Source organism: Nostoc sp. LPT, from assembly GCF_017115165.1.
Lineage (GTDB): Bacteria > Cyanobacteriota > Cyanobacteriia > Cyanobacteriales > Nostocaceae > Nostoc.
Genome location: NZ_JABXKF010000048.1, coordinates 1 through 115,343 on the forward strand (window position 1 = coordinate 1; position 115,343 = coordinate 115,343).

A 115,343-nucleotide genomic window follows, 5' to 3' on the forward strand; every position below is an offset into this window, starting at 1 on the left:
ATAATTATCTGTCTCGCCCATCTCTGCTTCCTAAATATTAGACCTGAATCCTTACGTTGTGATTAAAAGTTTTATCGGCAGATCGGATGTTGATGATTTAGAAAAAGTGTTGGATCAGTATATTTTATATCAGGATATCTTGATTGAATTAGAGCCGGAACGAGTACTATATCTTGCAGTACCTAATAGTATTTTTGATGATTTATTTGAAGAACCTATCGGCAAACTGTTACTAAGAAATCATCGTTTAAAGCTGATTACATTTGATCCAAAACAGGAGGTTATTAAACAATGGATTACACCAAGTTAGACGACTATCGCCACGTGATTGAAACTATCCTCAGTGAATATGCTTCACTACCCTATTCTTATGCCAATATTCAATCGAAAGTAGTGTTTGATCGAACCCGCGTTGGCGCAGCCTTTCTGAAAGAGACTCGCTATTTGTGGATGGATATTGGTTGGGATGGCGAATGCCTACGGCACGCTACGCGAACGCCGCATTCACGGCTGTCTGGTTCATATTGACTTAATTGATGGCAAAATCTGGATTCAACAAGATGGCACTGAAGAAGGCATTGCCGCCGATTTAGAAGGGGCTGGAATTCCTAAAGAACATATCGTCCTTGGCTTTCGTCCACCGGAGTTAAGACCCTACACTGGCTATGCAGTTGCTTAAGGTGCGATCGCTCTTTAAAAGTTAACACGGAACATTCTGTTTATTCTTCATTGGTAAATACAACACCTTCATACAACAATTCAATTGGACATTCAAACTCAATGCTGGATAGAGTGACGATATCTCCAGCCGTATAGGGATAGTAAAGCCACATCCTACCCTCACCCCGACAGTAACGTTCGACGGAGATTTTTTCCGACTCAATCAAGATATACTCTTGCAAACTGGGGATTGTCAGATAATAAGTGAATTTTTCATCCCGATCTTTAGCGCTTGTACCTGGAGAAAGAACTTCGACAATCAGCTTGGGATGTTGAATAAATTTGCGGGCATTAAGGTCTTCAGGGTCGCAACTGACAATAACATCAGGATAATAGTAGCGGCTCTGGGGAGTGAGTTGCATTTTCACGTCTAATACATTCACTCGACAACCCCTGGAACGCAAATGAGGGTACAAAGGTCTGTAGAGATTTAGTGCAATGTCGTTATGGGGAATTGTACCGCCTGTCATGGCAAATACTTCGCCATTGGCATATTCGTAGCGAAGGTCTTGCTGAGGTTCCCATTCGAGATATTCCTCAACGGTCATTTTTGGCGGCTGTTGGGGGATGGCAATCATAACTAAGATTTCTTCACGCTTGGTTTGATTGTAGCTAAATAGGGGTTGCTGAAAAAGTCATAAAAAAGCAGGAGTTTTCCTCAAATGGAAGCAAGAAGCTTGACACTGGAGTTGGAGTTGATTCTTTTTTTGTACATAGTTACTAATGATACGGCAAGCAACTGCTGTCCACGGTGCTGCAAGGATTTTGGGCTATTTTACCCTCAAGTCTTGCACCTGAATATACTTCTCTGATCTGAGAATCTACAGACTGTCACCTTTTCTTTCTTTTTCAGCAAACCCTAACATAGTATCAGCAACAAAGAGCAGTATCTGGAAAACCTCTCTCCTAAAACAAGTAAGACTTTAAACTTTCTTCTTTCTGACGTGGGAAGGGGGTGAGATTTTTTGCTAAGGTTTGTAGTGAGCAATTCAGAAAATTCATTGCGATCGCTCAATCATGTTAGATTATAGTTTGTTGCTTCTCTCAAACACAAAATCTCAGAGTTTCTTACCCATCTCCTCATTGTGGGAATGGGAAAAAAGGAGTTCAAAGTTAAGTTTTTTGAAAAATATGTGCAGCAACACACCTATTTGCAACAGCTTAAATAGCTTACCAGACAAGACTTAGAACCACAATTGAATATCATTGTAAAAGCAAAAATTAAAAAAATATGAATTGCATTTTTACCCTCAAAAAAATGATATGTTAGATACAGAATTGAATTTCGCACGTTTCTGGAGTAGAACGATGTAAACTACTCCAGTTTTTCACCCTCAAACCCTTGGCATTTATTGCTTTTGACGGAAATTGAGGGCAATCTGAGTACACATTTAAATAACCCAAACCTGGTTTCAATTTAGTTAAAGTTATTGCTGGGATTGGGTTTTAGCTGAGTACAAAGAAATCCTGAACCCCCATCTATAAACACTAGAACCCTAACCAAAAAATACTAGAACCCCTACCTGAAAAAAACTTTTTTAATTCTTGTAATGCTTGAAGAATTAGGGTTTTTCTTCTTTGAGTACAAAAGTAATAAATCCAATAAATTCTATCCTAGACAGACGCAACATCTGGCTGGGAGATGGCTGCTATAAATCTTATATCGCCAATCACCTAACGCTCTGAAACAAAACAAAGCGAAGAGTGAGTGGAGGGATGACATAGCACCATGCCTGAAGTGAATAGAAGTCGCGGCTGTAAGCACAAATTCTACCCAAGAACCGAACGTTGACACACACCAGCCGAACATCTAAAGATTCATCGCCTGCCTTACTTGAAAACAAGTCGCCCGAACCCAAGGGTTTGCAGGCAGTGTGGAAGACGCGACTTCAATTTCTAGGCATAGGAACAGCAACAACATCTCCCACAGTGGCAGCCAAGTCCACCGACCTTTTGCGAAACTCAATGACATCACCGTCTACACGACTCCTCAACTCCAACGCTACGGAATCGCCAACCCAAGCAAAATCAGGTGGTTGCGGCTGCGACAGCAACACCAGCGCCACCGTGGAAAGGGACGAAAAGCTCCAAGAACGCATTGCTAAACATCCCTGCTACAGTGAAGACGCCCATCACCACTACGCCCGGATGCACGTTGCAGTTGCTCCTGCTTGCAACATTCAATGCAACTATTGCAACCGTAAATATGATTGTGCTAACGAAAGCCGTCCTGGAGTAGTTAGCGAATTGCTAACACCAGAACAAGCAGCACACAAAGCTTTGGTCATTGGCGGCAAGATTCCCCAAATGACAGTTGTGGGAATTGCTGGCCCTGGCGACCCATTGGCGAACGCAGATAAGACTTTCCGCACATTTGAGTTGATTGCAGAGCAAGCACCAGATATCAAGCTGTGCTTATCAACCAATGGTTTAATGCTGCCTGACTACGTTGATCGCATTAAACAATTAAATATAGATCACGTTACGATCACCATTAACATGGTAGATCCAGAGATTGGTGCTAAGATTTATCCTTGGGTTCACTACAACCGCAAGCGTTATAAAGGCATTGAAGGCGCAAGAATTCTCCACGAAAGACAGATGGAAGGATTGCAAGCCCTAAAAGATGCTGACATCTTGTGCAAAGTCAACTCTGTAATGATTCCCGGAATTAATGACCAGCACTTAGTTGAAGTGAATCGAGTCATTCGTGAGAAAGGTGCATTCTTGCACAACATCATGCCATTGATTTCTGCACCAGAACATGGCACACACTTCGGTTTAACCGGTCAACGCGGCCCCACACCCAAAGAACTCAAAGAAGTTCAAGACAACTGCTCTGGTAACATGAAAATGATGCGTCACTGTCGCCAGTGCCGTGCCGATGCAGTCGGATTATTGGGAGAAGATCGCAGCCAGGAATTTTCCAAAGAGAAATTCTTGGAAATGACTCCAGAATACGACATGGACAAACGCCAAGAAGTTCACGACGGTATTGAGAAGTTTAAAGAAGAACTGAAAGTAGCCAAAGACAAGGCGCTAGTCGGCAAGAAATTTGCCAACAATCCCAAAGTCCTTGTTGCAGTAGCAACCAAAGGCGGCGGATTGGTTAATCAGCACTTCGGTCATGCGAAAGAATTCCAAATTTACGAAGTAGATGGAAACGAAGTTCGCTTTGTCGGTCATCGCAAAATTGACCAATACTGCCAAGGTGGATACGGCGAGGAAGCTTCTTTTGAGCATATTATGAAAGCGATCGCAGATTGCAAAGCAGTTTTAGCCTCCAAGATTGGTAACAGTCCTCAAGAAAAATTGCAAAAAGCTGGAATACAGACTGTTGAAGCTTACGACGTGATTGAAAAGGTTGCTTTGGAATTTTACGAGCAATACGTTAAGGAATTAGGGAATTAGGGAATAGGGCATGGGGCATGGGTAATAGAAGAAGAATTATCCCCAATGCCGCCAGTCGTCTCCTACGGTACTGTCTCCCCGATGCCCAATGCCCAATGCCCAATGCCCCTTGCCCAAAAAAGGAGAATAAATCATGGCTTACAAAATTTTTACTAGCCAGTGTATTTCCTGCAATCTCTGTCTAACGGTATGTCCCACAAATGCAATTAAAGTGGTTGACGGACAGCACTGGATTGACCCTGAACTTTGTACAAACTGCGTTGGTAGCATTCATACCGTGCCTCAGTGTAAAGCTGGTTGTCCCACTTGCGACGGTTGCGTTAAGCAGCCTAGCGATTACTGGGAAAGCTGGTTTACCAATTACAACCACGTAGTTGCTAAATTAACAAATAAACAAGATTACTGGGAACGTTGGTTTAACACCTATTCTCAGAAATACTCCGAACAGTTACAAAAGCGCCAACCCCAAACAATGGCACCGCAGAAGCTTAAATAATTCGTAATTCTTAATTGAAGACAACAATGCAAAATAACTGCATCTATCTCGATAATAATGCCACCACTAAGGTAGACTCAGAAGTTATAGAGGTAATGCTACCTTACCTGACAGATTATTACGGCAATCCCTCCAGTATGCATACCTTTGGTGGGCAAGTCGGTAAAGCAGTCAGAACAGCAAGAGAACAACTTGCAGCCATCCTGGGAGCCGATGAGTCAGAAATTGTCTACACAAGTTGTGGAACTGAGGGAGATAACGCGGCGATTCGAGCCGCACTGTTGGCGCAACCAGAAAAGCGACACATCATCACCACCCAAGTTGAACATCCAGCAGTACTCAATGTCTGCAAACAATTAGAAACCCAAGATTATAGTGTTACCTATCTATCAGTAAATCATCAAGGACAGCTGGATCTAGATGAACTAGAAGCTTCCTTGACGGGTAACACCGCCCTGGTGACAATTATGTATGCTAATAACGAAACCGGCACGATTTTCCCGATTGAGCAAATTGGGTTGCGCGTAAAAGAATATGGAGCTATCTTCCATGTAGATGCGGTGCAAGCAGTGGGAAAAATCCCCTTGAATATGAAGACTAGTACCGTAGATATGTTAACCCTGTCTGGTCACAAGTTGCACGGTCCTAAAGGAATTGGTGCTTTATATATCCGGCGCGGAGTTCGGTTCCGTCCCTTCATTCTTGGGGGACACCAAGAACGCGGACGTAGAGCGGGAACAGAGAATGTTCCAGCAATTATCGCCTTAGGCAAAGCTGCCCAACTAGAACTGTTACACTTAGAAGAAGCGGCCACAAGAGAAAGAAGGCTGCGCGATCGCCTCGAACAAACTTTACTTGCGACAATTCCCGATTGTGTAGTCAATGGTGACGTTACGCAGAGATTGCCAAACACCACAAATATCGGCTTCAAGTACATCGAAGGTGAAGCAATTCTACTGTTATTGAACAAATACGGTATCTGTGCATCATCCGGTTCTGCTTGCACCTCCGGTTCTCTGGAACCCTCCCACGTCCTGCGGGCAATGGGCTTACCCTACACAACTTTGCACGGTTCTATCCGCTTCAGTCTTTGTCGCTACACCACAGAAGCCGAAATCGATCGAGTGATAGAGGTAATGCCCACTATTGTAGAACGTTTACGCGCCCTCTCACCCTTCAAAAATGATAATGCAGGTTGGCTGCAAGGACAAGAACAAGCACTGGCGCATCGCTAGGGGCTAGGGACTAGGGACTGGGGACTGGGGATTAGGGAAGAATTTTCCCAATACCCAGTACCCAATCCCCAGTACCCAATCCCCCAATCTAAAATCCAAAATCTAAAATCTAAAATTCGTTATGTGGGACTACACCGATAAAGTATTAGAACTGTTTTACGATCCCAAAAATCAGGGAGAAATTGAAGAAACGAGCGAAGCTGGAGTTAAGGTTGCAACAGGAGAAATCGGTAGCATTGCTTGCGGCGATGCTCTGAGATTGCACCTGAAAGTAGAAGTAGAATCTGATAAGATTCTAGATGCTCGCTTTCAAACCTTTGGCTGTACTAGTGCGATCGCATCTTCTAGTGCATTAACCGAAATGGTCAAAGGTTTAACCTTAGATGAAGCCCTGAAAGTGTCCAACAGAGACATTGCAGATTACCTGGGTGGTTTACCAGAAGCAAAGATGCATTGCTCTGTCATGGGACAAGAAGCGCTAGAAGCCGCTATCTATAATTATCGTGGCATTCCTCTAGCTACCCACGATGATGATGATGAAGGCGCGTTAGTTTGCAGTTGCTTTGGGATCAGCGAGTCCAAAATTCGCCGTGTCGTTCTAGAAAATAATCTCACTGGTGCCGAAGAGGTAACAAATTATGTAAAAGCTGGTGGTGGATGCGGTTCCTGTTTGGCGAACATTGATGATATAATTAAATCAGTTCAACAGGAATACGCCTCACCTGCTATCAACAATTACGGCGTAAAAGTTGCCACAGAAATTGTTACGTCTAAAGAGCGATCGCTAACAAACGTGCAAAAGATTGCTCTAATTCAAAAGGTTCTTGATGAAGAAGTCAGACCCGTACTCATCGCTGACGGGGGAGATGTAGAACTCTATGATGTAGAAGGCGATCGCGTTAAAGTTGTACTGCAAGGTGCTTGCGGTTCCTGTTCTAGTAGTACAGCAACTCTGAAAATTGCGATCGAAGCCAGATTACAAGATCGTGTCAGCAAGAGCCTTGTAGTCGAAGCAGTTTAGGAGATTGCTGTAGGACTTAACGTACTCTACAAATACGCCCTAATATGCATTCAGCCAGAAACAGAAAGTAGGATTTGAACCGAATCATTGTCTCCACTCAATGCTTCATACCAATTCGCCAAAAGAAAGCCACAGATTCAAATCTAACTTTCTTAATTACGAATTACGTAGACACCCGAAGGATTGCTTCCCCCAGGGTATTACGAATTACGAATTGGTATCAGTCCTACCACTATGACGGCTAACAGCATATAGGCTTCATAGATTAAGCGCCTACTTGCTTTCTTTCATCATCTAACTCGCTTCAAAGGAACAGGATATGAGTACATTGTACGACAAACTTGGCGGACAACCAGCTATTGAACAAATAGTAGATGAACTCCACAAACGCATTGCGACAGACAGCATCCTCAATCACTTTTTTGCTGGTACAGATATGGCCAAGCAGCGTAATCATCTAGTTACTTTCTTATCTCAAATTTTTGAGGGGTCAAAGCAATACGGCGGTCGTCCAATGGACAAAACCCACGCGGGAATGAATTTACAGCAACAACACTTCGACGCGATCGCCAAGCTTTTGAGTGAATCGATGGCTGTACGTGGAGAGTCGCCAGAAGACACCAACGCTGCACTAGAGCGCGTCTCAAATTTCAAGGGCGCTATTTTGAACAAGTAATAGGACTTATGCATTGATTGTTGACAAATAGCAACATCAAGTCCTATTTAATCTTTCCATCTGAAACACATTATGACGTATTTGTAAATTGCGTAATTTTCTTTGTTCTTTGTCAAAACAAATGACAAAGGACAAAAAACAAAAAACAAAAAGAAAAAAAATTTAACTAGGAAATATATGTACTTGCTTTCAATAATTTTAGCTGTGGAGCGATCGCCCCCAGCAGGCACTTATGCCAATGCTACCAACGATGCTCTACACGTGCTCACTACTGTCGCTCAACAGGTGTGAACGCAACAGACAAAGGCAAAGACCCACCAACCAACCAATTGCAGGAAAATACGAACCATGACTGAAGAAAACATTAGACAGATAGCTTTCTATGGTAAGGGCGGTATCGGTAAATCTACCACCTCCCAAAACACCTTAGCAGCTATGGCTGAAATGGGTCAACGCATCCTCATCGTCGGTTGCGACCCCAAAGCTGACTCCACTCGTTTGATGCTGCACAGCAAGGCTCAAACAACCGTTCTTCACCTCGCCGCAGAACGTGGTGCAGTAGAAGATATCGAACTTGAAGAAGTAATGCTGAATGGTTACCGTAACGTTCGTTGCGTAGAATCTGGTGGTCCAGAACCCGGTGTCGGTTGTGCTGGTCGTGGTATTATCACCGCCATCAACTTCTTAGAAGAAAATGGTGCTTACCAAGACCTAGACTTCGTATCTTACGACGTATTAGGTGACGTTGTGTGCGGTGGTTTCGCTATGCCTATCCGTGAAGGTAAAGCACAAGAAATCTACATCGTGACATCGGGTGAAATGATGGCGATGTATGCTGCTAACAACATTGCTCGTGGTGTTCTTAAGTATGCTCACACAGGTGGCGTGCGTTTGGGTGGTCTGATTTGTAATAGCCGTAAAACTGACCGGGAACACGAATTGATCGAAACCTTGGCAAAACGGTTGAACACCCAAATGATTCACTTCGTACCCCGTGACAACATTGTTCAACACGCAGAATTACGCCGCATGACTGTTAACGAGTACGCACCTGACAGCAACCAAGCTAACGAATACCGGACATTGGCTACCAAGATCATCAACAACACAAATCTGGCTATTCCTACGCCTATCGAAATGGAAGAACTAGAAGACTTGTTGATTGAATTCGGTATTCTCGAAAGCGAGGAAAATGCTGCAATGTTGGTTGGCAAGACTGCTGCTGAAGCTCCTGTAGTATAAGTCGCTGCTAAGAAATAATGCTTTAGTACAAGGAAAAAGGAAGAGTTTCATATCTTTCCTTTTACCTTTTACTCTCTCCCTTACATCCCCCCTAACCTTAGAGGGGACTCCTAGTCCCCCTATACCCCCCATCCTTACGACTTACAGAGACTAAGTATGACTCCTCCAGAAAATCAAAACATCATCCAAGAAAGAAAAGAGCTAATTAAAGAAGTTCTCAGCGCTTACCCAGAAAAAGCTGCGAAAAAGCGGGAAAAGCATTTAAACGTATACGAAGAAGGTAAGTCCGATTGCGGCGTTAAGTCTAACATCAAATCCCTGCCTGGGGTAATGACCGCTCGTGGTTGTGCTTACGCTGGTTCTAAAGGTGTGGTCTGGGGTCCTATTAAGGACATGATCCACATCAGCCACGGGCCTGTAGGTTGCGGTTACTGGTCTTGGTCTGGTCGTCGTAACTACTACATCGGCACCACAGGTATTGATACCTTTGGTACCATGCACTTCACCTCCGACTTCCAAGAACGAGATATCGTGTTCGGCGGTGACAAGAAACTTACCAAGCTGATCGAAGAACTTGATGTACTTTTCCCCCTCAACCGTGGTGTTTCCATTCAATCTGAATGTCCCATTGGTCTAATTGGGGATGACATCGAAGCTGTTGCTCGGAAAACATCGAAAACAATTGGTAAGCCAGTTGTACCTGTGCGTTGCGAAGGCTTCCGGGGTGTTTCCCAATCTTTGGGACACCACATTGCTAACGATATGGTTCGTGACTGGGTGTTCACCAGATCAGACCAAGCTAAGAAAGACGGTACACTCCAGTTTGAAGGTACTCCTTATGATGTAGCCATCATTGGTGACTACAACATCGGTGGTGATGCTTGGGCTAGCCGCATCCTGTTAGAAGAACTCGGCTTGCGCGTAGTCGCTCAGTGGTCAGGTGATGGCACCATCAACGAAATGTTGATGACCCCCAATGTGAAGATGAACCTCATCCACTGTTATCGGTCGATGAACTACATCAGCCGTCACATGGAAGAAGCTTATGGAATACCCTGTACGAAGTATGATTTAATATCTTGTGATACCAGGATTTAGTCCACGTCTAACTTTGCTCAATTTAAACATTGTTCTAAATGGACTAAATTTTAAGACACATTTAAGACACAATGAAAAGCAAGGCACAGGACGTTTTTGAGGATTTCACTCCGCCAGCATCTACCGATGGCAGCTATTTAGGAACGCAGAAACACATGAAGGCTACTCGGCAGCATCTGGAACGCAAGTTTGATAAAGGTTTGACAGACACTAGGGCCCGTCTAAAAGCCGCTAAGGTCAAAGTGGGTTTGGTCGTGGCACGGGACACTATTCAATTGCAAGCATCCCTACCAATCAAGCCGGGCGATCGCGACACGAAAGGAACTGGTTTTAAGCAGTACAAGATTTCGCTAAACATCCCTGCAAGCTTGGACGGGCTGAGAACAGCAGAGGAAGAGGCAAACGAGCTAGGCAAGCTCCTCGCCCGTAAACAGTTTGAATGGACTGACAAATATCTGGGTAAAATCGCTAAGGTCGCCAACAGATCCCAAACCCTTGGTGATGTTTTAGAAGAGTTTGAAACTGAGTATTTCAAAACGCGCAAGTTAACAGAAAAAAGTAAACACACCTTTTTCTATTACAAAGAGTATTTACGGCGATTGATTGGGCTAGATACTTTATTGACTCAACCGGAGATTGATAAAAAGCTTACAGAATTGACGGGTGATTCCGCTAAATACAGTGCTGTTAAATCGTTGAAAGTTTTAAAAGCAACTCTTAATTTAACTAGTTTAACTCTCGAACATTTTAAAGCTACACAACCCAAAAGTCAGGCTAGGGACATTCCCAGTGATGAGGATATCATCAAATATTATGAATCTTTTCATCAGTACTCTTTGACTAGAAGCCTAACAATTAAAAAGAATTGTTTAGACAGTTGGAAGATGTGGGAATGGGTATATGGAATGCTTGCTACTTATGGACTACGCCCAAGAGAACTGTTTGTAAATCCCGAAATTGATTGGTGGTTGAGTCCTGAAAATAAAGATAATACATGGAAGGTTCACCCAGATACTAAGACTGGTTACAGGGAAACTTTACCACTACATCCTGAATGGGTTTACTTGTTTGATTTGAAAAAATTAGAGCCTTTGGAATTGTTAAAAGCTCAAACTGATGACAGAACTAGCTTTACGGATATCAACAATATTCGGGTTAACTGTTCATCATGGTTTAGGCGCGTAAATATTCCGTTTACGCCCTATGACTTACGCCACGCTTGGGCAATTCGAGCGCACATGATGGGCATTCCAATTAAAGCTGCTGCTGATAACTTGGGGCATTCTGTAGAAATTCATACTGAGATTTATCAGAAGTGGTTCAGCTTGGAGAACCGGAAGAAAGTAATTAAACAGGCCGTGGATAAAAAAGATGACATGGATACGTTAATACAGGAGAATGCACGGCTAAGGGCTGAGGTGGAATATCTCAGGCAAGCTTTAGCACGGCATCAAATCAGTGAGGTGCTGTCTACTTAACTCACAACCAAATACGGTTTATTAACAGAGATACATCTCTGTATTTTTAGTTTTGAAACTGTTAAACTAGCGCTGCTACATTTTTTGGCAATTTATTAGATAAAAATCCTATTTTTTGGAAATTTATGTTAAAAAATAGCCAGTCAAAAAATTGTCTACAGTTGCTAAAAATGGTATCCAGAGCGGGTTTTAACCGCCTACAGTTTTGTCTACACCTGTAGACAGTGTAGGTCATCTATTGTTCCACTGTAGCAGGACTTATGAGCGCCAATAGTCGCACACAAGAGTGACTTAAGTAGCACTACAACAGGACTTATGAGCGCCAATAGTCAGACTGTAGACAGAGTATAGTCGCACTGTAGTCGGACTATAAGGGGACGATCATGGCAGTATAGTGGCACTATTCTAGTTGTTTACTCGTGCATGATCTCCTTAATAAAAGCGTCGATTGCCTTGCCTGCCGTTGATTGCTTACCAACTTTCAGCTTGTTGAGCGTGCGATCGCGGATTGCTTCATAGTCTGGTTGTACAGATGCACCTGCTGTCTGTAGCTGTTGCCTGAGTTGCTGGTTTTCATTCTCCAGTTCCGTAATAAGTTCTAATCTCCTTTTGAGAACTGTTCCATCCTTCAAGATATCGTTCTCCTGCTCAACGTCAGCCAATTCCTCCGCTAGGTCGTCAAATCGTTCCTCTAGTTGCTCTTTGGCTTCGTGGCAGGCTTTGAGACGAGTTTCTAGGCTCATAATTTCCCACTGCAACAGGTCGATAGTTTCGCTGTTCGCTACAGTTGACTCAATATTGCTTGGCTGCCCGGTAGTGCTATTCTCCTCTACTACCGGGCTTTCGATTTTCCCCGCAGTTCCTCCAGTTGCGATCGCACTTCTGTTAGACTCGCTGCCACCTCTTGCTTCACTAGTTCTTGAATGTTTACAGATGTATACGATACTGTAGACTGCTCTATAATCCCTGCCAAGATTCCCCTCAACAGTCTTGCAGCTGTCTGATTTGGGGATTTATCTTCTGAAGTCTGGAAAGCTTGCAGTGCTTCTAACTCAGCATCGTCGAAGCGAAATGAAATTATATTACCACGCATTTGTAGACTGCCTGTAAACACCTATGTTGACATATTAGGTCAACCATAGTGATTTGTCCACAGTTTTGTACACAATGTCGTTGACAATCTTCAGTAATTAGCTTAAACTAGTCGTAGACAAAAAAGTAAACAGTAGTAAACTTTGGTTGCAGCGAGTAAATCGTAGTGTCGTATCGCCCCCCTAGTTCTCCTACCCACAGCAGATGGATAAATGAAGTCAGCGCTTGAAACGCGCCCCGGCAAGAGAGTCTGTTACCTCTCCCCCACCGGCACGACTTCCCCCTTACCAGTTGTTCACGCCTATAAGGAGGCAATAAGAATGATAGCGTCAGACGCGCCCACTTTGGGCATTTTTCGTCAAGCGTCAAAGTTTTGGCGTTTGCGAGTGAGTAAAGAATTCGACAAGCCCGAATATTACATTGGTCAAACCGTGCTGCACAAGATAAAGGTGCGGCAGGGTCAAATTTTGCATCCGGTCACAGTCATCGGTGTGAGATGGGACGGGTTTGGCTGGACGTATGCCGTCGAGTTGCCAGAAGACCATCCGCAGTTTCATCCTGAGAATCATGGCTGGGATGAACTGGAGGGCTATTTGCTAGAGCCGATGTAATTAAAATGCCTTGGCAGGGGCGATCGTCATTGAGGCGATCGCCTTCAGCTTGGATCACCTTGGTGGATCACCTTCGTTCAATGTCTACACCTGTATACGGCTAAAACCCCCTCTAGGTAACGTTTTTGGCAATTGTAACGACTTTCGTTCAATTGTAACGAAGGTAATCAGGGGTCTCACCCCTGATCACCTATGGATCACCTTGGCGGATCACCTTCTTAACAAGTTGAAAGCCTTACAGAACAAGGACTTTAGCTCAATTGTAAAGAAGGTGATCAGGTGATCATCGTTTTTTCACGTTTTTTTTTCTGATTCCAATTCTTTTTTTTTGCAGTTTCAGACATACTTAGATGATCACCTTGCTTTACATTCTCTAAAGAATCTTACTGTATAAGGTTTTCAGATTGTAAAGAAGGTGATCATGAGGTGATCATAAGGTGATCCATAGTTTTGATACACACCTTCTGCTTTAGCGCTTTATGGCTTCTGACAAGCATTTGAGTTGCTTTACAAAGGTGATCCACGTAGTGTGTGATAATTACACACTACGTGTCTAAAGTATTATTTTGCACGTCATATTAGGATACTTAGAGACTAATTATTAGTCACTACGTATCTAAAGCATTAATTTACACTAGCGACCCCTGTCTGAGCCGGAGTTATTTAACATTTTCAGAGCAACGAGGAATTTATATGTCACAAAGAGAGCAGTTTGACAAATTAATGCAAGACGCACGGCGAGACGACGGCTATATCAACGCTACCGAATGGTGCAAGCGTTTTGGGTATGACTTGAGAAACTGGAAGCGATCGCGAGAGACAAAAGCTAGACTAGAGTCCTTGAAAACTACAGAGTCAAATGCTGAACCCTGGATTCTTGAGCGTGTAGGTAAAACTTGGGTGACATGGGTTCACCCAATCATGGCAGTTCACCTAATCAGCTACTTTGATCCAGCCTTTAACGACTATATAGCCGAGATTTTTGTCAGGTATGCCGCAGACGACCCAACTCTCGCCGCTGATATTACCTCAAGGCAGGAAACGATCGAGGGGCTAAACATCATTAACAAGGTAGTCTATGAGCGCTACGAAGAATAAAAAGCAATCCATGCTTGAGCGGAAATTGCTTAACCTTTTAAAAACAAGGAGAATTATATGTCAAAAATAGAGCAATTTGACAAATGGGTGCAAAACGCACGGCGAGATGACGACTACATCAATGCTACCAAGTGGTGTAAGCATTTTGAGTATGACTTGAGAAACTGGAAGCGATTGCCAGAAACAAAGGCTAGACTAACGGCACTTTCTGAAGAACTAGAAATTAGTCACTCGCTATCTAAAGAATTAATTTACACTAGTGGCAGAGGGAACAAGGCTGTTACCTGGATTCACCCCGTCATGGCAGTTCACCTAGCCAGCTACCTCGATCCAGACTTCGCCAACTATGTAGCCCAGGTTTTTATCAGGTATGCCAAGGCTGACCCAACTCTTGCTGCTGATATTGCCTCACGCCAAAACACAGTAGAAGGGCTGGACATCATCAACGAGGCAGTTCAGAAGCGATACAGCATCATTGCTGGGCGCGATTGGTTCTTTGAAACAGATAAAATTAAGTTCTTAGATGAAAAGACTGGGGAAAGAGACAGATATTCAGAGTCCAGATTAATGTCTTATTTAAACAATAAGCTTGGATTGCCTTACAAAAGGTTTATCGTGGCTTTTCCGTGGAGTGTAAACGGCTTCGGGTTAGTCGAAGACTTTTTGAAAGAGAAATACCCCAACATTTATCAGAGTGCGTTTACGTTTTTTGAGCTACCTTCAGGACTGCACTCAAATATCTCAGTAGAAGATGAAACTGCTTTATTTAGCTATTTCCTCCGAGAAATTAATGATTGGGTAAAAGAGAAAGGTGGCAGTGATTGTAGCTTTTTGAGGTAGTGCCTGTGGACTACAAAAACGGCCCCTGGTCAACGACCGGGGGTCGTTTTTGTACGCGATCGCTCACCGCTCGTTGCAACGCTTCCCAACTTCCGACTTCTGACTTCCAACTTCCACCAACTAGCTAATGAAGTTGTAAGTTGAAGCCGGAAGTTACCGCAACGTGCAGCGGCAAGACCAGCCGTTGCCGATTGCGTACAAAAACGTCGGGCGATCGCTGCTGCCGTAAATTGTCCGCAACGCGATCGCGCTGTTCTCTTGAGGTTATCTCTTACGGAGCATTCAAGATGAAATCATTTGTAATAAATGCAACATATACTTTGTCGGGTGTTGCACCTACAGACTGAATAAGACTGTAGACGTCGTTTGCAATCTCTTTACTAGTAACCGAGGCATTGCTGACATTCAGGTAGAGTGTAGTGTTAGGCAAATGCAAATTAACCCGATCAGGAAATAATGAGTTGACATTTAACGCTTGAAAGGTTGTAGCAGTGTCTTCCAATTCAAGTCTTTCCTTTACGCGAGCATTGTCGCCTGACTTGACGTTTTTTAAATCGTAACAAACGATAGCTGTTCTCATAATTTCCCCTATTTAAATGTGAGTAAATAGTTAAATGCCTAATGCTCAACGGTCTTGCTGCCTAACCGGGTAGTCTAAGACCGCGCCAATTCTGTCCAAGGCAGCGCTAGTAGTGCGTTGGTACTCCTCTAACTTGGCATCGGTTTGCAATTGCTCGACGGGTTGATAACTTTAACACTCATGCGACTTCTGCCTGTTTTTTAGCATCTCGTTCTCTAGCGGTTATTGCTTCTTCAATCAGAAGTGCCGCCATCTGGCTTTTTGTACGTTTCTCTTGTTCAGAAAAACGTAAAAGCTTCTCAAAAACGTCATCTGGGAGAATTGCATTAAGCCTTTGACTCATGAACATATCTCATAATCTATCATCCCATGATAAGCCCTATCCGGCATCTGAGGATATAACAAGAGTTGTCATGAGTTATTAAGTCGTGAGAAAGACGGCACTGATTGCAGCTTTTTGAGGTAGTGCGCGTGGACTGCAAAAGCGGCCCCTGGTCAGCGACTGGGGGTCGTTTTTTGTGCGCGATCGCTCACCGCTCGTTGCAACTCTTGCCGATGCAATTTTCAGCGCAGTGACAGTGTGCGATCACTAACTCTCCCGGTCGAGCCTAACCTTTGAATGAGCTTCACTCAACGACAACGCAATGGCTTACACGCCCGCTCGATTGCGATCGCAATTGAATAGATGTAACTTCCGGTTTTGACTTCCGACTTCCACAACTAGCTAATGAAGTTGTAAGTTGAAGCCGGAAGTTACCGCAACGTGCAGCGGCAAGACCAGCCGTTGCCGATCGCGTACAAAATTGATGTCAAATTAATTCCTCTATTTTCAGGTTCCATTTTGCAAAACCAGAAATAAAATCTATTTTTCCCACCCAGCGAGAAGCTAGTCTGCAACTGATTGAACGGAGTAAATAGCCTTCTGCTCTAAAACCTTGCGGCACAGGTAGTTCATATACTGTTGCATCTTCCAAGACTGGGATATAAGTTTTCTGTGACTTGGTAGAGTCAGGATAAATAAATTGAATGTAAGCACCACTGCGTATCCTTAGAGATTCCCAGCCGGCTACATCCGTTACTGTTGTTGTGATGCGGAAAGTATCTGAAGCAACTTCTACTGGAAATATTTGCCAAACATCAGTTACTTCGATCTCTCCAATTGATGACCATGAAATAGACATAGCGCACTAAAACTTACGCTGAAACTCTTGCTAGGGTCGTATATTGATTGCCATATCCAATTACCAGTTCTGCACGCCCTCTTGTGCCGATGATGCGATCTGTTTCAGCAGCAGTATTTAATTTGGCGTAGAAAGCTGTAATTGTACCTGCCAGATTAGGTGTAGCACCCTCTTGAACGAATGGAACTTGGTGATGAGATTGTCCATTTTTCACATCATAGAATTTTACCCATCGTCCGTGCATCTCATTGGCAGGAACTACAACGGCTGTATCGTCTCCATAATACCAGCGAACTTTTACGATCGGAATTTTACTGCCTCTTGTAATTTCTACAATTGTCGAATTAGCTGGAGGTACTGTTACCAATCCAGCAGCAGCAGCCCCACCCCATAAAGTTAAAGTGCCGTTAGCAACTTTCAATTTTAAAAAGCGAGTAGGTTCTAAAGGATCACGATAATAGACTTGTGTGTAATCTACATCAAGTTTAGGAGTGTAAGCTTTGGGGTTAGCTGCACGATGTGCCATTCTTGCCGCCGCTTGAGAGCGTTTAATCTTTGCTAATTCTTCTAGTTCAACGGCACTTTTCCGGCGAGACATAGTTTTTAACCCTGGTTTTTACTTTTCAACCATAGCCTCGGTTTTGGGCTTTCTTTTTTCGCGGAAACCTTATAGGTTTCCTACAGTTTTTTAATTTGTTTAAATTACTAGGCAGTAGTTAAAATTTTAAGCAACTGTGGGTAGTCGAGAATGCAGCAACTCATTACTGCGTTGCATCTTGATGCAGACTGTACAGCAATTCTCGCCAGCATCAAATTTTTGCAACGGTAGAGCGTGAGTAGCGCGAATCTTCCGACCGCACAAAGTAAACCAAGTTTGCGATCGCGGATTTTCACTATCCATTAGGTGCAGCACTCCGTTTTCGCTTATCTGCCTTCCCAGTACTTCCATGCCAAATACACTCACGTTTCACACAAGTGTATAAACTTTGACAGATGTACTGCAAGTTTTGACAAAAATTTACCGGACAACATATGTTATCCGGCTGCAAATTTTGACGAATTACGCACCACAGTTACATCTCCTATCGACGGTTAAGGCTCGATTACTAATTCTGCTGGGCATACTCCAGTAAGCCACAAGTTGCAAATCAAATTACCATTTCACTGGGGTTTTGCATGTTTAAATCACAAGTTTTAAGACAAAAACAAGCCACAGAAAACGCAGACTTGCAAAACCATTGTGGTATAGGGCTTTTAGGCTTCAGCCTAGCGTATACCCTGGCTTGAGTATAATTTCTTTGGCCCCACCAAGATTGCTGAATCTTTACGGGAAATCGCTTCTAAGTTTGACGAGACAATCCAAGCAAACGCTGAGAAGATTATCGCCAAGTATCAGCCCACAATGGATGTGATTCTTGGCAAGTATCGCCCCCGCTTAGAAGGTAAGACCGTTGCCATCATGGTTGGTGGTCTACGTCCTCGCCACGTTGTCCCAGCTTTCCAAGACTTGGGCATGAAGATGATTGGTACAGGTTATGAGTTCGCTCATAACGATGACTACAAACGTACTACTACGATGATCGAAAACGGCACCATCGTTTATGACGACGTTACCGCTTACGAATTCGAGGAATTTATCAAAGCGCTCAAGCCCGACCTTGTAGCCTCTGGTGTGAAAGAGAAGTACGTCTTCCAAAAGATGGGTCTTCCTTTCCGTCAAATGCACTCTTGGGATTACTCCGAACCTAGCGATCGCTCTTACAATTGATATAATGCAAGGTTTTTTAGCAGCGGTAGAAAAAAGAGCCTATTTCTAGCCTAAATGCAAGTTGCAGGGTTATTTAGGAACAATCTTTTTTGATGCTTTAGACAGTATAACTCTTATGGGCGTTGCTGAATTCTGGGATGATTTCGACCTATTTTGAACGAGTTATTAATAGTTTCAGCCGCTAATTCATCCCGCATTTATGCAACGCCCTCTTATGGAGTATGATTTTTAGATTTTGCTTGCATTTTGCTCAAAGAAAAACTGTAAAATGAAAGACTATTTTAAATGATGATTTTTTAGATTAAAAATAGCCCTACAATTTATCATGCATAGAACTTTTCCTTGTACACCTTTGGTAAAGGCAAGCAGCAGAAATGAACCAAAGCCACCAGAATCTTAGCAGGAAAAGATCATAAGTTAATCTTGGTGTTCTTAAATCAGCAAAAGTTTGCTTAAAGCTGCTAACAAACAAAATATAGATTGCAAAAATCGCAACAATTGGCAAAGTCGACAACACAAGTATTCCAAAATCTCGAATAACTAAGGATCTAAATTTTGGCAGAATAAGCCATTGTGGTGGATTTGACCACAGAAACTTGACCAAAAGCGCATATACTCTTGTCAAAATCAAAAACCAGATGAGAGCTAACAGCAATGCAATAGCAGCAACGGCAAAGAAAAAAATTAGACCATTGTTACTTGCGTTACCTGTGACGGCTATAAGACCGCCTACAAGTGAATAGCGCCAGAATTCAAATGCCAAAACTACGGTTGCACCGAAGTAGGCTGGTATTGCTAACCTAATAGCCATCATCCACGACTTTGAATAAGGTAGCCAAGCAGGAAACCAACTTTTATTGCTCATAAACTAAATGTCAGTTTCAAGTCGCGGGTAGAATATCTGCCGAATAAAAGTCATTACAATGGCTGCTCGTGCTTAATTAATTCACTTTTGATAATAACTAAACTACAGCAGAACTCATAATAGTATAAATACAGAGTAAATATTTAAGTTGTAGTCGGACAGCTTTAAAGCCTCACATGAACTACAGTAATTTTATGAAATCTACAAGAAGTTGCCCGTTGTAGCGATCGCCTTCACTTAACAATATTAAGATTGAAGAATGGGGGTGTAATTAGCAAAAGCGAGAATAATTCATCTAGGGTATGTCAAATCTAAATTTGCTTTAACGGCTAGCGTTATCGGCTGCAATAGGACTCCGATTTGATTTTTGAAAAATACTGAGACTGAAAAGCCTGTTTTATCAAGGTTTCATCTGAAATCTTGTTCAGAAATCAGATAGGATTCCTAAAGAATCTAGAACGAAGCAGAAAGATCATCGGTCAGTCCAATCCACGCGGTTGTTTAATTGCTGACTGGTTACTATCCAAGGCATTAATCTCGGTACGCAACTGAATGTACTCGCGCCCTCTCTGGGTAATCTCAAAAAAGGCGCAAACATTTCGCTCTTTACCATCATCCTGCAATAGACTTCGGACACCCCCTTCACCTATCTGCTTGATAAAGCCAAGTGCTCTCAACTTCCGCAACTCAGTAGCAAAGAAGGATGAGGTTTTGTTAGCTTTCACCAAAAAAGGTGTTTTCTTGGCAATCTTTTCTAGATGATCTTGTTCAGGAGCAGTTAGAAAGTTTCCTATCAAGAATTTTATTGCGTCAAGTTCTCTAGCTTGCCTAGCTTGTTCGGCCTTAATCTCCTGAAATTCAAATTTCAAGCCACCTGGCAACTCGGCACGACGTAAAACTGATGCTAACCAAGGTAACAGGGCTATACCCAAGAGAACTAATGCAACGTTATCTAGCTTAAAAGGTGTAGCAATATGGAGTAAGGCAGTTCCTAAAGCTACTGTCGATACCAATATTTTGGCAAAAGCATCTTTCTGGTTGAGGTGACAAGAATATCCTCACTTCATAGAAATAGAAAACTGAAACTAACAATTCAACTAAACCTTACGCTGAAACCTACTACTATGTCCATGATTGTGTGTGAAATGCACGAGAAGTAGACCGTTGTTGCGATCACCTTTAAAGATTATCTGTGAGATGGACAAGAAGTAGACTGTTGTGGCGATCGCCCTCATTCGACAATAAACTAGGCAATCGCATTAAACTAATTTACGAGATAGTGCGATCGCAGTAAAAGAAGTAGGCTGTTGTTGCGATGTCTGCGACGGGCTACGCCTACGCTTTGTTGCACCGCGATGTGAAGCTGTTTTAGACTTAAAAAGATGCTATGCAGTTTATAATCACATGAGCTATCACGATATTATTACAATTAAGCCGGACAAGCGAGGTGGTAAACCTTGCATTCGACGGATGCGAATCACCGTGTACGATGTTCTAGGCTGGTTGGCAGCTAGTATGTCTCATGGGGAGATATTAGACGACTTCCCTGAATTAACAGAAGAAGACATTAGGGCAAGTCTAGAGTTTGCTGCTGACCGTGAACATCGTTTAGTTGCTTCTCTACCAGACGCTACGCGGACGGCAGGTGGTGGTTGAAGCTGCTTTTTGATCAAAATTTGAGTCGCAAGCTAGTAACTCAATTAGCAGATGTTTTCCCTGATTCCAGTCATGTTCAGTTTCATGGACTGGAAGTGAAGACTGATACTGCAATATGAGAATTTGCTAAAACCAATGACTTTTGCATCGTAACTCAAGATGTAGACTTTGCCGAAAGAAGCCATTTGTACGGTTCTCCACCTAAAGTTGTATAGCTACGCTGCAAAAATGCACCAACAAAACAAGTTGAATCTCTACTTCGTTCTGAGGTGGAGGTAATTCAGGAGCTACTCAATAATCCAATTCTGCATTGCCTAGAATTGTACTAAAGGGCGTTGCATAAATGCGGGATGAATTAGCGGCTGAAACTATTAATAACTCGTTCAAAATAGGTCGAAATCATCCCAGAATTCAGCAACGCCTACTAAAGCTTTGCTTTTAGGAGATTGTCTGTGAAATGCATAAGAAGTAACCCGTCATACGAAAAAGTAGATTCATCCACTTGCAAGAACAAAGTGTTACACAAATTCACTACTGAATTTCTGAACTATTGTCTGTACAATTGCCAAAATAGCTTCTACGTTATCCAAGTAATATCTTTGCTTATCAAGCAAAGCCACTTTTTGCGAAAGTTGAAGAAACTGCCATACTTCTCCTGTTGTCACGCATCCATACACAGGTATTTCTGTTTGTCCAGATGAACGATTGAATAAATCCGCCGCTACCATTTGCGCGATGCACTGTCCTAATCCAGCTTCAACATCATTTTTCTTCGCTTCCACAACAGTGAGAATTGGCGATCGCAATGGTGGTAAAGGTGGAGCTATTGCTAAAATAAAATCACATTCCCCAATCAAGCCCTGTGCAGGATCAACGTCAAGTCTTTGTCCAGAGAAAATAGCCAAGCTATTTTGGCTGAGATCACGACAGGCTAGTAAAATCGGTACAATAATAAATTCGCTCCGAGCTTTTTCACTAATCAGAGCTAATTGGGTTCGCTTTCCTAAAGTTTCATTTAACCAAGAAGGAATAGAAAGAGGTACAAGCCTGGGAAATAAATCTGCTTCTTGGGTGGTGATTCCCAAAACAGCCGCAGCTTTTTCTAGAGTAAAATCGCTATACGCCATAGTTTTGAACTGCTTTGAGTATATGACGTTTTTAATAAAAGGGAATTACTTCTATTTTACCCCTGTTGTAGAGATGTCTAAGGATTCTGTGTGAAATGCTCCCGAAGTAGTCCGTCGTATGGATGTCTACAACGAGCTATGACGCTCCTGCGTCGCTAACGCTACGCTATCGGTGTCTCCCCAACTTGACAACATACCACTGCCTATTTAGAGATGATGTGTGCGATGCATCCCAGGTAATGTAATTGACTAATTTTTGACAGCACTACCCAGAATCCAAAATAGCTTAGAGAGGAGCTATAGGCGATCGCAACACCTATAGATAACGTTTGCACAAACCTTTCGGCTTCTTGCCATATTCAAGCATTAGCCAGAAGTTGCAGATCAATACACTTGAGGGACAAAGAACTGCTCATTGCGGGGGGCGCGAACATAATTCTCAGCCACAGGTCTAGACGGAAGCTCTAAGGGAGGAGGTGTCATATCTTCGTAAGGAACTTTGCTCAACAAATGATGAATGCAGTTAAGCCGCGCACGTTTTTTATTATCCGCTTCAATCGTAAACCAGGGGGCTTCTGGAATATTCGTGTACGCAAACATGGTATCTTTTGCTTTGGAGAATTCTACCCAGCGATTACGTGATTCCAAATCCATTGGGCTGAGTTTCCAACGCCTTGCTGGATCGTGACTGCGAGAGAGAAAGCGTTCCTCTTGCTCTTCATCGCTGACGGAGAACCAGTACTTGATTAAAACAATGCCTGAACGTACTAGCATTCGCTCAAATTCAGGGCAAGATTGCATGAATTCTTGATATTCTGCTTCAGTACAAAAACCCATCACCCGTTCAACTCCGGCTCGGTTGTACCAACTGCGATCAAAGAGGACAATTTCGCCTGCTGTAGGAAGATGTTGCACATATCGTTGAAAATACCACTGAGTTTTCTCACGATCAGAGGGGGTTCCCAGGGCAACTACACGACAGCCACGAGGATTGAGTGGCTCGGCAATGCGTTTAATTACTCCTCCTTTGCCGGCAGCATCGCGCCCTTCAAATATTACAACAACCCGATAGCCAACGTGCTTAATCCAGTATTGCATTTTGACTAACTCAATCTGGAGTTGCTCTAGTTCAGTTTCAAAAGTATTTTTAGGAATTTTCTTGACAAAAGCTTCAGTACTAACTTCAAAAATCTGTTGGGATTTTTTAGATTTTTTCTTATCTTTTGCTTTTACTTGGCTTTCTATTAAGCCTGTAGCAGGTTGAGCTAGATCATTATTTTGCTGGTTTTTAACTTCATCAATTGACATCGCAGTGACTCCATGCCATTGAATCGGCATAATTAAAGTTTATCTATCAAGTATATATTTTAATGCGGACTGAGTTTCATTAGGGGTGTAAGGGTGTAAGGGTGTAAGGTGTTGTCCGGGATTGAAACCCCGGACAACACGGTTGCCTCAAGGGGCAGGGCTTTTGACGATGCGGGTGGTTGGGGCTAGTTCTTCCCCCCCCTACCACCATGCAACCCCCACACCCGCCCCAACGGGGCTTGGTAAAGATACACCTTTGCAAGTATTACTACACCAAAAAATGAAAATATATTTGAGCGAGTTCAGCCATTAATGTATTGCCAGACTATTTATTACCGATGTTGGTTAATGGGCTTTGCCTGACTTGTTAACCAATAACCCGCTAAAGCGATCGCACTTAATTATTTCAGCTAACGGCAGACAAGCAACTTTTACACGTTGGGTTAGGCGCGATCGCAAACATTTGCTTACAATTCAATTTACCAATGCACAACCTAACCCAACACTCAAGCTTTAATAACCAAATCACTACGGATTCATCCGAATCAAGTCTGTTAAAATACTATCCAAACTGCCGTTAACTTGAATCCGATCAATCTTCTCTGCAATCCTCTCTAATACTTCCAGTTCTTTTAGACGCAATGCAACGGGGTTATCCTCCATCACTTTGGCAGTGTTTAGCATACTGCAGGTAGCAGCCGTTTCTTCTCTACGCCTGACTACGTTTGCTTGAGCGGCTTTTTCTGCCTCGACTACCTTGCTCAAGATAGTCTTAATTTCACCAGGTAAAATAATATCTTTCACACCTACAGAATCTACTTCAATTCCATAGTCTGCGGCTTTCTGGCGAATGTATTCAGATATACTTCTATCAATTGCACCTTTATCTTCTAATAAACCATCTAAATTCCGTTCGCCGACTGCACCACGCAAAGCAAACTGTAATTCTTTGTATAAGAACCCAGAAATATCTGACAGCCCGTTTTTTGCCCTCAATGGATCTTGAATGCGGAAGCCAGCAGTCAAGTTCAACCGCAGAGGTACTTTATCTTTAGAGAGGATGTCTTGACCGGATACTTCCATATTTTGTAGTCGCAGGTCGATGGTTTCGGTTTGAAAAGAGCGGCCAAATAACCACCAAGCGTGTACCCCTGGCGATCGCTGTCCTTGAAACTCTTGATTAATGTATACTAGTCCAACGTGTTGTGCAGGAACTTGGCAAATATGCAAACAGTTGCGACTGAGCAATTTCACTAGCGTTTCATTGATTTGGAATCGTGAGGCAGTCGCTCAGAGGGGGTTCCCACGCCACTTGCTCCACTTGGGGAGACCCCATCGCCCTTGGCGTCTCCCCTTGGGAGAAGACCGCAGTGGCTCCCCATGAGGAACTGCCGTTAGCGCAGCGTTAGCGAACCTGCGTACTCTGTAAGAGTTGCAAGCTACGCGCAGCGTCTCGTAGAGAGCGTCACCCGTTAGCGCAGCGTTAGCAACGCAGGAGCGTCAGGGGTGGTTTATTTACGCCGTGCTGTACTAGTAAAACCCTCTCCTGCCCCAAGTGACTCTATCATTACCCGATCATTGCTTTCAAATACTCGATCAATTTCTTCCTCAACAATATCCCATCCATCTCGATCCTTGGCGCCATTCTTCAAATAATCAATCCATATTGGCTCTACAGGAAGAAATTTGATTGCCATTTGAGCATTAACCAAGGTTCCAATATGAGTTTTACCTGCTCCTTTTGGGCCAATTAAGATAAATAGTGTTTTCATTGATATTTGCCAAGAAGTTTGAGCAATTATTCTTGGGCTTCAGTCTGGAAAAGCTAAACCAGTCATGGGGTCACGAATATACAATCCTAATGTAAGACTACGCATCGCTTCATCCCAAACGGGTATTAATTGTTCTGCTTGATCTGCCCAATAATCGAATGTAATTAAGCATTGAACATTCGACCCTAAACCAATGCAAGTTCGCGAAAAAGCTTCCCGTGGTTCTTCTTGAGTGTCAATGAACTTCATCTCTGTCCAGACAATTCTGGCGGTTTGACGCTTGACGGTAACAATTTCTCCCCTCTCAATGATGTTGCGGCTGTCGTCTTCCAGGACTTTCTTCAAGGTAGATTTTAGCGGAAACTGGCTCCAGTCGTTGGGTGGCAGGCGATTAAAAGATACTTCCAGACAGCAATCATCGTTGGGCGGTTTTTTATCCATGAACTTGAAGGATTTCTCTTGTGGCTCAAAAACCCAATTTTGGGGAACATTGAAACGAACAGCGCCTCGATCTGCGACAAAAATTTTGTAACCTGATGGAGATTCCCAACGATGATCGGGTTTTAGTTCAAGTGTTTCTTTAATCCACTGAAGATTGCTTTTTTTACGCTTTGCCATAGTGTTTCTGCATTTTCTGCTGAAGAGGGTGTTACCGATAGCGTAGCGTAAAGCCTTTGGCATAGCTTCTCTATGAGACGCGACGCGTAGCTTGCTTCTCCGTAGGAGTATGCTTAGAGCGACGCAGGAGGGTAACAGCCCATCGTAAACATTGCCCTTTTTGTTAATGTTATCAAATTGCTAGTATTTTGAATAACTCTTATATTAAATAAATAAAATTTTCGGGATTCTATATCAAGGAATCCAAGGTAACTGTAACGTTGTGATTAAAGTTTCAGCTTTTAGCATTAAAATTTTAGCAGCAGTATTTATGGTTATGGATCATGTGTGCTATTTGCTAATGCCAGAGTTGGTAATCTTGCACTTCTTGGGGCGATTGAGCTTTCCCCTCTTTGCATGGCTTCTGGCTGAAGGCGAAAAACATACCCATAATGTACACCGCTATGGGAGGAGACTATTAATTACAGCAATTATATCTCAACCAATCTATAGTATTGTTTTCCAGAGCTTATCACTTAATATTCTGTTCACGCTTCTTCTTGGACTTGTGATGTTGCGCTTAGTAAAGCGTTACCCACAATTATGGCAGCAATTAATAATTATCGGCTTGTGTGCAGTAGTTGCCGAGGGCTTGGGTGTTGAATATGGAACTTATGGGATTGGAGTAATTTTCTTGATGTCCCTAATAGACAAGCTCAAACCCCAAGTATGGTTGCTCTACTGGTGCATTTTTCACTTTTTTATTTTAGTAATCCTATCCATGCTTAATATATTTCAAGGTTGGGCAATTCTTGCAGGATTGATTGTTTTTCAATTTAATGGTAAACAAGGTTCACGAGCTAAATGGTTCTATGTATTTTACCCGGCTCATTTAATAATTTTAGGTATAATCAATTATTTAATCCAGTCCAGGTAGGATTTCTATATCTATCTAATCCACGTGCGGTTACAAGATAAACTACAAACGTTCCCAACCAATGACTACTAGAATAATGGTCACTTGCAACATCTACCAACCCGCACTGGCGATGTAAAACAGTAACAGAACGCAGGGTATCGAGTCGAGAATCGTTATCGGGTAATCGAGAGATTATTCCCTCAAGCATCCAAGCTCGACTGAGATTTAGACCCCGAAAATGAGATTGTAAATAGTCGTTGGGTTTAGTTATTTGTAGGGGTTGCAACCAGTTTACTGCATCTTTTGTGAGTAAATGTGGAAGAAAATCGGTAAGCCAATTTGCAAAATCTGTTGGTGAAAAAATGCGTCGCATTAAATCCGCTTCCCCAAGACAGGGAGAGACAAAATCATAACCTAATGGTTCAAAATGTAATGGATAGTTACGATCGCTCCGATAAAATTTTTGGGCTTTGTCTTCGATCAGATCGGCAAAGTCTTTATTCTTCCTACTTTGTGCCCAATCGAGTGCTAAACCAAGTGGAAACGCGGTTTGAAAGTGTGCTCCAGTGCGATCGGGAAGTTCGAGTTTTTCAAGCCAGCGATAAAAGTTGTTGGCAACTAAGGTTTCTAACGGTTCTAACGCAGCTAGCCATTCTTTAGCTTGAGAATCATTCCATTCACGCAATTCTGTCGCAAGTTGCAACAGCCATGAAAATCCATAAGGACACTCAAAGAAGGGACATCGATTAAAATGGTTAATTTCTCCTTGAATTTTCTCTGGAGTCAGGGTTTGGGTTAGTGCTTGTCTTGCTGTCGGCTGAAATTCAGCATCAGGAAAATAACGAGCTAGCCTTGCAAGTAACCAATGCCCATGTACGGCAGAATGCCAATCCAAACAACCATAAAATGCTGGCATTAATTCGCGTGGCGGCTTAATGTCCTCATCGCTTTCAAACCAAAAAATATTGTTGTGCGGATACTCTTGGTTGATGCAGCTCAGCACTAATTGAACAAACTTGGCTGCGATCGCTACGTCAATCTTTATTGCTTCGAGTTGCATGGTTTCTCAGCGTAGTCTTGCAATTACCTTTTTAGCATTATAGAGAAAATATCCTAAAGCACAACTGGGGTCGGGTACATTGAGATGATTATGGGGCTACCGTCGTGATGCAGCTTGCTTAATCATAAATAGCATTATGGAATCCATTAGTCCATCATTGGCAAATTTACGAAATGTCACCAAAAATCTTGCCCCGCTTCTGCGTAAGCAGTATTACCTGATGTCTGCAATAATTTTTCAAATGCGATCGCTCAAGCAATAGCCTCCGGTGGAATAGAAATCTGCCAGAAATCCTGCATCCCTCGACGTGCCTCACTATCCGAAATACTATCGGCCAGTTTTAAACAAAGTTGAGCAATTAACCAATTGTATTTTTATTGCTAAAAAAGTCTAAAATGCAGATATATCTATATAGATAGATACTATATAGCTACATATCTTTCTTCAGGAAGATATGTTTTTCAAAAAACACTTTTATTAAACTATAAACTTGAAAAACAAATAGTGGATATACATTTCATTCAATGATATTCATCAGATAAATATTATAAATCTTAGTCTTTTGTTAACCTTTACCAGTTATGATGCCAGAGTAGTGAATGATAATAATTCGGATTTAGATATCTAGGGATAATTGTGTCATCCAGAAAAATGCCCTAGATTTATCCCCTAAGCTGCAAAATTGTAGCCAAAACCAACTACTGAATAGCTAAATCTTTAAGGTAATAAGCATGAGTTATACTATCGATTCCGCACGCAATATTTTCTCTAGCACTCAAGTGGCAGATGCTGTTCCAGCTACTACAGCAATGTTTGCTGAACTGAACATTGAGGATCAACTGGCATTTCTTTGGTATGCCTACGCTGAAATAGGTCGTACAATTACTCCAGCTGCTCCCGGAAAAGCAAATCTCCAATTAATGGAAGGTATATTCAACCAAATTAAGCAAATGTCTCATGAAGAACAAACGCAATTAATGGGAGATTTAGCGAGTAATGCTGATACTCCTATTAGCCGTTCCTATGCATACTTTGGTGTCAACGCCAAGCTGGGATTCTGGTGGCAGTTAGGAGAGTGGATGAAAGAGGGTATTGTCGCTCCTATGCCAGTTGGCTATGAAATGTCAACTCAAGTTAAAGCAGTGCTACAAGCTGTTCAGAGAATCGATCAGAGTCAGCAAATTACTGTACTACGCAATACTGTAGTAAATATGGGGTTTGATCCGTCTCTGGCTAATAACAAACAGGCAGAAGTCATAAACTTTAAGTTCCCACGTACATCCCTAACTCCCCAATTTACTATTGAAGGAGTTACAGAACCGACAGTGGTGAAATACATTGAAGCCATGAATGCAGATAACTTTGAAGCTGCTGTTGCTTTATTTGCTAATAATGGTGCGCTGCAACCACCCTTCCAAAAACCAATTGTTGGTCGAGAAGCTATCACTTCCTACCTACGAGATGAGGGACAAGGGTTAGTAATGAAGCCAACCAAAGGCGTTTCGGAAACTATAGAAGATGGTTATACACAGCATAAAATTACTGGTACGGTCGAAACTCCTTGGTTTGGAGGTAATGTTGGGATGAACATTGCTTGGCGATTTTTACTCGATCCTCAAGGTCAAATTTACTTTGTAGGTATTGACTTACTTGCTTCTCCCAAAGAACTGCTTAATTTAACTCGCAAGTAAAATTCCTTTGTCTTAATACAAAAGCAATTGCGCTTGTTTAAGATGATGTTTTAAAAGATTTTTTGCTCTCATAGTTAGCAAATCATTGCATATTAGTACATAGCTAAAACCTTAATTTGGCGTTGTACTTAACCCAGTGCATAACTGCAAAATTATCACTTTAGGGACTTTTAAAACATCGTCTAAGCGCCATGATGATCGTTAAATCAAATCTCAATCAATGCTCGGTTCACCTAGAACCGAGCTTCAGTCAAATGTAGGTAAGCTAGTGTAAATTTGCTGTTTACTCAAATCAATGTTAATCACCTTCCCCAATTCAAAGGCTGGAGTAGAAACAGTGAAATTTTCTAGTACATTTGTTGTCTGAAATTTTCCCGAAGCCAAGTAGAGTATTTTCGGTAGGTACCTACTGGAACTACCAAATCTAATACTCGTTCTGGCTCAGTTGCTTTCAGCACTAAGCGATAACTGAACAATTGACTTCAAACCGCGTATAAATCTGAAATTGCAGAAGGATTCAGAAAGGGGAGCATCTCAATTTTAATTCAAAGCTTTACTTAAAATGCGATGTAAATGCGTTCTAAGTTCAGCTTCAACTCCTGGATAAGCTGGCAAAGCCTCAATTTGTCCATCTTGGTAAGATATATAAGAACCAGGGTAAAGAATCGCAGCATAATTTACTACTTGCTGACCTTCATTGTCTCGGATTGCGTTGCAATAAGTGTGCATTTTGTCGATATCCTGTTTTTTGGGCTTGCTTTCTCTGCCTATATTTTCTGCCTCATCACTTTCAAATTTGTATTTGGGGTCAAATATATAGACTAAATGTGAACCATCTGGAAGCTGTACTTCTAAAGCTATATCAGGACGCTGTATAAAGCTAGAACTATAGAGTTTGCCACTTGTACTATATGTTCGCTCAGGAATTAGTTTAATTATAGTTTTATGCTGTGGATGAGTTAACATAATGACTGGTTTTCCATTGGGAAAAACTCTAACGAAAATTCCAGTTTTATCTTTACCAACCAAACATTGTTCTTCTAGGTTGTATCCTGTTTGTTCGGCGACTTCCAACAAGATTACAATTACCCTCTCACCTTCTAATTGAGCCGCGACATACTTATAAATTTTCTGAAGAGGCTGTTCGAGATACTCTTTAAATTCCTTTTCATGTGTTAGATAAAAATCTTTACTTGAATTATTTTTAAATTTTTCAAGAAGCTCAAATGTTTTTGGTGTAAAGGGGCACTCTGGATGTGGCGTAACTTCTGTCATCTTTCTGGAGACTGTTAACTGAAATAATCATTGTAACAAATTAGACATAAAATTACCACTACTTAAAAATGTTAGAGAAGTCTACAATACATCTGCAATTTGTTAAAGTCAGTGTTTTTGGTGTCGCGATCGCACTTATACGAGCAATTGGGTTAATGCGATCGCAGTTCTTATTCCCTTTTTATTTGTCTTTTACGTCAACTTCATCACTTGTCAGCGAAGCTTGCAATCTGTGACGCATATAACCGTACAGACAAAACATCTTCCCAAATCGCCCACTACCATCACAACGATCAAAACTAGTCATTGCAGCACAAAAATATGGATAAAGTCAAATTTAGTAAGCAAAATGGCATTTGACTTACTCAAAAGCAGCTTTTACTCACTCATTTTGGTGTTTTCCGCAAGTAAAATAAGCTTTTACTTACTCAAAAGCAGCTTTTGCTTTCTCATTTTGGTGTTTTCCGCAAGCAAAAGCAGCTTTTACTTACTCATTTTGGTGTTTTCCGCAAGCAAAAGCAGCTTTTACTTTCTCAAACCCCAGTTTGCTTTCTCATTTCAGTATTTCGCGCATTCATGACAAATATTGCCCTTGTAGCAAAAATCATTGCAGATTTGCCAGAATTCTCTCAGGCTGATCTATACGTAAGCCTTTTAAGGTAAAGAATATTAACCGTACTCTATTAGAAGGTGTAGATCGTGGCTCGGAGAAAAAGAACTTCTTTAGTGCTAGAAAAAGCAGTGCGTCGTGCAGCTAGCATCAACTCAATCGATCCAAGTTTAGATTTAGGTAATGGACTTACTTTACCTGCCTTTTCTACCCTAATCGAAACGATGCGAACTAGAGAAAATGCATATAACAGTGCCCTTTCCAGCTTGGATAAATTATATCGTGAAATGCTGGAAACAGAAGGCGAGTTGGGAGATATGACAGAACACATGCTAATGGCAGTGGGAACTCGATATGGCAAAAGCAGTGTCGAGTACGGTATGGCGGGAGGAGTTCCTAAAAATCAGCGTCGTAAGGGACTGCGAGGGGAATCGCCAATCAATGATGAGCAACCGTCATTCGTTGCCAGTGTGGAGAGCAAGAATGGAAAGAAACCAGCAGCGACAACTTAATATGTGCTATTCTACGCAAAATTTTTTCAAGCAAAAATGATTGCATAGACGCATTCGCAAAGTGTATCGTAGACATCGCTCTCCGAAAAAGAGACGTAGCACTGCTACGTCTCTACTGCAACTAAATTTGCATCAGGTACACTTTTATAGAGACTTTATCCGTTCTACGCCACCCCATATTTCAAAGAACCGTTTAGTTTCAACTTCTATCTCTGAAATTGTTCTTGGCTGTCCATTTCCAGAACCTGGAAAAACAATATAAACGATATCCTTGGGAATTCCTCGCCTGACTCTTGATTGTACTAATGGATCGTTTCCAACAGCCTGAGACAAAGCTATTGAACCCTCTCCAATCTGGTTTTTAGGCCCAACATCAGCATAAATTGCAAAAGCGAGTTTTTCATTATTAGTGTTGTAAACAACTGCAAAATCTCCTAATTTAACACCTGTAGCCTTTCTAAAATCACCATTTCCTGGAAGAACAATATACGGAATATTTGTTGAATCAACATAGCGACGTGGATCTTGTTTAACAAATCCAGAGTCAAATAATGCAGTCGTAGAAATATAGTATCCAGGATATGGATCGGTACTGCCTTGAATAAATGGATTGCCGTTTTTATCTACAACGAGTGCCCACCAGTTATCTGAATACCCAGCATTTGCCAAAAAATCAATCCCTTTATCTGCGGGGTGATAAGCATTAGGCGCACCATCAGCATTAATGCTCATACCTGCTTCATAGAAAAATGCAGATTCTCCATTTCCCTGGAGAATAGGAATTTCACCAATTTTAAGAACAGTCTTGATAGAAAATTTTGTGACTGGACTCAGGAATTTTTGAGCGACAAAACCTTCTAAAGTTTTTCCTTCAAGAATGGTTGCAACCTTCCACCACTTGTCATTATCTGAGTTTTTAATTTTAGATACAATATATCCTTTGGGAAGAGCTGCTATTTGATTAGCTTCGTCAACGATCGGTGCTGAACGCATATTCAAACTATCTGAGATTACTTGAAATTGCTGCATAAATTACTCCGAATTTAAAAGTTGAACTCATGAAAATACATTAAAAAAACCAAATTTTGTGCTGATGCTATTGCTAATATCTAGAACATCTCAAACTCTGATTTTTTTGTGTCGCGCCAGCTGCTACAACGGAGAGTCAGTGAGTTGGGCGGGCAATACCTGATTTCCCTGGAAGGAAGCAAGACGAATACAGGAGAAGGAACCCCCGCAACGCACCCTAAATCTAAATGTCATTTACTAAATATGCTGGATTTACATCCCCGACTTCTGGCAGACACCCGGAGGGTAGAAGTTGGGGATCTGGGCAGCAATTTTTGCTTAAGAAAGTACCATTCCACCCTCAAGCCGCTTTTGACTTGACAAAAAAATTTAAACAAAGGTGAGTATGCGAACATCTTGGGAACTATAAAGCAAATCAAATCAGCACAACTTTCAGTTTCCAGCAATGAAGACTCCCTATCTCAGCAAAGCTAAGGCGTTCCCATTACAGATTGTTCTTATTGTTCCCTTCGTGATTCAAATTTTTGCAGCAGTCAGCTTAGTGGGTTATTTGTCCTTTAAAAATGGACAAAGAGCAGTTAATCACCTGGCAGGACAGTTGATAGATCGCAGCAGCGATGTCGTGGATGAACACCTGAAGTCTTATCTTTCCATTCCGCAAACGCTTAATCAGATTAACGCAGATGCCATCCGCAGGGGAATATTAGATGTACGCGTAGATGCAGCCCGCCTTAGGCATCGCAAAACTCTTGGCAAGTATTTCTGGGATCAGATGCAGGCCTATGACTTGACTTATATTGGTATCGGATTAACGACGGGTGAAGGAATTGGAGCCGCTAATTATGATGGCAAAACGATCACCATTGATGATTGGACTGCCAAGCCTCCAAACAATGTCTACACCTACGGTACTGATGAGCAAGGCAATCGAACTCAGGTTAATGCTCGGTGGAATTGGGACAATTTGAGTGAATCTTGGTACACCCAACCCATCGCTGCTGGTAAACCCATTTGGGCAAAGATTGTGACTGGAAATTATTATCCCACTGGCCCCTACATCGCTGCCTCTGCTAGCCGTCCGATCTATGATTCGCAAAATCGTTTGTTAGGAATGATTGCTACAGACATTCACCTGTTGAAACTGAGCAATTTTTTACGCAGTTTAGATATCAGTCAGTCTGGGCGGGTGTTTCTTCTGGAGCGGGATGGCACATTAATCGCCAGTTCTGGTACAGAGAAGCCCTTTACCCTGATTAATCAAAAAGTTAAGAGATTGCGGGCGATCGACAGTTCTGACCCAATAATACAGAACATTGCCAGACACCTCCAAATCTCCGGGTTTGGCTCTATCACCCAAGATACAGATTTTCAACTTGAGGTGGAAGGAAAACGGAATTTTGTCAATGTTCTACCTTGGCGTGACAAATATGGTTTGGATTGGCTGATGGTGGTGAGTGTGCCAGAGAACACATTCATGACCCAAATTAACGCTAACACGCACACCACGATCGCCCTTTGTTTGGGCGCATTAGTTGTGGCCTCAGCGATGGGCGTGTTTACCTCTCATTGGATTGTACGCCCAATTCTGCGCTTGAATTGGGCAAGTGAGGCAATGGCATCTGGCAATCTAAATCAGACAGTAGAAACTAGCGGTATTCGAGAACTTAATACTCTGTCTAACTCTTTCAACCACATGGCAGGACAACTGCATGAATCGTTTACGGCTTTAGAGAAAAGCAAGGAAGAACTAGAAGACCGGGTAGAAGAACGTACCACTGAACTTAAAAATACATTAGAGGAATTGCGGCGCAGTCAATCTCAAGTTATTCAAAGTGAAAAAATGTCTAGTTTGGGACAACTAGTTGCTGGAGTTGCACACGAAATTAATAATCCAGTCAACTTTATTCATGGCAACCTCACTCATGTGCAGGAATATACGCAGGATTTATTAGCACTTATGCAGTTATATCAGCAATATCATCCCTACCCTGTTGCTGAAATTCAAACTGTTGCTGAAGACATCGATCTGGAGTTTTTGCAGTCAGACTTACCAAAATTATTGTCTTCTATGAAAGTAGGCACCGATCGCATCCGCCAAATTGTACTGTCGTTGCGGAATTTCTCTCGCATTGATGAAGCAGAATTTAAGCGCGTCGATATTCATGAAGGCATCGACAGTACTTTGATGATTTTGCAGCACCGCCTCAAAGGTAAACCAGAACAAGCTGAAATTGAGGTGATTAAAGACTACGACAATGTACCCCCAGTAGAATGCTATGCCGGACAACTTAATCAGGTGTTTATGAATATTTTAGTAAATGCGATTGATGCTTTAGAAGAAAATAATATTAAGCGTACCTATCAGGAGATTGAGAACAATCCCAGTCAAATTAAGATTCGCACATCCGTAGTTAATTCAACCTGGCTGGAAGTGGCGATCGCTGATAACGGAGTTGGTATATCTAAAGAATTTCAACAACGAATATTCGATCCCTTTTTCACCACTAAACCCATTGGCAAAGGAACAGGAATGGGTATGTCTATCAGCTACCAAATCGTCACAGAAAAACATAACGGTAAACTGGAGTGCTTTTCAAATCCTGGAAAAGGAACTGAGTTTATCATTCAGATTCCTCTGCAGCTAAGGAATGGTTGAACTATGAATTATAGCTGAGGCTTGGGGAACAGGAAGATATAAGTAGGCGGGTGTAAATATTTGTCGTTGGGATAAGGCAGGAGGCAGGAGGAAAGAGGGTTTTAACCTCGTTCCTTTTTGTTAACATAGTTTGGTTTTATGCTGCCGACCTACTTAGATTTTGGATTATACAGCAGATTTCAAGTTGAGGAGGGGTGTACTTGATTAACTTGTAAAATACTGTAAATAACAATACCTTTGCTAATTTCCGAAGCTTGAACAATGATTTGCTGTTTAGGGCGATCGCTCATCAGGACAAGTGGTTAAGGGTGTAATCAGAATCTCGTCTATTGTGAAGTTATTTTGCTGGTAATATAATATACGAATTTTGAGCGCTATAGATTATACAGTTGAACAGAAATTTAAAATCAGTAGTCCTGTTTGTTAAAAAATCTATGCAGATACATCAGGTGATTGAAACCTACGATCAGGGATCTGTGGATTATGACGCAATTCTAAAGCGTTACTGGCACATTGATCGCGAACCCCTAATTGCTTCCTTGCAGCTAAAGCCAGGACAAACTGCCCTAGATGCTGCAGTAGGAACAGGTCTTAATCTTCCAGCCTATCCTGAAGGTGTACGTGTCGTCGGTGTCGATCTTTCTCATAAGATGATGGATGAAGCACGTAAAAAGCGCGTATCCGCAGACATTACCTTTAAGGTATCGGATCTTTGCAATCTTGATTTTCCTGATAATACCTTTGATGCAGCAGCATCGGGATATACACTCTGTGTCGTTAACGATCCAGTCGGTGCACTTGCAGAGATTCTGCGAGTTACCAAACCTGGTGCCTTGATTGCCATTCTCGATTACTGCAAATCGCAAGATCCAGAGATTCAGAAATGGCAAGAGTTGATATCTGATGCAGCTTCACAGCTAGGCTTCCCGACTGGCAAGATCAAGTGGGATGCATTGATGGATTATGACGAATTGATTTATAACAGCAAGCTGACCATTGAAGTGCTTGCAGACGATCGCACAGACAGTCCAAATCCGTTTTTATGTGGTTGTCAATTACTACTTAAAAATTCAAAAGCTTAAAGGCGACAGTATCGCACTCTTGTCCGATGAGTGCGATATTTACGACAACCCGGATCACAAGTGATTTTGAAACAGTTCTAAAACATGTTGCCAAGCATCAGGAGCGGCTTCTGGGTTATAACTTGGGTGCTGGGCTAAAAATGGGTATTGGTCTTTGAAAAATCCAGCGAAGAATCCGTGTCCGGCATCGTATCGAAATACACGATGATTTATTTGATGTTTTTGGAGTTCTGCTTCAATTTGCTCGTTTTCTTCCTGGGAAACTAATGCATCTCTTGTACCAAAAAATGCATAAATAGTACCTTTAATTTCTGAGGTACGATTAATGGTTGGAGTGTCTTCACCATAACTAGCAGTAGTAATCCCACCACCATAAAACGAAGCTGTGGCTTTGATATCGGGTAAAGTTGCACCTATATAAGCAACATGACCGCCAAAACAGAAACCAATGACACCGAGCGCATCATCTTTGACATTGGGTAAAGTTTTGAGGTAAGTAATGGTAGCTTGAATATCGCTGAATATTTCTTGATATTTTACTTGTTGATAATATTCCAAGCCCAGCCGATAGGCTTCTGGACTATAGCCAATATCTTCAGAGCTAAAGTCAGCCTCGAAACCAGGAGCAATACGTTGATACATCGCCGGAGCGATCGCTACGTATCCTTGTTTGGCGATTAGTTTGGTGATATCTCGAATATTACTATTGATTCCAAAAATTTCTGGAAAAACTATAACCGCGCCAAAGGTTCCGTGCTGTGCTGGTTGAGCTAAATAAGCATCGATTTCTAAGTCGTAGTTAGGTACTTTGACATAGCTAGTGTTAATCTCGATGTTTGTTGTTTCTAGCATCTTTGTTTCGGCTAATTTTATACCAACTTATCTATTTTGACTGTTTTTCGACACAGATGGGCAATGTCTACTATGGGCACAAACACCAGCGATCGCAATCGCTACACAACAAACTTGCGCGTGTTAATGCCAAATATCTCAGTTAATCAGCTAAATTTCTAACTTTTGAATAGGTGGTATTTCAAACTTCTGGATGATGCTAAGGGTTTTTGATTTGTGCGACCTTACATAAGGTAAGCATAAAGACTCAATATTAAAAAGCACAAGAAAAAACAATGCCTGATGAATCATTTAGAACAAATGTTCCAGAAATTGACCCAACGGAGATTGAAGATTCTCGAACTGTAATCCCCGACGAACATCGCTCGTTCCTAGAAAAAGTCCAGGTGAAAGCCGGATTTGCAGATCCCTATGATGCAAGAGACTTTACCGAAGTTGTATTTCGCGTGATGCGCGACGTAATGACCACAGAAGCCAGCGATCGCGTTGAGGCAGAACTGCATACAGAGGCTATACCTACGGATGAAAAAGCACTCCAGTTTGAAGTGTCCGATCTCTGGAAAGACACCAATCCAATTGTGGGATTTTTAAGCCGGGTTCGTCCACCCTTCAAAGGCCCAGGTATCTTTAATATAGATTCCGATCGCTTCCTGTTCCGAGTTGCTAATGAAAGTGGAATGCCGCGATCAGTCGATCGAGAGCAAGCGGTTAAAGCAGTATTTTCTGCCACCAAAGACGAGCTTTCCGAAGAGCGGATTCAGGAAATTGCTAGCTGGCTACCTGACTATGTACGTCAGCTTTGGGAACAGGCTTAATTAGAAAGCTAAAAGAAGTCAAGCCTGTTTGTAAGTAACGCTCGCAAACAGGTTTTCTATATAATACGTTTACTGATTCACAGCCAATCACTCCACAAGCTTCACTGTTTGGTTCACCACTGGGCGTGGTTTGCGGCGATAATCTGACTTGCGTGTTCTACCAGCCATCCCGTACTGATCACTTATGCCTTATAGTCAGTTTACAACTATCAGTAAAGTTAAAGACGCTTTTGGGTTAAAAACACAGGAGGGTGGGCGATTCATTCCTGCCACCGAACCCATTGAAGCATCTGCTACACTGACGGCATATCTTGAAGAAAGTCTACCACTAGCTTCTTCGTCAAGTGAAAAAGCTCGTTCCGAAGGAATAATTTACCCTGTATTATTAGAAGTTAGACGGATATTAAATCGCCAAATTAGCTTATTTTCTGGAGAAGATTTTACAGTCGATGAGTCAATTGGACTGAATGGAATATGTGATTTCCTTTTAAGTCGTTCGCCGGAAGTGCTAGAAATTGAAGCGCCTGCAATTGTCATTGTGGAAGCAAAAAAAGCAGATTTAAGAACTGGGTTTGGACAATGTATTGCAGAAATGGTTGCAGCACAGAAATTCAACGCTGCAAAAAATCGTCCAGTTGTCGTAATCTATGGTTCTATTAGCAGTGGTACGCAATGGCGATTCCTGAAGTTGGAGGATAATCTTGTCACTATCGATTTGATGGATTATCCTCTCCCACCAGTGGAACAAATTCTCGGATTTTTTGTTTGGATGGTTAAAAACAGTTGATAGATGCGTTGCCGTTGGCGTAGCTCGCTGGAGGCATCGCATTGCAGTATGATATTACCTCACAAGCAAATCTGTGACAAAATAATATTGTTGTCTTATAGCCAATGCGATCGCCTAAGACCTATGATTTCTACCATCTCGCGCCGCTACAGCTTGGATGAATATCGTGCAATCGAAGAAAAAGCCGAAGGGCGCAGCGAATATCGAGATGGAGAAATTGTACCCATGCCTGGAGGAACGCTCAAACACAGCCGCATCAGTAGCAAAATTAATTCACAAAAACAAGATAATTGAGGATACTAGAACTGGGTTAGCCCCTCATTAGGTTACATTGTGTGCTGAAGATACATGCCAAAAATCTAAGACTCATTAGATCGCCCATAATTATATATCAATTGAAGCAGTTAAAATTACCTCTGATCAGTTAGATCAAATACTTCTATCTGAAGAAAGCCATTTTCTCGACCTGAAGGGGATCGATGTACAACCAGGGAAATTATGTAAATTTATTTCTGGATTTGCTAATGCTGATGGTGGAGAACTTTTTATTGGCATTGATGAGGATACTCTAGAAGGCAAAAAAACAAGATATTGGCGAGGTTTTGCTGATCAGGAATCTGCAAATGGGCATTTACAAATTTTTGAACAACTTTTTCCTCTTGGAGATGGTTTTTCATATACATTTCTTATTTCCCAAGATTCTCCTGGTTTAGTTCTGCAAGTGGCAATCCTTAAATCACGAGGAGTAATGGAGGCTTCAGATGGTGTTCCATATTTAAGACGTGGAGCACAAACTCTGCCTATTAAAACTCAACAAGCTCTAGAAAGATTAAGGCTCGACAAGGGTATTGAGTCATTTGAGAGAAGAACTATTGACGTGGAACTTGAGGTAATTACAACCTCACAGGTAATATTCCAATTTATTAACTTTGTAATTCCAACTACTGAAGCTGAATTGTGGCTCAGAAAACAGCAATTAATTCAAAGAAATAAGCCGATAATTGCAGGTATTTTACTCTTTACTGATGAGCCGCAAGCCATTTTTCCAAAGCATTGTGGTGTTAAAATCTATCGATATAAAACAAAAGACTTAGAAGGAACAAGAGACACTCTTGCCTTCAATGCAATAACTATTGAAGGTTGTTTATATGACCAAATTATGCAATCAGTAGCAAGAACAAAAGAAATTGTTGAAGGAATTCCAAAAGTAGGAGATAAAGGATTAGAATCAATCACCTATCCAGAAGAAGCTATTCATGAAATTGTAACCAATGCTTTGCTACATAGAGACTACAGTATAGCCTCTGATACTCATATTCGCATTTTTGACAACAGAATCGAAATTGAAAATCCAGGAAAATTGCCTGGTCACATTACAGTAAAAAATATTCTTAAAGAGCAGTATGCACGTAACGGAGCTATTGTTCGTATAATCAACAAATTTCCCAACCCACCTAATAAAGATGTTGGAGAGGGTCTGAATACTGCTTTCCAGGCAATGGCTCGGTTAAGACTACAACCCCCCGATATATATGAAACTGAAACTTCTGTAGTTGTACACATTAAACACGAACCTCTAGCTTCAATAGAAGCAACAATAATGGCATATTTAGACGATCACAAAGAGATTACTAACAAAATTGCTCGACAGGAAACTGGAATTGGTTCAGAAGCAACTATTAAGGAGGCATTTTGTAGACTAAGAGATAGAGGACTTATTGAGGCTGTTTTGGGAAGAGCAAAAAGAAATGCAGCATGGTGCAAAATTGGAACTATTGACTATAGTCAAGAAAATGTAATTTCAGTATATGAGAGGTATCCAGAGTATGAGCAACTAGTCATGAACTATCTTACAGATCATGAAGAAATAAGTAATCGTATTGCTCGAGAAGTGATTGGAGTAGAATCACGTGCAGCAATTAATAATATTTTTGATAGGCTTCGGCGTAAAGGACTTATAGAAATCGTACCAGGTAAATCGAGGATTAATGCCGCATGGCGCAAAGTTTAAGCCAGTACAGATGATAGGGTGCGTTATCACGCAGTGCAACGCGTAACATTAATTGTCTTAGCAAATCTAACTACGCTTATAAACAAACTCCATTTTCAAGTTTTCAATCTCGAATCTCAACTTATCATTTTCTATCCTCAACTTAGTATTCTCCTCCCTAATCAAGTCAACTTCATTCCTCTTACTCAACGCCTGATTAATCGCCAACTTCCGCATATCAAGCGAGAACCAACGCTGATAAGTTTGGGTATGCACTTGCACACTATGCCCCAAATTATCCGCCGCCGCTTTAATTGGTATCCCCAAAATATGCGCTCGAATTGCCCAAGCGTGACGTAAATCATAAGGTTTAAAATCCAATCCTATTTTGCGAAACCACCAACTAACTCGCTGTGTTAACGCCGTTATATCCGCATGATTAGTGTTGTCTTTTTTAGCGATCGCACTCCTTAACATCTCCAAATATTTAGAATTTCTCAAATCAAACTCATCAATCCATTGCCTATATAATGGCAATGCTTCTCTCTCCCCAGTCTTACAATCTTTATCGACTTTCCATGTCAAATCTGTATTTTCTGCACTCAACCACCAATCAATATCGGGATTAATAAAAAGTTCTCGTGGACGTAAACCAAAAACTGCTAACATTCCATACGTCCAGCGCCAAAGTTGCCAACTATCTTGAACATTTTGATTAACTTGATTACCTCTATTATGTTGGTAATCTTCAAACTTGATAATTCCCTCAGATATTTCTACATCGGTCGGTATATTTCGGGAATTATTCTCAGGCATTTTAGAATATTTAGATAAATCGATGTCGATGTTAAATGTCACACAAAATGCAGCGATCGCTCTAGCTGCATTATACTTAGCCCATTCCTTATCGATTTTTTCAATTGAATTTATCAGATTTTCAGACGTTGCCAAATATTTAGGATTTGTAAATCTCTTGGTGCGGGAAAAGTAATAAAAAAAAGTATGTTCGCTTTTAGTTGTGCGTTTGTGAGTTTTAAAATACTCCTCTTCAAATTTTTCAAGCAATTCCCCTATAGATTGAAAATCTTTTCTAATTGCCTCATTTCCTAAATATTTATCATTCCATTCAAACGTTTTACGAGCAATTAACTTACCTAATTCATAGGCTTCTTCCTCAGCCGTCTTGAGTCCATCCAAGTTAGAGGGAATATTCAAACTGAGATTATATTGTTTTCTCCCAGTACCATTGCTATCTTTATCTCCCGGCTTAACTGGTAACGTCGCCCGTAATTGCAGACTTCCATTCGATTCTCTAATTGTCACCTTTGCCTTTGCAGACTTCAAACGCAGATTAACTTTCTCTAATTCTAGTAGTACTTTAGTTCTCATGTGTTCTTTTTGCTGCTGTGCTTGCAGAGATGAGCAAAAAAACGGGCGATTTTTTAATCGCCTTGCCTCAGGACAACATTTAGATAATGCCTGAGTCCTGAACCTAATTATGCATCGCTGTGTTTTTAGCCTATATTTAGCCTAAAAATAAATGTGTTATCGGCGAACAATGTTTATCACTGACACTGTTTACTGCAAACATTAGGCTACCGAAAAGAATTAAACCATAAAAAGGATTACTCCGGCCCTTATCACGGTTATGACGGCTTCGCCATCTTCGCACGTGACATGGACTTGGCACTCAACAGCCCAACCTGGGGATTAATTGGCGCTCCTTGGAATGAAAAAGCTAACGCTAAGAAGGCTGTAGCTAAAGCTGAAGCTGAAGCTAAAGTTGAAGCTAAAGCTGCTGTCTAGGGAAATGGGAGCTAGATAAGTAAGGATAACCTGGGGCTAAAACCCTAGGGGGAAGTTGGGAATCCAAAATTCAAAACTGAAAAATTAAAATTTCTTTTGATTTTTGCATTTTGAATTTTGAATCATATTCCCATCTCCTAGTAGAGACGCGATTAATCGCTTCTCTACCGCCTCAAATCCTTATTCCTCAATCAGTAAAAGAATTCAGTAAGCTTGGAGATCCAAAAATGCCTCAGAATCCCGAAAAAATTCAAGACCACGTAGAGTTATTCCACCAACCGGAGTACAAACAACTTTTTGAAAACAAAAAGCAGTTTGAAAATGCTCACGAAACCGAAGAAGTACAACGGGTTGCAGAGTGGACGAAGGGTTGGGATTATCGTGAAAAGAACTTCGCTCGTGAAGCTTTAACCGTCAACCCTGCTAAAGGCTGTCAACCATTGGGAGCAATCTTTGCTGCTGTTGGTTTTGAAGGTACTCTACCTTTTGTTCAAGGTTCTCAAGGTTGCGTTGCTTACTTCCGCACCCACTTAACCCGTCACTACAAAGAGCCATTCTCTGGTGTATCTTCTTCAATGACTGAAGATGCAGCCGTATTTGGTGGTCTGCAAAACATGATTGACGGGTTGGCGAACTCTTACCAACTCTACAAGCCCAAGATGATCGCTGTCTGCACCACTTGTATGGCAGAAGTAATTGGTGATGACTTACAGTCTTTCATCAACAACGCCAAGGAAGCTGGTTCAGTTCCTCAAGATTTCCCAGTACCCTACGCTCACACCCCTAGCTTTGTTGGCTCCCACATCACTGGTTACGACAACATGATGAAGGGAATTCTTTCTAACCTGACCGCAGGTCAGAAGAAAGAAACCAGCAATGGTAAGATCAACTTCATCCCAGGTTTTGACACCTACGTAGGCAACAACCGCGAAATCAAGCGGATTGCTTCTTTGTTCGGCTTTGACTACACCATTTTAGCCGACAATAGCGACTACCTGGATTCACCAAACACAGGTGAGTTCAATATGTATCCAGGTGGTACAAAGCTAGAAGATGCAGTAGATTCAATTAATGCGAAAGCTACAATTGCTCTGCAAGCACACTCTACCCTCAAAACCCGCGAGTACATTGAAAAAGAGTGGAAGCAACCAACCGCAGTTTCCCGTCCTTGGGGTATTAAGGGTACTGATGAGTTCTTGATGAAACTCAGCGAACTGAGTGGTATCCCCATTCCCGAACAATTGGAAATTGAACGTGGTCAGGCAGTTGATGCCATGACTGACTCTCACTCATGGATTCACGGCAAGCGCTTCGCTATTTACGGCGAACCAGATTTAGTATACTGCGTAGTTGGCTTTATGCTGGAAATGGGTGCTGAACCAGTACATATCTTGGTTCACAACAGCAACGAAGTATTTGAAGCAGAAATGAAAGAACTGCTTGCTTCTAGCCCCTTCGGTAGGAATGCAACTGTTTGGCCTGGTAAAGACCTGTGGCACATGCGTTCTCTAATGTTCACCGAACCAGTAGACTTCCTGGTTGGTAACACCTATGGTAAGTACCTGTGGCGCGATACCAAGACTCCCCTCGTGAGAATCGGCTACCCCATCATGGATCGCCACCACCTACACCGCTACGCCACCATTGGTTATCAAGGTGTAATCAACTTGCTTAACTGGGTTGTAAATACTCTGTTTGAAGAAATCGATCGCAACACCAACATTCCTTCTAAGACAGATATTTCCTACGACTTGATTCGTTAGAAATTGCGTAGAAACACAACGTGTTAATTAAGGGTAAAGAAGGGGAGTAGGGAATAGGGAATAGGCTTGCCGTGAGCGTAGCCGAACGGGAATAGGGAAATATTAAATCCCAATTCCCAATCCCCAATTCCCAATCCCCAACTCCCCTTTTTCTTGATAGCATTTACCCAAGGAATTTATAAATGGAAACCATCAATCACACTCACGAACACACTCACACTCATCCTCATCCTAATTACCATCCACCTAACCAGAAAAAACCAGGGTGGTTCCACAATCTTCTTAATCCGTTGCGCCGTGTAGTGGATGGAATTCAGGTTAAAAATAATCGCATCGCTCATCTAATTTGCCAAACAATTCCTTGTTGTTGTCCCTTTGAGCGACAAATTAAATTATTTGGGAAGTCTATTGATATCCCACCACTATGTAAACTCAATCCTTTATATGACGAATTTGTAGGATTGCGTTTTCGCGCTCTATCTTACCTCACTGATGTATGTGGAGAGGATGTCACAAAATACATTTGTTAGTCATTAGTCATTGGTCATTGGTCATTAGTCATTAGTTGTTAGTTATTCAAAGGACAAATGACAAATGACAAAGGACAATTAACAATTAAGTACGAGAAGAGAGATGAAAGTCACCCAAAGCAAAATCAACGAACTGCTGACTGAGACAGGATGCGAACATAATCAGCACAAACAAACAGAAAAGAAAAATAAGTCTTGCGCTCAACAGGCACAACCTGGCGCGGCTCAAGGGGGCTGCGCTTTTGATGGTGCAATGATTTCCCTAGTGCCGATCGCAGATGCTGCTCATTTAGTCCACGGTCCTATAGCCTGTGCTGGTAATTCCTGGGGCAGTCGTGGTAGTCTTTCCTCTGGCCCTCAACTCTACAAAATGGGTTTTACCACTGACTTGGGTGAAAATGATGTCATCTTCGGTGGCGAAAAGAAACTCTACAAAGCGATTCTGGAACTTCACGAGCGTTACCAACCAGCAGCAGTATTCGTCTACGCCACATGTGTTACAGCCTTAATTGGTGATGATATCGATGCTGTCTGCAAAGCTGCGGCTGAAAAAATTGGTACTCCTGTTATTCCCGTCATTGCCCCAGGATTCATTGGCAGTAAAAATCTCGGCAACCGTTTTGGCGGTGAATCTTTATTAGAATATGTTGTCGGCACAGCAGAACCGGAACATACAACACCTTATGATATTAACTTAATCGGTGAATACAATATCGCCGGGGAAATGTGGGGAGTAACACCACTGCTAGAGAAATTAGGCATCCGTATTTTGTCTAAAATTACGGGCGATGCTCGCTACGATGAAATTCGCTACGCCCACCGCGCCAAGCTCAACGTCATGATCTGCTCGCGGGCGCTGCTCAATATGGCGAGAAAGATGGAGGAGCGTTACAACATTCCCTACATTGAAGAGTCTTTCTACGGCATCGATGATATGAATCGCTGTCTGCGAAACATCGCTGCTAAATTAGGCGACGCTGATTTACAGGAGCGGACAGAAAAGCTAATTGCAGAAGAAACGGCTGCTCTTGATTTGGCACTGGCTCCTTATCGCGCTCGACTCAAAGGTAAGCGGGTTGTGTTGTATACAGGTGGTGTCAAGAGTTGGTCGATTATTTCGGCGGCTAGGGACTTGGGCATTGAAGTTGTTGCTACCAGTACTAGAAAAAGTACTGAAGAAGATAAAGCCAAAATCAAGAAGTTGCTCGGCAACGATGGCATCATGTTGGAGAAGGGCAACGCTAAGGAATTGCTACAAGTGGTTAAAGACACCAAAGCAGATATGCTGATTGCTGGCGGTCGTAACCAATACACCGCTCTGAAAGCTCGAATTCCTTTCCTTGATATCAACCAAGAACGCCACCATCCTTATGCAGGTTATGTGGGAATGATTGAAATGGCGCGGGAACTGTACGAAGCTCTGTATAGCCCGATTTGGGAACAAATACGCAAACCCGCTCCTTGGGAAGAGGCTGAATTGCATTCAGATATAGTAACTGAGGGATGAGGGGGATGAGGAAGAATAATAATTAGTTTGCTTGTTTCCTTCCTTTATTCGCTCATCTCCCCCTGCTCCCTCATCTCTTCTAGTAGATGCTATTTCTGAAAGCAAAAAGGAGGTAGTTTAATGGCGATTGTTACTGTTTCTAACAAAGCACTGACAGTTAATCCCCTCAAGCAAAGTCAAGCTTTGGGTGCAACCTTAGCCTTTTTGGGATTGAAAGGGACGATGCCCTTATTCCACGGTGCTCAAGGTTGTACTGCTTTCGCTAAAGTTGTCCTAGTGCGGCATTTCCGGGAAGCGATTCCTTTAGCTACGACAGCGATGACGGAAGTCACTACCATTTTGGGTGGTGAAGAGAATGTGGAGGAAGCAATTCTGACTCTAGTGGAAAAAGCTAACCCAGAAATTATTGGTTTATGTAGTACTGGGTTAACGGAAACTAGAGGCGATGACATCGAGGGCTTTCTTAAGGAAATCCGCGATCGCCATCCCGAATTGAATGATTTGGCGATCGTTTTTGCACCTACCCCAGATTTTAAAGGGGCGTTGCAAGATGGCTTTACTGCTGCTGTCGAAAGCATCGTTCAGGAAATTCCTCGCGCAGGTGAAATCAGAACTGAACAAGTCACGATTTTGGCGGGTTCTGCCTTCACACCTGGGGATGTACAGGAAATCAAAGAGATAATTACATCCTTTGGATTAGTGCCGATCTTTGTACCTGACCTTGGCGCTTCCCTAGATGGTCATTTAGAGGATGGTTATAGTGCGGTTACAGTCAGTGGCACTACCTTAAAACAGCTACGAGAAGTAGGTAGCTCTGCTTTCACCCTGGCATTGGGTGAAAGTATGCGGGGGGCTGCCAAGATTCTCGAAGAACGCTTTGACACGCCTTATGAGGTGTTTAGCGAACTGACAGGATTAGAACCAGTAGATGAATTTATCCAAGCATTGGCGATTCTGAGCGGTAATAGCGTACCCGAAAAATACCGCCGCCAACGTCGTCAGTTGCAAGATGCGATGCTGGACACCCACTTTTACTTTGGTGCAAAACGAGTTTCCCTGGCGCTGGAACCAGATTTGCTGTGGTCAACAGTGCATTTCCTGCAATCGATGGGAGCGCAAATTCATGCGGCGGTGACAACCACGCGATCGCCACTACTAGAAAAACTCCCGGTTAAAAGCGTCACCATCGGTGATTTGGAAGACTTTGAGAGTTTAGCAGATGGCTCTGATTTGCTAATTGGTAACTCGAATGTCAGTGCGATCGCTAAACGGCTCTCGATTCCTCTTTATCGTCTAGGATTGCCCATTTATGACCGCTTAGGTAATGGTCAATTTACCAAAGTTGGCTATCGAGGCACAATGGAACTTGTGTTTGGCATCGGCAACCTGTTTTTAGAGCAAGAAGAGTCATTAGTCATTAGTCATTCGTCATTAGTAAGTAACAAATGACAAAGGACAAATGACAAAGGACAAAGGACAAAGGACAAAGGACAAATTACGATGAAGATTGCCTTTACGACGAGTGACGGAGTTCATATTAATACTCACTTTGGAGGCTCAGAACAAATTGATGTTTATGAAATTTCAGATGAAGGATATCAATTTGTAGAAAGTCTCAAATTTAATTATGAAATCCAAGAAGAGAATAATGAGGGTAAACTCGCACCAAAAATTGAAGCATTAACTGACTGCACAATTATTTATGTTTTCGCAATTGGCGGGAGCGCAGCTGCTCGGTTAATCAAGAAAGGTGTCACCCCAGTGAAGGCGCGATCGGAAGAGGACGAAATTAGCAAAGTACTAAACAAGCTAGTAAAAACCCTCAAAGGTAATCCTCCACCTTGGTTGCGTAAGGCTTTACAGCAAAAACCCACAAACTTTGCCGATGAAGTTGAAAATGAAGCGACAGTATGACCACAAATAATAGTGTTAACGGAACTGCTACAACTGAAGTCTTGAACTCACCTTTCCTTAAGGTATTAATTAAACAAATCCGTGGTCAAGACAGTTATGGAGTTTATCGTAGTTGGTCGGATGAATTGATTCTTAAACCCTTTCTTGTCACCAAACAAAAAAAACGGGAAATTTCCCTTGAGGGCGAAGTCGATCCGATAACTCAAGCACGGATTATGGCATTTTTTCGAGCTGTAGCTGCTGGGATTGAACAAGAAACAGGTTTGATATCCCAGGTTGTAGTTGATTTGAGCCATGAAGGATTTGGCTGGGCGCTAGTTTTTTCTGGTCGTCTTTTGCTAGCTGTGAAAACCTTGCGAGATGCTCATCGCTTTGGCTTTGACTCACTGGATAAATTAGCCGAAGAGGGAGAAAACTACGTCAAAAAAGGGCTTGATTTGGCGAAGCGCTTTCCTGAAGTTGGCAAACTTTAAGAGTACTGAGTGCTGTTAGCGGAAGCGGGGCGTTTAGCCCGTGCTGAGTGCTGAGTAAATAGTGAAGAGTTAGAAATTAAAAATTATATAACTAATAACTTCTAACTCATAACTCATAACTTCTAACTCAGAATTAATAACTCGCAACTCAGCACTCAGCACTGAAAAAGGAGTGGTTGATTGTGCAAGCAGAAGAAATAAGTATTGAGGAACTACAAGGACAAATCAGACGGCTTAACAGCAAAGCAGGTCAAATGAAAATGGATCTGCATGATTTAGCTGAAGGTCTGCCAACAGATTACAAACAACTTATGGATGTTGCAGCTGCAACTTATGAAATCTATCGCCAGTTAGATGAATTAAAGCAGCATCTTAAACAATTGGAGAATGCTAAATGACCTAAGAGAAAAAGGATACAAACCCATAAATTGATGGGGATTGTTAATTTTGAATTTTGAATTTTGAATTTTGAATTCGGAGCGAAGCGACGTGACTGGAACTATTGATGAATTCAAGAAGCTCGTAGATGCAGAAGAATTTTTTCAATTCTTTAATATGTCCTACGATTTAGAAGTTGTGAATGTAAATCGTCTACATATTCTGAAAAAATTTTCTCAATACATCCAGGAAATTGATAATAATTCTCCTGACTTGAGTCAAGAAGAGAAATTAAATCAATATTCTTTGGCTTTGCAAAAAGCTTATCAGGTATTTATCGAATCAACACCCCACGAACAAAAGCTGTTCAAAGTGTTTAACGACAAGCCGAAAAATGTAGTCACACTGACAGAAATCACTTCTGATTAGGAGGTATAAATTGGTTAACCTGACGCCTACCGAATTAGAACGCTATCGTCGCCAAATGATGCTTCCAAATTTTGGCGAAACAGCACAGAAGCGCCTGAAGTCAGCGACAGTTCTGGTTACGGGTGTGGGGGGATTAGGTGGTACGGCGGCGCTTTACCTAGCAGTAGCAGGCGTTGGGCGGCTAATCTTAGTCCGGGGTGGTGACTTGCGACAAGATGATATGAATCGTCAGGTTCTCATGACTGATGATTGGGTAGGTAAGCCAAGGGTATTCAAAGCTAAAGAAACTCTGGATGCGATTAATCCTGATGTCCAAGTGGAAGCTGTTCATGATTACATCACCCCGGAAAATGTAGATTCGTTAGTGCAATCTGCTGATATGGCTCTTGATTGCGCCCACAATTTTACAGAGCGGAATTTGTTAAATGAAGCCTGTGTGCGATCGCGTAAGCCAATGGTAGAAGCCGCAATGAATGGGATGGAGGCTTACTTGACAACGATTATTCCTGGTGTGACTCCTTGCTTGTCTTGTCTGTTTCCAGAAAAGCCTGATTGGGATCAGCGCGGCTTTTCAGTTTTAGGCGCTGTTTCTGGGACACTAGCTTGTCTAACAGCTTTGGAAGCTATCAAGCTGATCACCGGGTTTAGTCAGCCTCTATTGTCGCAATTGCTGACAATCGACTTAAATCGGATGGAATTTGCTAAACGCCGTTCTTACCGCGATCGCTCTTGTCCAGTATGCGGTAATAGTGCGCCTTGGAGACACGCTCAATCCAATTCAATAGAAGCCACAGGGATTGCACAAAATAGTCATTAGTCATTGGTCATTAGCAAAAGACAAAGGACAAAGGACAAATGACAATCCACATCTGAAATCAGAACAACTAATCGCTACAAATCAGGAGACCTGATGACCGTTACTTTATCAGAAAAAGCAGAATTTCATCTGCAGGCATTGCTTGGAGGTTCCGCACCCAACGCTAATGGCGCAACTAAAGGTGTTCGCATCTCAGTAAAAGATGGTGGTTGCAGTGGCCATGAATATGCAATGGATATCACCAGCAAGCCCCAACCAGATGATTTAGTAAGCCAGCAAGGCAAAGTGCTGGTTTACGTTGATGCCAAAAGTGCGTCGTTATTAGAAGGAATTGTGGTTGACTTCGTTGAGGGAGTGATGGAAAGCGGTTTTAAGTTCACCAACCCCAATGCAACTGATAAATGCGGTGGTTGTGGAAAGTCCCTCAAAGCAGGCGACGGTAAGCCTACTGGTGTACCTTGCAGCTAACATCATTCCGTTAGCACCAAGTCAATTGTAGAGGCTTCCTATAGACGCACTCCGCGCAGTTTTTCATAGATGCTTGAGGTGGCTTCTAGTTCGCGTTGCATCCCTTACTCCTATAGAGAAGCCGACTAAGCGTAGCATCTCCGTAAGTAGAAGGGAAGCAAAAAGTAGGATAGGTTGCTCAAAAACTTCAGAAATTACACCAACTGTATAACGTTTGAGGAGAATCAGAAAATGGCTTCCTACCAAGTTAGATTAATCAACAAAAAAGAAGACATCGACACCACAATTGAAATTGACGAAGAGACCACCATCTTAGAAGCAGCAGAAGAAAATGGTATTGAGTTGCCTTTTTCATGTCATGCAGGCTCTTGCTCTAGCTGTGTTGGTAAAGTTGTTGAAGGTGAAGTTAATCAAGACGATCAAAACTTTTTAGATGACGATCAAGTTTCTAAAGGATACGCTCTACTTTGTGTAACTTATCCTCGTTCTAATTGCACAATTAAAACACATCAAGAAGCATATCTAGTCTAATTTATTGCTTTGGTTGTTGCCTTTAGCAACCAAATAAAAGATGAAGGATGAAGGATGAAAATATACTTCCTTCTTCCTTTCACAATTCCTAATTTATAATTCAAATGTTTACCCGCTTTAGTGTTACTGGCTGTTCATTATAATTATTGGTAACGGCAGAGTGAGGAATCGGAACTTCCTGTAAAACTCAGGATAAAACAATGGATACGAGCGATCGCTCTTTTATAATTGATACTATAGCCAGTCCCCAAGAATCAGCCAAAGCAATTATTTGTCAATTATGCAAATATGGTGATATTAAAACTAACAAGTAAGCATAATTGGTAACAATTAGCACAAGAAGAACGGTCAATGTCGCTATCTAAATTTGCAATTGTAGAAAGCACTCTCCGTGAAGGTGAACAATTTGTCAAAGCCAATTTTTCTTCAGATGATAAAGTCGAAATTGCTGAAGCTCTTGCTGCATTTGGAGTGGAATATATAGAGTTAACATCACCAATTGCTTCACCTCAATCTAGACAAGACTGCGAACGATTGGCTCGCTTAGGCTTGCCATCCAAAATATTAACTCACATTCGCTGTCACTTAGAAGATGCTAAAGTTGCCTTAGCGACAGGCGTAGCTGGGATTAATTTAACTATCGGTAGTTCTTCTTTAATGCGTCAGTTCAGTCATGGTAAAAATATTAATCAAATTATTGATTTAGCATCTGAAGTTTTAACTTTTATTCATCAGCAAGCTCCTGATATTGAGTTACGGTTTTCGGCTGAGGATTCGTCACGCACTTCCACAGAAGATTTAATTACAATTTACTCGGAGATTGAAAAGTTAGGAGTTGTCAAACGCATTGGAATTGCTGATACAGTAGGGATTATTACGCCGATGCAAGTATTTGAATTAGTGAAGACTTTGCGCCAGTTCACCAATTTAGATATTGAGTTTCACGGTCATAATGATACAGAATGTGCAAATGCTAACAGTTATACAGCACTGGAAGCGGGAGCAACTCATATTGACACTTGTGTTCTGGGAATTGGTGAACGTAATGGCATTACCTCACTAGCTAGGTTCATCGCTAGGTTATATGCTACAAATCCAGAGCAGATTAAGTCTAAATATCGCTTAGATCGACTTGGTTACTTACATGAATTAGTTGCAAGAAAATTAGGGATTTCTATTCCTTTTAATCACTGTGTTTTTGGGGAAAGTGCTTTTAATCATAAAGCTGGCATTCATACTAAAGCTATGCTCAATAATTCGGAGACTTATGAAGCTATTAATCCCCGGAGTTTTGGTGTAACGCGCTCAATTTTAATCAATCATAAATTGGCTGGAAAACAGGCAGTTAATCACCGAGCTAATGAATTAGGACTTTCATTTAATTTATCCCAGCTTAAAGATATTACCCATATATTGAAAACTTTAGCTGATAAACAAAGTCTTACTATCGAAGATGTAGACAATATTTTATATTCTTATCATTGCCAGTAAATTTAAAAATCTACACACTTACTGCTTAAATTTCCGACTTTTTGAAGAAATCAGGGATTTAAATTCACGTTTATGACACATCTGCCATTAATCTATTTTATCAAACAAAACTGTAAAAATGACTGCTTTTCTATTCTTTTTCAAGCTTTTTTAAGAAAAATATCAGGCGATATTTATAAATGATTAATAATTTAAACTTATAAAGCTGATAGCATATATGTAAGTTTAAATAATTTAGATAATATTTTTTAACTAATGGTGGGTATTGCTCACCATTCTGTTTGCCAAGCAAATTTATATTAGTAAATTGGCATAAATAAAGTTAATTAAGGAATACTGATGAATCGAACCAATAGTCAAAATTTGAGTGAAGCAACAACCCAATGGCTAATAGCAAAAAGCTATAATCCTGGTGATTTAAATCAGTCAGGTGAAAATGGCGATACAGCTTTGATGAAAGCGACAAGAGAGGGAGTTTATACAGTCGTAAAAGAACTAATTGATACTGGTGCGGATATCAATGCTCGAAATAGCGATCACAACAATGCTTTGTGGTTTGCTTGTTTTGGTAATCACTACGATTTAATTAATTTACTGTTGGCTCACAATATTAACATTGACAACCAAAACGATAATGGTGCAACTGTTTTAATGTATGCAGCATCAGCTGGAAAGACAGAAGTCGTAAAGTTACTTTTACAATATCATCCTAATTTATATTTAAAAAACTTAGACGATTATAAAGTGATAGATTTTGCTAGCAACGTAGAAGTCTTAAGGATAATTAAAAATGCCATCAAGTCAGATATCGGGGAAAGCCTATCATGACGCTACCAAGCATTCTTACTTATCGGTACAACTTGACCCAAATTATGTAGATGCTTCAACACAGCCATCTTCATTTAAAGTTTATCCCAAGTTTTATCGGAGAGTGAAATTAAATCTCAATAATCCTGTTCATGCTTTTATCTCATTAACTAGTGCGATAACGCTAGAAAAAGTATATAAAGATGACCCTTATAAACTGCGAGTAAATCCATCAGCAGGCGCTCTGTATCCTACGGAAGTTTACGTACAGGTTCGCGGTATTGAGGGAATAATCGATGGTATATACCATCTAGAAGTTGAGAATAATTGTCTAACTCTCATTTATGAATTAATTGATGATGGGTTAGAGAGTTATATTATACCGGGTAAAAGTATCAACGGATTCATCTTTTTAATTAGTTGTGTTTATTATAGGTCTAGCTGGAAATATCAAAACAGAAGCATAAGATATTGCTTCTTAGATAGCGGACACCATTTAGGTGCGATCGCAGCTTCAGCTTATCTCCATAAAAAAGATATACAACTAGTTTTTGACTTTGATAAACTTGCGCTCAATTCTGATTTGGGTTTTGAGAATAAGGAGTTTATTACTGGTTGTGCGGTGTCAGGAGAAGTACAAGACAAAAAAATCAGACGCTTAAGACTGAAAGTTCCTTTTGTCTGTGGTACTGATTATTTTGAATCCAATCAATTTATTGAAGATGCTTATCAGGCAACTACTCTACAAAAGAGTCGCCAGCAGAAGTTAGAGTATCCTCAATTTGATTTTGACCAGGATAAATTTTACCAAACTGTTTGGGATAGACGTTCTATTAGACGTTTCCGGAAAGAGGCTATTTCTCAAGAAGATTATTTATATGTAGTGCAACAACTTCAACAGTCAATACCGACAGAAAATTATGAGGAAATAGAATTTTACTCAGTGGTACATCGAGTAGAAGGAATGACACCTGGGTTATATAGAGGTACACATCTGGTTAAAACGGGTAATTTTAGTGAAAAGACAGGTTACTTATGTATTAATCAGGCTATTGCTAGAGATGGTGCTGTAACTTTATTTTTTGTGTCAGATTATTTAAATTATCAAACTGCTATGCAAATAGCTGGTTTTATTGGACAGAGACTTTATTTAACTAGTAATTATTTGGGAATCCATTGTAGTGGAATTGGTGCGTATTATGATGACGAAACCCAAGAATTATTAGAAACAAATAAAGATGTACTTTATGGAATGGTGATTGGAATATAAGCAGGAAACTAAAGAGAGATGGCTAGAAAGATGTATTACTTTAATGGTGATGATTCACATCCGATACAACCGACATCTGCGGATATTATACTGCGGCAACAACTAGAGGATTCTATTAGCAAATACTTTTATGATGCGTGCGATCGCACAATTCAAAATCTGCTATCTAATTGTCGGTGGTATGTCACAACCCATGCCAATGCTCTCACATTGGTAATTGAATGTCCCGATACAGTTACTAATTGGCGTGTTTTACAACAAATTGTGCCAATGGGGACATTGCTATATGGAATTGTTAACAGTGCTAAAATCCGTGTTTGTCCGCCAGAAAGTCAAGGCATACCTTTTGAAATGAGGGTAGATGAACTTTCTGTTTATCGAGATTGGGCGTAATTCGATTTTAGATTTTGGATTGTTAATTAAAAGTTGATATTCTGGCTGATAAGGGCAGCTACCTCTTCAAAAACCAAATCAGCAGAATGTTTGACAACAGGACTTAACTCTAGTCCCAAACCAAGATTTGCCGCCTCAATTAAATAAACTGTCACATCTTCGGGAAAGTCATTTTGAAAGATTTTCCGTCCAGCGGCTAAAGCATTATCCCAACGAAAATCGTGCAAGTTATAACTAGGTTCCGGCAAAGCTTCCAGTTCTTTTCCTGGAACTTTAAACACAGCACCCGGTTCAGAACCTGTTGAACTTGCATCAATAATTACTAATTCTTTACTACCTCTAGCTTGAAACATTACTTCCATCCCTGCGGTGCCACAGTCATAAATTTGTACATGAGGATGAGGGTTTTCAGCTAGATATTTTTGTAAGCGTTGGGCAATGATTACACCTACTGCGTCATCACTGCGATTGAGATTGCCGCAACCGATAATAGTGAGCATGGAATAAGATTTAATTGTTTAAGCAGTTGCAAATTCAGTTAAAGCGCGATCGCTTGGAGGATGGAAAGCTAACACAATATCACTTTGGGGAACCCCTACGTTTAATAATTCGGTGGCAATACCTTCTTCAGTCCAGTCTTCTTCGATCCAAATTTTGTTATTTTTAATCCGAATATGTACAGTAATACCTTTAATTCGGCGATTTTTTTGCCAGCCAATCTGAAACCATAGATATTGGTATACACATCTTGATCCAGTAAGAATCTCATGCTCAAATAGATACTAGGCGAATGTCTTCAGCTGCCACTAGAGCGATCGCGTATCCTAAACAGGCACGAATATCTTCAATTTGTAGGTCTGGATAGTAGTCTCGGATAATTTCTTCAAATGAAAGTCCGTCATTGAGCAGTTCAAGAATGCTTTGTACAGTGATGCGTGTTCCTGCGATGCAAGGTTTACCGAAATGAATCTGAGAGTTAACTACGATTCTGTCCATATAACTATAAACCAATAATATGTTTCCTAAATTATAAAATAATAAGTTGCACTGTATCTATAAATGCAGTGAAGCATACTTTAAGTCTGAAGGTGATAGTAAAGGTATAAGATTAAGAACAACTCATCATCAAGCTTCTAGTGATTGTGATTATTTGGAGTTATTGCCATAATCTGCAAAATAGGAGGCTCTGACTTATGAGAAAGACAAAGCCTCTGAAAATAATTTATCAGCAGGAAACTAGAACTCTACACCATGTTTCTTGGCAACTTCAGTCAGTTTCTCATACTGATGTTGTGATGCTTGAGTTAATATCTCTTCAGCCTGTTCTTTAGTACTTCCTTCTTTAGGAATTAAATACTTGACATAAAGAGATACAAAATCAGCCGCGATCGCTAAACCAGATAAAGCGTGTTTGTCAGCTTCCTTGCCAGCGATCGCTGCTACCAAACCGGCTTTAATTGGGTCTGGTTTAACTTTCATGAACTGATCAACAAGTTTTGGAACATAGTCTGCTGGTGGCAAATTATCTAACTTACTTCTATCGGGAGTAAAGTTACATTCTGCGGCTTTTGCCTGCTCTAAAACACACCATTCTATGTATTCTTGCAATGCTGCATCGGGAACGCGAGGCAGATAATTATGTAGCGCTAAATCAGACACAAGCTTACCTTGTAAATTTCTGTTTTGTTGAAGTGATTAAGGCAAGCCTAACGCACTGTTTCTATAAGTTTTAGTGTTTTACGCTACGAGTTTTGAATATAAGGCATTGGGAATATAGTATTGGGCATAGGTTATTTCTCCCTTATTTCACCCACTCTCCACTCCCCGGTTAAAATAGTTGGTGGCGCGATGTCTCCGACGGGCTACGCCTACGCATTTTTGGTGTTGTCTATTTGTGTAGACAAAGGCACACTAGAAGACAGGTATAAATATATAAGTTGTTTATGAAACCTGCTTTACACAAAGGGCAACTAATCAAATGGAAGGACGATCGCGGGTTTGGTTTCATACAACCCGATGATGGTAGTCAAGAAGTATTTTTACACATTACAGCATTTAAAGACGTTAACCGTCGTCCCCAAGTTGGTGATTTCATTTGTTATCAATTAACAGCTAGTAAAGATGGCAAAGTGCGGGCTTGTAATGCTTCTATCGAAGAAGTTAAATCAAAATCCTTATCTTCTGCCGCACCAAAGAAGTCTATATCCAGAACTGTAGACAAATCTTTATCATTAGCATTAAATACATTACTTCTATCTTTACTACCTGGGTTAGGTTCAATCCATCTTCTACTAACAACTGGCAACCCAATTCCGCTAATTCTTTATCCTGTCATGAGTTTCATTACCTTTAGGCTATATGCCGATGATAAGTCTCGCGCACAACAAGGACAATGGAGAAGGCAAGAAAATACTTTGCATCTGTGCGAATTTATGGGTGGTTGGTTAGGTGCATTTGTTGCTCAACAGAGGCTACGTCACAAAAGCAGCAAAGTTTCTTATCAAGTTGTATTTTGGGTAATAGCAATTATTCACATTGTATTTTGGTTAGATTGGTTATTTTTTGGTAAGGCCTTGATAAATCTATTTTTTGCTATTGCTTTTAGGGGATAAGTAAGTTTACTTTGATTGTCATAGTGGTACAAAGGCGATGTCTACGACGAGCTACGCCTACGCTCAAGTAAATGACTAATCCAGTAAGCTGTAAGTAAGCGTTGTCGATGATTGTGATATGAAAACTTTTACTGCGATCGTTGAAAGAGATACTGATACTAATTTCTATGTCGGCTATGTTCCTGGCTTTCCTGGAGCGCATTCTCAAGGCGAAACCCTAGATGAGTTGCAGGAAAATTTACGTGAAGTAATTGAGATGCTTCTAGAGGATGAGAATTTGGTGTTTGAGACGGAGTTTGTGGGTACACAATAGATTGTGGTTCAGTAGAACATGAGTAATGTTCCTGTTTTGAAACCCCAAGAAGTTGTAAGAATATTGGAGAGCCTTGGATTTGTGGAGATACGTCAGAAAGGCTCACACAAACAGTTTCGACACGAAGATGGACGAGGAACAACAGTCCCATTCCACAAAGGACGTGACATCTCACCAAGGTTGACGGCAAATTGCGAGTGATATTGGTTTGACCATTGAAGAAATGCTGGAGTGGCGATGAGGTTTAACAACCGTGTTGTACTGGACGGACTGAGAAGCCCTTTCGCTACCACTAAACACGACCTTTATTCCGTAAATCGTCAGTTAAAATGCCTATTGTGAATTAGTCTTTTGGGCGATCGCTTCTTTGGTGGTATAGACAGTAACTATCATTCTAGAGTAGAGCGATCGCAAGGTTGGTATGCTTACTTAGATCAAGTAAACGTGCTTTTTGTGGTTCGTTCATCGTCAATCGGCAAAACTAAGTATTTACACTTGATTAATTTCAAACACATAATTTTTAGTTCTAACAACAGGCAAACAACACCGTGGAGTGGATAACCCGGCAACCTTTCTGTTCGTTTATTTTACAGATATCTGCCATTGGTAAGCTGTGCCATTATACTGTAATGTAGACATTTAAAAATTATAAAGGTTATAATTTAGACTCTTTATACTGATAAATTACTGTCATGAATGGCTCTCAAAGCTCTGAGAATTCAAGTATTGTTCCACAACAGACTGGAGCAAATATATCCCTTGATGATTTCAAGTCTCTCTTTTATCAACTTAATGCAAAGCCTGATACAGAGATCCGTTTACTTCCAGGTAAAAAGACTTTGGAACTAGCGGATCTCATAAATATCAATGAACAAATACAAGCCAAACTCAGGAATCATGATGTAACCGCAAGTATTGGATCAATTAATTTCATTCTCTCAAATAAGAAAATTAAGGACTACTCTACTTGGGCTGAATTTGAAAGAGAGAATTGGAACACTATTAATGAAAGAATTCAAACGGTTACGATACACTGGGATATTGTAATTAAATTACCGCACTATAATCTTCCTCAAAGACATTCGATAAAGTTAAGGATTGGTACTGATATTCCACCTAAAGATATATTTCAGCTAATTCTTACAAGTGATAACATTCAGGAGTTAATAGAGGCACGGTCTTCCAGTGTCTGTAAAGTTGATTTTATCAATAATATTATTGCAATTGAATTATTGAATGTCGTGAGTAATTGGTATGAGGGTTTGAGAGATTCTCCTGAATCTAGCTTTGTTCATGGTTTTCTCAAAAAGCAAGGGAACTTCTTGAGCGAGATTATTCGTTACGCATCGCCTATCGTGCTTTTAATGATTGTATGCCAATACTCAAATTACTTGTTTCCTATTTTAAGAATTTCAGATAAAATCTCAGTTGAAACACTACAAAAACTTTTCATATTTCTGACAGCAATTTTTATAATTGGGTTATTTTCTGGATTTAAAATTGAAAAGTTTATAGACAAGAAAATAGATCAATTCGAGGAATATCCAAGATTTTCTATTACACGAGGAGATGAAAAATCTATAGAGGAGTTTGAAAATAATAATAAAAAATTGACTAGACAAATTATTGGCAGAATTACTTGGATAATATTTAGTATATTAGTTTCTTCATCTTTGAAATTCATAATACGTTACATGGTCTCTTGAGACAATAGTCTTTGAAATTGTGCAATATACTGCTGTATACCGTTAGACAGCTGCACTATGGGGAGGATAAAGAATAGTGTCATGATCTCGACCAGAAAATTTATCATTGCTTACTTCTAAGGGCATGGCTGCAATTTGTGCCAAAATCTCTCTAGGAGTTTTGTTTTGAGGTTTAGCCTCAGTTGAAATCACAGTAACTTCAACACGAGTTCCTTCGGCTAATGGAATCGGCTGTGATAACCTGAGTACCCCTTGTTCATAAACAGCTTCTATAGTTATAGTCATAAACTTTTTCCTCATGCCATAGCTATTTCTAATCATGGCATAATATCTAACATACTAAAAAACACAGCTAATGACTAACTGAAAAAGAATTAGCCATTAGCTATTAGAAATTAGCATATTTTAAGCGGTACGAAAACGCGCCAACTCTTCACCTGTTTTAGCATCATGGGCATGGACTGTACACACCAAACATGAATCAAACGATCGCGCCACATGACCAACTTCCACAGGATCGCTAGAATCGTAAATGGGTGTGCCAATTAAAGCTTCTTCAATGGGGCCGCGAATGCCTTCACCGTCACGAGGGCCAATATTCCATGTACCTGGGGCAATCACTTGGTAATTCTTAATCTTACCGCCCTCCACTTCTACCCAGTGAGACAGGGAACCCCGCGCTGCTTCTGTTGCACCCCAACCCTTGCCATCTTTTTCTGTAGGTTTAATATACCAAGGGTCGTTTAACTTGAATTCGCGTAAGCAGTGTTCGGCTTGGCGATATAACTTGACAAGTTCGTGAACTCGTGCTAATTGACGCACATGAATGTTAGCACCACGCATCTCTTTGAATACATCTAGGATAAATCCATCGTAGTGTTGCCAAGGTTCGCCATGTTTACCACCTGCTACTAACTGTCTTGCTAAGGGGCCAGCTTCCAAACGTCCGAAGTCTTTGTGCAGGACTGCACTCGCCCAAGAGTAGGCGTTATCGAAGTCTTTGGTATTATTTGCTGTAGGTTTAGTGGTGCGATCGCTAGGGTGAAGGTCTGCTGTGCCTTCATCATACCAGGAGTGGGTTGTATTCTCGCGGGTAAATGACTGATCCATTAAGGTGTGAGTGTCTGCGAAGCTGTCATACACTCCACTTTTCATGATCATCGCCGCATTTCGTCCTTCGATAGTCGGCTTTTGGTATTTATCCTCATGGGCTAAATATCCCCAAGTGACATATTTACCAACACCAGCGCCATATCTATCTAAACCGATATCTAAACCCATGCGCCAATAGAAACCTAAGTCGGAATCTCGATGATTTCGGTCTTCATCCAACCAGTCCCTGAAGTCGTCATAAGTTTGGATTTGTTCGTAACGTTCTAAAGAACAACCTAACCATACTGGTTCTAACCAATTGGTGCGGAAATATTCCAGAATCGCCCAAGCACGGGTGATGTCTGTTAAAGTAGGGGCGCACATCACACCACCAGGAACCATGTAGCTGGAATGGGGCCATTGTCCGCCCAATAGTGCATAAATTTCTACAGGTTTAGCAGAAATTGTTATGCCTAGTTCATAAGATTTGCCTGTGAAAGCAGCAAAGCGTCTAACAGCTTCCTCATAATAGCGACTATTGCGGTATTTTTTATTGGTTAAATCAATGGCAAACAGTCCATAAAAATAGCGGGGGATGCTTTGAATTGTCTCGACAATTTGTCCGAGATTTCTGGCTAAAATTGCATTGCGGGGAACTTCTGTTTCCCAAGCTGTATCTAATGCCCAAGATGCACAGGTTAAGTGAGAACCGCCGCAAATGCCGCAAATGCGAGGTGTGACAATTAATCCAGCTTGGGGATCTTTACCGCGTAAGATAACTTCAAATCCGCGAAATAGTTCGGCGTGTGTCCAAGCGTTGACTACACGTCCATGTTCAATATCGACTCGGACATCTAAATCGCCTTCAACTCTACCGACGGGCGAAATGTCTAATGATTGAATTCCCATTTGTTATTTGTCCTTTGTCATTGGTCATTGGTCATTTGTCATTTGTCATTTGTCATTGGTAATTATTCACTCGCCTCCCTGTAAAAGGGTCGAAACCCTTGATTTATCGTTGAGAGGTAGAGAGGAGTGTGAAAGGTTATAGTCATTGGTCAAATCACAAATGACTAATGACTAAACTGTAAAAAAGTCTTCTTCTGCCCAAGGTGGTGCTGCATCTTTGGCGACCATTGTGAGTAAAGCGTATTCTTTTTTGTTCACTCCTGGCGGTAATTCTTTGGGAACTCCCATCACTGTTTGGGTTTTGAATACGGTTCCTGGTTTCAGGTCAAAGAAGGGAAATTCTGGTTCTGTGCAACCTAAACAAGGCATTCCGGCGCGGGTTTTGGAAGAGACGCGGTTCCATAAGATGCGGTTGCAGGAGGAATGAGTCATGGGGCCGCGACAACCCAAGTCATAGAATAGGCAGCCTTTACGCTGACCAAATTCAGCAGTTGAGGCTTTGTAGGCAAAGTGGACGTTGCGGGTACAACCTGTTTGGGTATAAGTGTTGAAGAAGGTTTGGGGACGATTTAGTTCATCAAAAGCAATGTCTGCTATGCGTCCAGTAGCGATCGCAACTAATATCTGCGTAATCCAGTCGGGATGGGCGGGACATCCAGGTATATTAATTACAGGTAATCCGGCTTGTGATAGAAAGTCTTTACCTAAAAAGCCGCCTTCTTGACGCTTGAGAAATTGCAAACCTTCCGACTCGCTGGGGTTGGGTGACATGGCAGGAATTCCTCCCCATGTAGCACAGTCTCCCACGGCAACGATAAATTGAGCAACTTTGGCGAGGTCTGCTAACCAGTCTTTCATGGCGCGATCGGCAAACCGATTCCATTCGCCAGTGCCATTGGGGGCGTTAACAACACTGCCTTCAAATACCAAGATATCTAGGGGAATTGCGCCAGAAATGCAATCTTGCAGCAGTGTTTTCAAGTTCTCGCCTAGTTCCATTCCCAAAGATGGATGCCAAAGTACCTTGATGCCAAAGTCGGCAATTAAATCGCAGACTGTCGGTTCTTCAGCGTTGAGAAATGACATGGTGTTGCCCGAACAAGCACCACCTTGTAGCCATAGTACGTTAGTCATCGGCTATGCATTTTTCTATTGTTTGCCATGCATGATGTAGGTGATAATGCTTGTAAAGTCTCACCTGTTTATCAATATTTATTTTTCAATGGTAAGATATTTTTTATCTAATTTACTTTCATTAAAAAAGAATTAATCATTAATAATAAATTAAATTATCTCAAGATTATTTTCAAGGACTATACCTGTTATATATATGACACATTTCATAAATGCAAAATAGTATAAATAAAACTGGCTTGGATTTTTAAGTATTGACGTTAATAACCTCAAGATGCTGAATTTATCACGTTAAAATTATCTAACCATTAATAACAATTACTATCAATTGTTAATCTGCTTGAGGTGATCAGTATTTTCAGCCATCAGATTTTCATGCAATAATTAACCAAAAATAGCAAAATATAGGGGCGCAAGGTTTTATGCCCCGTCAGCTATATATCAGTTGTTTTAAGATTTTGGTTGTGCAGCTTGCCTGACAAGTTGTTCGTCCAAACCTAACGCTTGAGCTATCTGCTCAATACTGAAACCAAACGCTAATAAGTGCGGTATCACTTCTAACTTAGCTTCTTGTTTAGCTTCTTCAAAAACTTCTTGCTTACCTTGTTTTTTACCTTCTTCAAAAACATCTTGGAAAAATCTAGTTTGCCTCAAGTCATTTAATTCAAACATTTTTCCGATCTCCTCCTGGCTCAATTGCAGCAACTTGTAGATTAATATCGTCTCTATTAAACGCACTGTTAAGCCTTCGCGCACCCTATTGTTTTAGGATTTTGGTTGTACAGCTTGCCTAACAAGTTGTTCGTCCAAACCTAACGCTTGAGCTATTTGCTCAATACTCAACCCCAGTACTAATAACTGGGGTATCGTTTCTAACTTACCTTCTTGTCTACCTTCTGCAAAAACATCTTGGTAAAATCTAGTTTGCTTTAATTCATTCGATCCAAAGATTTTTCCGATCTCCTCCTGTTTTAGGATTTCGGTTGTGCAGCTTGCCTAACAAGTTGTTCGTCCAAACCTAACGCTTGAGCTATCTGCTGAATACTTAAACCCAACCCTAATAACTGGGGTATGGCTTCTAACTTACCTTCTTGCCTACCTTCTTGCCTACCTTCTTGTCTACCTTCTTGCCTACCTTCTTGCCTACCTTCTTGTCTACCTTCTTGTCTACCTTCTTGCCTACCTTCTTGCCTACCTTCTGCAAAAACATCTTGGTAAAATCTAGTTTGCTTTAATTCATTCAATCCAAACATTTTCCTAATCTCCTCCTGGCTCAATCGCGGCAACTTGTAGATTAATATCGTCTCTATCAATTGTATAATTTCCCTAATAGTAGCAACATCTAGAATTTGCTGTCGGGCACTGTTGACTATTTCGATAGCTCTTGTTGTCACAGTTAATTCGGGTTCGATGATGAGTTTAACTGTTTCTATGCCGATTGATGATGCTTCAATTGAGCTTAATTCGTCAAGATAGACGCGAGTTACTCGTTGTGAGTTGAGTAATTCTGTATATCTCTCGGTATCTCCAGTATCAATACTGCGGTTGGGGAAAATGACAACACCACGCCAATTGTTGGTTAATTCGGTTTTGTCGAGATAATTAAAGATTTCAGTAAATAAACGTGAGTAGAACTCTTTGTCTGGTTGAAATTGCACTTCTGCAAAATAAATGGGCAGTTCTGCTGCATTTGGGAGAAAGACGCCATCGATTCTAAACGCTAGTTGTTTGACTTCGACTGAGGAAAATTGGTAAACACTAGCTAGTTGGGGCGGTTGGTTAATCAACTCAAAGAAAGTAGTGGGGATACTCTGAAAAATCCGATAGAAGATACTGTCTGTTTTCAAGGGAGCTTGTTTTACAGTTGATGAACATATTTTACACTTCAACGATCCCGTGGCAAATCTTTGGAGTATACAAAAATTAGCTGATAAGATAGTGCATATATGGTATGTCAACAATTCAATAAATAATATTTGAATTATGTCAAGTGATGATACAAAAAGTATTTTAAAAATATTAGGTGTTTAAAGCTGACATTAATATTGGCAATTACCCCCTAGAATTTTAGAAATAGGGTGTTTTATATTTTAGGGATTGGGGATTGGGTACTAGGCATTTGGAAAACTTTTCCTAGTCCCTAGTCCTCAGTTACTAATCCCTAGTCTCAGACAAAAAAGGGGAATTCCGCCTAAAGGACTCGAAGCCTGCGTAAATCAGTATGGCCCGTGATGAAATGCGATCGCGTGTTTTGATCGTTCATGGGTGTTAACAGACTCAATTCCCAATTGGCTAGAGTACGGCAGAGTTATGACCCCCAGCATTACAGATTCGGCGGTGAAGGCTGCGTTAGCAGCTGTTGCATCGGAGTCAGCCTCAGCAGAGGAAAAAATCCAAATGCTGATTGAGATCGCACAGGGTTTTCAAAAAAAGCCCAAAACAGCCCAAGACTTGCGGAATGCAGTTGGCTTATATTACCGGGCCTATGAAATGTGTGGTGAGGAATATCCCCTGCTAAAAGCCAGGGCGCAAGTGGGGATGGCAGGGACGTTACAGGCAATACCGGATGCTGATTACCAACTGTTGATGCAAGCGAAAGTCGCTTATGAAGAGGCGTTACCGATTTTACAGCAATTGGCAACGTCAGAGGAAGTAGCAGAGACGCAGATGAATTTTGGGCTGGTGTTGCAGTCACTAGTGCCATTCAATTTGGCGCGGATAACTGACAGCATTCAGGCTTATCATGAGGCTTTGCGGGTGTTTACTTGGGAAGATTATCCCCAGGAATACGCGATTTTATATAACAATATTGCGATCGCTTACCTTTCTATGCCCCTAGCATCAGAACGGGAATACTTGCGTCAAGGGTTAGCTGTGCAATCATTTGAGGTAGCACTAAAGCATATTAATTTGATTGACCATCCTAGAGAATATGCGATGTTGCAAAACAACTTAGGTAACGCTTTGCAATATTTAGTGAGTTCCCATCCTGTGGAAAATAACTTAAGAGCGATCGCAGCTTATGACGAAGCGCTAAAAGTTCGTAATCTCAAAGATACACCTCTAGAGTACGCTAACACAATTTCAAACAAAGCTAACGCCTTATTCAACTTACCCGACGACTTAGAAAAACCAGAATTTGGAAATCCTAAAAATCTCTCACAAGCACGTATTTACTATCAACAAGCTTTTGAAATCTTTACCCAAAACCAACAAATAGGACAAGCCGAAATAGTAGCTCAAGCCCTACAAGATATTGAAGCAGAAATAGTTAATAGGGAATAGGGCATTGGGCATTGGGCATTGGAAATTGGCTATTCTCCTTGTCCCCTTGTCTCATTCATCCCCCTCATCTCCTTTATCTCCCCACTTACCCAATTATCCCGAAAAAAACAGCATGAGAGATATTTTAACAAACCCTTCTGTGATAGATTTTCTCACAAGTTTAGCAGATGGTGACTTAAACATAGTAACAGGATTAGTGTGGATAGTCATAGCAACAGTCTTGTCTATGGTCGGCGGTGCTATTGGTGGAATGCTGTTAGCTGGAAAAGATATTGGCTATCAGTTTTCAGCAATGCTTGGTGCATTATTTGCCCCTGCTGGTGTAATTCCTGCTATTGTGTTAGGGCTTGTAATCCTAAATTTATTGACAAACTATTAGGAGTAGATATGTTAGAAATTGGGTGGTTTTCTGCCAAGTTATTTTTCAAAGGAAAATTACTGCGCGATCCAATGTATTTTGTTCAGCGAACTACTATTGCTACTGTTGTAGGTTCGTTACTACTAGTGTTATTTGCACAAATCGACATTCCCTTCTACTTACCAATAATATTATCTAGTTTAGTGACAGGTTTGATTATGCCATTTCTCCTCAAAGATTTCAAAATGAAGTAATTTTTCATTAGTTATTTATGAACAACCAATGCCCAATGCCCAATGCCCAATGCCCCATGCCCAATGACTAATGACAAATGACAAATCTTGAAGAATTAGTTCGGGAAATTAACCGCTTTGAGGCAATTATATCCGAGTGGGATGAAAGCCAACGGTGTGTAGCAGTTGGTCTAAAAAGAGCAATTGAAGCTTTGCACAAAGCAGCATTGACTAATTTAATTAAAAGCCTCAAGCAAGAATCAATGTCAGCTTTGCGTCATGCTGTTAATGATGAAGTAGTATATGCAGTGCTGCTTTATCATGAACTAGTAAAACCACCAAAACCACCATTAGCACAGCGAATTCAAACAGCCCTTGAAGAAGTTCGTCCAGGTTTAAAAAGCCATAATGGGGATGTAGAACTAGTGGCAATTAAGCCTCCAGATACGGTAGAAGTCAGATTAATAGGAACTTGCAGCAATTGTCTAGCTTCTACTTTGACTTTATCTCAGGGAGTAGAACAGGCAATCAAAAACCATTGTCCCGAAATTACCAGAGTGGTTGCAGTCAATAACAACCATACTGTTAACACCGCTAATTCTGGTTTAATCAGTCCATTTTCTGCCCAAATAACTAGTACTTGGATCAAAGTAGCAACTATTGATGAAGTTCCTGAATTTAGTGTATTGGCAGTACAAATTGCTGGTAGTTCACTAATTTTAAATCGTCAAGGTATTACGGTAAAATGTTATCGTAATGCTTGCACTCATCTAGGATCTCCTTTAGAAAAGGGTAAAATTGAAAATGGTATTCTTACCTGTCCTTCTCACGGATTTCAGTACAAGTTAGAGACAGGTGAATGCTTAACAGCACCTGATGTTTCACTTCAATCGTATCCAGTAAAAATTAAAGATGATAAGGTTTTTGTAAAACTGCAACAATTATGATGCGAAAGTAACAGATCAGCAAATATACTTGGTAATTAGGAAATCACAGCTATTTTGCTTTTTCATATCAGTAGTTTGCACATTCACTTTCGCCTTGTATGTAAGCAAAATATCTAAATGCTTTGTCAATATCCTAGAATCTTTTCTGATTTGTGTAATTTAGTTGTTCATTTTAGGGTTTTGAGAAAGCAAAATGAAATTTGACTTACTCAAAATAAGCTTTGACTTACTCATTTTGGTGTTTTCCGCAAGCAAAACTAACTTTGACTTACTCAAAACTAACTTTGACTTACTCATTTTGGTGTTTTCCGCAAGCAAAACAAGCTTTGACTTACTCATTTTGGTGTTTTCCGCAAGCAAAACTAACTTTGACTTACTCGAAATAAGCTTTGACTTTCTTTTTTCAGTACATCGCGTACTCGTGCAAAATATTCCTGTGTAGTAAAAGCTACTGAAGGAGAGATATAAATTTTCAAGACTGATTAATAGGGAAGTCTCTTAAAGTTTTTCACTTAATTTAAAAAAATATAATGAAAAATCGTTACTGTTGTTACACGCCGATTAATATTAATGTTTTTAAATAATTATTATGGATATCCCAATCATAATTAATCCCAGATCACAATCACCCCTAGAAGCAACAGAAATTTCTCAACATTTACCTCTATCACCTCAAGGTGCAGAGGTAATTTTAGGTAATATTATTGAACCACAACAATTAGTGATACCTGTAGCACCTAGTCCCATAACAATGTTTGGGCCTCGTGGTGCTTGTTTGTTATCAAAAACCGGCCCTTTATGGGTATCAGATACAGGACATCATCGATTATTAGGATGGAAAAAATTACCCACAAGAGATAGTCAACCTGCTGATTGGGTAATTGGACAACCTGACTTTTATCATGAAGGACAAAATGCTAAAAGTACACCGGGAAGCACAACCTTAAGTGTACCAACTGGAATTTGTGCTTGTGGTGAAGGGTTAGCTGTTGCAGATGCTTGGAATCATCGAGTTTTAATTTGGAAAAATTTACCAGAAGATAACAATGTTCCAGCAGATTTGGTGTTAGGACAAGCTAATTTTATTGATAATAAACCAAATCGAGGAAGTCAACAAGCATCTGCTAATACAATGCATTGGCCTTATGGTGTTTTCTATCATCAAGGACGGCTATTTATTACTGATACAGGAAATCGTAGGGTATTAATTTGGCATCACTTACCAACAGAAAATGGTCAACCTGCTGATTTAGTTTTGGGACAACCAGATATGATATCTCGCAATGAAAACGGCGGTGCTTCTCCAACCGCAGCGAGTATGCGTTGGTGTCACGATATTACCTTTTGGGGAGAAGATTTGGTTATCAGCGATGCAGGTAATCACCGGGTGATGATTTGGCAGGGAATACCAACAGAAAATAATGCCCCTTGTGCAGTAATTTTAGGACAAAAAAGCTTTGATTTTGTGGAAATGAATCAAGGAGTTTATTATCCTAGTGCTAGTAGTTTGAGTATGCCCTATGGTGTCGGGGTGGCTGGAGATTGGTTAGTGGTTGCAGATACTGCTAATTCCCGGTTGTTAGGATGGAGAAAGCCAGAATCAATTTTATCACTGCAAGGTGTAGTAGCAGATGGGTTAGGAGGACAAATAAATTTTCAAAGTAAAGGTGAAAATCGTAATTTCGGACTACCTAAACGAGATAGCTTAAATTGGTGTTACGGGATAAAAATTTGTGGTAATACGGCGGTAATAGCTGATTCTGGAAATAACCGAATATTGCTGTGGCAGTTTAATAATTCGTAATACCCGCAAAGCGGGAACCAAGCTACGTAATTCGTAATTTTGGAAAGTCAGATTTATATGGCGACTGAAGAAATTAGAGTTGGCGGTACTGTTCAAGGAGTAGGATTTCGCCCTACTGTATATCGTATTGCTAAAGCCTGTGGTTTGACTGGAGATGTTTGTAATGATGGTCAAGGTGTATTAATTAGGATATCTGGTAGTGAGGAAGCAATCACAGAATTTGTTGCCAGATTGCAAACAGAACGTCCACCGTTGGCAAGAATTAATCAACTAACTAGAACTCCTTATCAAGGTGAATTGAAATTTGATAATTTCGTGATTTCTAGTAGTGTCAGTAATGCCATTACAACAGAAATTACTCCTGATGCAGCCACTTGTCCACAGTGTCAACAAGAAATATTCGACCCCTTTAGCCGCTTTTATCGCTACCCCTTTACTAACTGTACTCATTGCGGCCCCCGCCTGAGTATTATTCGTGCCATTCCTTATGACAGATGCAATACCAGTATGTCTGCGTTTGCGATGTGTTCAGAATGTGGAAAGGAATACCACGATGTCGAAAACCGCCGTTTTCACGCCCAACCTATAGCTTGTCATGTTTGTGGCCCCGCAGCTTGGTTAGAACGCGCCGATGGGAAATCGGTTACTGCTTCCATGTTTTCGATGTTGGATGATGTCGATGCTGTTTGTACCTTGTTGCAAAAAGGTGAGATTGTGGCAATTAAGGGGTTAGGTGGTATTCATCTAGCTTGCGATGCAACACAGGAAACCGTTGTACAAAAACTACGTCAGCGAAAAAGGCGCTATCATAAACCCTTTGCTTTAATGGCACGGGATATTGAGATAATTGAACAATATTGTATTGTCAACGCCAAAGAAAAAGAATTATTAACAAGTTCTGCTGCACCAATTGTTTTATTACAAGCTTCACGTGAAAAACAATTAGCATCGTCAGTAGCATCAGGGCAAAAAACTCTTGGTTTCATGCTACCTTATACGCCCTTGCATCATTTAATTCTGCGGCGGATGAATCGCCCAATTGTTTTAACAAGTGGCAATTTTGCTGATGAACCACAATGTATTGATAATGACGAAGTAAGGGAAAAATTAGGGACAATCGCTGATTATTTTCTCTTGCATAATCGAGAGATTATTAATCGGGTAGATGATTCAGTTGTGCGTGTTATGGGTGATAAAGCTCAAACAATTCGCCGTGCCAGAGGATATGCACCAGCATCAATTAGTTTACCACTGGGATTTCACAAAGTACCGCAAATTTTAGCAATGGGCAGTGAGTTAAAAAATACCTTTTGCCTATTGCGTGAAGGAGAAGCAATTCTCTCTCAACATCTAGGAGATTTAGAAAATGCTGCCGTTTTCAACGCATACCAAAAAACTTTAAATTTATACTTAAATTTATTTGAGCATCAACCAGAAGTAATCGCCATTGATAAACATCCTGAATATCTCTCAAGCAAACTTGGTAAAGAACTTGCAGACACAAATCAAATCAAAATTTATCCCATTCAACATCATCACGCCCATATTGCCGCTTGTATGGCAGAAAATGGGATTCCTCTAAATTCATCTCCAATATTAGGTATTGCTTTAGATGGTTTAGGTTACGGCGACGATGGTACACTCTGGGGTGGAGAATTTCTTTTAGCAGATTACCGAAATTTTAAACGACTAGCAACATTTAAATCAGTAGCAATGGTTGGTGGTGAACAAGCAATTTATCAGCCTTGGCGTAATACTTATGCGCAATTATTAGCTGCTAACCTTTGGGATGATTGCGAACAAAAGTATACTGATTTAGAAATATTTAAGTTTTTGAAAAACAAGCCACTTAAGCTACTCAATCAACTTATAGATAAAGGAATTAACTGTCCTCCAGCTTCCTCAGTGGGGCGATTGTTCGATGCAGTGGCGGCGGCTATCGGTATTTATAGAGACGAATGTAGCTATGAAGGACAGGCTGCGATCGCAATGGAAGCTATAGTAGATGTTAGCAGCTTAAATAATAATAAAGAAACGCTAATATATCCTTTTAGTTTTAGCTTTTTAGATAGTATTTATTGTATAGACCCACGCCCAATGTGGCAAGCCTTGCTTGATGACTTACAGCAGCAAATTCCACAAGCAGTTATGGCTGCCAAATTTCACCAAGGTTTAGCTAATGCGATTGTGCAAATGGTTAAGCATCTTAGTCAAGAAAATCTGATTTATCAGGTAGCCCTAACAGGAGGAGTATTTCAAAATTGTATATTGTTAGAGCAAGTTACCAAAAAATTACAAACATTGGGAATAAAAGTACTCACTCACAGCTTAGTTCCAGCTAATGACGGCGGGTTATCTTTAGGACAAGCAGTGATTTCAGCCGCACAATTAATACATGAGTCTTGATAATTGACAAACTTTGCTTCACAAAGAATTTCCTCTACAGTTAGTTCATCTTTACAAATCAAAAAATGTGCTTAGGAATTCCCGGACAAATTATAGAAATTACCAACGTTAACCATAAATTAGCCATAGTTAACATTGGTGGTGTTAAGCGCGAAGTAAATATTGCTTGTATCGTAGATGAACAACATCCCCCCGAAGCTTGTATTGGGGATTGGGTGCTAGTGCATGTTGGCTTTGCGATGAATCGAATTAACGAACAAGAAGCGGCAGAAACATTACAACTATTCCAAGAATTAACAGCAGCAGAAGCAGGGATTAGTACGTGAATAAGGCAGGAGGGTGAAATCTAGATAAGGCAACTCTTGGAGACGCTGTGCCAACGCGATTTGTTAAAAGAACTCTCTACCACAAAAGCGAAATTAACAGATACATAAAACTCACTACTCCTTACTTTCTATGAAATATGTTGACGAATTCCGCGAACCGGAAAAAGCTGAAGCGTTATACTGCGAAATCGCCAAATTATGCCATCGACTAGAAAAACCTATCAAAATAATGGAAGTATGTGGCGGACATACCCATTCCATATTTAAATATGGCATCGAAGAAATTTTACCCCAAACCATTGAGCTAATTCATGGGCCTGGTTGTCCAGTATGTGTGATGCCAAAAGGGAGATTAGATGATGCGATCGCAATCTCTCAAAATCATAACGTCATTTTTGCCACCTTTGGCGACGCAATGCGAGTTCCCGGTTCCAAAACCACTTTACTGCAAGCTAGGGCACAAGGTGCAGACATCCGTATGGTGTACTCTCCCTTAGATAGCCTACAAATTGCCAGAGATAACCCCGACAAACAAGTAGTCTTCTTCGCATTAGGCTTTGAAACCACAGCCCCCAGCACCGCCTTCACTATTCTGCAAGCAGCAGCCGAAGAAATTCATAACTTTAGTATGTTTTGCAATCACGTTCTCGTGATTCCCGCCCTCAAAGCACTGCTAGATAATCCCGACTTGCAACTAGATGGATTTGTTGGCCCCGGTCATGTCAGTATGGTAATTGGCACAGACCCATATCAATTTATTTCTCAACAATATAATAAGCCAATTGTCGTTTCAGGATTTGAACCCTTAGATATTCTCCAATCGATTTGGATGCTATTGCAACAGCTAGTAGAAAATCGTTGTGAAGTTGAAAACCAATATAACCGAATTGTAGAAAAAAGTGGGAATACAGTAGCCCTACAAGCCATAAACAAAGTTTTTGCCGTGCGAGATAATTTCGATTGGCGCGGCTTAGGTGACATTCCCTATTCAGGATTACAAATTAAACCTGAATATGCCCAATTTGATGCCGAACTGAAATTTACCATTCCTAATCTGAAAGTAGCCGACCATAAAGCTTGTAAATGTGGAGAAATTCTCAAAGGAGTCTTAAAGCCTTGGGAGTGCAAAGTATTCGGTACAGCTTGCACACCAGAAACACCTATCGGTACTTGCATGGTATCTTCCGAAGGTGCTTGTGCAGCCTATTACAAATACGGGCGCCTCTCTACAATTGCCAAAAGAACAATCGCCCAAAAACCAAAACTAGCTATAACTCAAGAACCCCTCCCCGCCTGCGGCTTCTCCTCAGACTAATAATACTCCGCGTACCTCTGCGCTTCCCTCTGCGCCCCTTTGCGTTTAAAAAAAATTTTAATATGAATATTTCCCCCACAAACCCAATCCAAAATCCCCTATTCCAAAAAATAGAACAAGCCCGCCGTCGCCAAAGTAAAGTGCAAGACACTCATATAACTCTCGCACATGGCAGTGGTGGTAAAGCCATGCGTGATTTAATAGATGATATCTTTGTCAGCAATTTTGATAACCCAATTCTCTCACAACTAGAAGACCAAGCCAGCTTCAACTTAGCCCCTCTCCTCCAACAAGGAGACAGACTCGCATTTACAACAGATTCCTATGTTGTAGACCCGTTATTTTTTACCGGTAGTGATATAGGAGAATTAGCAGTTAACGGCACAGTTAATGATTTAGCGGTTAGCGGTGCTAAACCTTTATATTTAACTTGTAGCGTCATTTTAGAAGAAGGATTACCAGTAGAAATATTACGGCGTGTCGCAGCCAGTATGAAAACAGCTGCGAAAAAAGCTGATGTTCAAATTGTTACTGGTGACACGAAAGTTGTACATCGCGGTGCTGTCGATAAACTCTTTATTAATACTGCTGGTATTGGTATCATCCCGCAAAAAGTTAGTATTTCCGTCCGCAATATTCAACCTGGAGATACCATAATAATTAATGGTGAAATAGGCAATCATGGAGCAGCAATTTTAATTGCCCGTGGCGAATTAGCCTTAGAAACTAATATTGAAAGTGACTGTCAACCATTATATAGTTTAGTAGAAACTATTCTCCATGTATGTCCTCAAATTCATGCTATGCGAGATGCCACACGCGGTGGTTTAGCTACAGTACTAAATGAATTTGCCCTCAGTTCCGATGTAGGAATTCGTCTCTTTGAAGAATCTATCCCAGTGCGTGAAGAAGTCAACGGAGTTTGTGAAATTCTCGGTTTAGATCCATTATATTTAGCTAATGAAGGTAAGTTAGTTATAGTAGTGGCAGCTAAATACGCAGAAACTGTTTTATCTGCGATGAAATCCCACTCAGCAGGCAAAGATGCTTGTATTATTGGCGAAGTTATTACCTCACCACCAGGTATAGTCTTGTTAAAAACAGTTTTTGGTGCTGAAAGGATTGTTGATATGTTAGTAGGCGACCAATTGCCACGAATTTGTTAGTATTTAATAAATTTCATAGTATGCATGAACTTGGAATTACCCAAAATATTGTGGCAATTGTGAATGAACACGCCAAGGGTGCGAAAGTGCAGCGAGTTCTATTAGAAATTGGTAAACTTTCAGCCATTATGCCCGACGCTATCCGATTTTGTTTTGATATTTGCACTCAAGGCACAGTTTTAGCAGAGGCGACATTAGAAATTTTGGAAATTCCAGGTTTAGGGCGATGTCGCCAATGCGGTGCAGAAATTTATTTAGATAAACCATTTGGTATCTGTAACTGCGGTAGCGTGCAATTAGATTTGATTACTGGTGAAGAACTGAAAATTAAAGAAATAGAAATAGAGGAATTATGTGTGTAACCTGCGGTTGTTCTGATGATGGTGAAACTAAAATTACCAATCTGGAAACAGGTGAAGCTGAACATAACCATCATCATCATACTCACACTTTAGCAGATGGTACTGTCATCACTCATTCCCACAGTCACGACACTCATATAGAAGCGTCTCAAATTCATGCCAAAATACACAATACAACAATATCCTTAGAACAAGATATTTTGGCAAAAAATAATTTGATAGCAGCCCAAAATCGGGGATGGTTTAAAGGTCGAAATATTCTCGCCTTAAATTTAATGAGTTCTCCCGGTGCAGGGAAAACAACTCTTTTGACACGAACCATCAATGATTTAAAGCATCAATTATTTATTAGTGTCATTGAAGGCGACCAAGAAACTGCTAACGATGCCAAAAAAATTCAAGAAACAGGTTCTAAAGTCATCCAAATTAACACTGGAACAGGCTGTCATTTAGACGCATCAATGATAGACAGGGGTTTACAACAACTGAATCCGCCACTAAACTCAGTTGTAATGATTGAAAATGTGGGGAATTTAGTTTGTCCAGCCTTATTTGATTTAGGAGAAAATACAAAAGTCGTGATTCTCTCCGTCACAGAGGGAGAAGATAAGCCGATAAAATATCCCCACATGTTTCGTGCTAGTGACATCATGATTCTTACAAAAATTGATTTGCTGCCTTATATAGATTTTGATGTTCAAAAGTGTATAGAATATGCTAAACAAGTAAATCCTAAAATTCAGATTTTTCAGGTTTCTGCAACTACTGGTGCTGGGTTAGAGAGTTGGTATGCATGGCTAACTGTATCGTTATAGCAAAAACTCTGCGTCCCTCTGCACTTTCCTGTGCTACCTGGAGCGTTTAAATTAAAACTTATAATTCGTCTTTGCGAGTGTAACGAAGTGAAGCAAGCGCAATGTTTTGGAGATTGCTTCACTTCGTTTAAACAGAAGTGGCACAGCTAGCCGTTGGAACTGAAAAAATTTCCTGAAGTCAACGCATTGTTTACAAAATGCTGGTTCTCGCTGTTGTTATTGAGCATTAAAGACTTCTATTCCAATATTCTAATCCTGTAATAATAGCTTCTTCTAGCCACTCATTGAAGCGCTTCACCAAGTTATCTTCTTCATCTGCATAAGAAAATTGGAATGGTGATTCTGTTAAGGGTTGAATATCACTAATATTTCGATCGCCTTCTTCTGTATCATCTCTGTGATAGGCACATACAGAACATACAAGTAAGCCTAAATATTCGCGCCCCAGAACATGAAATGAAAGCAAAATTACTGTAGGTGTTTCTACTTTAATAATCAATTGCACCCAACTGTGATAGCTTTGAAGATTAGCAAAGTAACCTTGCTGTTTTGCTGTCTCCACAATTTGATAACGATGATAATATGAACGCTCGTCCCCTGCTGAAGCTGATAGTGGAAAAACTTGAGCATCTGCTACTAAATTTTGTACAGATAGCTTGATTTCTTCAGAAAGATTTTGCAGACGATTGGATGCTATCTCAAACAAACTTTCGGCAAATCTCTCAGCTTTTTGACATCGTTCTTGAATGGATGCTAACTGACGCTGTTTAAGTTTATCAGTAATAGATGCCAGGATAGTACGAGTCTGCCTTGTTTCTGACAGGATTTGTTCTGACAAGCCAAGACTGCGGATAAATGACTGTTTCTGACTTTTAGCAAACAAACGAATCAAGCCAGAAAATTCACCTTGATCCGCTTGTTCTAAAGATGTAATATAAGCTGAACGATCATCACGGGTAAGTACAAGAGGAAACCATCTAGCCTGAATAAAAACTAGGCTAGCAAGACAGCGAGCAACTCGCCCATTCCCATCTTGGAACGGATGAATTTGAGTAAATCGATGGTGTAGCCATGCAGCTTCAACTTCTGGTGCAACTTGGTTTTCTTGATGTTGATGATGCCATTGAATGAGATTATCCATCTCAGATGCTACCTGTTCTGGTGGACAGTACTCATAAATGGAACCATCTGCTCTCAATGGATTATTAGGCTGCTTCTTCCAATCACCTCTGATTAAAGGAACACTAATAATTTGTCCTGTGGATGGAACTAAAGCTTCTGTATTAGTCTGATTTCTGGTAAGCAACTGATGCAGTTCCTTGACATAAAACGGCGTCAGAGAACGTTGACCACCCACAAAATCAAATAATCCCTCAATAGCCATTTCTTGATCCTGAATCAAGGCTACAACTTGCTTAATAGGTCGGTCTGTAACTCCATGTGGGATTAGTGCCTCATTTATACCCTGCTCAATCAGTAATTGGGTAATACCTTGGGGAATTGTGTACAGCCGCTCTATAATTCCGGTTTCAATTGCTATCTCCCGGCGCATCTTTTCCATAAAAATTTTGAATGCACCAGAGTTACGAAGGCGGTCAGCTTGTTCATTCCAGACAGTAACTAATGGTGGTAGCTCTGAACTAGCCAATTTTTGCCAATCTTGCGGTAAATTATCTATAGGTTGCCAGCGCATACACCTGAGTTATTTGAAATAACAAGAAAACACAGACAATATTGTAACTCTTATAAAATTGCAACACCCTGCACTTTAGGAGTACAGGGTGGAAGACAGCGATAAGAGTGAATAAACTATATTTTGCGTGATTCCCAGTTTTTATTTACCTCAAAGCCAATCTCGATAAGCAGATATTTCATTTACGCTGATTTCAAACGGCGTCCCTTTGCCAAATGGCGGATAAACGCGAATTTTGCCATTGCTAGCAAACCGCTCTAACCTATTACCCAACTGGGGAATATTGCTGACGATATGCCAGTAAGATACTAAGTCAGGGCAATCAATAATTAGTGTGAGGATGCTAGTATTTGTTGTGAGATACCACTGACAATTAGACAACAGTACTCGCGTAATGCGATCACAAGCTTGATAAAAGCATCTGCCAGTAGACTGTTCTAGCTCCATTTGCAGCATTCCATCCTGTTTTGTTACCTCAGCGGGAGGTAAATCATCGGGAGGAAGCAGGTATAGTTTAGAAGACATAATTTCGCACCTCTTGGTTGTAGCGTGTCAAACTCTCAAGATTTTTTTGCATATTTGAAGACGAGGGTTTGAGTGCTAGCGTACCTAAATCTAATTCGTCCTGAAATTTCTTGATTTTGTCTCGACAAGTCTCCACATCACCGATAATTGAGTTCTCAATCAAATAGTCTTCATCGAAACAAATATTTGTGCGATCAAATGCTTTTTGGTTGGGATTCGCATTATTCTGCAATAGTTGAGCCGAATTAGCTTTCATTTTCTGGCTAAATTTGTGAATGAAAGGTAACGCTTCACTCACCGCCTCGTCAAATGTTTTGCCAACAAAAAAGAAGCGTGCCAGCACAAAGTTTTCCGCACCACTAGAATTTAAGGCTCGATATTTGCTAACAGTATCCTTTAATCTTTCTAGGGAAAATGGCGGCCCACCCATCAAGCTGAAGGAATGTTTAGCAGCCAACTCGATACCGTCATCACCACCAGTCGCAACATAGACTGGGATTTGACTTTGCAATGGTTTCGGGTAAATTGTCAAGCGATCGCATTGATAATATTGCCCATTAAATGATACATCAGTTTCATATAAGAGCTTTTGAATCAATGCGATCGCCTCTAGCATCTTGGGACGGGATTCACTTGGGAGTGTCGCAAAATGCTTGTTTTGTTGAGGAAAGGGGCCGCCTTTGGCAACTCCAAATAATAATCGTCCATTGCACAGGTTATCCAAAGTGGCAATATCTTCCGCTACCCTAATGGGGTTATGGAATGGCAGCAACACCGCCGCAGTGCCTAATTGGATAGTTGAAGTCAATCCTGCCAAGTGTGCCATTAACACCAACATGGACGGGCTAAGATTAGATTCACTAAAATGGTGTTCACTCACCCACGCTTCCTCAAAACCTAAGCTTTCTGCCTGTTTTACCAGTGCAACTTGCTCAAAGATGGCACGATGAGCATCTTGGTGAAAATTATCGTAATTGCAGAAAATTCCAGTTTTCATTAGTGTTGATACTTTGTATTCACCGTAGCTGCTGATCATTCTAGTGGTCGACAGGTTTGTAGTAAGCACTAAAGTGCTTAAATATTTGAGGAATCAAGTCCTCTTAACAAAAGCATTTACCCCTCTCAATTAATGCGATGAATCACTAAGTCGCAACCCACTGCAACTCCAACCATAGGCGTGGGTTGTTCTCTTTGACCTTCGACATTGGATCGCGCAATAATCGCTTGGCATTCATGCAAACAACCTGGATTAGACCCATATTGTCTGCTACTTCTCTGAGTATTTCTTTTTGAGCTTGCACGCAGGAAATCATTTCGTCAGAGCAATAAATTCCTATATATTGCAAACGTCTGGCAGGTCGTCCCCAAAAACAGGTGATGACTTTCACATAACACCCATCCAGCAATTCTCCAACTTGCGGGTAGTAATGGTTGACGACTCTTGTGAATTCTTTGGCTAAGATATCTTCAGCAATCATTAGAACTGATATTTCTGTAGCGTCCATCACGCTATTTAATATAACATAATTTTATCAGTTAAATATGACAAAATAGTGTAACAAGCTGGAATAAAATATTAAATATTACATAAAAAAAGAGGTGTACCTCATTCGAGATCGCCTCAGATTTGCGTAAAGCATCTTTATATTAAAAATTCGTAATTCCTAATTCGTAATTCGTAATAATATTTGCAGAATCGCCAACGTAATTATATTATATATAGATTAGGATTTAAACCCTAACCATAATAAATGCTACAACTTTTAGAAGTCACTGACTCTAAGTCTTGATTTAATTACGAATTACGAATTACGAATTACGAATTATTGTTGAATTCTAACTTTTGAATTTTCAATTATTATTACCGAGCATTGCGTTCGCAAACTAAGACCTCTGCGATGATATCCGGCACATTTACAAAGTCTGTAAATCCTTCAGAACCAAGGATTGGTGAAATAAATGTATAGTTTGGATCGCACACTCCATTGTCATATACTTGAATAAACCACCTATCGGGAAATCCTTCTATACCTAGTTCCACAGTGTACCAACTCTCCCCAATCAGACGAGAGTTAAAGATTGTAAACCAGTCTCTGTTCTCTTCTGAAATATTCCAGTCTGCCATGAGCAGTTCTAAAGCTATTTGTCCCGCATCCGTTGAAGTCAACAACATTTTTACTCCTTATTTGCAACTTCAGGATTTACAACTTCAGTATTGGGAACTTCCGGGTATAAACCTAATTCTTTAGCTAGCTCACGCGCCACAAAAAATAAAAATTGGGCACCATCTTGATTGCCTTCATGGGCAAACATAGTTGCTACTTGTAACATTGTTTGTACTAAACCGGAATCAATCAATTCGGGCTTAGATTCTAAAATTTCTGGTTCTTGACCATTAGGGCATTTAAGTAACTCATCAATCAGATTAAAATACAGCTGTTCACGTTGTTCTGTCATGGTAATTTTGTTGATTTGAGTGAGTAAATTGTGAATAAGTTACTGTTCGATACTTTGGTGCCACAGTCTTTCCAACATTTCAACTTGTTCTTTTAAGACAGCAGCACGATGAACAAGATATCTGTCGTAAAAAAGAATTCCTAACCCAACACAAATGGGGGTTAACAGGAAGAACCATTGTAGGATAGTGGCAAATTTATATTGTTCAGCAACAGTCAGCATTTGATGAACCACATTACGATCGGAAGATTGAATGCTAGTCTGAGGGGAATGTGTACCCTCTGTCTGGGGAGCCAAGGCGGGAGCATCTGTAGTTGTGTTGTTAACTTCACAAGCTAAATTCTGAGATTTTACTAACTCCAGATGTCGCTCCCAAACGATGCCAAATACTACTAGTTCTGGTGAAAGCACTGCTAAGGTAACGACGCAAACTGTGAGAAAATTTAAAAGTTTGGCTTTCATCTTGGCTCTCCCTCGCTAGGTAGTATGCACCTAGTAAGAAAATATCTTTTGCTGTTTATCTAAAGTAGTTGTATATTTCTACTTATCAAACAGTTTTGATATTAAAATATGTGTAATTGGTAATTTTCATAATCGTTAGTTTTCAGTTATTTTTCTCATTACCACTGATCCCTGACTAATAAAAAGTTACCAACCTTTTCACAAAACGTAGGATTATTCAGTCAGAAGTAACGCACTTAGATTCGGTAATCTGGTTTTATCCTACTCTCAAAAGAGAGATTAAGAAGTCCCCCCTAGTTCACTAAGCTTGCGCTCAGGAATGTTGGGGGGTAGAGGGGAATCTCTGCGTAAATCCTATACGATTTATATCAGCCGCTCTCCACAAAACAGTTTACCCCAGCCCTGTTAAGATTATTAAATTCATTAAAATAGTACTCAAAGCCTATAAGCCTCACCTAATAAGTATTTTAAAAATTCATTGGGGTATGGGTGCTAGTGTTTTTCGGACGGGGTTCTAGTATTTCCGAGGTGGGGTTCTGGTGTTTTTGCACTCAACTTTAAAGCAATGTAGGCAATGGTTAAAGACTATTTTCGATGTAATTTTGGACTGAGAAAATCTGTACTCAAAAGAAAATATTAATGTCTCTTGATAAAGATAGAATAATAAATCAGGAAAAGCAATTAAATATTTTGAAAATCAATTATATTTTCCTAACAAATAGAAAATAAATAAAAAAATATTTATATATACAAAATTAAAAAAGTTAAATCTCAGCCCAAGAGACAATAGTCAGCAATTCCAAATGGTAAAATAGAAGAATGATAAGCTAGCCTCTTCTCAAGTGAGAATCAATGGGAATATCTAATAAAAGTTCTTCCTAAGCTTTCATATTGTGTGGTTTAGTTAGAATACATACTATATGCACTCATTGGCATGAAACGGCAAAATAAAGACATCAAAGCTTATTGTTATAAGTAAATACTCTGTACTAAGATTTAGGATTTTAGGAGTTAAATAATGCGGATTGCTCAAGACGTAACACAACTGATTGGACGAACTCCTTTAGTTCAACTGAACAAGATTCCTCAAGCTGAGGGAGTAGTAGCAAGGATAGTTGTTAAATTAGAAGGGATGAACCCAGCGGCTTCGGTAAAAGACCGCATTGGGTTAAGTATGGTACTATCGGCGGAAGCTGCTGGCTCAATTTTCCCAGGAAAAACCATTTTAGTTGAACCTACTTCCGGTAATACAGGAATTGCTCTAGCAATGGTAGCAGCAGCGCGTGGCTACCGTTTGATTTTGACGATGCCAGAGACTATGAGCCAAGAACGACGGGCTATGCTTAGAGCTTATGGTGCAGCTTTGGAGTTGACACCAGGAACTGAGGGTATGCGGGGAGCAATTCGCAAAGCCGAAGAAATTGTGGCTAATACTCCTAATGCTTTTATGCTGCAACAGTTCCGCAACCCTGCTAATCCCAAAGTTCACCAAGAAACCACCGCCGAAGAAATTTGGGCAGATACAGATGGGGAAGTAGATATTGTTATTGCTGGGGTAGGTACTGGTGGAACGATTACTGGGATTGCAGAAGTACTTAAACAGCGCAAGCCGACTTTTAAGGCGATCGCAGTTGAACCCAGCAATAGCCCAGTCCTCTCTGGTGGTGAAGCCGGGCCACATAAAATTCAAGGTATTGGGGCCGGATTTATCCCAGATGTTCTCCGCCTAGAATTGGTTAATGAAGTAATTAGAGTCAGCGATGAACAAGCGATCACTTATGGGCGACGTTTGGCAAAAGAAGAAGGCTTATTGTCTGGCATATCCTCTGGTGCAGCTTTGTGTGCTGCAATTCAAGTAGGTAAACGTCCAGAAAATGCCGGACGTTTAATTGTGATGATTCAGCCTTCCTTTGGCGAACGTTACCTCAGCACACCCATGTTTCAAGATTTATCTTTAGAAACTGCTGCGGTGCGTTAAAAAGACAGGGGGACAAGAGAGTAATAAACCTCCCTGTCCTTCTCATTTGGCTCTTACATAAATTAATACAACTTACCTTTTGAGGTGCGATCGCATCTCATATTACATTACTAGTACAGCACGGCGTAAATAAACCACCCCTTCGGGTGACGCTCGCAGGCTCGCTAACGCTGCGCTAACGGCAGTTCCTCATGGGGGGAACCCCCAAGACCGGACTGCCTCACCATTCCAAATCAACCAAACGGTTATACTGCATTCGTTTTGAATTTTAAATTTTGAATTTTGAATTCCGGCTTGCGGTACTAGTGCTTCTAACTCCTTGACATTCCCACGGCTGCGTAAATATTGCTACGCTCATTCACCCTCAAAGCCGTAGTATTATTGTGCATAACTTGCCTATATTGGGTTGCCCCGATTACAGTTTTTATAGTTCATGCTTGTCCGAACTATAGATATAGCGCTTCTGGGTTGAGTGCAATACAGACCTAATAAGAACAGCCCCTAACCTTATAAAAAGATTTATTTTCTCCAAACTCTTGCTGTCTCGGTGGGTAAAGATTAACATATCTGTGGGCAGAAGCAATATCTTCTTAAATCAACCCTAACAACAGTGAAAACCTTGGGCTGTCTATTTTAAAACTTGTTTAGTACCAGTTAAGCTTATCTGCATATAGTGACTTAAGACCATTACCTGCTAGGTTATAAATCAGTACAGACTATACTATAGACAATTTCCTCAAAACTCTTTCCAGCTTTAAAATCAGAGGTATCAATGATTATAACTAATTTTAGCAAACAAAGAAATGAATTTAAGGAATCTAAAGTACTCAAAACTAAACCACATTGGCAAGGGCAAAATTTGAGCGATACTGCTGTCAAAGGTAAAGATACCAAGATGCGAGATCCTGCACCTGATAGTTCGATTTTGAATAACTTAAATCGTGGTCGAGTTGCTATTTTTATTGATGGCTTAAGCCTGTTCCATACAGCCTTACAACTCGGCATAGAAATTGACTACGTTAAATTGCTTTGTCATTTAACCAGCGGTTCAAGACTGTTGCGTGCTTTCTTTTATACTGGGGTTGATATCAGTAATGAAAAGCAACAGGGTTTTCTCTTGTGGATGCGTCGTAATGGCTATCGCGTAGTGGCAAAAGAGCTTATTGTACCAACAGAGAATTTCAAAAAATCAAATCTGAACGTAGAAATTGCTGTAGACATGATAACTTTAGCTCCTTACTATGATACGGCGGTTTTAGTCAGTGGCGATGGAGATTTAGCTTATGCTGTGAACGCTGTCAGCAGAATGGGGGTTCGAGTGGAAGTAGTCAGTCTGCAAACAACGACTAGTGAAAGTTTGATTGATGTTGCTGACTGCTTCATTGACCTCGATAGTATTAAAACACACATTCAAAAAGATTCTAATCTTGGTTATAGCTATCGCACGCCGTCAAATTCAAACCTCTAATTAAAAAGAGGAGGAGAGTAGGAGACACAGGGACGCATAAAAGATATCTCGGTGTCTCCCTGTCTCCACTCTGCCCATTTTGCTCGACCCTATATTTCAGATGGATATTTTAATAGTTGAAGATGAACCAGAAATAGCTCATTTAATCGAACTCTCTTTAGAAAAAGAAGGATTTTTTTGTCGCACTAGCCGCGATGGCATGAATGCTTTGCGGATGTTTCAAGAGCAACCACCTGATTTAATCATTCTAGATTTAATGATTCCTGGTTTGGATGGGTTGGAAGTTTGTGCCCGAATTCGCCAGAAACCAGGTGCAAAAGATCCATACATTTTGATGCTCACGGCTAAGGGTGAGGAAATCGATCGCGTCATCGGTCTATCTACTGGTGCTGATGATTATATGGTCAAACCCTTTAGCCCCAGAGAGTTGGTAGCTAGGGTGCGGGCACTATTACGGCGTAGCCTCCGCCAAGGGGGACAACATCAAGTCAATCGTACCCAACACTTTATTGTCGATGTAGACCAGCGCACTGCCAGTCGCCAGATGAATTCTCAAGAAGTTGAAATTTTGGACTTAACTACCCTAGAATTTAACTTGCTAACCACCTTTGTCAGTAATCCTAGTCGAGTTTGGAACCGCACTCAACTAATTGATAAACTTTGGGGAGATAATTTTTTTGGCGATGAACGAGTGGTAGATACTCATGTAGCTCGGTTACGAAAAAAGATTGAACCCGATCCGGCAAATCCTACTTTTATTAAAACTGTTGTTGGGGTGGGCTATAAATTTGAAGATCCTCTGGTAGCGTAAATATTATGAAGATGGGGCTGAGAGGGCGCCTATTTTTCTCCCACTTAGTAGTAATGATCGTGGGGGTAGCTAGTCTGGTGAGCATCAGCAAAATCTCTTCCCCCCGTTTATTTGTCTTACATTTGGAAGGATTAGAAAATCAGGGGTTCGACTTAATCAATGTCCGTGCTGAATTGGTGACAGGATTTGAACTTGCTTGGCAGCGAAGCACTCTTTGGTCAGTCTTAGTCGGCACTACCGCCGCCGGAGGATTGAGTTACTGGGTATCCAGACGGATTATGCAGCGATTGACCGAGATGGAACAAATCACCCAAAAATTTGCTGCTGGTCAGATGGATGCACGACTACCTGTGTCTGATATTCCAGAACTTAGTGGACTGAGTACCAGTTTCAACCGAATGGCAGCCAGCTTAGAGGGCGTAGAAGCGCGGCGGCGAGAAGTGATTGGAGACATGACCCATGAATTACGAACACCATTAACTGTGGTGCGTGGTTATTTGGAAGAACTGGCTGATGGGGAAATTGAAGCGTCTCCTGAAATCTATCGGCGTTTAGCTAAAGAAACTCGACGCTTAGAGCGCTTAGTGAACGATTTACAAGAACTATCTAAGGCAGAAGCAGGTTATCTACCAATTAATATCCAACGGGTAAATTTGCATCCGTTGTTAGAGTCATTAGTGGAGAAATTTTCCGACCAACTATTAGAAGATGGGCCAGTTTTGCTGTTGCAATGTCCATCTGTGCTACCTCCTGTATTGGCAGATATTGATCGCACGGAACAGGTATTGGTTAATCTGCTAGGTAATGCAGTACGTTACACTAACAAAGGTTCAATTACCATTGCTGTTGGGATTGAAGCATCTCAACTCTCGATTGCGGTTAGTGATACAGGCATTGGTATTGCTCCAGAAAATTTGCCTCATGTGTTTGAGCGTTTCTGGCGAGCTGACCAATCGCGCGATCGCCATTCGGGAGGTACTGGTATTGGTTTAACTATTTCCCACCGTTTGATTGAATTACAAGGCGGTCAAATTCAGGTAGAAAGCGAATTGGGAGTTGGTAGTACGTTTCGCTTTTTTCTGCCTTTGGCCTGAGTTGAGCCATAAAACCTTGAAATCCCAGGGATTGACACAAGGTAGTCACGGCTGTGTCATACCCAATTGCTAATTTGAAAGTATCGAAAATCTTGGTTTGTTAATGAATGCCAGGATTTTAGAAATGCATAGAGTGTAACATTATGTCTACTTTTATTTTGGCTGCTTTTTTAGTTAGTTTACTCAGTGCTTCGGGTTATGCTGCGATCGCCTACCTGTTTCCTCAAAATCGTTCCCAAGACTGACCAATTAAAATAATTCGTAATGACGCTCGCGGACTCGCTACCGCTGCGCTAACGTAATTCGTAATTCGTAGTTAAGAATTGAATTACGAATTAGTAATTAGTTAATTTCCTTTCTCAATAATTCTGGAATTTGAGAAGGGCGTTCAGCTACTGTCACTTCCGCTTCTTTTAAAGCAGCTAATTTACTTTGGGCTGTACCAAAATTAGGATCGCGTCCGATAACTGTTGCTAAAGTCCCAGTTTGACGCCAACTTTTTCCTGGTGGTGCTTGTCTACCTGCAATGTAGGCAATTACTGGTTTATCAATTGCCTCAGCAATGTACCGCGCTGCTGCTTCTTCACTACCACCACCAGGTTGACCGACTAAAACGATCGCTTGTGTGGTTTCATCCTCATCGAGAATTTGCAGCCATTGCAAAAATGAGGAACCGACGATCGGATCGCTACCAATACTGACACTAATTGACTGCCCTAAACCTGCTTTTGTTAATTCGTAGGCAATTTCGTAGGTAAGGGTACTGCTACGACTAACGATCCCCACTGTTCCAGGGGTATAAAATTCGCTGGGTTGAGTTCCTAAGAGAATTTTTCCCGGTACAATGATCCCTGGACTATTTGGCCCGATTACCAAAGTTTCACAGGCTTCGGCTTTGCGGAGTAATTGCACCATATCCAAAGGCGGCACACCAGCAGTAATAATAATGATCTGGCGAATATTAGATGCGATCGCTTCTAATGCTGCATCTAAAACGTCATAAGGATCTACACAAATAATTGTTGTGTCAATTGCCCCAAATTGTTCTGTTACCTCCTCTACTAAATCCAATACTGGCAGTCCATGCAGTTCCTGTCCGCCGCATCCAGGATTGACACCAGCTACTAAATTTGTGCCATAAGCTTTCATTTGATCGACATGAGTGCTTGATATAAATTCACAAAAGCCTTGAATTAAGACTTTACTTTCTGGCGTTAGGTTCATAAAAAATTACCCTAAGTTTGGCAACCCAGCGCCTTCAACCACTGGGCATAAAAACGACACATTTACAGTGTCGTATTGATTCAATTTTTACTTAAATTCCAAAAATTAGTCTGGAAGCTGAGTGTTCCAAAACTCAGAAAACCAGCCTCTAGCTAGGAATATTCAGTTTGAATGCACTAGATAAGTTAGTCCCAGAAAGCAAAGCTGTACTTGATTTGAACATCAAATTGAAAAATTTATACCCGACGGTAAAAATTAATAATTTCTGATTTTTGAATTGGAACAAAATGACATTCACTATCTTTTATTAGCCGTTGGTTTAGCAAGGAGAACTGCTGCTGCCACTGCCTCATCTAAATTTTCTACTACGACAAGCGCATCGGTGTGGGTTTTTAGTGTTGTCAAATATTTTCTCGCAGTGTTAAATTCAGAACCAGCAAGACGGACAACTAAGGATGGAAAATTAAGTTGTCGCCGAACTTTACTACCATTAGAACGTACAACCTGTGATTGAAGTTCGCTGTTGTCTTGCTGCACAACTCTAGCTATAACTTCAGCCACTTCCTCAGTTTGCGGAATGCTACCCAGAAAGTTAATTAGTATTACTTGAATACTTTTATCAGCCTCCAGCATTTTCAAACCTGTTTCTAGGCGATCGCAGAAGGTAGTTGGTGTAGTATCTGTAAGGAAAGCATGACGTAGATTTAAACAAACACCTGGGTTGCCACCAGCATTCGCAACTAAATCTAAAGTTGCCATCACTGAACCAGTACCATTACCTAAAATACCGATTTTTCCATGCATTTGTACACCATCCCAGTCGCCCAAAATACCATTGATTTCAGTAGTGGTATGACGACTGATAATTTTTGCTGCCATCTCGGCGAGATCGGGATGACGCTTGATCGACCGTTCGTTGACCCTGACTTTACCATTAAGAGCCATAACTTGACTAGTAGTACTGACTGCTAAGGGATTAATTTCGACTAAATCCAGGTCTTTTTGGACAAATAACTGGTACATCTTCTCTACAACGCTGCTTACCGACTGCATCAGCGTCCCTTGCAAACCCATTTTCAAAGCCAATCGTCGGGCATAAAATGGCGAGAATTCTTGTTCTACGACAACGTAGTGCATTCTTTCCCCAGCGGATTCCCAATCGATGTCTGCTTCTTTGCAACCTAAAAGTACCGGTCGGCAGGCAGCAGTATCTAAAACCACCGCTAGATAAAATTCCTGGTTGGCGTCGTATTGGGATTCTGCCAGCACAACTTCCGGCAATTCCCCCCATATTGGTAAACTAAAAATATTTTGAGCTGCTGCGATCGCATCGATAGTCGTTTGGGCAAACCTGACTCCACCCGCTTTTGCCCGTTCCGCTCCGTGCACTTGAGATTTCAGTACAATTGGAAAGCGAATTTTTAACCGTTTCAAATCTGTAGGATGGTCAATTCGTTGGGAAGGCAATACCGGAATGCCTATCTTCGCAAACCATTCTTTAACTTGGTACTCTAATAAATCCATTGATACACCTTGTATTGACACTTTCCAAGCTTTTGGTTAGTCCTGCCTTAATATTTTGCAGCACCTTTATTGCAGAATTAACCTTTTTGCAGCTATAAAAACTTATTTTTTACGGATCAATTTTATCGAATTCAGCAAATTCAGCATATTAATTTCGATAGCCAATCTGTTTGTGCCAGAGCCACAACACGTAATTAATCTCCTCAGCAAGTTTCCCAGCATAGAAGATAACTAGTATTTCTGTCAAAACCCTCTGACATAAGTAAGTTGGCGTAAATAATTATTGTTGCCATAACCCAGGGGGCAGAGAGCAGGGAGCAGCGCAAAAAAGGATTTGAGCTTTGTTTACTTTTATTCACACAGTTTGCTTTTATTGTGCCGATTTACTTAGCATTCTTTTCTTAACCTCCAGATAATTTGGTAACAACTGCTCTGCAACTGGAATTTTGCACAGCAGTAGCTCCTGTGAATTTAATTGTCGCGGAATAATGCAGTGAAAATACTCAAATTCTCTATTATTCCCATTTTTTATTTGTAATTTATATCTGAAGACAGATTATTTAATTTTGCATCTAGGGCTGTAAAAATGTAGCGCCGCGAACAATAACTACTTTTTTAATTTTTGGTGAAAAGTCAGAATTTATGTTAGAAAGTTGGTCGTTCAGATTCTCAGGCTGTGGTTGGTTAAACTGTGCATTTGCATTCAAAAAACCTAAAAAGTTCATTTCATCCCCTTAAAGATAATCAAAACAATATAGAAGTTCAGCGGCAAAGCTTTATGAGAGTAGCAGTCCAGCAGGAAGATTTACAGCTTTTAGCCAAAACTTTGCAAGAACAATTACTTGTAGAAGTCTCAACCGCTGAAGTCTTCGAGGTTAAGTGCGTCGTCAATAAAGGCGAGCTAATGATTTTAACGCAACACGCCTCAGATGTAATAGTTGACGCTCAACTAATTTTTGCAGTCATTGAGGAAGTACTTCAGTCTCTAGCACCCCACAAAGAGCAGCGGGTGCAATGTTTCCTCAGAGTTTTTGGCGAACAACTCCCTTATACTAAATGTTTCTTGGTGTTAAAGCCGACGGAGAGATGGGGAGCAGGGGGAGATGAGGAAGCAATATCCTACTCATCTTCCTCATCCTCCTCATCTCCCTCATCCCCCTCATCATCTCTGACATATTCTCCATCAATCAATGAGAGTGAAGAAGAACTGTTTGACCCGTTTGCAGATGTGCCGAATTTGTCGGCTTCAAAACCAGGATTCCAGGTCAAACCTATCCTACTGGGTGCAGCATTGGTGGGAATTATAGTTTTAGGCGGTGGTGCTTACTTATTGACTCGTCCTTGTGTGATGTCTGAGTGTCAAGAAATACAAAACGCCGAGCAATTAAAAACAAAATCCCCGCAGCTGATGCGCCGCGCCAAGTCTGAAAAAGAATTAGTAGCTGTACAACAGCAACTTACAGCAGCCAGTACAGACCTGAATGTAATTCCTAGTTGGTCGCCTCGTTACCAGGTGTCAAAAGAACTACAAGCAAGTTTGTCTGGGCGATCGCAGAGAATCAATCAAGTGGTCAAAGCTTTGCAAACAGCATCTTTGGCGACACAAAAAGTTCAAACTCCTGCATCTAGCTTAGAGGAATTACAAACTAGGCAACACTTATGGCGACAGGCTATAGCGCCACTAGAAAGTATAAGTTCCAGTAGTGAACTCTATGGGTTGGTACAGGGTAAATTACTGAATTATCGTGTCCGTTTGCACGCTGTAAATCAACAGATATTTATTGAGGAAAAATGGCTGAAAAAACTAACCGCAGCAAAAGTTATAGCTGTTACAGCCGAGAAGCAGGAAGCTATTGCTAAATCCTTGAATGACTGGCAAAAGGCGCAGTCTACTTGGCTAGTAGTAATTAATGCCTTGAATACTATTCCCCGAAATAGCGTTGGATACCAAGAAGCCCAAAAGCTGTTGGTAGATTATAAACCTAAGTTAGTATTAGTACGCGATCGCGCTACTAAAGAACAATTAGCTGTTAAAACCTACCAACAGGCCCTTAGCACCGCCAAGCAAGCCAAAGTTTATCAACAACAAAACCAATGGCAAGCAGCGGCGATATATTGGGATCAGGCTTTGCAAACTGCTAAAAAAGTTCCCCAAAATAGCTTGTACTACACTCAAGCTCAGTCTCTCATCGAACCTTATTCAGCTGCGCTCAAACAAGCACAAGAAAAACTACAAGCTGTTAGTAGTTTGCAACAAACCCGTACTGACTTAAATAAGACCTGTGTTAATGGATTTCAGATTTGCACCTTTAGCATGGACAATGCAGGAATTATTGTCCGGCTAACCCCTGAGTATGACCAAATAAGGCAAAATAACTTGGCTAATCCTTATTCTAAGAATTCGGATACTGTTGTTGACGTTACCAATCACTTGCAAATCTTGCGGGAAGCCCTAGCCGTAATTGGTGATAATGCCAATCTGTCCCTTTTTCTTTATGATTCCCAAGGTCAGGTAATTTATACGCGGACTTTAGGCGGGTAAGTAGAATACCCATTGAAGTATAAAGGATGAATTGTACATTAACTAATTATTTGTCAATTTAACAAAATATTGCCACAGCATTTCAAATACCTAAAACCCTGACATAGTAAGGATTATGTCAGGGTTTTTACTATTTCAGGAAAATAGCGATCGCACCAGTGGGTGAAGATAACAGATTTTAGAAAATGACTTCACAATAAACCCAAGCAGTTGCCCAACAATTGGATGATATTCCCGTTGATAGTGAAAAATTACAGATTTTAAAGCGGGCGATGGGACTCGAACCCACGACGTTCACCATGGGAAGATGACATTCTACCACTGAATTACACCCGCAAATTGCTACCATAAACCTCTGGCTAAAATTAAGCATACCACTATTTCCAGCCGTTTTCAATTGGCTAGAATATACACCATTTTGACAACTGCTGATGCATGAGTCCTGTGCTGTTCAGATTAGGAAATTTTTTTAGCTAGCTGATGACGGCACTTACTACATTTAACTAAAGAACAATGTCCTCGCCTCGCTCGGTGAAGCGAACCTCTTTAATATTCCATTGAGCATTACTCGTTAAGGTTTTGCGGAGACTGCCAAACAGAGCAAACTGTTCACAACTAGAAAGAGAAGTTATTTGCCGCTTTGACTCAGGAGATATGCGTAAATCAACTGTAGCAATGCCATTTTTGATGTTGACACAATACCCAGACAAGCTAAAGTCGCTTGTATCTCGTTTTTCTAAGATTTTACTCACGACATTTGTCACTGGTTCATCTGCTGGTACTGAAACCTTTTCTGGAATTAGTTTTTGACATTGGGTATCACTTGTGTATAGCGTTACGCTAGTAGTTTTGCTAATAGCGACTTTAGAAGTTGATGGAGAAGGCGTATTTTCCTTAGGAGATTCTTGATTAGGAGATTTTTCTCTTAACTGAGCTATGCTAGGAATTTGGCTGGGAGTTTGAGAAGATACGCTATTCGTTGGTGCTGTGGTAGGGTATGACGTTGCGCTGTCAATATTACTCGCGGTGGGATTAGAACTACAACTACTGATGCTCGCAACCATTGTCACAAAAATAAGGGGTAAAAAATATCTCTTGATTGGGTTCATAAATTTTGCTTATAAATGATGTTGCTGTTATCAATTTCAGTATCGCTGGTATCAATTCCGCATAAATTCGTGAATATTGAGCCAGTTTATAAAGTGTCAAACCAAACTTTGTTAAAGTCAAATTTTATACTAAATACTATAATTACAACGTCTACTATTTAAGGAGCGATGTCTGACGACAAGCCGATGCAGCATCTACGTCAATCCCAAAAAGCTTGACTAAAACAAGTAGCAATGCAGTAAACCAGAGAATTGCAGCAACCAGTAGCACTGCATCTGCACTTGCTGTTCGTGTTAAATAAATTTAGCGAGAGTAAAATAAACTCCTTGCACAGTAGGGCTAAATCATACTGTTTTAGAAAAACTTGTGCTTGTAGGTCACAGATTAAAAGCAAATTACTAGTTTTCACTACTTTTTTGCTTCGTCAGTTGCTGCACTAATAATTGCACTCCCAAAGCCAACAAACCAATTGCTACTATAGCAAAAATCCCGCTACCTAAAGCAACTACACCAACAACCAGAGTGCGGACAGCAGAAGAAATCTTCACCACCAATGGATTGATTGAATGGATCGGTTTACTAGCAAAATTTGTCGCGATCGCAATCATCAGTGAATACGCTGCAAATCCCATCCCTCCAGAAATCACCGCCCCAGTAAAACAGCGTAATGGACTAGCTGTCACCTGTTCTTTAGCATCTGTTTGCGGCGTTAGATTTTGGTCATTCATAATATTTAGATTTTAGATGTTAGATTTTGGATTGGAGCATTAGGAATAATTATTGTCTTCAACTAATCATCATTCAAATTGCATCTCTGCCTCTTTACTAGCGATTTGAACTATGCAACTAAAAAAATTATCAGCTTATTTCTTATACTCGATTTAACAATAAAGATTTATTTAAATTGAAGATGCCACTTGAATACCATGTGTAATTGTCCGAGTCACAAACAATTCTAAGTCTTCATCAAGAATTGCTTCTTTAACTTGTAACTTCACTTGTTCTGCCTGCTGTTGAGACTCAAAAAGAGCAAATACTGTTGGGCCAGAACCAGACATCATTGTTCCTAAAACACCTTCTTGATTTGCAAACACTTCTCGCAGTTGCAAGACTTGGGGATAGTCTGGCAATACAACTCGTTCTAAATCATTGCGCAGTTTTCGGGCAATTTCTCCCGCATCTTTATCTAGGACAGCTTTTACTATTGTCCCTGAATGAACTGCATTAGCACGCGCTGTTAAGTTGTCGCTATCTCTAATATAAGAATGACCAAACTGCTGTCGATAGGTTTTGTACGCCCAAGCGGTGGAAACTTCCAAACTGCGGTATTTTGCTAACACTATATAGATATTATCCAAACTTGGCAACGGAGAAAGTTGCTCGCCTCTACCTGTTGCGATCGCAGTTCCACCCGCCACACAAAATGGTACATCTGAACCAAGTGTACCTCCCAATTCCTCTAATTCTGACTGAGTTAATCCCAACTTCCACAGTAAATCTATCCCCACCAAAACAGCTGCTGCATTCGTCGAACCCCCAGCCAACCCAGCAGCTACAGGAATCTGCTTGTTGATGGTAACTTCCACGCCTCCATATTTAGCAAAGGCTTTGGGAAATTGCCTCATCATTAATTCTGCCGCGCGGTATGCCAGATTACTTTTATCTGTCGGTACTTGTGGGTGGTTGCAGTGAACCCTAATGGTATCAGTACTAATGGAACGCACATCAATTTGGTCTGCAAGTCCGATACTTTGAAGTATCATGGCTAACTCGTGATAGCCATCAAGGCCATCACCAATGATTTCCAGATACAAGTTGATTTTGGCAGGGGCAATTAGGCTGTAAGAACGCATTTTCTATGAATTGGGAATTGGGAATGAGGAATTGGGAATGAGGAATGGGGAATGGAGAAAAATCTGCCTTGTCCCCTAATTCCTACTCCCCACTCCCAATTCATTTGCTAAAATTACCCATTGCTGAACGCTGAGGTCTTCGGCTCTAGCTTGGGGATTTATTTTTAATTGTTCCAGTAAGTGGCTCAAGCGATCGCGTTCTATAACTGATTGCAAATTATTTCGTAACATTTTGCGTTTGGCACCAAACCCCAACTTTAAGAAATTTTCTAACTGTCGGGGATTAAGTGCTGGTATCTCTATTTTTCGGTGGCGCAATCGCACTACTGCGGAATCGACTTTTGGCGGTGGATGGAATGCGGCCGCTGGGACTGTGCAGATTAACTCACACTCAGCCAAATACTGTACCCGCACACTCAACGCCCCAAAGGCTTTCGATCCTGGTTTAGCATATAACCTTTCTGCCACTTCTTTTTGTACCAGCAACACTATTGAGTCAAATGGTTCGGGGTTAGGGTTAGCGATCGTACCCAGTAGTTTCTCAATGATTGGCCCTGTAATGTTGTAGGGAATATTGGCTACTACCTTATTTGGCTGTTGGAAATTGGGAAAGGCTGCCAGATAAGATGGTAAATCTAGAGTGAGAAAATCGCCTTGCAGCAGTAAAAAATTTTCAGTCTTACCAAGCTGCTTTGACAACAGTTGGCATAAGTCGCGGTCTATTTCAACTGCAACCAGAGATTGCACTAAGGGTAATAAACGACGAGTCAGAATGCCAGTTCCAGGCCCAATTTCCAGGACGCGATCGCCTTTGAGGGAGCGATCGCTTTCTGTACACTCTGCTGCTTTAATAATTGCGTCGAGTGCCTTTTCACTTTTGAGCCAATGTTGAGCAAAGACCTTACGCGGTCGGATCATCTGTATTTCTTGCCTAGTCTAGTTTTTAGCTTTTTCTCAAAAACTCATTATAAAGTCCCTCTACAGCGCTAGACTCACTGTAGAGCCTATCTTGTCTTCCAAACGCTCCACGAACGTAGTGATGGCGATCGCTAACTTCAGTTTTGAAGCCAAGCATGGTAGGTGAGTCCCATACTTAGGTTAAAGGTTTATCGCCTGCCTATCACGTATCCTCCTCCCCTTGTGGTGCAGACATGATTTGCTTTTGCTGTTCTTGTAGCCAGTTTTCAAAGAGTTCATTCAACAGGCGCATTTTCATAAATTCATCCAGTTGTGCTGGAATAAATTTTTCTAACCGCAAAATCACAAACCATTCAGCGATACGGCTAGGGGGCAATATCTGACCTGGTTGACTGCTAGAGAGCATTTGCACCATTATCGGATGTAGTGCATTCAGTTCAATCGGGCCTATCAAGCCACCAGTTTGGGCTTCCGGCCCGAGTGAGTATTCCCGCGCCAAATCAGCAAAAGAGTTTTCTTTTGCCTGAATCCTAAAGTAGAGTTCTTGGGCAATTCCTACATCCTGGGTTCGCAGTAGGGAATAAATTACTTTGTCCAGTTTTGCTTTGGACTGAAAAAAGTAAGATTCCAGTTTATTGCCCCAAGTGGCTTGCTTGAATTTTTCAATTTTCAGTTTACGAGTGGTAATAACTTCTAGTTGATCGGGAGTCAACCCTTGATGTGCCATCCAAGCCTGGATGTCTTCTTCATTTTTAAACTGTTTTTCAGCATAAAACTGCTGTTTAGCTTGGGCTACTTCTTCAGGGGTACACTCTATTTCTACCTTGGCGGAGCGTGAGTTTTGCTCTATCGCCTCATCAATGATTAATTCCCGCTGCAACTGTGGCAGCATTTGGTAACTTGCCAGTAAAGAAATCAGTTCACTAGCTGTAATTGTACGATTACCGATTTGGATCGCTTCAGTCATTAGCTTTCGGTCATCTCAAGAATATTTAGTCTGTTAAAGAAGCTACACCTTAGCCGATTGTCTAGGAACTTTTACCTTAATTCTACAGAGTTAGGTATACTAACCTCACTTTCGCAATAATTAAATAGTTACTTACTAACATACTTAAAAATATACAGTTTATATGAGTTTTTATCAAAGATTCTACGCAAATACTAGCAGATGTGAAGATAAAGACAAAAGACAGTTCTCGCCACTACAACTTTAGAAGACGAAGTTTATTAGACTGAGCTTGGGTGTTTTGAGGTTTCTATTATTATGCGTAGAGGCACAGTGGTATTAGTGTCGCGGTTCTTCTCCCAACCTCGAAAGAGCGTTTGGTAGATAAGGGTAAACGCCAAGGACTTTAGTGAGTCCGCGTAGGGGTACGCTATCGAGCATCAAGGTGGTCTGTTTATAAATGTTGCAAGTGTAAAAAGACACATTTTATCTACTGCCTTTTCACATAAGGGTATTTATGTATCCTATAACCAAAAATTCTTAGGTCTACAACGACTCTAAATAGTTCAAAAGATCCGCCATTTCTTGAGCACTAGGTTGGAATTTTGGCATTGGCGGTGTTTCGCCACTGATTACTTGGTGAATCAGCCCATACCGAGACTTGTGCTTTGAAACAGCTTGCAAACTGGGCCCCACTCGCCCGTCTGCTTCCAAGCCATGACAACCAGCACAGTTAATTTGAAATATCGCGTGTCCTTGAACTGGATTTCCTGTTAGGGATAGAACACTCTTGACGTATGGATCGGAGGCTTGAACCAACTGAACACCAAAAAAGCCCAAAGGGACTGCTAGCAGTATAGCCAGCGTCAATAAAACGATCCGCTGAATCAAAATTTCAGGTTTGGTAATCTGGTTATCCAAAAGGTTTGCTGTGAAAGTCTAGGTGTGCTAAAAAGTTTTCATTTCCTACACATAGCTTAAAAGTTCTTGATTGTGTCTGCAAGCACAGAAGACTATTTTTTTTGCGGGCAGTCGCCCTCAAAAAGGCTGTAGAGCGCAGGATTCATACGAAATTTGGTAAAATCAAAAACAGGCAACGAATATTTAATAATTACAAAGAGGAGATTTATAGTGGTTGAACCCCTGCTATCAGGTATTGTCCTTGGTCTAGTTTTCGTCACTCTCGCCGGACTTTTTTACGCTGCATATAAGCAATACAAGCGCCTCAATGAGTTGGGGGGATGAGGGAATGCCCAGTGCTGAGTGTTGAACTGAGTGCTGAGTGGGATGAGGGAAGGGGGACAAGGAGGACAAGGAAGCAATTTTTCTTCCCCACTCCCCACTCTTTTCATTCCATAATTCTGTAGAAAGTAAGTGATGTGTTGCCGTAAACTTTCTGGCGGCAAATTTCCCAAGCGGGAATCTTTGGCGGTATCCAACCTTGTAAAGCGTGTTCAACTGCGATTTCGCCGCTAGGATCTAAAAGTTGATAATGAGCGATCGCTTCTAATACTGGCTGGTACAATCCACTGACATAAGGTGGATCGAAGTAGATTCTATCGAATTGCTTACCTGATAAAGTCTTTAACTGCTGCGTAATATCTCCCCGCAATACCCAAAATTCTTGGTCGGCATTAGCTACTTGCTGCCAATTTTGTTGGATGGTGGCACAGGCTCGGCTCGATTGTTCAATTCCCACTACTAGGCTGGCTCCTCTACACAAAGCCTCTGCGCCTATTGAACCAGTACCAGCGCATAAATCTAGCCAGCGACAACCTGCAATTTCTCCCTGCCAAATATTAAAGACTGCCTCTCTTACTCGCGCACTAGTCGGTCTAGTTTCTTTTCCTGGTAAAGTTTTTAGCTGGCGATTGCCGTAAATTCTCAGGCTCATTAGTTATTAGTCATTGGTCATTAGTCATTGGTTATTGATCGTTAGTTTTAGACAAAAGACAAAGAACAAATGACAAAATTAGTATCAGGCAGGAATTTTTTCGCGGACTTGAGCAACGAAATTAGATAGGATTTGCAATCCAATATTAGAGGATTTTTCAGGGTGAAATTGGACTGCCATGAGGTTTTCATGAGCGATCGCAGCTGTCACGGTTTGAGTACCGTGAGTGATAGTTGCTGCACGGATTAGCGGGTCTATTGGGTCAACATAGTAGGAATGGACAAAATACACCCAAGGATCGGACGGTAAATGCTCCCACAAAATACTTTTTGGTTGAGTCACTTCTAGTTGATTCCAACCCATGTGAGGAATAGTGATCTCAGGTTCGGGACGAAACCGCCGCACTTTTCCTTGGATAATTCCTAGTCCTGGTTGGGTACCTTCTGCACTTGATTCAAAGAGAATTTGTAATCCTAAACAAATTCCTAAAAAAGGTTTACCGGATGCGATCGCTTCTTTAATAGGTTGTTCTAAACCACGGGTTCGCAGGTGTTGCACTGCTGGATCAAATGCTCCCACTCCCGGTAGGACTATAGCATCTGCCTGCTCTAATTCCTTTGGAGAATAAGTAACATTAGGAGTTGCACCAGCTTTTTCCAAGCCTTTGCAAACTGAGTGCAAATTTCCCATCTCGTAATCTACGACCGCAATTACTGGCATTTACCTGCTCCTTGTAAATTTATTATGGAGGGTTTTTCTATTCTAAATAATATTTGTTATGAAAAAAAGAATTCTATTAACTTCTTTTGACACTTGGCTAAAAGATCAACAGTCAAATTCTTCTGATGATTTATTACTTGAAGTTACCAAACTTGAGTTAATACCACATGACTTAACTTTTTTACGCCAGTTACCCGTAGATGTGCAACTTGCCAGTACTCTGGTAATGGAAAAAATCAAGGCAATCCAACCTGATTACATCATCTGTTGTGGCATGGCTGCAAGCCGTACACAATTAAGTGTGGAAGCAGTAGCTAGCTGTGGAGAAAGTGTTTTACAGACAGAAGTTGATTTAGAAAAATTAGTGGCGGGAGCAGGAGCAATTCAAATTAGCCACGACTGTGGGAAATTTGTCTGCGTTCGCGTAGCGTCTCGAAGAGAGGGTCTTTACTATTCAGTGTTGGACTACTTAAGCCAAAATCAACTTACGGCACGTTGTATTTTTGTCCACGTTCCGATTCTCAATCAAGAAAATTTGATGGGTATTCTTGCCGATTTTGTATTAATTATTAACAAACTGGCACTTTCATCAAGTTGTTAATGTCTGTATGGTGAAATAAATATCTAAGTATATGTTGCCATTGTTACTAATTTTCCCAATAGCCCAATTAACTCCTGCTACACCACCTGAAGAAGTCGTCCAACCACAAGAAGTACGTCCTTTACCAGGTAAGTTGGATACAGTGCCAACCTTTAATAGCAATAGTCCAGAATTGGTGTTGAAAGAAGGAATTTTACTTTCCACCTTTCCACCAGATGGGAAAAAAGTGCCAACAGCGCATCTAAATTTTCCCTTTCAGGGACGATTTGATATTTTTGCCCATCATGTTGCCAAAGCTGAACCAGCAGAGAATTTGCGTAGGCGTAGCCCGTCGGAGACATCGCTCTATTTAGGGATAATTTTGCATAACCCTGGTTCGGAACCAGTAAAGGTAAATATTTGGCAGGCGGCGAGTTATTTAAGTCAACCGGATGCACCATTTATTCAGTTACCATCCTTTAGCCAAAATCTTTTAGGTAAAATTTTTGCCGGGCCAGGCGATCGCGTCATGTCTGATGTGCTTCGGGGAGTGCGACAAGAGATTTTTCCTGCCCAAATTGAGATTCCACCAAAGCAAAGTCGGATGTTACTCAATTTACCAATTCCTGTGCAGGGATTGACACCACCCCTGAATGGTCGGTCTACATTCATCCGATTGCAAAGTAATCGCACTGTCTATGCAGCTAGCCTAGCGATGTTTGCACAGGTCAATCCTGATGGCAGTGAGCGATCGCCTACTTTAGAAGAATGGCAGAATTTACTAGATAATGGTGATTTGGTTGGGCCACGAGATAAAACTCCCACTCCCTTAGAAGAAACTGGCAAGCCAAGAATTTATGGGCGTGTTGCAGGAGTGGTTGGTGGTTCACAATGGAGAGCCTTATTAGTAAATAATCCTAAAGCTAGATATCTAACTATTCCCCAGCCTGGTCAAGTGTTTTCCTACGCTTTGAATACCCTGCATGGCGGTACATTAGGAACTGGTCAAATTCAAAGTGCGCCTATGCTGGTGCGCTATCCTGACACCGCATATCGCGCTCATGGCAACTATGGAATTCAATATAATCTCAAGTTGCCGCTATATAACAATACTCAAAGTCCTCAAACTGTTAGTGTGTCGATACAAACACCACTCAAGGAGGATCAATTAGTCAAACCAGGGTTACGCTTTCTAAGTACACCTGCTCCTCAAGTATTCTTCCGAGGCACAGTGCGGGTACGTTACAAAAATGACCAAAATCAGCCACAAACTCAGTTTGTGCATTTAGTGCAAAAGAGAGGTCAACCAGGAGAACCGTTAGTTTTATTAAAGATGAAACCAGGCGATCGCTCTTTAGTAGAAGTAGACTTTCTCTATCCACCAGATGCCACACCACCGCAAGTATTAACAGTTTCAACTCAAACTGAACCTCGGTAATGAGTCATGGGTAATGGGTAATAGCTTTTCTCTAATTACCTATTACTAAAAAATATTAGTCAGATTATTTACAAAGTTCTACTGTTTACCAACTTGGCGCGGCTTAAAGGCACACCTGTTATCAAACACCCAGTTAGGGCAACGGCTTACAATGTTTACTGATAGCAGGCATAGTATTTATCAAACAGACAGTGTTTAAAAACAATTCAAGATTGTAGACGCCTATTGAAGTTGCAATAATAGATACTGTGACTACTAAGGTAGTAGTCCAAGGTCTGATCTCACGCATAGATTCTTTTGTTTTTATTGATTGTGCAGAGCTTCATTAGGGGTGTAAGGGTTTAAGGGTTTAAGGGTTTAAGGGTGTAAGGTGTTGTCCGGGGTTTCAATCCCCGGACAACACGGTTGCCCAAATTCCATAATGATTTAGGTTACAGGGTACAGAAGATAATTTTCTTGACTGTCACCTGTAACCTGTAACTTTTCCCTTTCTTAACTTCTAACTCCCTTTACTGTTGCTCCAACAATTTTATCCGCTGCCACCAAAGATTCAACGGATAATAGACTACCGGTGCCCACAGACTACTCAGAATGGCAGAGGCAAGAGCGACCCGCTGGTAATATATCCAAATATCTGTCACCTTGCGCTCATTGCCCAGCAAAGTTAATTGCAACCCAAAGATAGTTTCTGCCAAAACTGCCAAAACAAAGACAATTACAGCAATCGAAATAAAATCTTCTTCGATAAAACGCTGTTTCTGGAGCAGAGCAGTTAAAGCCCCCACTATACCTAAACTGATGGCATGAGTTGGATTAGGTGATGTCATTGAATCTTGAAGTAACCCCAGAACTATACCTGCCAATGCTCCGGCAAACACCGTGCGCTTCACACTCCAAGCTACCACCCAAATTAATAGCCAGTTAGGGCCAATTCCTAACAATTCCATACCTGGGAATCGGGTTGGTAATAATAGTAAACATAACAGTACAGAACTAGCCGTCACTATCCAACCAAACAACTGACGTATACCGGGATGCCAACGAGCAAGCGGCTGGATGCGGAATTTCGATTTTCGCTCTGACGATTTTGGCTTTTTCTGCCTGCTACCACCAAATGCAGGAATCTTCATTTTTCTATGGATTTTTTCAAAGAATTTACTTAGACTTTTGCGGCGCTTGATTTGCCGACTCTTGGTTTTCTGGTTTGGGATAAACAGCTACCCAATCGAGAGAACGGATTGACGGAAAAAGCTCAATTTTCGCCACTGATGCCGGAAGTTTCTTTAAATCCAGCGACTTAATTCGTCCTACTGCCAAACCGGAGGGAAATTTCTGACTATAAGTAGATGTGGAAACTAAATCTCCTACTTTGACATTTGGAACTTTTTCATAAAACTCCAATACAGCTTCAGCAGAAGAATCTCCTCGCAAAACGCCTTTAGCTGCTGTGCGGCTAACTGATACACCCACTTGACTCTTGAGGTCACTGATTAACAACACGCGGCTAGTATTGGGAGTTACACTCTCCACCAAACCCACTAATCCGCCTTCTGCCTTGACTATGAAGCCTTCCTGAATCCCTGCATTTACACCGCGATTCAGCGTAACTTGTTGCCACCACTGGTCAGCACTACGTCCTACCACCCGTGCTGGAATTGGTCGTGATGCCAACGGCTCTTTTTCCACATAGCCTAATAAATCTTGTAACTTTGTCTTTTGACTTTCCAAATCTACTATACGGGTTTGCAATTCCATTATCCGGGCATCTCTAAGACGTTCTTCTGGAGTTGGCCCTGACTGCAACATCTCTAATGGACGGGTAATTGCCTGGTATGTCTCAAGCACTAGTTCACCTTGAGTCTGTCGCAATATCCAAGCACTACCAACTACTAAAGCTAACAAGCCAATTTGCAACCCTTTACGATCCCACCAATGCCGTATTGTCACCATATATACCTGTCTGTACTTATATAAATTAAGTTCTACTTGGATTCTATGTATATAAAACCCAAATAGAACTCAAATAGAACTCAATTCTGATATTTTTTTTGCTACATATTGCGAGAGCTTTCGATGACAACTCGTTCCAACTGTTTAAAGTTTTCTAACACACGACCTGTTCCCAGCACAACACAGCTCAAAGGATCGGCAGCAATGTGGGTAATAATCCCTGTTTCATGGCTAATGAGGGTATCTATGCCTTTGAGCAAAGCACCGCCTCCAGCTAACATAATACCTCTGTCAATAATGTCTGCTGCCAGTTCTGGTGGTGTGCGTTCTAGTGTCCGCTTCACAGCTTCTATAATTACTGATAGCGGTTCCAACATACTTTCACGGATTTCCGGGCCTTTGATTGTTACAGTTCGCGGTAGACCAGAAAGCAAGTGTAAGCCTCGGACTTCCATCATGGCGTCATTATCATCATTAGTCGGATAGGCAGAACCCATCCGAATCTTGATTTCCTCGGCAGTACGTTCACCAATGACTAAATTATGAACTTTCTTAATATACTGAACGATCGCATCAGTCAGTTCATCTCCAGCGATGCGTACTGATTCGCTGATTACCGTACCTTGAAGACTCAGCACTGCAACTTCTGTTGTTCCACCACCAATATCGATGATCATGTTGCCAGTTGCTTCGGCAACAGGTAGTCCTGCACCAATAGCCGCAGCGACAGGTTCATCGATTAAATAAACTTTTCTTGCTCCTGCTTGGTGAGCTGCATCCATCACCGCTCGCCTTTCTACTCCTGTGACGCCACTAGGAATACCAATGACAATCCGGGGTAGAATTAGAGACTTACCTTCATTTACACGCTGAATAAAGCTTTTGAGCATCAGCTCGGCTATATCAAAGTCAGCGATTACACCATCCCGCAAAGGACGTAGAGCAATCACATTTCCTGGCGTGCGACCGAGCATTTTTTTGGCTTCTTCTCCTACTGCTAGTGCTACCTTTTCGTTGACATCGATAGCAACTACAGAAGGTTCTTGTAGTACAATACCTTTACCAGATACATAAACTAGGGTGTTTGCGGTACCGAGGTCGATACCCATATCCCATGAAGTGCGAAAGTTCCTAAAAATACCCACGCGTCTGTAAGCCCCCTATGTGCGATACTTTTTGACTACAACGGTAAGAGTTAATCGTGCTTGATTCGATTATGTTTGTACCCTGAGTTGAGTAAACTAGACAATATTTTTATATGATTCCCAGAAATATTTAGTATGTCTCAAGCGCCGTACTTTTGATATTCTCTGGTTGACTTCGTATATCCGTACACTTTTATGTGTTTACTCCAAATAGTGTGTATTAAATTTTCAAGTCAATTATATTGTTAACTGTTTAACACATTATTTTCAAGTCTTTCACAATTCGCTATGATGAAAGTCGAAATTGCTAAGTACGTTTGTACTGAAAGGTAACGCGATGAGTATCAATGTTGTCACACTCATTGGTCGTGTAGGCGGCGACCCAGAGATTAAGTATTTTGAGTCTGGTAGTGTGAAGTGTAGATTAACACTAGCTGTTAATCGTCGCACAAAAGAAGGTGAACATACCGACTGGTTTAATTTGGAACTATGGGGAAAAACGGCGGAGGTGGCAGGTAATTATGTACGTAAAGGCAGGCAAATTGCTGTCAAAGGTTCTTTGAAGTTTGACACATGGAGCGATCGCCAAACAGGAGCAAACCGCTCGTCACCCGTGATCCAAGTAGATCAACTGGATTTATTAGGCTCTAAGCGAGATGCAGAAGGCGGTACAGGAGATATGTCTTCAGAACATTTTTAATTGGGCATTGGGCATTGGGCATTGATTATTAGTCCTTTGTAAAGGCAAAGGACTAATCACAAAGGACAAATGACGAATGACTAATAACTAATTTGCAACGTCACCGATGCTTCTACTTCTTGTTCACCACCAACAATCGGGGTAGAAGCATCAGGTGATTTCGCAGCCTCAGCCCGTAAAAACATTGGTGGTGGTGGAGGCGCACTAGCATTATTAACTTGAATGCTGACTATTTCTTTGGATTTAAAACCCAAAGCACTGAAAACGGCATCAGCTTGCTGCCGCGCGTCTTGAGTAGCTTCTTTTAATGCTTGCTTTTGAGCAGCAGCGATCGCTTGATCGTTGGCAACAAAACTAATGCCGTTAATTTGTGTCGCACCGGCTTTGACTGCATCATCCAATAATGTCCCAGCTTGCTCAACAGCAATTCTAAAACTTACAGTGTTATTGGCAGCATAGCCTGTAATCCGCTGCACATTATTGGTATAGCTGTAAACCGGATTGAGCCGGATACCAGTGGTTTGTAATTTTTCAACATTTTTGCTCTTGAGAAACGCAACCACAGCCGATGACCTTTGAGCGGCTTCTTGTTGTACCTCTTGGGCTGTTTTCCCCTGAATCTCCACTCCTAAACTGACTTGTGCCAGAGTTGTGGGAATTGTTTCGACTCCGCGACCACTGACACTAAGGGTTCGCGACAATTTATCTTTTTCTTGTGCGAATGCAGGTAGTACAAAAGTTGTACATAAAAGCATTGCTAAAGGCAGTATTTTCCACAAGTTTCCCGATGGAAACTGAGAACCAGGTAAAGCGGCTCTAGTCATAATATTTGCACTCCTCAAAGTATCCACAGATGTTTTGAATAGACGTATGTAGCAATCTTCTAGTGGTTGTTGAGAGTCAACAGCCACCACAAGTTTTTCACAATTCAAGTGCGATCGCCAGATACGATTTGTATGTTCTTACTTTGACACTGCGATCGTCAAAAGCTGAAACGGTTACATTTTTTGATACTAAAAAAATACACTAACTACTGCACAGCATAAATGAAACGTTTACACTGTATTCATTTTGAATTTTGAATTTTGAATTCGGATTATGTCTTCATAGGATGTTTTTCAGAAACGCGTCAAAATCAAAGAGAAGGATTTTCAGAGAACCTAATGCATTTGTTAGAACCAATCAACTTCTCTTTTCCTCTGCTGGCCAGCGCAACACAAGCCGCAGACAGTTCAATGGTAGTCGAAGCAGTGCTACTAAGCTTAGTAGTCATTTATCTCGCCAGTAAAGTTGGTGGAGAGTTATCAAACCAAGTGGGTTTGCCACCTGTCTTAGGCGAACTTGTTGGTGGTGTGGTAGTTGGCATCTCTGTTTTTCACCTTTTAGTGTTTCCAGAAGGCGGCACAGACAGTTCTAATTCTTTGATTGTGTCCTTCCTTCAAACCACTGCTGGTTTGACGCCTGAAGCCGCTCCAGCAGTGTTTGCAGCCCAGTCCGAGGTCATTTCCGTTTTGGCAGAATTGGGTGTGATCATTCTGCTGTTTGAAATCGGCTTGGAGTCAAATTTAAAAGATTTAATGGCAGTTGGTATCCAAGCCACCGTCGTCGCAGTCGTCGGGGTAGCAGTACCCTTTGCCGCTGGGACTGTGGGACTGATGACTTTGTTTGGTATTAGCGCTATACCTGCAATTTTTGCAGGGGCGGCTTTGACTGCTACTAGTATTGGGATGACATCCAAAGTGCTGTCAGAACTGGGGCGACTCAATTCTAAAGAAGGGCAGATTATTTTAGGTGCTGCTGTAATTGACGATGTATTAGGAATCATCGTTTTAGCGGTAGTTGCCAGTTTAGCTAAAGACGGCGTGGTAGATGTCAGCAAAGTCATTTACTTGATTATTAGCGCCACTGGTTTTATTTTGGGAGCAATCCTACTAGGGAATGTTTTTAATAAGTCCTTTGTAGCGATCGCTGATCAACTCAAAACACGTGGTGGACTAGTAATCCCAGCATTCATTTTCGCCTTTGCTATGGCATACCTGGCCGCCGTCATCCACTTAGAAGCAATTCTAGGAGCTTTTGCAGCTGGTTTAGTTCTAGAAGAAACAGATAAGCGTAAAGAACTGCAAAGGCAAGTCTGCCCCATTGCCGATATGTTAGTGCCAATTTTCTTTGTGACTGTTGGGGCAAAAACCGATTTGGGAGTTTTAAACCCAGCAATTCCCGATAATCGTGAAGGTCTAGTTATGGCAACTTTCCTGATTATAGTAGCCATTCTCGGTAAAGTAATCACAGGCTTAAGCGTGTTTGGTCAACCGGGAATCAACCGTTTAGCGATCGGTGTGGGGATGATTCCTAGAGGCGAGGTTGGGTTAGTGTTTGCTGGTGTCGGCGCTGCCAGTGGCGCTCTCTCCAAACCATTAGGAGCAGCAATTATCATGATGGTTATCTTGACAACCTTTTTAGCTCCTCCCTTGTTACGATTTGTATTTCCAGATCCAAAAACCGTGGACGGAAGCTCAGAGCAACTAATCTTAGACGGTTCCTCTGGGACTTCGTTGGTAATTGAACCACCTCAGTCGAGGGTGCCAGCATCAAATGAGAGCAGTAATTTGGGAGTAACTCCAGATTCTGGCGATCGTTAATTATTGGGCATGGGGAATGGGCCAAACAGGGCATTGAGAAGAGACAAGGTAGACAAGGAAGAGGGGGGAGATAAGGGAGAGATTTATTCAATAATTCCCCCTCATTTCCCTTATCCCCCTGCTCCCCTGCTCTCTCCTCCTCTGCTCCAATTGTGCAGTGGAAACTTCTATCCTCAAATCTCCGTCCCGTGTGATTGTAGAATAATCATTTGTTTATAATTTCTAGTCTCCCTTGGCTTGTGAGCCTTTATCTAAATATTTTTCAGATAATTGGGGAGTAACACCCATAAATCTTGCTAGATCGTTTGACAGTAATGGGAATTATTTACTCAGTGCATCGATGGCAACAAAGAACAAACACTTACCAGTAAACAGCTATCAATTATCAGTTTTCTAGCTTTATTGGGAGTCAGAGTTCTCTACCTCTACAGGTAGAAGGTTTCGCATGGGTATTTAAACTGAATTTGAAACCTGATAACTGATTTAAGTGTGTCTAAATTCCAGCTTAAAAATCAAAAAAGGGATTCAAAGGTCAAGTTGAGGTGGTAATGGTGTGATGATTTACCAATGAGTTGAGATATTGACGGCTCCCATGAATGTGAATTAGGAGAAAGGACTGTGAAATTACACTGGTTACTACCCAGCACTATTGGAACTATCTTCATGCTATCGTCGCCAGCAATGGCCGCGAGACTTGAATCTTGGCGCTTTGATGCCAATCAAAACAGGCTGGAAATTAATACTGTGGGAGCAGTTCAACCCCAAGCACAATTAATTTTCAACCCGACTCGGCTGGTAATTGATTTGCCGGGAACTACATTTGGTCGTCCGCAGTTAACCCAACAGGTGGGTGGTGGAATTCGCTCAATCCGTGTTGGACAGTTTGATGTAGATACAACACGCATAGTTGTCGAACTTACTCCTGGTTACACTTTAGACCCCAAACGAGTGCAATTTGTTGGTAGAACTGGCGATCGCTGGACGGTGCAATTACCGAAGCCAGCAGTCGAAAAAGTAGCTTCATCTCCTAGAAGTGCTTACAGTGTAGTTACCCCAAACTCTCAACCTCAACCTAATATTTCAAGGGTTGCCACTACTACACGAGGGGTAACTCAAATCGAAAACTTACAAGTAACAGGCGATGGGTTGTTCATTCGTACCAGTGGTGGTAATCCTCCAATTCAGGTAATTCGCAGCCGCGATCGCGCTACCATCTTCGTAGATATCTCTGGTGCATCTTTATCACCACGTCTGACGCAGCAAAGGAATATACCCGTTAACAAACATGGTATTAGCCGCGTCGAATTCACCTCATTGCAAACCCAACCTCCTGGTGTCCGCCTAACTTTGCGGGTAGATAAAAATAGCCCAGATTGGCAAGCAACTAATAGTAACGATGGTGGTTTAATAGTTCTACCTAGTCGCATTGTCAGATTGCCTGGAAGTAATAATTCGGACAATCAGTCAGAAGCCGTTTCCTTTCCCAATAGACCATCTACCAATAACTCGCCAGCAACAATTGAGTCTGTGCAACTTGCTGATAATGGCAAACAACTGCTAATTAGAGGCAACCAACCTTTATTTGCTACGGGAACCTGGGATAGATCCTCAGGTATCTTCCGCGTCACAATTACCAATGCCAAGTTAGCTACCAGAGTTACAGGGCCTACTTTTGCTCCCAATAGCCCCATTCTTCGGGTACGTCTGCAACCTCAAGCATCCAATACAGTGGTTGTTTTAATTCAACCAGCAGGAGGAGTGCAACTTGGGCAACCCCAGCAAATCGGCGACCGGCTTTTGGTACCAATACAAGGTTCTCGGCGAATTGTCGCCCTCCCCGGAAGACCACCCTTTGCTTTACCTGGGCTACCACCGCCAAACCGCGGGCCATTCCCTGACCCAAACAATCCAAATCCTCAGCCCCTAACACAACCACAGCGTCGAGTTACCAATGGGCGAGTGGTAGTTGTTATTGACCCCGGACATGGTGGTAAAGACTCAGGAGCGCTTGGCATTGGGAGGGCACGCGAAAAAGATGTTATTTTGCCTATCGGTAAGAGACTTGCTGAGATTTTGCAGCAAAATGGCGTACAAGTAGTTATGACGCGGGATTCTGACTATTTTGTTACCCTTCCGGGACGGGTGCAATTAGCAGAGCGAGCCAATGCTGATGTGTTTGTTAGCATTCACGCTAATTCAGCAGGTGCGAGTCGTCCAGATGTTAATGGCTTGGAAACGTATTATTACGACAGTGGTTTGGGTCTAGCTCGCATTGTCCATAACAGTATTCTCCAAAGCCTGAATATCAGAGACAGGGGAGTGCGGCGAGCCAGATTTTATGTGCTCAGAAAAAGTTCTATGCCCTCCATTCTCGTGGAAACGGGTTATATGACTGGTCGAGTGGATATGGCTAGGCTCAGAACTTCAGCTTACCAAAATCAAATGGCAGAAGCGATCGCTCGTGGCGTTCTTCAGTATCTCAAGAGAAGATAAGTAATTTAGCCTAAATTTTTAAATTGTTGAGTAAGTACATCTAATCTTTACCATTTTTATCCAATTTAGTAGTAAAACAATTTAAGTATTCTTGCGGCGGGATAAGAGTAGCTTCTTTGTTATTGTCATTTGATACTTTGCAAGTCAACAAATTTTGGATTTGAGATTTTGGATTTGTATCACCTACAACAGGTGTTAGTGTAGCAGGACGCTAGTACAGCACGGCGTAAATAAACCACCCCTTCCAAATTAATGAAACGCTTACGGTGCATTAATTTTGAATTTTGAATTTTGAATTTTGAATTCCGCCTTGCGGTACTAGTCTGGCAAAAAACTAAAATCGGGAATCTAAAATTTAAAATTTGCAGTCAAATCTATATAGGCTAATGACATGGCAAAATCAGAGGAGCGTGCTATATTTTACGCCATTAGCTGTGTCTGAAATAACAGCGCAAAACTCAAGTGTGCGCGGTGACGGTGTGAGGATTAGCCAATATGTTGAGATGTTGACGGCTCCCATAAATGTGAATCAGGAGAAAAGACTGTGAAATTACGCTGGTTACTATCCAGTACTATTGGAACCATCTTCATGCTATCGTCGCCGGCAATGGCCGCGAGACTTGAATCTTGGCGTTTTGATGCCAATCAAAACAAGCTGGAAATTAATACTCAAGGGGATGTTCAACCCCAAGCACAATTAATTTTTAACCCGACTCGTCTAGTAATTGATTTACCAGGAACCTCATTTGGTCGCCCGCAGCTAACCCAACAAGTGGGCGGTGCAATTCGTTCTATCCGTGTTGGGCAGTTTGACGAACAAACAACGCGCATAGTGGTTGAACTGACTCCTGGTTATAGTTTAGACCCCAAACGAGTGCAATTTGTGGGTACAACTGGCGATCGCTGGACAGTGCAATTACCTACGCCAGAAGCCGACAATGTACCCGCAAGAAACACTGAGGGGCAACCAGAACAAGCTATAGCCACTGATACTTCACCCAGAACATCTACACCAACATTTCCCCCAAGGAATATTTACAATGTGGTGACAAGCGGCTCTGTAAATCCACTTAACAACAGAATGGTTGTCGCCAAAGTTACTCAAATTGAGAACTTACAAGTTACTGGTGATGGGTTTTTTGTCCGCACCAATGGTGGCAATCCTCAGATTCAGGTAAATCGTAGTAACGATCAAAAGGCAATTAACATCGACATTGCTGGTGCAACTCTATCACCAAGTTTAGAGCAGCGAGATTTATCGATTAATCGCTATGGTGTCAGCCGTATTCAATTCACCCAGCTGCAAACCAGCCCATCTGTTGTTCGCCTGACTTTACAAGTAGATGAAAATAGTCCAAATTGGCGAGCAACCACTAGTAGTGCTGGTGGTTTTGTAGTTCTACCCAGTCGTGGGGTTGCCCAGCTGCCTGGAAATAACAGTCCACGTCCCATAGCACCAAGTAACACAACTGCTAGTATTCAGTCTGTGCAACTAGCTAATAATGGCACACAACTGCTGATTCGAGCCGACCAAACTTTATCTGCTACAGGAGGCTGGGATAGAACCTCTGGTCTGTTCCGCATTACTATCAACAATGCTAAGTTAGCTCCTAAAGTTACAGGGCCGACTTTCAATCCTAATAGCCCGATTCTGCGAGTACGCCTGCAACCACAAGAATCCAATACTGTTGTCGTCTTAGTTCAACCAGCAGCCGGAGTACAAATTGGAGAACTTAACCAGGTTGGCGACCAGCTTTTAGCTTTAGAATTACGACGCTCTGTTAGCAGCATCACACCGCCCATTGCTTTACCTCCACTGCCATCGCCAGACCAAGGTCAATTACCAAATCCCATAGATAATCCCCGTCCCATCTCCCAGCCACAGCCACGCCCCTCAATTCCCAGAGGAAAATTGCTGGTAGTTATTGACCCAGGACATGGGGGAAAAGACTCAGGTGCCCCTGGTTTGGGAGGACTTTTGGAAAAGAATGTAATTCTACCTATTGGCAAAAGGGTAGGAGCAATTTTAGAGCAAAATGGCGTACAAGCAGTGCTAACGCGGGATGCCGACTTTTTCGTGGAACTTCAGGGACGGGTAGATATTGCCAAGCGGGTTAATGCGACTTTGTTTGTTAGCATTCACGCTAATTCTGTTGATAATCGTCCTGATGTCAATGGATTAGAGGTATATTATTTCGATAGTGGTTACAACCTGGCTGAAGTAGTTCGTAAAACCATTCTCCAGGACATCGGTACTATCAAAGACCGGGGAACCCGCAAAGCCAGATTCTACGTTCTCAGGAAAAGCTCCATGCCTTCGATTTTGGTAGAAACAGGCTATATGACTGGTTATGAGGATAATCCTAGATTAGGAACACCAGAATATCAAAATCGCATGGCAGAAGCGATCGCTCGTGGCATTCTAAAATACTTACAGCAGAGGTAATATAGTACAAATTACTAATTAAAGAGGTGGTATTTAAACTTCTTTGACGCGCAGAATTTAGTAGTCAAATTAGAGATTCTCTGCTAAATTCTGTATTTTAAATCCCAAAACCTAAATATATATCTGCCTGTGTATTCATCTTCCATTTTTGAAGGGAATCTTGACGATTTTTCCGCTCAAGAACCCCAACGTGCCCCAATTGGCATCTTTGATAGTGGTGTGGGTGGGCTGACAGTACTGCGACAAATATATCGACAACTCCCCAATGAATCAATTGTTTACTTTGGGGATACAGCTAGACTTCCTTACGGAATTCGTTCACAAGCAGAAATTTTACGATTTACACGTGAAATCATTACCTGGCTACAACAGCAGCAGGTAAAAATGGTAATTATGGCTTGCAACACCAGTTCCGCCTTAGCCTTAGAAACTGTGCGTCAAGAATTTAGCATACCCATTTTGGGAGTAATCCTACCGGGGGCAAAAGCTGCGGTGCAGCAAGGAAAGCGGATTGGTGTAATTGCCACTCCAGCGACAGCTAAGAGTAATGCTTATAAGCACGCTATTCTCGAAATTGCTCCTGATGTCCAAGTCTGGCAAGTAGGATGTCCAGAGTTTGTGCCACTCATCGAGCAAAACCGCATTCACGATCCTTACACTGCACAAGTCGCACGAGCCTACCTAGAGCCTTTATTAAAGCAGGAAATTGACACCCTAGTTCACGGCTGTACTCATTATCCCCACCTTACACCAGTACTGCGATCGCTCCTCCCCTCTCAAGTTCAGTTGGTCGATCCAGCTGTTCATGTTGTGGCAGCTTGTGCCCAAGAACTAGACTTACTAGGTTTAAGAAATACTCATCTACCATTACCAACTCGCTTCGCCGTCAGCGGTTCTCCGCAACAGTTTTCCCAGTCAGGAGTGCAGTGGCTAGGCTATACCCCGATGGTTGAAGAGGTTTCCTTCACTGATATCGCTATTTCCCAACTCCAATAAAACTAATTAGTCCTTAGTCCTTAGTCATTTCTCAAAACAAATGACCAAGGATCAAGGACAAATGACAAATGACAAATGACTATTGACTATTAACTGATATCTCCCGCTTGTGTTTTCCTTCAGATGATGAAGAAAAACTTGTAGGAACAGTTTTTGTACCCGTTCGCTTCGCCAGTGCTAATAATAGGTAGACTGTGAACAAATATCCAGAGGCTAAAATAAAAATCATCATAGGTATACTTCCGTAAATCATTGTTCTACTAGCACCGTTCTAAACGAATATAAAATTCCATAAAATTAGTAGAACCTCAGCCAAACAAGTGCATTCTTAATGGCTGTAGTTTCCTATGGTAAAACTACCTATAGAGATAAAATCCTCTACGGACAAAGAATTTATAATTTAACGCGACTTCTAGCAGACCATAGATCCCACAGCAGTTAGCTTGCCATTTAACAATCTAAACTACGATTTTCAGCGGTCTACTCGATCTACTTTATTTTTGCTCAAACTGCTGTGAAAAGAGCAATGCTTGCGCTCAACGTGCACTGACGTGTAGCGGCTTCCCATAGGGATATCACACAGCTCCAAACCAGGAGTTTCGCGTATCGTAGGAAAAATTAAAGAATTTATTCCCTTAACCTCACCGACGAATATTTATTTTATACTCACAACACCAAGTCAGTAAAATCAACTAGTAGCTGACTTAACTTTTAGAATGTGAATATCTTACAAAATTTAAAATTCCTATATTTTAGCGTAACACAACGATCCTGAATTTTGAGCTTGTTCGGCTGCTAAATTTCAAATTTTTTCAAGAGCTACACCTCAATCGAGAGAAATTTCGCCTTACTCTTGGCGACAGATTTAAATCGCTTAATTTTTGTCAATAAGTAATATTGCTTAAATTATCTTAAGAACTATGGCAAGAAAGGTGAAATGAGAAACTATTTAACATAATTTAATCTGACATTCATCCTGTGTACTAAGAATTCATCTTTTAAGTTAGTTTAAAGTTTGAGTAGCCACAAATTAAGCATAATTGCTTATTGACAAAAATTTCAGTAACCTTAATCATCACCCATAGACTCATAAAAATGGGATTACCTGATGAAAACTTTGCGCTGGCACAGGGTTATCTTAAAATGAGTATAGGATATGTAAACTTTCGTAACCTAAGTCAGAGTCCGCCCATCCATGACCCCAGCCACCTCCCTGTTTACCCC

The 115,343-nt window shown here is 41.2% G+C and carries 120 protein-coding genes, 1 tRNA gene and 8 pseudogenes (1 of these 129 running past the window's edge); 74 read left to right on the top strand and 55 right to left on the bottom strand.

Annotation, left to right across the window (positions count from 1 at the left end):
* The first annotated feature begins 58 nt into the window (after positions 1-58).
* Together HWQ58_RS10525 and HWQ58_RS10530 are read left to right on the top strand one after the other, a co-directional pair.
* Entirely contained in the window at positions 59-310 is a 252-nt protein-coding gene (locus tag HWQ58_RS10525) for an element excision factor XisH family protein (protein ID WP_292861388.1), read from the top strand.
* Positions 292-679, top strand: a pseudogene (locus HWQ58_RS10530) (XisI protein). The gene HWQ58_RS10525 and the pseudogene HWQ58_RS10530 overlap by 19 nt, the downstream one beginning before the upstream one ends.
* Before the next feature lie 40 nt (positions 680-719).
* Here HWQ58_RS10530 and HWQ58_RS10535 read toward each other — a convergent pair.
* Positions 720-1,298: a Uma2 family endonuclease gene (locus tag HWQ58_RS10535; RefSeq protein WP_292861391.1), complete on the bottom strand. Its 579-nt coding sequence runs from the start codon at positions 1,296-1,298 to the stop codon at positions 720-722.
* Positions 1,299-2,685: 1,387 nt separating this feature from the next.
* Between HWQ58_RS10535 and nifB the strand changes: the two genes are divergently transcribed.
* The 8 genes and pseudogenes from nifB (at position 2,686) to HWQ58_RS10575 (ending at position 11,377) form a co-directional block, all read left to right on the top strand.
* A complete protein-coding gene (gene nifB, locus HWQ58_RS10540) occupies positions 2,686-4,131 on the top strand; it encodes a nitrogenase cofactor biosynthesis protein NifB (protein WP_292861752.1) in 1,446 nt (481 codons plus the stop codon).
* 133 nt (positions 4,132-4,264) lie between these two features.
* Positions 4,265-4,627, top strand: coding sequence for a 4Fe-4S binding protein (locus HWQ58_RS10545; protein WP_292861395.1), 363 nt, complete (start codon positions 4,265-4,267; stop codon positions 4,625-4,627).
* 26 nt (positions 4,628-4,653) lie between these two features.
* On the top strand, positions 4,654-5,862 hold the full coding sequence (gene nifS, locus HWQ58_RS10550; protein ID WP_292861398.1) for a cysteine desulfurase NifS: 1,209 nt from the start codon (positions 4,654-4,656) through the stop codon (positions 5,860-5,862).
* A 121-nt stretch (positions 5,863-5,983) separates the two neighbouring features.
* Complete coding sequence (gene nifU / locus HWQ58_RS10555; protein ID WP_292861401.1) at positions 5,984-6,883, top strand: Fe-S cluster assembly protein NifU; 900 nt, start codon at positions 5,984-5,986, stop codon at positions 6,881-6,883.
* Between the two features lie 319 nt (positions 6,884-7,202).
* The gene (locus HWQ58_RS10560) at positions 7,203-7,559 is read left to right on the top strand and encodes a group 1 truncated hemoglobin (protein ID WP_292861404.1); all 357 of its coding nucleotides are present in this window, start codon (positions 7,203-7,205) and stop codon (positions 7,557-7,559) included.
* A 348-nt stretch (positions 7,560-7,907) separates the two neighbouring features.
* Positions 7,908-8,801 carry a nitrogenase iron protein gene (gene nifH / locus HWQ58_RS10565; protein WP_292861407.1) on the top strand — a complete coding sequence of 298 codons (894 nt, stop codon included), beginning with the start codon at positions 7,908-7,910 and terminating at the stop codon, positions 8,799-8,801.
* Between the two features lie 156 nt (positions 8,802-8,957).
* Positions 8,958-9,872 (top strand): annotated as a pseudogene (locus HWQ58_RS10570) (nitrogenase component 1); the annotation flags it as partial.
* A 98-nt stretch (positions 9,873-9,970) separates the two neighbouring features.
* Positions 9,971-11,377, top strand: a complete 1,407-nt coding sequence (locus HWQ58_RS10575; RefSeq protein ID WP_292861410.1) for a site-specific integrase — start codon at positions 9,971-9,973, stop codon at positions 11,375-11,377.
* Positions 11,378-11,790: 413 nt separating this feature from the next.
* On the opposite strand, the gene HWQ58_RS10580 is transcribed toward HWQ58_RS10575, so the two are convergent.
* The 3 genes from HWQ58_RS10580 to HWQ58_RS10590 form a co-directional block, all read right to left on the bottom strand.
* Entirely contained in the window at positions 11,791-12,120 is a 330-nt protein-coding gene (locus tag HWQ58_RS10580; RefSeq protein ID WP_292861413.1) for a hypothetical protein, read from the bottom strand.
* Between the two features lie 89 nt (positions 12,121-12,209).
* Positions 12,210-12,470 carry a hypothetical protein gene (locus tag HWQ58_RS10585; protein ID WP_292861416.1) on the bottom strand — a complete coding sequence of 87 codons (261 nt, stop codon included), beginning with the start codon at positions 12,468-12,470 and terminating at the stop codon, positions 12,210-12,212.
* A gap of 482 nt (positions 12,471-12,952) precedes the next feature.
* Positions 12,953-13,138 (bottom strand): hypothetical protein, encoded by a 186-nt coding sequence (locus tag HWQ58_RS10590; protein ID WP_292861419.1) that lies wholly within the window; start codon positions 13,136-13,138, stop codon positions 12,953-12,955.
* Positions 13,139-13,773: 635 nt separating this feature from the next.
* On the opposite strand from HWQ58_RS10590, the gene HWQ58_RS10595 reads away from it, so the two are divergent.
* From HWQ58_RS10595 to HWQ58_RS10605, 3 genes are read left to right on the top strand one after another with little or no spacing between them, the layout of a single operon-like run.
* The gene (locus HWQ58_RS10595) at positions 13,774-14,178 is read left to right on the top strand and encodes a KilA-N domain-containing protein (protein ID WP_292861422.1); all 405 of its coding nucleotides are present in this window, start codon (positions 13,774-13,776) and stop codon (positions 14,176-14,178) included.
* A 57-nt stretch (positions 14,179-14,235) separates the two neighbouring features.
* Positions 14,236-15,018: a KilA-N domain-containing protein gene (locus tag HWQ58_RS10600; RefSeq protein ID WP_292861425.1), complete on the top strand. Its 783-nt coding sequence runs from the start codon at positions 14,236-14,238 to the stop codon at positions 15,016-15,018.
* A 5-nt stretch (positions 15,019-15,023) separates the two neighbouring features.
* Positions 15,024-15,146, top strand: coding sequence for a hypothetical protein (locus HWQ58_RS10605; RefSeq protein ID WP_292861428.1), 123 nt, complete (start codon positions 15,024-15,026; stop codon positions 15,144-15,146).
* Between the two features lie 143 nt (positions 15,147-15,289).
* Here the strand turns inward: HWQ58_RS10605 and HWQ58_RS10610 are convergent, their stop codons facing one another.
* From HWQ58_RS10610 to HWQ58_RS10630, 5 genes are all read right to left on the bottom strand, one after another.
* Complete coding sequence (locus HWQ58_RS10610; protein ID WP_292861431.1) at positions 15,290-15,598, bottom strand: hypothetical protein; 309 nt, start codon at positions 15,596-15,598, stop codon at positions 15,290-15,292.
* Between the two features lie 178 nt (positions 15,599-15,776).
* On the bottom strand, positions 15,777-15,941 hold the full coding sequence (locus HWQ58_RS10615; RefSeq protein ID WP_292861433.1) for a hypothetical protein: 165 nt from the start codon (positions 15,939-15,941) through the stop codon (positions 15,777-15,779).
* 466 nt (positions 15,942-16,407) lie between these two features.
* A complete protein-coding gene (locus HWQ58_RS10620; RefSeq protein WP_292861435.1) occupies positions 16,408-16,779 on the bottom strand; it encodes a hypothetical protein in 372 nt (123 codons plus the stop codon).
* Between the two features lie 13 nt (positions 16,780-16,792).
* Positions 16,793-17,377 carry a hypothetical protein gene (locus HWQ58_RS10625; protein ID WP_292861438.1) on the bottom strand — a complete coding sequence of 195 codons (585 nt, stop codon included), beginning with the start codon at positions 17,375-17,377 and terminating at the stop codon, positions 16,793-16,795.
* Between the two features lie 126 nt (positions 17,378-17,503).
* A complete protein-coding gene (locus HWQ58_RS10630) occupies positions 17,504-17,743 on the bottom strand; it encodes a hypothetical protein (RefSeq protein ID WP_292861441.1) in 240 nt (79 codons plus the stop codon).
* Positions 17,744-18,052: 309 nt separating this feature from the next.
* On the opposite strand from HWQ58_RS10630, the pseudogene HWQ58_RS10635 reads away from it, so the two are divergent.
* A pseudogene (locus HWQ58_RS10635) lies at positions 18,053-18,547 on the top strand (nitrogenase component 1); the annotation flags it as partial.
* Between the two features lie 313 nt (positions 18,548-18,860).
* On the opposite strand, the gene HWQ58_RS10640 reads toward HWQ58_RS10635, so the two are convergent.
* Positions 18,861-19,412, bottom strand: coding sequence for a hypothetical protein (locus HWQ58_RS10640; RefSeq protein ID WP_292861444.1), 552 nt, complete (start codon positions 19,410-19,412; stop codon positions 18,861-18,863).
* Between the two features lie 479 nt (positions 19,413-19,891).
* Positions 19,892-20,425, bottom strand: coding sequence for a hypothetical protein (locus tag HWQ58_RS10645; protein WP_292861447.1), 534 nt, complete (start codon positions 20,423-20,425; stop codon positions 19,892-19,894).
* Between the two features lie 391 nt (positions 20,426-20,816).
* On the opposite strand from HWQ58_RS10645, the gene HWQ58_RS10650 reads away from it, so the two are divergent.
* Both HWQ58_RS10650 and HWQ58_RS10655 read left to right on the top strand, forming a co-directional pair.
* The gene (locus HWQ58_RS10650; RefSeq protein ID WP_292861450.1) at positions 20,817-21,068 is read left to right on the top strand and encodes a DUF433 domain-containing protein; all 252 of its coding nucleotides are present in this window, start codon (positions 20,817-20,819) and stop codon (positions 21,066-21,068) included.
* Positions 21,065-21,283 (top strand): annotated as a pseudogene (locus tag HWQ58_RS10655) (DUF5615 family PIN-like protein). Before HWQ58_RS10650 ends, HWQ58_RS10655 begins: the two are co-directional and overlap by 4 nt.
* Before the next feature lie 303 nt (positions 21,284-21,586).
* Here the strand turns inward: HWQ58_RS10655 and HWQ58_RS10660 are convergent.
* Positions 21,587-22,195 carry a hypothetical protein gene (locus HWQ58_RS10660; RefSeq protein ID WP_292861453.1) on the bottom strand — a complete coding sequence of 203 codons (609 nt, stop codon included), beginning with the start codon at positions 22,193-22,195 and terminating at the stop codon, positions 21,587-21,589.
* Between the two features lie 384 nt (positions 22,196-22,579).
* Positions 22,580-23,533 (bottom strand): polyphosphate kinase 2, encoded by a 954-nt coding sequence (gene ppk2, locus HWQ58_RS10665; RefSeq protein WP_292861456.1) that lies wholly within the window; start codon positions 23,531-23,533, stop codon positions 22,580-22,582.
* A gap of 325 nt (positions 23,534-23,858) precedes the next feature.
* Between ppk2 and HWQ58_RS10670 the strand changes: the two genes are divergently transcribed.
* Positions 23,859-24,020, top strand: a complete 162-nt coding sequence (locus tag HWQ58_RS10670; RefSeq protein ID WP_292861459.1) for a hypothetical protein — start codon at positions 23,859-23,861, stop codon at positions 24,018-24,020.
* An 11-nt stretch (positions 24,021-24,031) separates the two neighbouring features.
* Here HWQ58_RS10670 and HWQ58_RS10675 read toward each other — a convergent pair.
* From HWQ58_RS10675 to HWQ58_RS10685, 3 genes and pseudogenes are all read right to left on the bottom strand, one after another.
* A pseudogene (locus tag HWQ58_RS10675) lies at positions 24,032-24,748 on the bottom strand (slipin family protein); the annotation flags it as partial.
* 266 nt (positions 24,749-25,014) lie between these two features.
* Positions 25,015-25,275 (bottom strand): hypothetical protein, encoded by a 261-nt coding sequence (locus HWQ58_RS10680; protein WP_292861462.1) that lies wholly within the window; start codon positions 25,273-25,275, stop codon positions 25,015-25,017.
* Between the two features lie 39 nt (positions 25,276-25,314).
* A complete protein-coding gene (locus tag HWQ58_RS10685; protein WP_292861464.1) occupies positions 25,315-25,893 on the bottom strand; it encodes a hypothetical protein in 579 nt (192 codons plus the stop codon).
* A gap of 262 nt (positions 25,894-26,155) precedes the next feature.
* On the opposite strand from HWQ58_RS10685, the gene HWQ58_RS10690 reads away from it, so the two are divergent.
* Positions 26,156-26,809: a TraX family protein gene (locus tag HWQ58_RS10690; protein WP_292861467.1), complete on the top strand. Its 654-nt coding sequence runs from the start codon at positions 26,156-26,158 to the stop codon at positions 26,807-26,809.
* On the opposite strand, the gene HWQ58_RS10695 is transcribed toward HWQ58_RS10690, so the two are convergent.
* Positions 26,784-27,851: a DUF2891 domain-containing protein gene (locus tag HWQ58_RS10695; protein ID WP_292861470.1), complete on the bottom strand. Its 1,068-nt coding sequence runs from the start codon at positions 27,849-27,851 to the stop codon at positions 26,784-26,786. The two genes, HWQ58_RS10690 and HWQ58_RS10695, sit on opposite strands and share 26 nt — an antisense overlap.
* A gap of 136 nt (positions 27,852-27,987) precedes the next feature.
* On the opposite strand from HWQ58_RS10695, the gene HWQ58_RS10700 reads away from it, so the two are divergent.
* Together HWQ58_RS10700 and HWQ58_RS10705 are read left to right on the top strand one after the other, a co-directional pair.
* Entirely contained in the window at positions 27,988-28,113 is a 126-nt protein-coding gene (locus tag HWQ58_RS10700; protein ID WP_292861473.1) for a hypothetical protein, read from the top strand.
* Positions 28,114-28,582: 469 nt separating this feature from the next.
* A complete protein-coding gene (locus HWQ58_RS10705; RefSeq protein WP_292861476.1) occupies positions 28,583-29,542 on the top strand; it encodes an orange carotenoid protein N-terminal domain-containing protein in 960 nt (319 codons plus the stop codon).
* Between the two features lie 540 nt (positions 29,543-30,082).
* Here HWQ58_RS10705 and HWQ58_RS10710 read toward each other — a convergent pair.
* Both HWQ58_RS10710 and HWQ58_RS10715 read right to left on the bottom strand, forming a co-directional pair.
* A complete protein-coding gene (locus HWQ58_RS10710) occupies positions 30,083-30,817 on the bottom strand; it encodes a nuclease domain-containing protein (RefSeq protein WP_292861479.1) in 735 nt (244 codons plus the stop codon).
* A gap of 181 nt (positions 30,818-30,998) precedes the next feature.
* Positions 30,999-31,124, bottom strand: coding sequence for a hypothetical protein (locus tag HWQ58_RS10715; RefSeq protein ID WP_292861482.1), 126 nt, complete (start codon positions 31,122-31,124; stop codon positions 30,999-31,001).
* Positions 31,125-31,516: 392 nt separating this feature from the next.
* On the opposite strand from HWQ58_RS10715, the gene HWQ58_RS10720 reads away from it, so the two are divergent.
* Complete coding sequence (locus tag HWQ58_RS10720) at positions 31,517-31,939, top strand: hypothetical protein (protein ID WP_292861485.1); 423 nt, start codon at positions 31,517-31,519, stop codon at positions 31,937-31,939.
* Between the two features lie 144 nt (positions 31,940-32,083).
* Here HWQ58_RS10720 and HWQ58_RS10725 read toward each other — a convergent pair whose 3' ends face one another.
* On the bottom strand, positions 32,084-32,968 hold the full coding sequence (locus HWQ58_RS10725) for a glycoside hydrolase family 75 protein (protein WP_292861488.1): 885 nt from the start codon (positions 32,966-32,968) through the stop codon (positions 32,084-32,086).
* Between the two features lie 445 nt (positions 32,969-33,413).
* Between HWQ58_RS10725 and HWQ58_RS10730 the strand changes: the two genes are divergently transcribed.
* Positions 33,414-35,624 (top strand): ATP-binding protein, encoded by a 2,211-nt coding sequence (locus tag HWQ58_RS10730; protein ID WP_292861491.1) that lies wholly within the window; start codon positions 33,414-33,416, stop codon positions 35,622-35,624.
* 434 nt (positions 35,625-36,058) lie between these two features.
* Positions 36,059-36,706 (top strand): class I SAM-dependent methyltransferase, encoded by a 648-nt coding sequence (locus HWQ58_RS10735; RefSeq protein WP_292861494.1) that lies wholly within the window; start codon positions 36,059-36,061, stop codon positions 36,704-36,706.
* A 54-nt stretch (positions 36,707-36,760) separates the two neighbouring features.
* Here HWQ58_RS10735 and HWQ58_RS10740 read toward each other — a convergent pair whose 3' ends face one another.
* Entirely contained in the window at positions 36,761-37,558 is a 798-nt protein-coding gene (locus tag HWQ58_RS10740) for a dienelactone hydrolase family protein (RefSeq protein WP_292861497.1), read from the bottom strand.
* A gap of 275 nt (positions 37,559-37,833) precedes the next feature.
* Between HWQ58_RS10740 and HWQ58_RS10745 the strand changes: the two genes are divergently transcribed.
* The 4 genes from HWQ58_RS10745 to HWQ58_RS10760 all read left to right on the top strand — a co-directional run bounded on the left by HWQ58_RS10745 (position 37,834) and on the right by HWQ58_RS10760 (position 41,171).
* Positions 37,834-38,373, top strand: a complete 540-nt coding sequence (locus HWQ58_RS10745; RefSeq protein WP_292861499.1) for a DUF2267 domain-containing protein — start codon at positions 37,834-37,836, stop codon at positions 38,371-38,373.
* Positions 38,374-38,557: 184 nt separating this feature from the next.
* Positions 38,558-39,160 (top strand): hypothetical protein, encoded by a 603-nt coding sequence (locus tag HWQ58_RS10750; protein WP_292861502.1) that lies wholly within the window; start codon positions 38,558-38,560, stop codon positions 39,158-39,160.
* 123 nt (positions 39,161-39,283) lie between these two features.
* Entirely contained in the window at positions 39,284-39,454 is a 171-nt protein-coding gene (locus HWQ58_RS10755; protein ID WP_292861755.1) for a Uma2 family endonuclease, read from the top strand.
* A 139-nt stretch (positions 39,455-39,593) separates the two neighbouring features.
* A complete protein-coding gene (locus HWQ58_RS10760) occupies positions 39,594-41,171 on the top strand; it encodes an ATP-binding protein (protein WP_366837750.1) in 1,578 nt (525 codons plus the stop codon).
* A 66-nt stretch (positions 41,172-41,237) separates the two neighbouring features.
* Here HWQ58_RS10760 and HWQ58_RS10765 read toward each other — a convergent pair.
* Positions 41,238-42,572 (bottom strand): annotated as a pseudogene (locus HWQ58_RS10765) (site-specific integrase); the annotation flags it as partial.
* 201 nt (positions 42,573-42,773) lie between these two features.
* Here HWQ58_RS10765 and HWQ58_RS10770 point away from each other — a divergent pair.
* The 16 genes and pseudogenes from HWQ58_RS10770 to HWQ58_RS10845 form a co-directional block, all read left to right on the top strand.
* Positions 42,774-42,956 (top strand): annotated as a pseudogene (locus tag HWQ58_RS10770) (hypothetical protein); the annotation flags it as partial.
* Between the two features lie 227 nt (positions 42,957-43,183).
* The gene (nifK, locus tag HWQ58_RS10775) at positions 43,184-44,719 is read left to right on the top strand and encodes a nitrogenase molybdenum-iron protein subunit beta (protein WP_292861511.1); all 1,536 of its coding nucleotides are present in this window, start codon (positions 43,184-43,186) and stop codon (positions 44,717-44,719) included.
* A 182-nt stretch (positions 44,720-44,901) separates the two neighbouring features.
* Positions 44,902-45,249 carry a Mo-dependent nitrogenase C-terminal domain-containing protein gene (locus HWQ58_RS10780; protein WP_292861514.1) on the top strand — a complete coding sequence of 116 codons (348 nt, stop codon included), beginning with the start codon at positions 44,902-44,904 and terminating at the stop codon, positions 45,247-45,249.
* Positions 45,250-45,352: 103 nt separating this feature from the next.
* On the top strand, positions 45,353-46,756 hold the full coding sequence (gene nifE / locus HWQ58_RS10785) for a nitrogenase iron-molybdenum cofactor biosynthesis protein NifE (RefSeq protein ID WP_292861517.1): 1,404 nt from the start codon (positions 45,353-45,355) through the stop codon (positions 46,754-46,756).
* Between the two features lie 120 nt (positions 46,757-46,876).
* Entirely contained in the window at positions 46,877-48,205 is a 1,329-nt protein-coding gene (gene nifN / locus HWQ58_RS10790) for a nitrogenase iron-molybdenum cofactor biosynthesis protein NifN (RefSeq protein ID WP_292861520.1), read from the top strand.
* A 51-nt stretch (positions 48,206-48,256) separates the two neighbouring features.
* Positions 48,257-48,670: a nitrogen fixation protein NifX gene (nifX, locus tag HWQ58_RS10795; protein ID WP_292861523.1), complete on the top strand. Its 414-nt coding sequence runs from the start codon at positions 48,257-48,259 to the stop codon at positions 48,668-48,670.
* On the top strand, positions 48,667-49,143 hold the full coding sequence (locus HWQ58_RS10800) for a NifX-associated nitrogen fixation protein (RefSeq protein ID WP_292861526.1): 477 nt from the start codon (positions 48,667-48,669) through the stop codon (positions 49,141-49,143). The genes nifX and HWQ58_RS10800 overlap by 4 nt, the downstream gene beginning before the upstream one ends.
* 197 nt (positions 49,144-49,340) lie before the next feature.
* A complete protein-coding gene (locus HWQ58_RS10805; protein WP_292861758.1) occupies positions 49,341-49,541 on the top strand; it encodes a CCE_0567 family metalloprotein in 201 nt (66 codons plus the stop codon).
* Between the two features lie 91 nt (positions 49,542-49,632).
* A complete protein-coding gene (gene nifW, locus HWQ58_RS10810) occupies positions 49,633-49,950 on the top strand; it encodes a nitrogenase-stabilizing/protective protein NifW (RefSeq protein WP_292861529.1) in 318 nt (105 codons plus the stop codon).
* Positions 49,951-49,960: 10 nt separating this feature from the next.
* A complete protein-coding gene (locus tag HWQ58_RS10815) occupies positions 49,961-50,767 on the top strand; it encodes a HesA/MoeB/ThiF family protein (protein ID WP_292861532.1) in 807 nt (268 codons plus the stop codon).
* A 93-nt stretch (positions 50,768-50,860) separates the two neighbouring features.
* The gene (locus HWQ58_RS10820) at positions 50,861-51,235 is read left to right on the top strand and encodes an iron-sulfur cluster assembly accessory protein (protein ID WP_292861535.1); all 375 of its coding nucleotides are present in this window, start codon (positions 50,861-50,863) and stop codon (positions 51,233-51,235) included.
* 231 nt (positions 51,236-51,466) lie between these two features.
* Positions 51,467-51,766: a 2Fe-2S iron-sulfur cluster-binding protein gene (locus HWQ58_RS10825; protein WP_292861538.1), complete on the top strand. Its 300-nt coding sequence runs from the start codon at positions 51,467-51,469 to the stop codon at positions 51,764-51,766.
* Between the two features lie 351 nt (positions 51,767-52,117).
* Positions 52,118-53,257 carry a homocitrate synthase gene (locus HWQ58_RS10830; protein ID WP_292861541.1) on the top strand — a complete coding sequence of 380 codons (1,140 nt, stop codon included), beginning with the start codon at positions 52,118-52,120 and terminating at the stop codon, positions 53,255-53,257.
* 339 nt (positions 53,258-53,596) lie between these two features.
* Positions 53,597-54,085: an ankyrin repeat domain-containing protein gene (locus HWQ58_RS10835; RefSeq protein ID WP_292861544.1), complete on the top strand. Its 489-nt coding sequence runs from the start codon at positions 53,597-53,599 to the stop codon at positions 54,083-54,085.
* Entirely contained in the window at positions 54,048-55,334 is a 1,287-nt protein-coding gene (locus tag HWQ58_RS10840) for a nitroreductase family protein (protein WP_292861547.1), read from the top strand. The genes HWQ58_RS10835 and HWQ58_RS10840 overlap by 38 nt, the downstream gene beginning before the upstream one ends.
* 18 nt (positions 55,335-55,352) lie before the next feature.
* Entirely contained in the window at positions 55,353-55,727 is a 375-nt protein-coding gene (locus HWQ58_RS10845; protein ID WP_292861550.1) for a hypothetical protein, read from the top strand.
* A 26-nt stretch (positions 55,728-55,753) separates the two neighbouring features.
* Here HWQ58_RS10845 and HWQ58_RS10850 read toward each other — a convergent pair whose 3' ends face one another.
* The 4 genes and pseudogenes from HWQ58_RS10850 to HWQ58_RS10865 all read right to left on the bottom strand — a co-directional run bounded on the left by HWQ58_RS10850 (position 55,754) and on the right by HWQ58_RS10865 (position 57,386).
* Entirely contained in the window at positions 55,754-56,227 is a 474-nt protein-coding gene (locus tag HWQ58_RS10850) for a hydrogenase maturation protease (protein WP_292861553.1), read from the bottom strand.
* An 18-nt stretch (positions 56,228-56,245) separates the two neighbouring features.
* A pseudogene (locus tag HWQ58_RS10855) lies at positions 56,246-56,464 on the bottom strand (XisI protein); the annotation flags it as partial.
* 34 nt (positions 56,465-56,498) lie between these two features.
* Positions 56,499-56,723, bottom strand: coding sequence for a DUF433 domain-containing protein (locus HWQ58_RS10860; protein WP_099103701.1), 225 nt, complete (start codon positions 56,721-56,723; stop codon positions 56,499-56,501).
* A gap of 240 nt (positions 56,724-56,963) precedes the next feature.
* Entirely contained in the window at positions 56,964-57,386 is a 423-nt protein-coding gene (locus HWQ58_RS10865) for a hypothetical protein (RefSeq protein ID WP_292861556.1), read from the bottom strand.
* 284 nt (positions 57,387-57,670) lie between these two features.
* Here HWQ58_RS10865 and HWQ58_RS10870 point away from each other — a divergent pair, with 284 nt between their 5' ends.
* From HWQ58_RS10870 to HWQ58_RS10890, 5 genes are all read left to right on the top strand, one after another.
* Positions 57,671-58,339 (top strand): DUF1294 domain-containing protein, encoded by a 669-nt coding sequence (locus HWQ58_RS10870; RefSeq protein WP_292861559.1) that lies wholly within the window; start codon positions 57,671-57,673, stop codon positions 58,337-58,339.
* A 118-nt stretch (positions 58,340-58,457) separates the two neighbouring features.
* A complete protein-coding gene (locus tag HWQ58_RS10875; protein WP_292861562.1) occupies positions 58,458-58,652 on the top strand; it encodes a type II toxin-antitoxin system HicB family antitoxin in 195 nt (64 codons plus the stop codon).
* Between the two features lie 18 nt (positions 58,653-58,670).
* Positions 58,671-58,853, top strand: a complete 183-nt coding sequence (locus HWQ58_RS10880) for a type II toxin-antitoxin system HicA family toxin (protein ID WP_292861565.1) — start codon at positions 58,671-58,673, stop codon at positions 58,851-58,853.
* 150 nt (positions 58,854-59,003) lie between these two features.
* Entirely contained in the window at positions 59,004-59,213 is a 210-nt protein-coding gene (locus HWQ58_RS10885; RefSeq protein ID WP_292861568.1) for a hypothetical protein, read from the top strand.
* 131 nt (positions 59,214-59,344) lie between these two features.
* Positions 59,345-60,358: a hypothetical protein gene (locus HWQ58_RS10890; RefSeq protein ID WP_292861571.1), complete on the top strand. Its 1,014-nt coding sequence runs from the start codon at positions 59,345-59,347 to the stop codon at positions 60,356-60,358.
* 42 nt (positions 60,359-60,400) lie between these two features.
* Here HWQ58_RS10890 and HWQ58_RS10895 read toward each other — a convergent pair whose 3' ends face one another.
* From HWQ58_RS10895 to HWQ58_RS10915, 5 genes are all read right to left on the bottom strand, one after another.
* Entirely contained in the window at positions 60,401-60,643 is a 243-nt protein-coding gene (locus HWQ58_RS10895; RefSeq protein WP_292861573.1) for an antitoxin family protein, read from the bottom strand.
* Positions 60,644-60,763: 120 nt separating this feature from the next.
* Positions 60,764-62,359 carry a nickel-dependent hydrogenase large subunit gene (locus HWQ58_RS10900; protein WP_292861576.1) on the bottom strand — a complete coding sequence of 532 codons (1,596 nt, stop codon included), beginning with the start codon at positions 62,357-62,359 and terminating at the stop codon, positions 60,764-60,766.
* Positions 62,360-62,530: 171 nt separating this feature from the next.
* On the bottom strand, positions 62,531-63,493 hold the full coding sequence (locus tag HWQ58_RS10905) for a hydrogenase small subunit (protein ID WP_292861579.1): 963 nt from the start codon (positions 63,491-63,493) through the stop codon (positions 62,531-62,533).
* A 450-nt stretch (positions 63,494-63,943) separates the two neighbouring features.
* Positions 63,944-64,249, bottom strand: a complete 306-nt coding sequence (locus HWQ58_RS10910) for an Rpn family recombination-promoting nuclease/putative transposase (RefSeq protein WP_366837731.1) — start codon at positions 64,247-64,249, stop codon at positions 63,944-63,946.
* A 215-nt stretch (positions 64,250-64,464) separates the two neighbouring features.
* A complete protein-coding gene (locus HWQ58_RS10915) occupies positions 64,465-65,340 on the bottom strand; it encodes an Rpn family recombination-promoting nuclease/putative transposase (RefSeq protein ID WP_292861582.1) in 876 nt (291 codons plus the stop codon).
* Between the two features lie 463 nt (positions 65,341-65,803).
* Here HWQ58_RS10915 and HWQ58_RS10920 point away from each other — a divergent pair, with 463 nt between their 5' ends.
* From HWQ58_RS10920 to hypB, 11 genes are all read left to right on the top strand, one after another.
* A complete protein-coding gene (locus HWQ58_RS10920; protein WP_292861585.1) occupies positions 65,804-66,778 on the top strand; it encodes a hypothetical protein in 975 nt (324 codons plus the stop codon).
* A 112-nt stretch (positions 66,779-66,890) separates the two neighbouring features.
* The gene (locus HWQ58_RS10925; protein ID WP_292861588.1) at positions 66,891-67,157 is read left to right on the top strand and encodes a hypothetical protein; all 267 of its coding nucleotides are present in this window, start codon (positions 66,891-66,893) and stop codon (positions 67,155-67,157) included.
* Between the two features lie 8 nt (positions 67,158-67,165).
* A complete protein-coding gene (locus tag HWQ58_RS10930; protein WP_292861591.1) occupies positions 67,166-67,390 on the top strand; it encodes a hypothetical protein in 225 nt (74 codons plus the stop codon).
* 77 nt (positions 67,391-67,467) lie between these two features.
* Complete coding sequence (locus HWQ58_RS10935) at positions 67,468-68,316, top strand: NifU family protein (protein ID WP_292861594.1); 849 nt, start codon at positions 67,468-67,470, stop codon at positions 68,314-68,316.
* A 589-nt stretch (positions 68,317-68,905) separates the two neighbouring features.
* Entirely contained in the window at positions 68,906-70,120 is a 1,215-nt protein-coding gene (locus tag HWQ58_RS10940) for a hypothetical protein (RefSeq protein WP_292861597.1), read from the top strand.
* 57 nt (positions 70,121-70,177) lie between these two features.
* Positions 70,178-72,526, top strand: a complete 2,349-nt coding sequence (gene hypF / locus HWQ58_RS10945) for a carbamoyltransferase HypF (protein ID WP_292861600.1) — start codon at positions 70,178-70,180, stop codon at positions 72,524-72,526.
* A 65-nt stretch (positions 72,527-72,591) separates the two neighbouring features.
* On the top strand, positions 72,592-72,852 hold the full coding sequence (locus tag HWQ58_RS10950) for a HypC/HybG/HupF family hydrogenase formation chaperone (protein WP_292861603.1): 261 nt from the start codon (positions 72,592-72,594) through the stop codon (positions 72,850-72,852).
* Positions 72,853-72,982: 130 nt separating this feature from the next.
* Positions 72,983-74,167: a hydrogenase formation protein HypD gene (hypD, locus tag HWQ58_RS10955; RefSeq protein ID WP_292861606.1), complete on the top strand. Its 1,185-nt coding sequence runs from the start codon at positions 72,983-72,985 to the stop codon at positions 74,165-74,167.
* 62 nt (positions 74,168-74,229) lie between these two features.
* Positions 74,230-75,333, top strand: a complete 1,104-nt coding sequence (gene hypE / locus HWQ58_RS10960) for a hydrogenase expression/formation protein HypE (RefSeq protein ID WP_292861609.1) — start codon at positions 74,230-74,232, stop codon at positions 75,331-75,333.
* Positions 75,334-75,353: 20 nt separating this feature from the next.
* Complete coding sequence (locus HWQ58_RS10965) at positions 75,354-75,695, top strand: hydrogenase maturation nickel metallochaperone HypA (protein WP_292861611.1); 342 nt, start codon at positions 75,354-75,356, stop codon at positions 75,693-75,695.
* Positions 75,686-76,510 carry a hydrogenase nickel incorporation protein HypB gene (hypB, locus tag HWQ58_RS10970; protein WP_292861614.1) on the top strand — a complete coding sequence of 275 codons (825 nt, stop codon included), beginning with the start codon at positions 75,686-75,688 and terminating at the stop codon, positions 76,508-76,510. Before HWQ58_RS10965 ends, hypB begins: the two co-directional genes overlap by 10 nt.
* A 226-nt stretch (positions 76,511-76,736) precedes the next feature.
* Here the strand turns inward: hypB and HWQ58_RS10975 are convergent, their stop codons facing one another.
* From HWQ58_RS10975 to HWQ58_RS11005, 7 genes are all read right to left on the bottom strand, one after another.
* The gene (locus tag HWQ58_RS10975; RefSeq protein ID WP_292861617.1) at positions 76,737-78,203 is read right to left on the bottom strand and encodes a Fic family protein; all 1,467 of its coding nucleotides are present in this window, start codon (positions 78,201-78,203) and stop codon (positions 76,737-76,739) included.
* Positions 78,204-78,353: 150 nt separating this feature from the next.
* The gene (locus tag HWQ58_RS10980) at positions 78,354-78,728 is read right to left on the bottom strand and encodes a hypothetical protein (protein WP_292861620.1); all 375 of its coding nucleotides are present in this window, start codon (positions 78,726-78,728) and stop codon (positions 78,354-78,356) included.
* Positions 78,718-79,725: an LLM class flavin-dependent oxidoreductase gene (locus HWQ58_RS10985; protein ID WP_292861623.1), complete on the bottom strand. Its 1,008-nt coding sequence runs from the start codon at positions 79,723-79,725 to the stop codon at positions 78,718-78,720. The genes HWQ58_RS10980 and HWQ58_RS10985 overlap by 11 nt, the downstream gene beginning before the upstream one ends.
* Before the next feature lie 145 nt (positions 79,726-79,870).
* Positions 79,871-80,233 (bottom strand): hypothetical protein, encoded by a 363-nt coding sequence (locus HWQ58_RS10990; RefSeq protein WP_292861626.1) that lies wholly within the window; start codon positions 80,231-80,233, stop codon positions 79,871-79,873.
* Positions 80,234-80,589: 356 nt separating this feature from the next.
* Positions 80,590-80,901 (bottom strand): hypothetical protein, encoded by a 312-nt coding sequence (locus HWQ58_RS10995; protein WP_292861629.1) that lies wholly within the window; start codon positions 80,899-80,901, stop codon positions 80,590-80,592.
* A 2-nt stretch (positions 80,902-80,903) separates the two neighbouring features.
* Positions 80,904-81,185: a hypothetical protein gene (locus HWQ58_RS11000; RefSeq protein ID WP_292861632.1), complete on the bottom strand. Its 282-nt coding sequence runs from the start codon at positions 81,183-81,185 to the stop codon at positions 80,904-80,906.
* Between the two features lie 39 nt (positions 81,186-81,224).
* On the bottom strand, positions 81,225-81,647 hold the full coding sequence (locus tag HWQ58_RS11005; RefSeq protein ID WP_292861635.1) for a hypothetical protein: 423 nt from the start codon (positions 81,645-81,647) through the stop codon (positions 81,225-81,227).
* A gap of 1,018 nt (positions 81,648-82,665) precedes the next feature.
* Between HWQ58_RS11005 and cysK the strand changes: the two genes are divergently transcribed.
* The 4 genes from cysK (at position 82,666) to HWQ58_RS11025 (ending at position 86,998) form a co-directional block, all read left to right on the top strand.
* Positions 82,666-83,625 carry a cysteine synthase A gene (gene cysK, locus HWQ58_RS11010; protein WP_292861638.1) on the top strand — a complete coding sequence of 320 codons (960 nt, stop codon included), beginning with the start codon at positions 82,666-82,668 and terminating at the stop codon, positions 83,623-83,625.
* Positions 83,626-84,397: 772 nt separating this feature from the next.
* Positions 84,398-85,093: an NYN domain-containing protein gene (locus tag HWQ58_RS11015; protein WP_292861641.1), complete on the top strand. Its 696-nt coding sequence runs from the start codon at positions 84,398-84,400 to the stop codon at positions 85,091-85,093.
* A 100-nt stretch (positions 85,094-85,193) separates the two neighbouring features.
* Positions 85,194-85,904 carry a response regulator transcription factor gene (locus HWQ58_RS11020; RefSeq protein WP_292861644.1) on the top strand — a complete coding sequence of 237 codons (711 nt, stop codon included), beginning with the start codon at positions 85,194-85,196 and terminating at the stop codon, positions 85,902-85,904.
* 5 nt (positions 85,905-85,909) lie between these two features.
* Positions 85,910-86,998: a HAMP domain-containing sensor histidine kinase gene (locus HWQ58_RS11025; protein WP_292861647.1), complete on the top strand. Its 1,089-nt coding sequence runs from the start codon at positions 85,910-85,912 to the stop codon at positions 86,996-86,998.
* Between the two features lie 342 nt (positions 86,999-87,340).
* Here the strand turns inward: HWQ58_RS11025 and HWQ58_RS11030 are convergent, their stop codons facing one another.
* Together HWQ58_RS11030 and HWQ58_RS11035 are read right to left on the bottom strand one after the other, a co-directional pair.
* Entirely contained in the window at positions 87,341-88,222 is an 882-nt protein-coding gene (locus HWQ58_RS11030) for a CoA-binding protein (protein ID WP_292861650.1), read from the bottom strand.
* A 297-nt stretch (positions 88,223-88,519) separates the two neighbouring features.
* Complete coding sequence (locus tag HWQ58_RS11035) at positions 88,520-89,746, bottom strand: succinate--CoA ligase subunit beta (RefSeq protein WP_292861653.1); 1,227 nt, start codon at positions 89,744-89,746, stop codon at positions 88,520-88,522.
* Positions 89,747-90,524: 778 nt separating this feature from the next.
* On the opposite strand from HWQ58_RS11035, the gene HWQ58_RS11040 reads away from it, so the two are divergent.
* Positions 90,525-92,288 (top strand): hypothetical protein, encoded by a 1,764-nt coding sequence (locus HWQ58_RS11040; RefSeq protein ID WP_292861656.1) that lies wholly within the window; start codon positions 90,525-90,527, stop codon positions 92,286-92,288.
* 264 nt (positions 92,289-92,552) lie between these two features.
* Here HWQ58_RS11040 and HWQ58_RS11045 read toward each other — a convergent pair.
* From HWQ58_RS11045 to HWQ58_RS11080, 8 genes are all read right to left on the bottom strand, one after another.
* Positions 92,553-92,624: transfer RNA gene (locus HWQ58_RS11045), tRNA-Gly, on the bottom strand.
* A 167-nt stretch (positions 92,625-92,791) separates the two neighbouring features.
* Complete coding sequence (locus HWQ58_RS11050; RefSeq protein ID WP_292861659.1) at positions 92,792-93,397, bottom strand: sporulation/spore germination protein; 606 nt, start codon at positions 93,395-93,397, stop codon at positions 92,792-92,794.
* Positions 93,398-93,796: 399 nt separating this feature from the next.
* Positions 93,797-94,126, bottom strand: coding sequence for a DUF3082 domain-containing protein (locus HWQ58_RS11055; protein WP_094353499.1), 330 nt, complete (start codon positions 94,124-94,126; stop codon positions 93,797-93,799).
* 171 nt (positions 94,127-94,297) lie between these two features.
* A complete protein-coding gene (gene ispE, locus HWQ58_RS11060) occupies positions 94,298-95,251 on the bottom strand; it encodes a 4-(cytidine 5'-diphospho)-2-C-methyl-D-erythritol kinase (protein WP_292861661.1) in 954 nt (317 codons plus the stop codon).
* A gap of 75 nt (positions 95,252-95,326) precedes the next feature.
* Positions 95,327-96,169, bottom strand: a complete 843-nt coding sequence (rsmA, locus tag HWQ58_RS11065; protein ID WP_292861664.1) for a 16S rRNA (adenine(1518)-N(6)/adenine(1519)-N(6))-dimethyltransferase RsmA — start codon at positions 96,167-96,169, stop codon at positions 95,327-95,329.
* Between the two features lie 25 nt (positions 96,170-96,194).
* Positions 96,195-96,326, bottom strand: coding sequence for a hypothetical protein (locus HWQ58_RS11070; protein ID WP_292861667.1), 132 nt, complete (start codon positions 96,324-96,326; stop codon positions 96,195-96,197).
* Positions 96,327-96,371: 45 nt separating this feature from the next.
* Entirely contained in the window at positions 96,372-97,136 is a 765-nt protein-coding gene (locus tag HWQ58_RS11075) for a peptidylprolyl isomerase (RefSeq protein ID WP_292861670.1), read from the bottom strand.
* A gap of 525 nt (positions 97,137-97,661) precedes the next feature.
* Positions 97,662-98,036 (bottom strand): cytochrome c, encoded by a 375-nt coding sequence (locus HWQ58_RS11080; RefSeq protein WP_099100046.1) that lies wholly within the window; start codon positions 98,034-98,036, stop codon positions 97,662-97,664.
* Between the two features lie 210 nt (positions 98,037-98,246).
* Between HWQ58_RS11080 and petG the strand changes: the two genes are divergently transcribed.
* Entirely contained in the window at positions 98,247-98,360 is a 114-nt protein-coding gene (gene petG, locus HWQ58_RS11085) for a cytochrome b6-f complex subunit V (protein WP_292861673.1), read from the top strand.
* Positions 98,361-98,463: 103 nt separating this feature from the next.
* Here the strand turns inward: petG and rsmD are convergent, their stop codons facing one another.
* Both rsmD and hisH read right to left on the bottom strand, forming a co-directional pair.
* Entirely contained in the window at positions 98,464-99,009 is a 546-nt protein-coding gene (gene rsmD / locus HWQ58_RS11090) for a 16S rRNA (guanine(966)-N(2))-methyltransferase RsmD (protein ID WP_292861676.1), read from the bottom strand.
* Positions 99,010-99,093: 84 nt separating this feature from the next.
* Entirely contained in the window at positions 99,094-99,729 is a 636-nt protein-coding gene (hisH, locus tag HWQ58_RS11095; RefSeq protein ID WP_292861679.1) for an imidazole glycerol phosphate synthase subunit HisH, read from the bottom strand.
* A gap of 58 nt (positions 99,730-99,787) precedes the next feature.
* Here hisH and HWQ58_RS11100 point away from each other — a divergent pair, with 58 nt between their 5' ends.
* Both HWQ58_RS11100 and HWQ58_RS11105 read left to right on the top strand, forming a co-directional pair.
* Positions 99,788-100,330, top strand: a complete 543-nt coding sequence (locus tag HWQ58_RS11100) for a peptidase C15 (protein WP_292861682.1) — start codon at positions 99,788-99,790, stop codon at positions 100,328-100,330.
* Between the two features lie 31 nt (positions 100,331-100,361).
* Complete coding sequence (locus HWQ58_RS11105; protein WP_292861684.1) at positions 100,362-101,747, top strand: DUF3370 domain-containing protein; 1,386 nt, start codon at positions 100,362-100,364, stop codon at positions 101,745-101,747.
* A 509-nt stretch (positions 101,748-102,256) separates the two neighbouring features.
* Here HWQ58_RS11105 and mreD read toward each other — a convergent pair.
* The 3 genes from mreD to HWQ58_RS11120 form a co-directional block, all read right to left on the bottom strand.
* A complete protein-coding gene (mreD, locus tag HWQ58_RS11110; RefSeq protein WP_292861687.1) occupies positions 102,257-102,877 on the bottom strand; it encodes a rod shape-determining protein MreD in 621 nt (206 codons plus the stop codon).
* Between the two features lie 25 nt (positions 102,878-102,902).
* Positions 102,903-103,697 carry a rod shape-determining protein MreC gene (gene mreC / locus HWQ58_RS11115; protein WP_292861690.1) on the bottom strand — a complete coding sequence of 265 codons (795 nt, stop codon included), beginning with the start codon at positions 103,695-103,697 and terminating at the stop codon, positions 102,903-102,905.
* Positions 103,698-103,798: 101 nt separating this feature from the next.
* The gene (locus HWQ58_RS11120) at positions 103,799-104,806 is read right to left on the bottom strand and encodes a rod shape-determining protein (RefSeq protein WP_292861764.1); all 1,008 of its coding nucleotides are present in this window, start codon (positions 104,804-104,806) and stop codon (positions 103,799-103,801) included.
* Between the two features lie 373 nt (positions 104,807-105,179).
* On the opposite strand from HWQ58_RS11120, the gene HWQ58_RS11125 reads away from it, so the two are divergent.
* Positions 105,180-105,542 carry a single-stranded DNA-binding protein gene (locus tag HWQ58_RS11125; protein WP_194040300.1) on the top strand — a complete coding sequence of 121 codons (363 nt, stop codon included), beginning with the start codon at positions 105,180-105,182 and terminating at the stop codon, positions 105,540-105,542.
* Between the two features lie 80 nt (positions 105,543-105,622).
* Here HWQ58_RS11125 and HWQ58_RS11130 read toward each other — a convergent pair whose 3' ends face one another.
* A complete protein-coding gene (locus HWQ58_RS11130) occupies positions 105,623-106,366 on the bottom strand; it encodes an SIMPL domain-containing protein (RefSeq protein WP_292861697.1) in 744 nt (247 codons plus the stop codon).
* Positions 106,367-106,428: 62 nt separating this feature from the next.
* Between HWQ58_RS11130 and HWQ58_RS11135 the strand changes: the two genes are divergently transcribed.
* The 5 genes from HWQ58_RS11135 (at position 106,429) to murI (ending at position 114,119) form a co-directional block, all read left to right on the top strand.
* A complete protein-coding gene (locus HWQ58_RS11135; protein ID WP_292861700.1) occupies positions 106,429-106,572 on the top strand; it encodes a hypothetical protein in 144 nt (47 codons plus the stop codon).
* A gap of 133 nt (positions 106,573-106,705) precedes the next feature.
* Positions 106,706-108,184: a cation:proton antiporter gene (locus HWQ58_RS11140; RefSeq protein WP_292861703.1), complete on the top strand. Its 1,479-nt coding sequence runs from the start codon at positions 106,706-106,708 to the stop codon at positions 108,182-108,184.
* A gap of 618 nt (positions 108,185-108,802) precedes the next feature.
* Complete coding sequence (locus HWQ58_RS11145) at positions 108,803-110,677, top strand: N-acetylmuramoyl-L-alanine amidase (RefSeq protein WP_292861706.1); 1,875 nt, start codon at positions 108,803-108,805, stop codon at positions 110,675-110,677.
* Between the two features lie 544 nt (positions 110,678-111,221).
* Positions 111,222-113,123: an N-acetylmuramoyl-L-alanine amidase gene (locus HWQ58_RS11150; protein WP_292861710.1), complete on the top strand. Its 1,902-nt coding sequence runs from the start codon at positions 111,222-111,224 to the stop codon at positions 113,121-113,123.
* Between the two features lie 129 nt (positions 113,124-113,252).
* Positions 113,253-114,119, top strand: coding sequence for a glutamate racemase (gene murI / locus HWQ58_RS11155; RefSeq protein ID WP_292861712.1), 867 nt, complete (start codon positions 113,253-113,255; stop codon positions 114,117-114,119).
* A gap of 79 nt (positions 114,120-114,198) precedes the next feature.
* On the opposite strand, the gene HWQ58_RS11160 is transcribed toward murI, so the two are convergent.
* Complete coding sequence (locus HWQ58_RS11160; RefSeq protein ID WP_292861770.1) at positions 114,199-114,351, bottom strand: hypothetical protein; 153 nt, start codon at positions 114,349-114,351, stop codon at positions 114,199-114,201.
* 963 nt (positions 114,352-115,314) lie between these two features.
* Between HWQ58_RS11160 and sds the strand changes: the two genes are divergently transcribed.
* Positions 115,315-115,343, top strand: partial view of a solanesyl diphosphate synthase gene (sds, locus tag HWQ58_RS11165; RefSeq protein ID WP_292861716.1) — the 5' end (the start) only. Its footprint extends 943 nt past the window's final position; the window shows 29 of its 972 coding nt (coding positions 1-29); its start codon is at positions 115,315-115,317; its stop codon lies off the right edge, out of view.

Excerpts from the sequence above, each read along its gene's own strand:
- HWQ58_RS10950 (WP_292861603.1), top strand. The coding sequence starts at position 72,592 with ATGTGCTTAGGAATTCCCGGACAAATTATAGAAATTACCAACGTTAAC.
- HWQ58_RS10745 (WP_292861499.1), top strand. The coding sequence starts at position 37,834 with ATGCCTGATGAATCATTTAGAACAAATGTTCCAGAAATTGACCCAACG.
- HWQ58_RS10800 (WP_292861526.1), top strand. The coding sequence starts at position 48,667 with ATGACCACAAATAATAGTGTTAACGGAACTGCTACAACTGAAGTCTTG.
- HWQ58_RS11055 (WP_094353499.1), bottom strand. The coding sequence starts at position 94,126 with ATGAATGACCAAAATCTAACGCCGCAAACAGATGCTAAAGAACAGGTG.
- HWQ58_RS10575 (WP_292861410.1), top strand. The coding sequence starts at position 9,971 with ATGAAAAGCAAGGCACAGGACGTTTTTGAGGATTTCACTCCGCCAGCA.
- HWQ58_RS10900 (WP_292861576.1), bottom strand. The coding sequence starts at position 62,359 with ATGGGAATTCAATCATTAGACATTTCGCCCGTCGGTAGAGTTGAAGGC.
- HWQ58_RS11040 (WP_292861656.1), top strand. The coding sequence starts at position 90,525 with ATGAGAGTAGCAGTCCAGCAGGAAGATTTACAGCTTTTAGCCAAAACT.
- nifK (WP_292861511.1), top strand. The coding sequence starts at position 43,184 with ATGCCTCAGAATCCCGAAAAAATTCAAGACCACGTAGAGTTATTCCAC.
- rsmD (WP_292861676.1), bottom strand. The coding sequence starts at position 99,009 with ATGAGCCTGAGAATTTACGGCAATCGCCAGCTAAAAACTTTACCAGGA.
- HWQ58_RS10940 (WP_292861597.1), top strand. The coding sequence starts at position 68,906 with ATGGATATCCCAATCATAATTAATCCCAGATCACAATCACCCCTAGAA.
- HWQ58_RS10995 (WP_292861629.1), bottom strand. The coding sequence starts at position 80,901 with ATGTTGTTGACTTCAACGGATGCGGGACAAATAGCTTTAGAACTGCTC.
- HWQ58_RS10755 (WP_292861755.1), top strand. The coding sequence starts at position 39,284 with ATGATTTCTACCATCTCGCGCCGCTACAGCTTGGATGAATATCGTGCA.
- HWQ58_RS11130 (WP_292861697.1), bottom strand. The coding sequence starts at position 106,366 with ATGACTAGAGCCGCTTTACCTGGTTCTCAGTTTCCATCGGGAAACTTG.
- HWQ58_RS10560 (WP_292861404.1), top strand. The coding sequence starts at position 7,203 with ATGAGTACATTGTACGACAAACTTGGCGGACAACCAGCTATTGAACAA.
- HWQ58_RS10735 (WP_292861494.1), top strand. The coding sequence starts at position 36,059 with ATGCAGATACATCAGGTGATTGAAACCTACGATCAGGGATCTGTGGAT.
- HWQ58_RS11140 (WP_292861703.1), top strand. The coding sequence starts at position 106,706 with ATGCATTTGTTAGAACCAATCAACTTCTCTTTTCCTCTGCTGGCCAGC.
- HWQ58_RS10835 (WP_292861544.1), top strand. The coding sequence starts at position 53,597 with ATGAATCGAACCAATAGTCAAAATTTGAGTGAAGCAACAACCCAATGG.
- HWQ58_RS10710 (WP_292861479.1), bottom strand. The coding sequence starts at position 30,817 with ATGACAGAAGTTACGCCACATCCAGAGTGCCCCTTTACACCAAAAACA.
- HWQ58_RS10545 (WP_292861395.1), top strand. The coding sequence starts at position 4,265 with ATGGCTTACAAAATTTTTACTAGCCAGTGTATTTCCTGCAATCTCTGT.
- HWQ58_RS11120 (WP_292861764.1), bottom strand. The coding sequence starts at position 104,806 with ATGGGTATCGACCTCGGTACCGCAAACACCCTAGTTTATGTATCTGGT.
- hisH (WP_292861679.1), bottom strand. The coding sequence starts at position 99,729 with ATGCCAGTAATTGCGGTCGTAGATTACGAGATGGGAAATTTGCACTCA.
- nifS (WP_292861398.1), top strand. The coding sequence starts at position 4,654 with ATGCAAAATAACTGCATCTATCTCGATAATAATGCCACCACTAAGGTA.
- HWQ58_RS11160 (WP_292861770.1), bottom strand. The coding sequence starts at position 114,351 with ATGATGATTTTTATTTTAGCCTCTGGATATTTGTTCACAGTCTACCTA.
- HWQ58_RS10925 (WP_292861588.1), top strand. The coding sequence starts at position 66,891 with ATGAGAGATATTTTAACAAACCCTTCTGTGATAGATTTTCTCACAAGT.
- HWQ58_RS10895 (WP_292861573.1), bottom strand. The coding sequence starts at position 60,643 with ATGACTATAACTATAGAAGCTGTTTATGAACAAGGGGTACTCAGGTTA.
- nifU (WP_292861401.1), top strand. The coding sequence starts at position 5,984 with ATGTGGGACTACACCGATAAAGTATTAGAACTGTTTTACGATCCCAAA.
- HWQ58_RS10880 (WP_292861565.1), top strand. The coding sequence starts at position 58,671 with ATGAGTAATGTTCCTGTTTTGAAACCCCAAGAAGTTGTAAGAATATTG.
- HWQ58_RS10580 (WP_292861413.1), bottom strand. The coding sequence starts at position 12,120 with ATGAGCCTAGAAACTCGTCTCAAAGCCTGCCACGAAGCCAAAGAGCAA.
- hypD (WP_292861606.1), top strand. The coding sequence starts at position 72,983 with ATGAAATATGTTGACGAATTCCGCGAACCGGAAAAAGCTGAAGCGTTA.
- HWQ58_RS10700 (WP_292861473.1), top strand. The coding sequence starts at position 27,988 with ATGGAATCCATTAGTCCATCATTGGCAAATTTACGAAATGTCACCAAA.
- HWQ58_RS10705 (WP_292861476.1), top strand. The coding sequence starts at position 28,583 with ATGAGTTATACTATCGATTCCGCACGCAATATTTTCTCTAGCACTCAA.
- HWQ58_RS10600 (WP_292861425.1), top strand. The coding sequence starts at position 14,236 with ATGTCAAAAATAGAGCAATTTGACAAATGGGTGCAAAACGCACGGCGA.
- HWQ58_RS10825 (WP_292861538.1), top strand. The coding sequence starts at position 51,467 with ATGGCTTCCTACCAAGTTAGATTAATCAACAAAAAAGAAGACATCGAC.
- HWQ58_RS10680 (WP_292861462.1), bottom strand. The coding sequence starts at position 25,275 with ATGAAAACACTATTTATCTTAATTGGCCCAAAAGGAGCAGGTAAAACT.
- HWQ58_RS10615 (WP_292861433.1), bottom strand. The coding sequence starts at position 15,941 with ATGAGTCAAAGGCTTAATGCAATTCTCCCAGATGACGTTTTTGAGAAG.
- HWQ58_RS10965 (WP_292861611.1), top strand. The coding sequence starts at position 75,354 with ATGCATGAACTTGGAATTACCCAAAATATTGTGGCAATTGTGAATGAA.
- HWQ58_RS11100 (WP_292861682.1), top strand. The coding sequence starts at position 99,788 with ATGAAAAAAAGAATTCTATTAACTTCTTTTGACACTTGGCTAAAAGAT.
- HWQ58_RS10625 (WP_292861438.1), bottom strand. The coding sequence starts at position 17,377 with ATGTCTCGCCGGAAAAGTGCCGTTGAACTAGAAGAATTAGCAAAGATT.
- HWQ58_RS10660 (WP_292861453.1), bottom strand. The coding sequence starts at position 22,195 with ATGGCGTATAGCGATTTTACTCTAGAAAAAGCTGCGGCTGTTTTGGGA.
- hypF (WP_292861600.1), top strand. The coding sequence starts at position 70,178 with ATGGCGACTGAAGAAATTAGAGTTGGCGGTACTGTTCAAGGAGTAGGA.
- HWQ58_RS11050 (WP_292861659.1), bottom strand. The coding sequence starts at position 93,397 with ATGAACCCAATCAAGAGATATTTTTTACCCCTTATTTTTGTGACAATG.
- HWQ58_RS10990 (WP_292861626.1), bottom strand. The coding sequence starts at position 80,233 with ATGGACGCTACAGAAATATCAGTTCTAATGATTGCTGAAGATATCTTA.
- HWQ58_RS11015 (WP_292861641.1), top strand. The coding sequence starts at position 84,398 with ATGATTATAACTAATTTTAGCAAACAAAGAAATGAATTTAAGGAATCT.
- HWQ58_RS10750 (WP_292861502.1), top strand. The coding sequence starts at position 38,558 with ATGCCTTATAGTCAGTTTACAACTATCAGTAAAGTTAAAGACGCTTTT.
- HWQ58_RS11035 (WP_292861653.1), bottom strand. The coding sequence starts at position 89,746 with ATGGATTTATTAGAGTACCAAGTTAAAGAATGGTTTGCGAAGATAGGC.
- HWQ58_RS10610 (WP_292861431.1), bottom strand. The coding sequence starts at position 15,598 with ATGAGAACAGCTATCGTTTGTTACGATTTAAAAAACGTCAAGTCAGGC.
- HWQ58_RS11000 (WP_292861632.1), bottom strand. The coding sequence starts at position 81,185 with ATGACAGAACAACGTGAACAGCTGTATTTTAATCTGATTGATGAGTTA.
- HWQ58_RS11125 (WP_194040300.1), top strand. The coding sequence starts at position 105,180 with ATGAGTATCAATGTTGTCACACTCATTGGTCGTGTAGGCGGCGACCCA.
- HWQ58_RS10850 (WP_292861553.1), bottom strand. The coding sequence starts at position 56,227 with ATGCTCACTATTATCGGTTGCGGCAATCTCAATCGCAGTGATGACGCA.
- hypE (WP_292861609.1), top strand. The coding sequence starts at position 74,230 with ATGAATATTTCCCCCACAAACCCAATCCAAAATCCCCTATTCCAAAAA.
- HWQ58_RS10845 (WP_292861550.1), top strand. The coding sequence starts at position 55,353 with ATGGCTAGAAAGATGTATTACTTTAATGGTGATGATTCACATCCGATA.
- HWQ58_RS10685 (WP_292861464.1), bottom strand. The coding sequence starts at position 25,893 with ATGGCAAAGCGTAAAAAAAGCAATCTTCAGTGGATTAAAGAAACACTT.
- HWQ58_RS10730 (WP_292861491.1), top strand. The coding sequence starts at position 33,414 with ATGAAGACTCCCTATCTCAGCAAAGCTAAGGCGTTCCCATTACAGATT.
- nifB (WP_292861752.1), top strand. The coding sequence starts at position 2,686 with ATGACATCACCGTCTACACGACTCCTCAACTCCAACGCTACGGAATCG.
- HWQ58_RS10830 (WP_292861541.1), top strand. The coding sequence starts at position 52,118 with ATGTCGCTATCTAAATTTGCAATTGTAGAAAGCACTCTCCGTGAAGGT.
- hypB (WP_292861614.1), top strand. The coding sequence starts at position 75,686 with ATGTGTGTAACCTGCGGTTGTTCTGATGATGGTGAAACTAAAATTACC.
- HWQ58_RS10695 (WP_292861470.1), bottom strand. The coding sequence starts at position 27,851 with ATGCAACTCGAAGCAATAAAGATTGACGTAGCGATCGCAGCCAAGTTT.
- HWQ58_RS10860 (WP_099103701.1), bottom strand. The coding sequence starts at position 56,723 with ATGGACAGAATCGTAGTTAACTCTCAGATTCATTTCGGTAAACCTTGC.
- HWQ58_RS10985 (WP_292861623.1), bottom strand. The coding sequence starts at position 79,725 with ATGAAAACTGGAATTTTCTGCAATTACGATAATTTTCACCAAGATGCT.
- nifX (WP_292861523.1), top strand. The coding sequence starts at position 48,257 with ATGAAGATTGCCTTTACGACGAGTGACGGAGTTCATATTAATACTCAC.
- nifE (WP_292861517.1), top strand. The coding sequence starts at position 45,353 with ATGAAAGTCACCCAAAGCAAAATCAACGAACTGCTGACTGAGACAGGA.
- HWQ58_RS10535 (WP_292861391.1), bottom strand. The coding sequence starts at position 1,298 with ATGATTGCCATCCCCCAACAGCCGCCAAAAATGACCGTTGAGGAATAT.
- HWQ58_RS10715 (WP_292861482.1), bottom strand. The coding sequence starts at position 31,124 with ATGACTAGTTTTGATCGTTGTGATGGTAGTGGGCGATTTGGGAAGATG.
- HWQ58_RS11105 (WP_292861684.1), top strand. The coding sequence starts at position 100,362 with ATGTTGCCATTGTTACTAATTTTCCCAATAGCCCAATTAACTCCTGCT.
- rsmA (WP_292861664.1), bottom strand. The coding sequence starts at position 96,169 with ATGATCCGACCGCGTAAGGTCTTTGCTCAACATTGGCTCAAAAGTGAA.
- HWQ58_RS10780 (WP_292861514.1), top strand. The coding sequence starts at position 44,902 with ATGGAAACCATCAATCACACTCACGAACACACTCACACTCATCCTCAT.
- HWQ58_RS10930 (WP_292861591.1), top strand. The coding sequence starts at position 67,166 with ATGTTAGAAATTGGGTGGTTTTCTGCCAAGTTATTTTTCAAAGGAAAA.
- ppk2 (WP_292861456.1), bottom strand. The coding sequence starts at position 23,533 with ATGCCGATTCAATGGCATGGAGTCACTGCGATGTCAATTGATGAAGTT.
- HWQ58_RS11020 (WP_292861644.1), top strand. The coding sequence starts at position 85,194 with ATGGATATTTTAATAGTTGAAGATGAACCAGAAATAGCTCATTTAATC.
- mreC (WP_292861690.1), bottom strand. The coding sequence starts at position 103,697 with ATGGTGACAATACGGCATTGGTGGGATCGTAAAGGGTTGCAAATTGGC.
- HWQ58_RS11075 (WP_292861670.1), bottom strand. The coding sequence starts at position 97,136 with ATGACTGAAGCGATCCAAATCGGTAATCGTACAATTACAGCTAGTGAA.
- HWQ58_RS10840 (WP_292861547.1), top strand. The coding sequence starts at position 54,048 with ATGCCATCAAGTCAGATATCGGGGAAAGCCTATCATGACGCTACCAAG.
- HWQ58_RS10870 (WP_292861559.1), top strand. The coding sequence starts at position 57,671 with ATGAAACCTGCTTTACACAAAGGGCAACTAATCAAATGGAAGGACGAT.
- HWQ58_RS10725 (WP_292861488.1), bottom strand. The coding sequence starts at position 32,968 with ATGCAGCAATTTCAAGTAATCTCAGATAGTTTGAATATGCGTTCAGCA.
- HWQ58_RS11030 (WP_292861650.1), bottom strand. The coding sequence starts at position 88,222 with ATGAACCTAACGCCAGAAAGTAAAGTCTTAATTCAAGGCTTTTGTGAA.
- HWQ58_RS10890 (WP_292861571.1), top strand. The coding sequence starts at position 59,345 with ATGAATGGCTCTCAAAGCTCTGAGAATTCAAGTATTGTTCCACAACAG.
- nifH (WP_292861407.1), top strand. The coding sequence starts at position 7,908 with ATGACTGAAGAAAACATTAGACAGATAGCTTTCTATGGTAAGGGCGGT.
- ispE (WP_292861661.1), bottom strand. The coding sequence starts at position 95,251 with ATGCGTTCTTACAGCCTAATTGCCCCTGCCAAAATCAACTTGTATCTG.
- HWQ58_RS10595 (WP_292861422.1), top strand. The coding sequence starts at position 13,774 with ATGTCACAAAGAGAGCAGTTTGACAAATTAATGCAAGACGCACGGCGA.
- HWQ58_RS10740 (WP_292861497.1), bottom strand. The coding sequence starts at position 37,558 with ATGCTAGAAACAACAAACATCGAGATTAACACTAGCTATGTCAAAGTA.
- HWQ58_RS10820 (WP_292861535.1), top strand. The coding sequence starts at position 50,861 with ATGACCGTTACTTTATCAGAAAAAGCAGAATTTCATCTGCAGGCATTG.
- HWQ58_RS10875 (WP_292861562.1), top strand. The coding sequence starts at position 58,458 with ATGAAAACTTTTACTGCGATCGTTGAAAGAGATACTGATACTAATTTC.
- cysK (WP_292861638.1), top strand. The coding sequence starts at position 82,666 with ATGCGGATTGCTCAAGACGTAACACAACTGATTGGACGAACTCCTTTA.
- mreD (WP_292861687.1), bottom strand. The coding sequence starts at position 102,877 with ATGAAGATTCCTGCATTTGGTGGTAGCAGGCAGAAAAAGCCAAAATCG.
- HWQ58_RS10905 (WP_292861579.1), bottom strand. The coding sequence starts at position 63,493 with ATGACTAACGTACTATGGCTACAAGGTGGTGCTTGTTCGGGCAACACC.
- HWQ58_RS10650 (WP_292861450.1), top strand. The coding sequence starts at position 20,817 with ATGAGCTATCACGATATTATTACAATTAAGCCGGACAAGCGAGGTGGT.
- HWQ58_RS11005 (WP_292861635.1), bottom strand. The coding sequence starts at position 81,647 with ATGAAAGCCAAACTTTTAAATTTTCTCACAGTTTGCGTCGTTACCTTA.
- HWQ58_RS10920 (WP_292861585.1), top strand. The coding sequence starts at position 65,804 with ATGACCCCCAGCATTACAGATTCGGCGGTGAAGGCTGCGTTAGCAGCT.
- HWQ58_RS10935 (WP_292861594.1), top strand. The coding sequence starts at position 67,468 with ATGACAAATCTTGAAGAATTAGTTCGGGAAATTAACCGCTTTGAGGCA.
- HWQ58_RS10585 (WP_292861416.1), bottom strand. The coding sequence starts at position 12,470 with ATGCGTGGTAATATAATTTCATTTCGCTTCGACGATGCTGAGTTAGAA.
- HWQ58_RS10640 (WP_292861444.1), bottom strand. The coding sequence starts at position 19,412 with ATGAGCAATAAAAGTTGGTTTCCTGCTTGGCTACCTTATTCAAAGTCG.
- HWQ58_RS11025 (WP_292861647.1), top strand. The coding sequence starts at position 85,910 with ATGAAGATGGGGCTGAGAGGGCGCCTATTTTTCTCCCACTTAGTAGTA.
- nifN (WP_292861520.1), top strand. The coding sequence starts at position 46,877 with ATGGCGATTGTTACTGTTTCTAACAAAGCACTGACAGTTAATCCCCTC.
- HWQ58_RS10620 (WP_292861435.1), bottom strand. The coding sequence starts at position 16,779 with ATGTCTATTTCATGGTCATCAATTGGAGAGATCGAAGTAACTGATGTT.
- HWQ58_RS10975 (WP_292861617.1), bottom strand. The coding sequence starts at position 78,203 with ATGCGCTGGCAACCTATAGATAATTTACCGCAAGATTGGCAAAAATTG.
- HWQ58_RS11070 (WP_292861667.1), bottom strand. The coding sequence starts at position 96,326 with ATGCTTGGCTTCAAAACTGAAGTTAGCGATCGCCATCACTACGTTCGT.
- HWQ58_RS10980 (WP_292861620.1), bottom strand. The coding sequence starts at position 78,728 with ATGTCTTCTAAACTATACCTGCTTCCTCCCGATGATTTACCTCCCGCT.